The sequence below is a fragment of the Nocardioides ginsengisegetis genome, from assembly GCF_014138045.1.
Classification (GTDB): Bacteria; Actinomycetota; Actinomycetes; order Propionibacteriales; family Nocardioidaceae; genus Nocardioides; species Nocardioides ginsengisegetis.
This window is the reverse complement of the sequence record NZ_JACGXA010000001.1, coordinates 2,265,734-2,378,791: the sequence shown is the minus strand read 5'-3', so window position 1 is coordinate 2,378,791 and position 113,058 is coordinate 2,265,734. Positions and strand designations below refer to the sequence as shown.

General features: G+C 72.6%; 108 protein-coding genes and 1 riboswitch (2 of these 109 only partly in view). Of the genes, 69 read left to right on the top strand and 39 right to left on the bottom strand.

The genetic code is table 11. The features are described from left to right. From FB382_RS11395 to FB382_RS11360, 8 genes are all read left to right on the top strand, one after another. On the top strand, positions 1-858 hold the 3' portion of the coding sequence (locus FB382_RS11395; RefSeq protein ID WP_182539243.1) for a glycosyltransferase. It extends 84 nt beyond the left edge of the window; 858 of the gene's 942 nt are visible here — the last part of the coding sequence; its start codon lies beyond the left edge, outside the window; the stop codon is at positions 856-858. Then, positions 855-2,861 carry an ArnT family glycosyltransferase gene (locus FB382_RS11390; protein ID WP_182539242.1) on the top strand — a complete coding sequence of 669 codons (2,007 nt, stop codon included), beginning with the start codon at positions 855-857 and terminating at the stop codon, positions 2,859-2,861. Before FB382_RS11395 ends, FB382_RS11390 begins: the two co-directional genes overlap by 4 nt. Next, entirely contained in the window at positions 2,858-3,559 is a 702-nt protein-coding gene (locus FB382_RS11385; protein ID WP_182539240.1) for an O-methyltransferase, read from the top strand. The genes FB382_RS11390 and FB382_RS11385 overlap by 4 nt, the downstream gene beginning before the upstream one ends. After that, positions 3,556-4,506 carry a lysylphosphatidylglycerol synthase domain-containing protein gene (locus FB382_RS11380; RefSeq protein WP_182539238.1) on the top strand — a complete coding sequence of 317 codons (951 nt, stop codon included), beginning with the start codon at positions 3,556-3,558 and terminating at the stop codon, positions 4,504-4,506. The genes FB382_RS11385 and FB382_RS11380 overlap by 4 nt, the downstream gene beginning before the upstream one ends. Positions 4,507-4,539: 33 nt before the next feature. Continuing rightward, positions 4,540-4,746, top strand: a complete 207-nt coding sequence (locus FB382_RS11375; protein WP_125038686.1) for a hypothetical protein — start codon at positions 4,540-4,542, stop codon at positions 4,744-4,746. Positions 4,747-4,906: 160 nt separating this feature from the next. After that, positions 4,907-5,080: riboswitch (cyclic di-AMP (ydaO/yuaA leader) on the top strand. Positions 5,081-5,125: 45 nt separating this feature from the next. Then, positions 5,126-6,073 (top strand): C40 family peptidase, encoded by a 948-nt coding sequence (locus FB382_RS11370; RefSeq protein WP_220481327.1) that lies wholly within the window; start codon positions 5,126-5,128, stop codon positions 6,071-6,073. 37 nt (positions 6,074-6,110) lie between these two features. Beyond that, positions 6,111-7,319, top strand: coding sequence for a hypothetical protein (locus tag FB382_RS11365; protein ID WP_182539235.1), 1,209 nt, complete (start codon positions 6,111-6,113; stop codon positions 7,317-7,319). After that, a complete protein-coding gene (locus tag FB382_RS11360) occupies positions 7,316-8,542 on the top strand; it encodes a M48 family metalloprotease (protein WP_182539233.1) in 1,227 nt (408 codons plus the stop codon). Before FB382_RS11365 ends, FB382_RS11360 begins: the two co-directional genes overlap by 4 nt. Positions 8,543-8,588: 46 nt before the next feature. On the opposite strand, the gene FB382_RS11355 is transcribed toward FB382_RS11360, so the two are convergent. The 9 genes from FB382_RS11355 to FB382_RS11315 form a co-directional block, all read right to left on the bottom strand. Next, entirely contained in the window at positions 8,589-8,786 is a 198-nt protein-coding gene (locus tag FB382_RS11355) for a Flp family type IVb pilin (RefSeq protein ID WP_182539217.1), read from the bottom strand. Positions 8,787-8,947: 161 nt separating this feature from the next. Next, the gene (locus tag FB382_RS11350; protein WP_182539215.1) at positions 8,948-9,598 is read right to left on the bottom strand and encodes a response regulator transcription factor; all 651 of its coding nucleotides are present in this window, start codon (positions 9,596-9,598) and stop codon (positions 8,948-8,950) included. After that, positions 9,595-11,190 (bottom strand): histidine kinase, encoded by a 1,596-nt coding sequence (locus FB382_RS22545; RefSeq protein ID WP_182539213.1) that lies wholly within the window; start codon positions 11,188-11,190, stop codon positions 9,595-9,597. Before FB382_RS22545 ends, FB382_RS11350 begins: the two co-directional genes overlap by 4 nt. After that, complete coding sequence (locus FB382_RS11340) at positions 11,187-12,113, bottom strand: type II secretion system F family protein (protein ID WP_182539211.1); 927 nt, start codon at positions 12,111-12,113, stop codon at positions 11,187-11,189. The genes FB382_RS22545 and FB382_RS11340 overlap by 4 nt, the downstream gene beginning before the upstream one ends. 1 nt (position 12,114) lies before the next feature. Next, complete coding sequence (locus FB382_RS11335; RefSeq protein WP_182539209.1) at positions 12,115-14,052, bottom strand: type II secretion system F family protein; 1,938 nt, start codon at positions 14,050-14,052, stop codon at positions 12,115-12,117. A gap of 1 nt (position 14,053) precedes the next feature. Then, a complete protein-coding gene (locus FB382_RS11330) occupies positions 14,054-15,640 on the bottom strand; it encodes a TadA family conjugal transfer-associated ATPase (RefSeq protein ID WP_246377157.1) in 1,587 nt (528 codons plus the stop codon). Positions 15,641-15,644: 4 nt separating this feature from the next. Beyond that, positions 15,645-16,832 carry a CpaE/TadZ family protein gene (locus FB382_RS11325; protein ID WP_182539207.1) on the bottom strand — a complete coding sequence of 396 codons (1,188 nt, stop codon included), beginning with the start codon at positions 16,830-16,832 and terminating at the stop codon, positions 15,645-15,647. A gap of 6 nt (positions 16,833-16,838) precedes the next feature. Next, entirely contained in the window at positions 16,839-17,573 is a 735-nt protein-coding gene (cpaB, locus tag FB382_RS11320) for a Flp pilus assembly protein CpaB (protein WP_182539205.1), read from the bottom strand. A 214-nt stretch (positions 17,574-17,787) separates the two neighbouring features. After that, complete coding sequence (locus FB382_RS11315) at positions 17,788-19,578, bottom strand: AMP-binding protein (RefSeq protein WP_182539203.1); 1,791 nt, start codon at positions 19,576-19,578, stop codon at positions 17,788-17,790. 143 nt (positions 19,579-19,721) lie between these two features. On the opposite strand from FB382_RS11315, the gene FB382_RS11310 reads away from it, so the two are divergent. The 5 genes from FB382_RS11310 to FB382_RS11290 are packed head-to-tail and all read left to right on the top strand — an operon-like array spanning position 19,722 to position 23,679. Then, positions 19,722-20,162: an SRPBCC family protein gene (locus FB382_RS11310; protein WP_125038674.1), complete on the top strand. Its 441-nt coding sequence runs from the start codon at positions 19,722-19,724 to the stop codon at positions 20,160-20,162. Between the two features lie 23 nt (positions 20,163-20,185). After that, complete coding sequence (locus tag FB382_RS11305) at positions 20,186-21,373, top strand: TRC40/GET3/ArsA family transport-energizing ATPase (protein ID WP_182539201.1); 1,188 nt, start codon at positions 20,186-20,188, stop codon at positions 21,371-21,373. After that, positions 21,370-21,774 (top strand): hypothetical protein, encoded by a 405-nt coding sequence (locus FB382_RS11300; RefSeq protein WP_182539199.1) that lies wholly within the window; start codon positions 21,370-21,372, stop codon positions 21,772-21,774. The genes FB382_RS11305 and FB382_RS11300 overlap by 4 nt, the downstream gene beginning before the upstream one ends. Next, positions 21,771-22,712, top strand: a complete 942-nt coding sequence (locus FB382_RS11295) for an ROK family glucokinase (RefSeq protein WP_182539197.1) — start codon at positions 21,771-21,773, stop codon at positions 22,710-22,712. The genes FB382_RS11300 and FB382_RS11295 overlap by 4 nt, the downstream gene beginning before the upstream one ends. 10 nt (positions 22,713-22,722) lie before the next feature. Then, complete coding sequence (locus tag FB382_RS11290; protein WP_182539195.1) at positions 22,723-23,679, top strand: ROK family protein; 957 nt, start codon at positions 22,723-22,725, stop codon at positions 23,677-23,679. On the opposite strand, the gene FB382_RS11285 is transcribed toward FB382_RS11290, so the two are convergent. The 3 genes from FB382_RS11285 to FB382_RS11275 are packed head-to-tail and all read right to left on the bottom strand — an operon-like array spanning position 23,664 to position 26,156. Then, positions 23,664-24,908, bottom strand: coding sequence for an ornithine cyclodeaminase, nickel-pincer nucleotide-dependent (locus FB382_RS11285; RefSeq protein ID WP_182539193.1), 1,245 nt, complete (start codon positions 24,906-24,908; stop codon positions 23,664-23,666). The two genes, FB382_RS11290 and FB382_RS11285, sit on opposite strands and share 16 nt — an antisense overlap. An 18-nt stretch (positions 24,909-24,926) precedes the next feature. Further along, positions 24,927-25,331 (bottom strand): hypothetical protein, encoded by a 405-nt coding sequence (locus FB382_RS11280; RefSeq protein ID WP_182539191.1) that lies wholly within the window; start codon positions 25,329-25,331, stop codon positions 24,927-24,929. Positions 25,332-25,382: 51 nt separating this feature from the next. Then, the gene (locus tag FB382_RS11275) at positions 25,383-26,156 is read right to left on the bottom strand and encodes an alpha/beta hydrolase (RefSeq protein ID WP_125038667.1); all 774 of its coding nucleotides are present in this window, start codon (positions 26,154-26,156) and stop codon (positions 25,383-25,385) included. A 106-nt stretch (positions 26,157-26,262) separates the two neighbouring features. Here FB382_RS11275 and FB382_RS11270 point away from each other — a divergent pair, with 106 nt between their 5' ends. The 6 genes from FB382_RS11270 to FB382_RS11245 are packed head-to-tail and all read left to right on the top strand — an operon-like array spanning position 26,263 to position 31,093. Continuing rightward, positions 26,263-27,003 carry a 1-acyl-sn-glycerol-3-phosphate acyltransferase gene (locus FB382_RS11270; RefSeq protein WP_182539189.1) on the top strand — a complete coding sequence of 247 codons (741 nt, stop codon included), beginning with the start codon at positions 26,263-26,265 and terminating at the stop codon, positions 27,001-27,003. Continuing rightward, complete coding sequence (gene macS, locus FB382_RS11265; RefSeq protein ID WP_182541480.1) at positions 27,000-28,139, top strand: MacS family sensor histidine kinase; 1,140 nt, start codon at positions 27,000-27,002, stop codon at positions 28,137-28,139. Before FB382_RS11270 ends, macS begins: the two co-directional genes overlap by 4 nt. Beyond that, positions 28,136-28,654, top strand: a complete 519-nt coding sequence (locus FB382_RS11260; protein ID WP_182539187.1) for a flavin reductase family protein — start codon at positions 28,136-28,138, stop codon at positions 28,652-28,654. Before macS ends, FB382_RS11260 begins: the two co-directional genes overlap by 4 nt. Positions 28,655-28,665: 11 nt before the next feature. After that, the gene (locus FB382_RS11255; protein WP_220481325.1) at positions 28,666-29,355 is read left to right on the top strand and encodes a response regulator; all 690 of its coding nucleotides are present in this window, start codon (positions 28,666-28,668) and stop codon (positions 29,353-29,355) included. Continuing rightward, a complete protein-coding gene (locus FB382_RS11250) occupies positions 29,352-30,206 on the top strand; it encodes an arylamine N-acetyltransferase (protein ID WP_182539185.1) in 855 nt (284 codons plus the stop codon). The genes FB382_RS11255 and FB382_RS11250 overlap by 4 nt, the downstream gene beginning before the upstream one ends. Beyond that, positions 30,203-31,093: a hypothetical protein gene (locus FB382_RS11245; protein ID WP_182539183.1), complete on the top strand. Its 891-nt coding sequence runs from the start codon at positions 30,203-30,205 to the stop codon at positions 31,091-31,093. Before FB382_RS11250 ends, FB382_RS11245 begins: the two co-directional genes overlap by 4 nt. A gap of 542 nt (positions 31,094-31,635) precedes the next feature. Here FB382_RS11245 and glpK read toward each other — a convergent pair. Then, positions 31,636-33,105, bottom strand: a complete 1,470-nt coding sequence (gene glpK / locus FB382_RS11240) for a glycerol kinase GlpK (RefSeq protein ID WP_182539182.1) — start codon at positions 33,103-33,105, stop codon at positions 31,636-31,638. Next, the gene (locus FB382_RS11235) at positions 33,102-33,929 is read right to left on the bottom strand and encodes a DUF1028 domain-containing protein (RefSeq protein ID WP_182539180.1); all 828 of its coding nucleotides are present in this window, start codon (positions 33,927-33,929) and stop codon (positions 33,102-33,104) included. Before FB382_RS11235 ends, glpK begins: the two co-directional genes overlap by 4 nt. A gap of 71 nt (positions 33,930-34,000) precedes the next feature. On the opposite strand from FB382_RS11235, the gene FB382_RS11230 reads away from it, so the two are divergent. Together FB382_RS11230 and FB382_RS11225 are read left to right on the top strand one after the other, a co-directional pair. After that, a complete protein-coding gene (locus tag FB382_RS11230; protein WP_343055569.1) occupies positions 34,001-35,248 on the top strand; it encodes an MFS transporter in 1,248 nt (415 codons plus the stop codon). A 112-nt stretch (positions 35,249-35,360) separates the two neighbouring features. Continuing rightward, positions 35,361-36,389 carry a 6-phosphofructokinase gene (locus FB382_RS11225; RefSeq protein WP_182539178.1) on the top strand — a complete coding sequence of 343 codons (1,029 nt, stop codon included), beginning with the start codon at positions 35,361-35,363 and terminating at the stop codon, positions 36,387-36,389. A 50-nt stretch (positions 36,390-36,439) separates the two neighbouring features. On the opposite strand, the gene FB382_RS11220 is transcribed toward FB382_RS11225, so the two are convergent. The 4 genes from FB382_RS11220 to FB382_RS11205 form a co-directional block, all read right to left on the bottom strand. After that, entirely contained in the window at positions 36,440-38,137 is a 1,698-nt protein-coding gene (locus FB382_RS11220) for a transposase (RefSeq protein ID WP_182539175.1), read from the bottom strand. 82 nt (positions 38,138-38,219) lie between these two features. Continuing rightward, on the bottom strand, positions 38,220-38,894 hold the full coding sequence (locus FB382_RS11215) for a response regulator (RefSeq protein WP_220481323.1): 675 nt from the start codon (positions 38,892-38,894) through the stop codon (positions 38,220-38,222). Beyond that, complete coding sequence (locus FB382_RS11210) at positions 38,891-40,114, bottom strand: sensor histidine kinase (protein WP_182539174.1); 1,224 nt, start codon at positions 40,112-40,114, stop codon at positions 38,891-38,893. Before FB382_RS11210 ends, FB382_RS11215 begins: the two co-directional genes overlap by 4 nt. A 19-nt stretch (positions 40,115-40,133) precedes the next feature. Further along, positions 40,134-40,352, bottom strand: coding sequence for a hypothetical protein (locus tag FB382_RS11205; protein ID WP_182539172.1), 219 nt, complete (start codon positions 40,350-40,352; stop codon positions 40,134-40,136). 216 nt (positions 40,353-40,568) lie between these two features. On the opposite strand from FB382_RS11205, the gene FB382_RS11200 reads away from it, so the two are divergent. The 3 genes from FB382_RS11200 (at position 40,569) to FB382_RS11190 (ending at position 44,423) form a co-directional block, all read left to right on the top strand. Further along, the gene (locus tag FB382_RS11200) at positions 40,569-42,026 is read left to right on the top strand and encodes an APC family permease (protein ID WP_182539170.1); all 1,458 of its coding nucleotides are present in this window, start codon (positions 40,569-40,571) and stop codon (positions 42,024-42,026) included. Between the two features lie 70 nt (positions 42,027-42,096). Continuing rightward, on the top strand, positions 42,097-43,431 hold the full coding sequence (locus FB382_RS11195; RefSeq protein ID WP_182539168.1) for a class II 3-deoxy-7-phosphoheptulonate synthase: 1,335 nt from the start codon (positions 42,097-42,099) through the stop codon (positions 43,429-43,431). After that, entirely contained in the window at positions 43,428-44,423 is a 996-nt protein-coding gene (locus FB382_RS11190) for a threonine aldolase family protein (RefSeq protein WP_182539167.1), read from the top strand. The genes FB382_RS11195 and FB382_RS11190 overlap by 4 nt, the downstream gene beginning before the upstream one ends. A 417-nt stretch (positions 44,424-44,840) precedes the next feature. Here the strand turns inward: FB382_RS11190 and FB382_RS11185 are convergent, their stop codons facing one another. From FB382_RS11185 to FB382_RS11160, 6 genes are all read right to left on the bottom strand, one after another. Then, positions 44,841-45,845 (bottom strand): NADase-type glycan-binding domain-containing protein, encoded by a 1,005-nt coding sequence (locus tag FB382_RS11185; protein WP_182539165.1) that lies wholly within the window; start codon positions 45,843-45,845, stop codon positions 44,841-44,843. Positions 45,846-45,904: 59 nt separating this feature from the next. Then, a complete protein-coding gene (gene aroF, locus FB382_RS11180) occupies positions 45,905-46,954 on the bottom strand; it encodes a 3-deoxy-7-phosphoheptulonate synthase (protein ID WP_182539163.1) in 1,050 nt (349 codons plus the stop codon). A 237-nt stretch (positions 46,955-47,191) separates the two neighbouring features. Further along, the gene (locus tag FB382_RS11175; protein ID WP_343055568.1) at positions 47,192-48,085 is read right to left on the bottom strand and encodes a DMT family transporter; all 894 of its coding nucleotides are present in this window, start codon (positions 48,083-48,085) and stop codon (positions 47,192-47,194) included. After that, positions 48,082-48,972 (bottom strand): deoxyribonuclease IV, encoded by an 891-nt coding sequence (locus FB382_RS11170; protein WP_343055567.1) that lies wholly within the window; start codon positions 48,970-48,972, stop codon positions 48,082-48,084. The genes FB382_RS11175 and FB382_RS11170 overlap by 4 nt, the downstream gene beginning before the upstream one ends. Positions 48,973-49,021: 49 nt before the next feature. Next, positions 49,022-51,088: a Stk1 family PASTA domain-containing Ser/Thr kinase gene (pknB, locus tag FB382_RS11165; RefSeq protein ID WP_182539161.1), complete on the bottom strand. Its 2,067-nt coding sequence runs from the start codon at positions 51,086-51,088 to the stop codon at positions 49,022-49,024. Between the two features lie 105 nt (positions 51,089-51,193). Further along, positions 51,194-51,976: a transglycosylase SLT domain-containing protein gene (locus tag FB382_RS11160; protein ID WP_182539158.1), complete on the bottom strand. Its 783-nt coding sequence runs from the start codon at positions 51,974-51,976 to the stop codon at positions 51,194-51,196. A gap of 166 nt (positions 51,977-52,142) precedes the next feature. Here FB382_RS11160 and FB382_RS11155 point away from each other — a divergent pair, with 166 nt between their 5' ends. Genes FB382_RS11155 through FB382_RS11145 form a run of 3 tightly spaced genes read left to right on the top strand, consistent with a single transcriptional unit; the run spans position 52,143 to position 53,401 of the window. Further along, positions 52,143-52,514 (top strand): Rv2175c family DNA-binding protein, encoded by a 372-nt coding sequence (locus FB382_RS11155; RefSeq protein ID WP_125038650.1) that lies wholly within the window; start codon positions 52,143-52,145, stop codon positions 52,512-52,514. 12 nt (positions 52,515-52,526) lie between these two features. Beyond that, positions 52,527-52,982, top strand: a complete 456-nt coding sequence (locus FB382_RS11150) for a guanyl-specific ribonuclease (protein ID WP_182539156.1) — start codon at positions 52,527-52,529, stop codon at positions 52,980-52,982. Continuing rightward, the gene (locus FB382_RS11145; protein ID WP_182539154.1) at positions 52,979-53,401 is read left to right on the top strand and encodes a barstar family protein; all 423 of its coding nucleotides are present in this window, start codon (positions 52,979-52,981) and stop codon (positions 53,399-53,401) included. Before FB382_RS11150 ends, FB382_RS11145 begins: the two co-directional genes overlap by 4 nt. A 12-nt stretch (positions 53,402-53,413) precedes the next feature. On the opposite strand, the gene FB382_RS11140 is transcribed toward FB382_RS11145, so the two are convergent. Both FB382_RS11140 and FB382_RS11135 read right to left on the bottom strand, forming a co-directional pair. Then, positions 53,414-53,971, bottom strand: a complete 558-nt coding sequence (locus FB382_RS11140) for a protein-L-isoaspartate O-methyltransferase family protein (protein WP_182539152.1) — start codon at positions 53,969-53,971, stop codon at positions 53,414-53,416. A gap of 53 nt (positions 53,972-54,024) precedes the next feature. Further along, positions 54,025-55,101 carry a polyprenyl synthetase family protein gene (locus tag FB382_RS11135; RefSeq protein WP_343055566.1) on the bottom strand — a complete coding sequence of 359 codons (1,077 nt, stop codon included), beginning with the start codon at positions 55,099-55,101 and terminating at the stop codon, positions 54,025-54,027. Positions 55,102-55,165: 64 nt separating this feature from the next. On the opposite strand from FB382_RS11135, the gene metF reads away from it, so the two are divergent. Continuing rightward, positions 55,166-56,056, top strand: a complete 891-nt coding sequence (gene metF / locus FB382_RS11130; protein ID WP_182539148.1) for a methylenetetrahydrofolate reductase [NAD(P)H] — start codon at positions 55,166-55,168, stop codon at positions 56,054-56,056. A gap of 18 nt (positions 56,057-56,074) precedes the next feature. On the opposite strand, the gene FB382_RS11125 is transcribed toward metF, so the two are convergent. The 4 genes from FB382_RS11125 to FB382_RS11110 are packed head-to-tail and all read right to left on the bottom strand — an operon-like array spanning position 56,075 to position 58,804. Beyond that, positions 56,075-57,373, bottom strand: coding sequence for a phytoene desaturase family protein (locus FB382_RS11125; RefSeq protein WP_182539146.1), 1,299 nt, complete (start codon positions 57,371-57,373; stop codon positions 56,075-56,077). Positions 57,374-57,383: 10 nt separating this feature from the next. Further along, entirely contained in the window at positions 57,384-57,971 is a 588-nt protein-coding gene (locus tag FB382_RS11120; protein WP_125038643.1) for a DUF4126 domain-containing protein, read from the bottom strand. Positions 57,972-57,974: 3 nt separating this feature from the next. Next, positions 57,975-58,331, bottom strand: a complete 357-nt coding sequence (locus FB382_RS11115) for an ArsC/Spx/MgsR family protein (protein WP_182539145.1) — start codon at positions 58,329-58,331, stop codon at positions 57,975-57,977. Next, complete coding sequence (locus FB382_RS11110) at positions 58,331-58,804, bottom strand: YbaK/EbsC family protein (protein WP_182539143.1); 474 nt, start codon at positions 58,802-58,804, stop codon at positions 58,331-58,333. The genes FB382_RS11115 and FB382_RS11110 overlap by 1 nt, the downstream gene beginning before the upstream one ends. Before the next feature lie 82 nt (positions 58,805-58,886). On the opposite strand from FB382_RS11110, the gene FB382_RS11105 reads away from it, so the two are divergent. Beyond that, on the top strand, positions 58,887-59,357 hold the full coding sequence (locus FB382_RS11105) for a hypothetical protein (protein WP_182539142.1): 471 nt from the start codon (positions 58,887-58,889) through the stop codon (positions 59,355-59,357). On the opposite strand, the gene FB382_RS11100 is transcribed toward FB382_RS11105, so the two are convergent. Continuing rightward, positions 59,300-60,649: an MFS transporter gene (locus FB382_RS11100; RefSeq protein WP_182539140.1), complete on the bottom strand. Its 1,350-nt coding sequence runs from the start codon at positions 60,647-60,649 to the stop codon at positions 59,300-59,302. The genes FB382_RS11105 and FB382_RS11100 overlap by 58 nt on opposite strands. A gap of 209 nt (positions 60,650-60,858) precedes the next feature. Here FB382_RS11100 and FB382_RS11095 point away from each other — a divergent pair, with 209 nt between their 5' ends. The 7 genes from FB382_RS11095 (at position 60,859) to FB382_RS11065 (ending at position 69,545) form a co-directional block, all read left to right on the top strand. Continuing rightward, on the top strand, positions 60,859-61,248 hold the full coding sequence (locus FB382_RS11095; RefSeq protein ID WP_182539138.1) for a DUF6504 family protein: 390 nt from the start codon (positions 60,859-60,861) through the stop codon (positions 61,246-61,248). Between the two features lie 12 nt (positions 61,249-61,260). Next, the gene (locus FB382_RS11090) at positions 61,261-61,719 is read left to right on the top strand and encodes an SAV_6107 family HEPN domain-containing protein (RefSeq protein ID WP_182539136.1); all 459 of its coding nucleotides are present in this window, start codon (positions 61,261-61,263) and stop codon (positions 61,717-61,719) included. Between the two features lie 57 nt (positions 61,720-61,776). After that, entirely contained in the window at positions 61,777-62,946 is a 1,170-nt protein-coding gene (locus FB382_RS11085; RefSeq protein ID WP_182539134.1) for an endonuclease, read from the top strand. A 94-nt stretch (positions 62,947-63,040) separates the two neighbouring features. Further along, complete coding sequence (locus FB382_RS11080) at positions 63,041-66,877, top strand: DNA polymerase III subunit alpha (protein ID WP_182539131.1); 3,837 nt, start codon at positions 63,041-63,043, stop codon at positions 66,875-66,877. Between the two features lie 43 nt (positions 66,878-66,920). Continuing rightward, the gene (locus tag FB382_RS11075) at positions 66,921-67,679 is read left to right on the top strand and encodes a class I SAM-dependent methyltransferase (protein WP_182539129.1); all 759 of its coding nucleotides are present in this window, start codon (positions 66,921-66,923) and stop codon (positions 67,677-67,679) included. A gap of 23 nt (positions 67,680-67,702) precedes the next feature. Further along, complete coding sequence (gene dinB, locus FB382_RS11070) at positions 67,703-68,899, top strand: DNA polymerase IV (protein ID WP_182539128.1); 1,197 nt, start codon at positions 67,703-67,705, stop codon at positions 68,897-68,899. Positions 68,900-69,080: 181 nt separating this feature from the next. Then, complete coding sequence (locus FB382_RS11065) at positions 69,081-69,545, top strand: DUF3040 domain-containing protein (RefSeq protein ID WP_125038634.1); 465 nt, start codon at positions 69,081-69,083, stop codon at positions 69,543-69,545. A gap of 36 nt (positions 69,546-69,581) precedes the next feature. Here FB382_RS11065 and FB382_RS11060 read toward each other — a convergent pair whose 3' ends face one another. Genes FB382_RS11060 through FB382_RS11050 form a run of 3 tightly spaced genes read right to left on the bottom strand, consistent with a single transcriptional unit; the run spans position 69,582 to position 74,225 of the window. Continuing rightward, complete coding sequence (locus FB382_RS11060; RefSeq protein ID WP_182539126.1) at positions 69,582-71,972, bottom strand: transglutaminase TgpA family protein; 2,391 nt, start codon at positions 71,970-71,972, stop codon at positions 69,582-69,584. Continuing rightward, complete coding sequence (locus tag FB382_RS11055; protein ID WP_182539124.1) at positions 71,969-73,255, bottom strand: DUF58 domain-containing protein; 1,287 nt, start codon at positions 73,253-73,255, stop codon at positions 71,969-71,971. The genes FB382_RS11060 and FB382_RS11055 overlap by 4 nt, the downstream gene beginning before the upstream one ends. Then, a complete protein-coding gene (locus FB382_RS11050) occupies positions 73,248-74,225 on the bottom strand; it encodes an AAA family ATPase (protein WP_343055565.1) in 978 nt (325 codons plus the stop codon). The genes FB382_RS11055 and FB382_RS11050 overlap by 8 nt, the downstream gene beginning before the upstream one ends. A gap of 464 nt (positions 74,226-74,689) precedes the next feature. Between FB382_RS11050 and mraZ the strand changes: the two genes are divergently transcribed. The 26 genes from mraZ (at position 74,690) to FB382_RS10920 (ending at position 102,738) form a co-directional block, all read left to right on the top strand. After that, complete coding sequence (gene mraZ / locus FB382_RS11045) at positions 74,690-75,121, top strand: division/cell wall cluster transcriptional repressor MraZ (protein ID WP_125038630.1); 432 nt, start codon at positions 74,690-74,692, stop codon at positions 75,119-75,121. A 200-nt stretch (positions 75,122-75,321) separates the two neighbouring features. After that, entirely contained in the window at positions 75,322-75,459 is a 138-nt protein-coding gene (locus tag FB382_RS11040; protein ID WP_182539120.1) for a hypothetical protein, read from the top strand. A gap of 9 nt (positions 75,460-75,468) precedes the next feature. Continuing rightward, entirely contained in the window at positions 75,469-76,458 is a 990-nt protein-coding gene (rsmH, locus tag FB382_RS11035; RefSeq protein ID WP_182539118.1) for a 16S rRNA (cytosine(1402)-N(4))-methyltransferase RsmH, read from the top strand. After that, positions 76,458-77,072 (top strand): cell division protein FtsL, encoded by a 615-nt coding sequence (gene ftsL, locus FB382_RS11030; protein ID WP_182539116.1) that lies wholly within the window; start codon positions 76,458-76,460, stop codon positions 77,070-77,072. The genes rsmH and ftsL overlap by 1 nt, the downstream gene beginning before the upstream one ends. 14 nt (positions 77,073-77,086) lie before the next feature. Then, positions 77,087-78,862, top strand: a complete 1,776-nt coding sequence (locus FB382_RS11025) for a peptidoglycan D,D-transpeptidase FtsI family protein (protein ID WP_343055564.1) — start codon at positions 77,087-77,089, stop codon at positions 78,860-78,862. Positions 78,863-78,926: 64 nt separating this feature from the next. Further along, a complete protein-coding gene (locus FB382_RS11020; protein WP_182539114.1) occupies positions 78,927-80,456 on the top strand; it encodes a UDP-N-acetylmuramoyl-L-alanyl-D-glutamate--2,6-diaminopimelate ligase in 1,530 nt (509 codons plus the stop codon). Further along, positions 80,453-81,847: a UDP-N-acetylmuramoyl-tripeptide--D-alanyl-D-alanine ligase gene (locus FB382_RS11015; protein ID WP_182539112.1), complete on the top strand. Its 1,395-nt coding sequence runs from the start codon at positions 80,453-80,455 to the stop codon at positions 81,845-81,847. Before FB382_RS11020 ends, FB382_RS11015 begins: the two co-directional genes overlap by 4 nt. After that, complete coding sequence (gene mraY, locus FB382_RS11010; protein WP_125038625.1) at positions 81,844-82,929, top strand: phospho-N-acetylmuramoyl-pentapeptide-transferase; 1,086 nt, start codon at positions 81,844-81,846, stop codon at positions 82,927-82,929. The genes FB382_RS11015 and mraY overlap by 4 nt, the downstream gene beginning before the upstream one ends. Then, positions 82,926-84,395, top strand: a complete 1,470-nt coding sequence (murD, locus tag FB382_RS11005) for a UDP-N-acetylmuramoyl-L-alanine--D-glutamate ligase (protein ID WP_182539110.1) — start codon at positions 82,926-82,928, stop codon at positions 84,393-84,395. Before mraY ends, murD begins: the two co-directional genes overlap by 4 nt. Positions 84,396-84,432: 37 nt before the next feature. Next, positions 84,433-85,683: a putative lipid II flippase FtsW gene (ftsW, locus tag FB382_RS11000; protein WP_182539108.1), complete on the top strand. Its 1,251-nt coding sequence runs from the start codon at positions 84,433-84,435 to the stop codon at positions 85,681-85,683. Positions 85,684-85,704: 21 nt separating this feature from the next. Next, positions 85,705-86,775 (top strand): undecaprenyldiphospho-muramoylpentapeptide beta-N-acetylglucosaminyltransferase, encoded by a 1,071-nt coding sequence (gene murG, locus FB382_RS10995; RefSeq protein ID WP_182539106.1) that lies wholly within the window; start codon positions 85,705-85,707, stop codon positions 86,773-86,775. Further along, positions 86,772-88,196, top strand: coding sequence for a UDP-N-acetylmuramate--L-alanine ligase (murC, locus tag FB382_RS10990; protein ID WP_182539104.1), 1,425 nt, complete (start codon positions 86,772-86,774; stop codon positions 88,194-88,196). The genes murG and murC overlap by 4 nt, the downstream gene beginning before the upstream one ends. Then, positions 88,189-88,956, top strand: a complete 768-nt coding sequence (locus tag FB382_RS10985) for a cell division protein FtsQ/DivIB (protein ID WP_343055562.1) — start codon at positions 88,189-88,191, stop codon at positions 88,954-88,956. Before murC ends, FB382_RS10985 begins: the two co-directional genes overlap by 8 nt. A 214-nt stretch (positions 88,957-89,170) precedes the next feature. Further along, positions 89,171-90,415 carry a cell division protein FtsZ gene (gene ftsZ / locus FB382_RS10980; protein ID WP_182539102.1) on the top strand — a complete coding sequence of 415 codons (1,245 nt, stop codon included), beginning with the start codon at positions 89,171-89,173 and terminating at the stop codon, positions 90,413-90,415. A gap of 4 nt (positions 90,416-90,419) precedes the next feature. Then, entirely contained in the window at positions 90,420-91,106 is a 687-nt protein-coding gene (locus FB382_RS10975; RefSeq protein WP_182539100.1) for a laccase domain-containing protein, read from the top strand. After that, complete coding sequence (locus tag FB382_RS10970; RefSeq protein WP_182539098.1) at positions 91,103-91,795, top strand: YggS family pyridoxal phosphate-dependent enzyme; 693 nt, start codon at positions 91,103-91,105, stop codon at positions 91,793-91,795. The genes FB382_RS10975 and FB382_RS10970 overlap by 4 nt, the downstream gene beginning before the upstream one ends. A 60-nt stretch (positions 91,796-91,855) precedes the next feature. After that, positions 91,856-92,347 (top strand): cell division protein SepF, encoded by a 492-nt coding sequence (locus FB382_RS10965; RefSeq protein WP_125038617.1) that lies wholly within the window; start codon positions 91,856-91,858, stop codon positions 92,345-92,347. Between the two features lie 17 nt (positions 92,348-92,364). Continuing rightward, a complete protein-coding gene (locus FB382_RS10960; protein ID WP_343055678.1) occupies positions 92,365-92,649 on the top strand; it encodes a YggT family protein in 285 nt (94 codons plus the stop codon). 109 nt (positions 92,650-92,758) lie between these two features. Beyond that, positions 92,759-93,502, top strand: a complete 744-nt coding sequence (locus tag FB382_RS10955; RefSeq protein WP_246377155.1) for a DivIVA domain-containing protein — start codon at positions 92,759-92,761, stop codon at positions 93,500-93,502. Between the two features lie 189 nt (positions 93,503-93,691). Beyond that, on the top strand, positions 93,692-94,531 hold the full coding sequence (locus tag FB382_RS22165) for a TraR/DksA family transcriptional regulator (protein ID WP_182539092.1): 840 nt from the start codon (positions 93,692-93,694) through the stop codon (positions 94,529-94,531). Next, positions 94,504-95,097, top strand: a complete 594-nt coding sequence (gene lspA / locus FB382_RS10945) for a signal peptidase II (protein ID WP_182539090.1) — start codon at positions 94,504-94,506, stop codon at positions 95,095-95,097. The genes FB382_RS22165 and lspA overlap by 28 nt, the downstream gene beginning before the upstream one ends. Continuing rightward, positions 95,094-96,032 (top strand): RluA family pseudouridine synthase, encoded by a 939-nt coding sequence (locus FB382_RS10940; protein WP_125038613.1) that lies wholly within the window; start codon positions 95,094-95,096, stop codon positions 96,030-96,032. Before lspA ends, FB382_RS10940 begins: the two co-directional genes overlap by 4 nt. Before the next feature lie 10 nt (positions 96,033-96,042). Continuing rightward, positions 96,043-96,747 carry a GNAT family N-acetyltransferase gene (locus FB382_RS10935; RefSeq protein WP_182539088.1) on the top strand — a complete coding sequence of 235 codons (705 nt, stop codon included), beginning with the start codon at positions 96,043-96,045 and terminating at the stop codon, positions 96,745-96,747. A gap of 201 nt (positions 96,748-96,948) precedes the next feature. Next, positions 96,949-100,500 carry a DNA polymerase III subunit alpha gene (gene dnaE / locus FB382_RS10930; RefSeq protein ID WP_182541472.1) on the top strand — a complete coding sequence of 1,184 codons (3,552 nt, stop codon included), beginning with the start codon at positions 96,949-96,951 and terminating at the stop codon, positions 100,498-100,500. Further along, positions 100,485-101,057 (top strand): hypothetical protein, encoded by a 573-nt coding sequence (locus FB382_RS10925; protein ID WP_182539086.1) that lies wholly within the window; start codon positions 100,485-100,487, stop codon positions 101,055-101,057. Before dnaE ends, FB382_RS10925 begins: the two co-directional genes overlap by 16 nt. Positions 101,058-101,127: 70 nt before the next feature. Further along, positions 101,128-102,738 (top strand): DUF3352 domain-containing protein, encoded by a 1,611-nt coding sequence (locus FB382_RS10920; RefSeq protein ID WP_182539084.1) that lies wholly within the window; start codon positions 101,128-101,130, stop codon positions 102,736-102,738. Here FB382_RS10920 and ybaK read toward each other — a convergent pair. Continuing rightward, positions 102,725-103,237 (bottom strand): Cys-tRNA(Pro) deacylase, encoded by a 513-nt coding sequence (ybaK, locus tag FB382_RS10915; RefSeq protein WP_182539082.1) that lies wholly within the window; start codon positions 103,235-103,237, stop codon positions 102,725-102,727. The genes FB382_RS10920 and ybaK overlap by 14 nt on opposite strands. A gap of 7 nt (positions 103,238-103,244) precedes the next feature. After that, positions 103,245-103,913 carry an LON peptidase substrate-binding domain-containing protein gene (locus FB382_RS10910; protein ID WP_182539080.1) on the bottom strand — a complete coding sequence of 223 codons (669 nt, stop codon included), beginning with the start codon at positions 103,911-103,913 and terminating at the stop codon, positions 103,245-103,247. Positions 103,914-104,645: 732 nt separating this feature from the next. On the opposite strand from FB382_RS10910, the gene hisD reads away from it, so the two are divergent. The 7 genes from hisD to hisF are packed head-to-tail and all read left to right on the top strand — an operon-like array spanning position 104,646 to position 110,126. Further along, positions 104,646-105,980, top strand: a complete 1,335-nt coding sequence (gene hisD / locus FB382_RS10905) for a histidinol dehydrogenase (protein ID WP_182539078.1) — start codon at positions 104,646-104,648, stop codon at positions 105,978-105,980. Further along, complete coding sequence (locus FB382_RS10900; protein ID WP_182539076.1) at positions 105,977-107,077, top strand: histidinol-phosphate transaminase; 1,101 nt, start codon at positions 105,977-105,979, stop codon at positions 107,075-107,077. Before hisD ends, FB382_RS10900 begins: the two co-directional genes overlap by 4 nt. Further along, the gene (gene hisB, locus FB382_RS10895; protein WP_182539074.1) at positions 107,074-107,673 is read left to right on the top strand and encodes an imidazoleglycerol-phosphate dehydratase HisB; all 600 of its coding nucleotides are present in this window, start codon (positions 107,074-107,076) and stop codon (positions 107,671-107,673) included. Before FB382_RS10900 ends, hisB begins: the two co-directional genes overlap by 4 nt. Next, a complete protein-coding gene (gene hisH, locus FB382_RS10890; RefSeq protein WP_182541471.1) occupies positions 107,670-108,299 on the top strand; it encodes an imidazole glycerol phosphate synthase subunit HisH in 630 nt (209 codons plus the stop codon). Before hisB ends, hisH begins: the two co-directional genes overlap by 4 nt. Next, a complete protein-coding gene (locus tag FB382_RS10885) occupies positions 108,296-108,625 on the top strand; it encodes a hypothetical protein (RefSeq protein ID WP_182539072.1) in 330 nt (109 codons plus the stop codon). Before hisH ends, FB382_RS10885 begins: the two co-directional genes overlap by 4 nt. 11 nt (positions 108,626-108,636) lie before the next feature. Continuing rightward, the gene (gene priA / locus FB382_RS10880) at positions 108,637-109,368 is read left to right on the top strand and encodes a bifunctional 1-(5-phosphoribosyl)-5-((5-phosphoribosylamino)methylideneamino)imidazole-4-carboxamide isomerase/phosphoribosylanthranilate isomerase PriA (RefSeq protein ID WP_125038602.1); all 732 of its coding nucleotides are present in this window, start codon (positions 108,637-108,639) and stop codon (positions 109,366-109,368) included. Next, the gene (gene hisF / locus FB382_RS10875; protein ID WP_182539070.1) at positions 109,365-110,126 is read left to right on the top strand and encodes an imidazole glycerol phosphate synthase subunit HisF; all 762 of its coding nucleotides are present in this window, start codon (positions 109,365-109,367) and stop codon (positions 110,124-110,126) included. The genes priA and hisF overlap by 4 nt, the downstream gene beginning before the upstream one ends. Positions 110,127-110,756: 630 nt before the next feature. Here the strand turns inward: hisF and FB382_RS10870 are convergent. The 3 genes in view from FB382_RS10870 to FB382_RS10860 are tightly spaced (at most 9 nt apart) and all read right to left on the bottom strand, a layout consistent with a single transcriptional unit that may run on beyond the window. Continuing rightward, a complete protein-coding gene (locus tag FB382_RS10870; protein WP_182539068.1) occupies positions 110,757-111,872 on the bottom strand; it encodes a glycoside hydrolase family 6 protein in 1,116 nt (371 codons plus the stop codon). 9 nt (positions 111,873-111,881) lie between these two features. Next, positions 111,882-112,919, bottom strand: a complete 1,038-nt coding sequence (locus FB382_RS10865) for a Vgb family protein (RefSeq protein WP_182539066.1) — start codon at positions 112,917-112,919, stop codon at positions 111,882-111,884. Between the two features lies 1 nt (position 112,920). After that, a protein-coding gene (locus tag FB382_RS10860; protein ID WP_182539064.1) for a TIGR03085 family metal-binding protein crosses the window boundary here: on the bottom strand, positions 112,921-113,058 show its 3' end. Its footprint extends 522 nt past the window's final position; the window shows 138 of its 660 coding nt (coding positions 523-660); the start codon falls outside the window, past its right edge; its stop codon occupies positions 112,921-112,923.

Genomic DNA, 113,058 nt, shown 5'->3' with positions numbered 1-113,058 from the left:
ATCGTCGCGGAGCTCGCGACGTTCGACCCGAGCGGACGCGTGCTTGTCGTCGACGACGGCTCCAGCGACGACACCAGCAAGGTGGTCGCCGAGCTGATGACCGAGCTCCCCGAGGTGTGCCTCGAGACGCTCCGGCACAACCTCGGCAAGGCCGCGGCCCTGCAGCGTGGCTTCCGGCGCGCGCTGGACGGCGGGGCCGACGTGGTCGTGATGATGGATGCCGACGGCCAGGACGACCCGGCCGAGCTGGTCCGCCTCCTCGAGCGGATCGAGGACGGCGCCGACCTCGTGACGGGCGCGCGCCTCGACCGGCGCGACCGCTTCGTCAAGCGGCACACGTCGCGCGTCTACAACCGGGTGACCGGTCTGATGTCCGGGGCGCCCGGCCGCGACTTCAACTCCGGCTTCAAGGCCATGCGTGCCGCCGTGGCCGAGGACGTCTCGCCGATGCTGTACGGCGAGATGCACCGCTACCTCACCGTGATCGCCCACGGCATGGGCTACCAGGTCGCCGAGGTGCCGGTGCTCCACCACGAGCGCATGCACGGCACCAGCAAGTACGGCCTCGCCCGCTTCTGGCGTGGCTTCGCCGACCTCGTCACGGTCCGCTTCCTGCTCAGCTACGAGCACCGCCCCTCGCACCTGTTCGGCGCGGTGGGAGCGGCAAGCCTGGTGCTCGGGATGTTCTCGCTGATGTACCTCACGGTCGTGAAGCTCGCCGGCCAGCCGATCGGCGACCGGCCGCTGCTCATGGCCGGCGTGCTGATGGTGATGGTCGGCCTCCAGCTCACGCTCTTCGGCCTGCTTGCCGAGATGGTCGTCCACGCCCGCAACCGCGGGCTGGGCCAGCGCACGTGACCCCTCCGCGGCTCCCGCGGCCGCTCCTGGTCGTCGCCGGGCTGGCCGTGGTGGCCGGTCTCGCGATGGTCTTCGTCGGTGGCTTGCGGACCGGGGTCTCCTGGGACGAGACGTACCACGTGCTGCGGATGCGCAACTTCCTCGGCCCCGGCTGGTACCTCCTCGACGGCGACCTCCAGGGTGACCACCCCGGGCCGTGGGAGGACCAAGCCTACGTCTACGCCCCGGTCGCGATGATCCTGCTGCACGCGTGGACGCTGCTGTGGGGTGTCGACGGCAGCGGTCTCGTGTCCGGGTCCCCCGAGGCGTTCGCCCTGCGCCACGTCGGCGTCGGGCTCATCTCCGCCGTCGGGATCGCCGCGGCCGCCGCGCTCACCCGCCTGGTGCTCGGATCTTGGCGGTGGGGCCTCGTGGCCGCGGCGTTCCTGGTGGCGCTGCCGCTGTGGACCGGGCAGTCGATGTTCAACGTCAAGGACGTGCCGGTCGCCACCGGCTACACGTTGGCGACGCTCGGGCTGGCGCTCGTGGTGGGATCGCGCGCGCCTCGGCGCCTCGCGCTCGGCGGAGCGGTCACGCTGTCGGGCCTCGTCCTCGCCGTCGGCACCCGCCCGGGCATCTGGCCCGGGCTGGCGCTCGCGTTCGCCGGAGCCGGCGTGCTCGCCCTGGCGAGGTCGGGCCGGGTGCCCCGTCTCGGCGTCATCGTGGTGTCGGGGGTTGCGGGCTTCCTGGTGCTGCTCGCGGTCTACCCCGCCGCGTTCAGCACGCCGGTGACGCTGCTGCTGGACTCGGCGCTGGAGTCCTCGCGCTTCGGCGGCCACGTGGGCTTCTGGTGGTACGTCCCGCTGTGGCTCCTCGTCGAGGTCCCGTCCCTCCTGCTCGTGCTCGGCGCGGTCGGCGCCCTCGTCGCGGCCTTCAGGATCGTCCGTCAGCGCACGGAGGTCACCACGGCGTACGCCGCCCTCGCACTCGTCCTGCTCCAGGGCTTCGCGCTGCCGGTGCTGGCCTCGGTGCGTCAGTCCAACCTCTACAACGGGCTGCGGCAGCTGCTGTTCGCCGCGCCTCCGCTCGCCGTGCTGGCGGCGGTCGGCACGGCCGCCCTGCTCGCCGCCGTTGCCGAGCGTGGCCGGGGGCTCCGGATGGCGGCCGGGGGAGCCGTGGGTCTCGCGCTCGTCGCACCGATGGCGTCGCAGTTGGCGATGTTCCCGTACAACTACGGCACCACGACGGCGCTCGCCAACGTCGTCGCGACACACGTCTCCTCGATCCCCGAGATCCCGACCGACTACTGGCGCACCAGCGTCCGCGAGCTCGCGCCGGAGATCCCGGCGGACGGCTGGGTCACGTGCTCGCCGCTGACCGACGACGAGGGTCGCTACCTGCGGTTCAGCAACGACAGCCACGACGACTGCGCGACCGATCCGATCGGCCCCCTCGCGCCGTACGACGACCTCCGTACCGGCTCGTGGGACGGGGGCCCGACCCGCTTCCTCGCCGTCCAGACCGGGACGTCGACGATCGCCGACAACTGCACCGAGATCGCGCGGGTCACCCGCTGGCTGATCTGGCGCCCGGTGACCATGTCCTACGTCGCCACCTGCGACCTGGCCCTCGAGCCCTACCCGGCCGCAGGGCTGTCCTTCGACGGCGCGGGCGAGGGGTCGTCGTACCTGCTGGGTGGCTGGAGCTACCGCCACGGGGAGCCAGGCATCGCTGTGGCGAGGTCGTCGGCCTCCGTGGGCGTCCAGCTACCGACCGACTGGCACGGGGACCTCACGCTGCACGCGCGGGTCCTCGACGGCGCCGGCCTCCGGCTGACCGTCAACGGCGAGACGGTCGCGACGGGCCGGGACGGCGACCGCCTCACCGCGACGGTGCCCGCCTCGACCGTGGCCGCCTACGGCGAGCGGCGGGTGGTCGTCGGGTTCGCCGACCCCGCCGGCGACCCGCGACTCCTCTCGCTCGACCTGACCTCCCGCCACACCGACGGAAGGGCCCCCTCGTGAAGCGCACCTACGTCACGCTGGTCCGCGCCGCACGCTCCGTGCTCGGCGTCCTCGGCGTGCTGCACCTCCTCGACCTCCTCGCGCACCGCTCGCGCGCCGCGCTCTGGGTCCGGTCGTGGTTCTCCATCTACGACCTCGAGGACCTGTTGGCCCTCGACGTCCCGTGGTGGACGTTCCGCTCCGCCGACGAGGTCGAGGAGTTCCTGCGGCGGAGGCCGTGCGCCGCGGCGTTCGAGTGGGGCTCCGGCGCGTCCACGGCCTGGCTGGGGCGGCGGGCCGCCTCGGTCGTCAGCGTCGAGCACGACCTGGCCTGGGCCGACCGGATGGCCCCGGTGCTGCCCGACAACGCCCGGCTCGTCGCCGTCCCGCCGGGACCGGCCTGGCCCGGGGGCATCCCCTCGGGCAAGCCCGGCTTCGCCGACCTCGACTTCACCAACTACGTCGACGCGATCGACGAGGTCCCCGGTCCGCTCGACCTGATCGTCATCGACGGCCGGGCCCGGGAGGCGTGCCTGGACAAGGCCGTCGACAGGCTGGCGCCGGACGGCCTGATCGTGCTCGACAACGTCGACCGGGCGCGCTACCGCCACGCGGTGGCCGCCCAGGGGGACCGGATCGACGTGACCTGGACCCGCGGGCTCACCCCGTCGCTGCCCTACCCCACGCGGACGGCGCTGATCTCCCTGAGGACCGGATGAGCGACCGCCACCCCGCCCTGAAGCCCGCGATGAACCTCGCGCGGGTGCTGTTCCTCCTGCTCGTGGTGGCGTTCGCCTGGTGGGGGCTGCACGACCGCGGGGACGAGTTGCGGCACGGCCTGGCCCGTACGTCGATCACGGGAGTGCTCGTCGCCTCGACGCTGGTGCTGGTGGGGCTCCTGGCCACCAGCGTCGCCTGGCTGCGGCTGCTGGCCGGCTTCGGGCACCGGCTGCCCGGTTGGGACGGCCGCGCGGTCTTCTTCGTGGGCCAGCTCGGCAAGTACATCCCCGGCTCGGTGTGGTCGGTGAGCGCGCACGCCGGCCTCGCCCGGAAGTACGGCGTCCCCCTGCGCTGCAGCGTGGGCACCTCGATGACGTTCCTGGGCGTCAACCTCGCCACTGCTGGCCTCCTCGGCGGCTCCGTGACCCTCGCCGGCTCCTGGGCGCTGCACGTCCCGGACTGGCTGGTCGTGCTCGGGCTCGTGGCGTGCGTGGTGGCCATGGCGCCGGCGCTGGTCAACCGGCTCGGCTCGTTCGTCGCGGGCCCGGGGGAGTCGCTGCGCCTCTCGTGGCTCGACGTGGCCGTGCTCGTGGCGCTGATGGGCGTGACCTGGGGCTGCTACGCCGGCGCCATCGTCGCGCTCTCGCCCGACCCGGGCTGGCCGCTGCTGGGCGTGGCGGCGGGAGCCTTCGCCGTGGGCTACACCGTGGGCGTGGCGGTCGTCTTGGCACCGGCCGGCGTCGGCGCCCGGGAGGTCACCATGGTCGCGCTGATGGCGCCCTCGATGGGCGTGGGCGCCGCCACGGCGGTCGCCCTGCTGACCCGGGCCTTGCACACCGTGGCCGACCTCGTGTGGGCCCTCTCGGCGTGGCTCGTGGTGCGGGGGCGGGGGCCTGCCGAGCCGGCCGTCGACACGCCGACACGCCGCGAGCCGGCGCCCCTGTGAGAAATGTCGGTGGGCGCTGACAGCGTCACCGGCATGACGACGCGAATCGACTGCGACACCTGCGTGGTGCGTGGGCTTGCGTGCCACGACTGCGTGGTGACCGTGCTGCTCGGCCCGCCCCCCGAGCTGACCTTCGACGACGACGAGCGGCGCGCCCTCGACGTCCTGGCCCAGGGTGGGCTCGTCCCACCACTCCGACTCGTGGAGCCCGTCACGGCCCGGGACGTGGAGTCCGCGTGACCCACGGGACGCGTGTGACGGATGTGACGAAGCTCCTGCAAAAAGTCAGGCGTGGCCCTGAACACGTTGGCAACATGGTGCCGAAAGTTTGGACCCGCGCCCGTCTCGCCACTAACCTCGGTGGCTCAGGTGTCCGTGGCAGTGGATCATTCGGGTCCGCGCGGGCACCGCGCTGAGTCCGGGACCATTCGGGTGGTCCTGGAGCCGGGGAACCACCACATCTGGGGTGAATCCCTCACAAGGCGGGGACACGCAGGTGTCGCCGAGGAGTGGGGGTAGGGCAAGTCGTGCCCGAATCCGTCAGCTCACCCGGTAGGCGTACGACAGCAAGGGAGACCTCCCGCTCGTGCACCACGGTCGGAAGCGACTCATCACTGCCATGTCCGGGATCGCGCTCGCCGCGACCGTCGGCGTCATCCCCTCCTCGCCCGCGCAGGCCGAGCCCAACATCGACGACGTCCAGGCGCGCGTCGACCACCTCTACCACGTGGCCGAGCAGGCGTCGGAGCGCTACAACAACGCCCGGATCCAGCTCCGTGACCTGAGCCGCGACCTCAAGGCCCTCAAGGCCGACCAGGACCGCCAGGACGCCAAGCTGTCGGTCGTGCAGGGGCAGGTCCAGGACTCCATCGTGCGCCAGTACGAGGGCGAGGGCCTCAACTCCGTCGGCCAGGTCGTCGTCTCCGACGACCCCAGCGCCTTCCTCTCCAAGCTCTCCACGATGTCGGCGTTCAACGACCTCCAGTCGAGCCTCTTCGAGGACTACTCGACCGAGGTCAAGGCGCTCGACATCCGCCGCGAGGCCTACGAGAAGCGCTCCGCCGAGATCGCGGCCACCAAGGAGAAGCTGGCCAAGGAGAAGGCCACGATCGAGGACAAGCTCAACGAGGCGAAGTCCCTGCTCGGCAAGCTCCAGGCCGAGCAGCGCCAGGCCCTGCTGTCCCGCGACACCTCGCGCCTCCCCAGCGTCTCCGCCTCCGGCGGTGCCGCGGCCGCGCTCAACTACGCGATGGCCCAGGTCGGCGACGCCTACGTCTACGGCGCCACGGGTCCCGACGCCTACGACTGCTCCGGCCTCACCATGATGGCCTGGGCGCAGGCCGGCGTCGCCCTGCCGCACTCCTCCAGCGCCCAGTACAGCTCCGGCCCGCACATCGCCGAGAGCGACCTGCAGCCGGGCGACCTGGTGTTCTACTACAGCCCGATCAGCCACGTGGGCATGTACATCGGCAACGGTCTCATCGTGAACGCGGAGAACCCCTCCGCCGGTGTCAAGGTGACCGGCCTGCACACCATGCCGTACGTCGGCGCGGTCCGCCCTGGCTGACCTTCCGACCTCGAAGGCCGGTCGCCCACGTTGGTGGGTGGCCGGCCTTTCGCTGTCCCTGCTGGTGGTCGTCGGACTCCTCGCCTGGCACGTCCTGGCCCCTTCGGAGTACGTCGCTCCCGCGCCGGACCGGGCCGCGCACCGGGTCGACCCGGCACTGGCGACCGAAGCGCTGCACCGCCTCGAAGCGGCAGTGACCAACGACGACCCGGCGGCAGCGCGCGCGCTGGCGCCGGCCGGCGACGAGCACGCGGGCGACCTGCTCGCCGCCGTCGTCGACAACGCCCACGATCTCCGGGTCCGCGACTTCACGCTCCGCTATGTCGACGAGGAGGGCGCCCTCGCGGCCGACGGTGCCTGGCAGGCCGCCGTCGACACCACCTGGCGGCTCGCCGGCTTCGACGCCACCCAGGCCCGCACGGAGGTGCTCTTCCACTTCGTCGACGAGGGCGACCGGATCGGCCTCGCCGCGATCGGTGGCGGCGGTCGGCAGAGCCCGTTGTGGCTCGGCGACCGCCTGGAGGTCCGTCGTACCGCCTCGACGCTGGTGGCGGTGGACGGCTCGGCCGCCGAGGCCGACGCCTACGCCAAGCGGGCTGCGGCCGCAGTCCCGGTCGTGCGGCGGGTGCTGCCCGGCTGGCACGCCGGCCTGGTCGTCGAGGTGCCCAGGTCCCTGGACGACCTGGCGCGGGTTCTCGCCGCCGAGCCCGGCCAGTACTCCAACATCGCCGCCGTCACGACCACCACCGACGGCTCGCAGGCTCCGGACGCACCCGTGCACGTGTTCGTGAACCCCGACGTGTTCGACCGGCTCAAGCCGCAGGGGGCACAGGTCGTGATGAGCCACGAGGCGGTCCACGTGGCGACCGGGGCGGCGACGAGCGCGACGCCGCTGTGGCTGCTCGAGGGCTTCGCCGACTACGTCGCGCTCCGCGACGTACCGCTGCCGATCACCACCACCGCCTCCCAGATCATCAGGGAGGTCCGCAAGGACGGGCCTCCGGGCCACCTCCCCGGTCCCGCGGAGTTCGACACGACCGCCTCGCACCTCGGTGCGTCGTACGAAAGCGCCTGGCTTGCGTGCACGGTGCTCGCGGCCGACGGTGGAGAGCCTGCGTTGGTGCGGTTCTACCGCGAGGTGGACGGCGGGACACCGCTCGGCACGGCGCTGCGTCGCGAGTTCGGGCTGACCGAACGCGAGCTGACCGCCCAGTGGCGGGCCCGTTTGTCACACTTGGCGGCGTGACCGACCCCGCCCGCAGGACATCGCTGGTCGTGACGCTCGTCGGCGGGGTCGCGTTCGTCGCGCTGGCGGCGTGGCTGGTGCCCTGGCACCCCGTCCCCGGAGGCATGCCTGCCCCGGTCCCGGCCTCCTCGGTGTTCACGCCGTCGCAGATCGACCGGGCCGAGGACTTCTCGCGCTGGGCGCGGGTGTGGAGCTGGGGCTCTCTGGCGGTCTCGCTCGGCGTTGCGGCCTGGTTCGGCTTCACCCGGCGCGGCGCCGGCCTGGCCCGGCGGATGCCGGGGCCCTGGTGGGTCCGCACCGTCCTGCTCGTGGCCGCGCTGGCCGTGATCGGACGGGTCGTCACCCTCCCGTTCGCGGTCGCCCTGAGGGTCCATGTCCGTGACTATGGCCTGTCCCACCAGTCGTGGGCGGGCTTCGCCTACGACCTGGTCGTCGGCCAGCTCGTGCTGGTCGTGACGACCTCGCTCGGCCTGCTGCTCGTGATGGCCTGTGCCCGTCGCTGGCGTCGACGCTGGCCCGCCGTCGCGGGCGGGCTCCTCGCCGTCCTGGTGCTGGCCGGCTCCTACGTCTACCCGGTGCTGGTCGAGCCGCTGTTCAACCACTTCACCCCGCTGCCCGACGGGACGCTCCGGACCCAGATCCTGCGGCTGGCCGACGAGGAGCACGTGCACGTCGACGACGTGCTGGTCGCGGACGCCTCCCGCCGTACGACGACGCTCAACGCCTACGTGTCCGGCTTCGGGGACACCCGCAGGGTCGTCGTCTACGACAACCTCGTGGATGACCTGCCGGAGGACGAGGCGCTGTCCGTGGTGGCTCACGAGATCGGTCACGCCCGCCACAACGACGTGCTGACCGGATCGGCGCTGGGGGCTGCCGGCGCGGTCTTCGGGGTGGGCCTGCTCGGCCTGCTGGTCGGAACACAGCGGCGCGGTCGGCGCGGGGGAGTGGGCGACCCGGCGACGGTGCCGCTGCTGCTCGCCCTGGTCGCGTTGGGGACGCTGTTGTCGAGCCCCGTGGAGAACGGCATCAGCCGCCAGATCGAGACCCGCGCCGACGTCGCGGCCCTCGAGGCCACCCACGACCCCGATGCCTTCGTCGCGATGCAGGAGCAGCTGTCGCTGCGGGCCCTGGCCGACCCCACGCCACCCGCCTGGTCGCAGTTCTGGTTCGGCAGCCACCCCACCACCCTCCAGCGGATCGCGATCGCTGAGGCGAAATGAGAACCGGCCGCGCGTCGTGGACGCGCGGCCGGATCGTGTGCTCGGATCAGCAGCTGCCGCTACCGCTAATCGCGCTACACGTGTCCGTGAACGCGCCCTTGATCTTGCCGCCGAGGACGATGACGACAGCGACGATGACGGCGGCGATGCCGGCGATGAGCAGGCCGTACTCGACGGCGGAGGCGCCGCGCTCCTCCATCTTGGCGAAGCGGGCGTTGAGCAGGATGCGGAGGTAGTCCACCATTTTGAGTCTCCCTTAGAGGTCCCAGGTCACTGCGAGACGGGGGGAGTCTCGCGCGTCCCTAGCCTCACGGATCGGGGCCTGTGGGTGACCGGGTGGACGTGTCGAGCCCGGTAGTCACTTCGGACTACCCCGCCGCCACGAACGACGCGGGCTGACGAGGGTCAGGAGTTGGTCTGGCGCACGCTGGACAGCAGCCCGATCCGCATCGCGGTGACGAGGGCCTGGGCGCGGTTGCTGGCGCCGAGCTTCTGGTAGATCCGGGCGATGTGCGACTTGGCCGTGGACTCGCTCATGAAGAGCTTCTCGCCGATGGCGGTGGCCCCGAGCCCGTCGGCGAGCAGCAGCAGCACCTCGTGCTCGCGCTCGGAGAGCTTCGTGGACCCCGCGGCGGTGCGACGCATCATGGCGCCAACCAGGCCGGCGCAGACGAACGAGCGGGGAGAGACCGCCGAATGGCGAGCTGCCTTCACGACCTCGCCGGACGGGGCGTCCTTGCCCACGAAGCCCGACGCGCCTGCCTCCATAGCGGCGAAGATCTGCTCATCGCCCGAGTGCATGGTCAGCACGACCAGTCCGGTGGTCTGGCTCTTGCGGCGGATCGCCCGGATGATGTCGAGGCCGGTGCCGTCCTGGAGCTGCAGGTCGGCCACGACGACGCTCGGCTCGAGCTCGTCGTACTTGGCCAGGGCCTCGGCGACGCTCCCGGCGACGCCGACCACGGTCATGTCGTCCTCAAGGTCGAAGACACCGGCCAGACCGTCGCGGATCAGCTGGTGGTCGTCGACGAGGAGCACGCTGGTCGGGTTGCTCATGCGCCCACTATCGCATCGTTGTCGCTGCCGACCGACGATGGATCGCCGCTCTGCTCAGGAATCCGCACCGTGACCGCTGCTCCGCCGGCCTCGCGGTCGGTGATCGTGAGGTGCGCGCCGATGAGCAGGGCCCGTTCGTGCATGATCTCGAGGCCGTGGGAGTCGCTGCGCGCCTGCTGGAGGCCCAGGCCGTCGTCGGTGACGGTGATCGTCGCTGCCGGGGCGTGCACCTGGCAGTGCACGTCGATCCGCGTCGCGTGCGCGTGCCGGACCGCGTTGGTCATGGCCTCCTGCGCGATCCGGAAGAGCTCGGCCTCGACCTCGGGCCGCAGCCGGGTGGTGCGCTCGTCGAGGGTGACGTGGATGGGCACGTGGGAGACCTCGGTGAGGTTGCGCGCGATGGCACCGATGGCGGTGCCGAGGCTCTCGCTGGTCCCCACTGTGGTGCGCAGTGTGAGGACCGAGCGCCGTACCTCGGCGACGACGGCGGTGATGCGCTCGCGCAGCACCGCGATCCGCGCGGCCTGCTCGGGCGACCCCGCCCGCGCGGCGAGCGCATCGACGAGGTAGCCCAGGGACGCGATGTCCTGAGCCACGCCGTCGTGCATCTCCCGAGCGAGACGGCGGCGCTCCTCGGCGGTGGCCGCGTCACGGAACGACGCGAAGAGCAGCGCCGTGTCGAGGTGGACGGCACTGGCCGCGAGTCGGTCGCTGAGCGCTGCGATCTTCTGCTCGAGGGCGATCAGCTTCAGGTCGACGCGGTCGGAGAGCACGCCGGCCACGACAGCGATCGTGCCCGCCTCGCTGACCAGCGGGAACGCGAAGACCCCGCCGTCGACGAGCGGCCGGCTGAGGGCCCACGCCTCGACGGCAAGCTCCTCGGCGGCCCCACCTAAGGCGTCAGTGTCCGAGGCGGACTTGGTGATCAGGGGAGTGAGGCTGTCGCCGCGCGGGACGTAGAGGACCGTGCTCTCGGCTGGGAGGTCGTCGCGGACCGCGCTGAGGATCACCCCACCCAGGGCCACTGGCTCGAGCCCGGAGCTGAGGCCACCCGACAGGTCGATGAGCTCGCGGATCAAGGCCTGGGCGTAGTGGTAGGGCGCCAGCGGGTCGTTCTCCTGTTCCAGGGTCGCGTGGACGAACCCAGCGATCAGACCCATCCCCAGGCCGGTCATGCACCAGGTGAACGCCCCGAAGGCCTGGTCACCGGTGAGGGCGCCGAACGCCGCCACCGGGATGGCGACCACGGCCACGAGCTCGGCCGAGAGGGCCAGGAGCATCCCGCGCCACCCCAGCCGGAGGGCGGCGACGAACGGGGGGACCGCGAGGGCACCGAGCACGGCGAGCGAGGTGTGGATCGAGAAGCCGCAGATCGAACCGATCGTCGCCGCCTCGAGCGTGGACGTCGTCATGACTGGCCAGCCGGAGCGTGCCTGGGCGAGCGTTCCCAGGACCCAGACGGCGCCGACGGCGGCGAGCGCCACCAAAGCAGGCGAGTCCCTGGACCACAGGACCGGTGCGACGAGGGCCACGAGGACGAAGCCCCGCGCGACGGCGCTGAGGCGGAGGAACTGCCGGTCGTGGGAGGTCACTTGCCCGTATTCTGCATGACGCTGATGACGGCCGGGCCCATGACCGCGACGAACAGACACGGCAGGATGCAGAAGATGAGCGGCACTGTCATCTTGACCGGCACCTGTTGGGCCTTCTCCTCGGCGCGCTGACGCCGCTTGACCCGGATCTCGCTCGACTGTGTCCGGAGCACCTGCCCCATAGGGATACCGAAGGCATCGGCCTGGACCATCGCGCTGACGAAGGTCCGGACGTCCGGGACGGTCGTCCGGTCGGCGAGTGCCCGCAGGGCCGCAGAGCGTCCCTGACCGATCTGCATCTCCCGCAGCACCCGGGCGAACTCGTCGGCGAGCGGTCCTTCCGTGTTGCGAGCCACCTGCTGAAGTGCGGCGTCGAAGCCGAGGCCCGACTCGACGCTGATGGTGAGCAGGTCGATGGCGTCGGGCAGTTCCCGCTGCATCTGCAGGGCCCTGTCGTAGCCCTTCTGGTAGAGGTAGAGGTTGGGGGCGAAGAAGCCCGCGACCAAGCCGCCGAGCACGGCGACGATCCGCACCGGCAGGCCAGCGCCGAGCATGAGCGAGAAGAGCAGCGCCACCACCAGGCCGGCGACGGCGCCGATGACCTTGCCGGACACGACCCGGTCGACGGTCCACCCCTCCGGGTTGCCGGCGAGCTCGAGCTTGGTGCGGATCCGCTCCGCGGAGTCGCCGCCGGTGAAGCGCTGGCCGACCTTGAGGGCTCGCTCCTGCAGCGGCTGCAGCACCCGCTCTCCGAACGGCTTGTCGAGGTCCTTGGTCAGCTCCTTGGGCGCGTCGGTCATCGCCTGGAGGACCGCCAGCGACCCTCTCACCCCACCGCCCGGCTTCCCGTCGCCGAGCGCGGCCGAGAGCAGCACGAGGGCAACGACGAAGAGCAGCACGCCCATCACGAAGAGCAGGACCACGTCACACCTCCACCTTGATGAGTTTGCTCATCCAGAAAGCGCCGACGGAGAGCAACACGCCAGCACCGAGCAGCATCAGCCAACCGATCGGGGTCACGAACATGGGATGCACGTAGTCGCCGTTGGAGATCACGAGGTACAGCAGGAAGAGCGGAGGCAGCCCGCCAAGGACGTAGGCCGAAAGCTTGCCCTCGGCCGCCAGGGCGGCGACTTGCCGACGCATGTACTCGCGCTCGCGCATCGTGGCCGCGACCGTGTCGAGCAGCTCGGCGAGGTTGCCGCCGACCTGGCGCTGGATCTTGATCGCCATCACGACCCAGGCGAAGTCCTTGCTGTCGAAGCGCTCGGCGACGCCTTCGAGGGAGTCCTCGAGGGACACGCCGAGCCGGGTCTCGACGAGCACGCGCTTGAACTCCGAGGCGATCGGCTCGGCCCCCTCCCTGACGATGGTGTCGACCGACTGGGCGAGCGACAGTCCCGCGGACAGCGAGCCGCTCATCAGTTGCAGGGTGTCGGGCAGCGAGGTGCCGAAGGCCTTGCGGCGACGCGACGCCTTCAGCCCGAGGAACATCCACGGCCCGAGCCCGCCCAGTACCAGGAACAGGAAGCCGACCACGATGCTTCCCGTGCCGAGCAGCAGTCCCACGACACCGGCGCCGACGAAGATCCCGACGTGGATGAGCAGCCACTCCGCGGACTTCAGCTGGCTGCCCGCGCCCTCGAGGCGGCGAGAGATCCGCTCCTCGAGGGACTTGTTGCGGGTCAGCACGCTGGTGGCGGCCTCGGTGGCCTGCGCCAGCGCCTGCTCGGTGTCGACGCGGTGCGCCCCGGACGACGCGCCTGGGCTGCGCCGGCTGAGCCGGGCGGTGTAGGTCGACACCCGGTCCTCGGCGGTCATCGCGGTCTCGCGGCGCGGGACGAGGAGCACGAGCACGGCGACCAGCCCGGCGCCCATCGCCCCGATGCCGACGTACATCACGGAGTCGGGGACCGCCCAGCCCTGGTCGGACGAGGCGGGTGGGGCCACCGCTGGGGCGCCCTTCGCGGGCTTCGCCGGCGGCCGGACGGTCGTGAACGCCTGCGCCGTGAGCGTCCCGACGTCGGTGGGGAGCGAGACCTCGACGGTGCCCTCGCTGTCGGTCACCGAGTCCGGCAGCTTCGCGGTCACGAGGACCTGGTGCGCGAGGACGTCGGCCTCGGCCGAGAAGGCATCACGCAGCGCGCCCGAGCTGGCGTTGACGACCTGCCCGGAGCCGGCCTTCGCGATGGCCCGGAGCGGAGCGGGGGTGCCGCCCTGGTCGAGGGAGACGACGTCGGCCAGCACGTCCGCGTCCGCGACGGCAACGGTGACGTCGCCTAGGTCCGTGTCGCTGGTGTCGGCGCCGTCGGAGAGCACGAGCAGCGTGCGCTGTCCCTCGCTGCCGGCCATCCGGACGGCGGCGAGGACCCCGTCGTAGAGCCGGGTCTGGCGGCTCAGCGTGAGCGCGTTGACCGTGGCCCGGGCAGCGTCGCGGTCGCGGGTGGGGGGCAGCGACTCGACGACGTCTCCGGCGAACGACACGACCCCGACGTAGACGTCGTCGGGGACGGAGTCGAGGAAGACCGAGGCGGCGGACTTGGCGGCCTCGAAGCGGAGGCCACGCATGGAGTTGCTGGTGTCGATCGCCAGCACGGCGGTACGGCGCACGGTGGTGCTCGTGGCGGCCAGGGAGGCCCGGGCGGGGACGGCGGTCCCCTCGATCGCCAGGCCGACGCCGCTCAGGTCGACGGTGGCGCTGGCGGGCACCGAGACCAGGATGCTGACCTTCTTGCCGGTCGTCTCGACGTGCGCGATCGACGCGGCATGGGTGTCGGCAGCGCGGGCAGGGGCGCCGAGGCCGGTGGCCGTGACGACCACGGCGACCAGCGCGGTCCCGAGAAGTCGGAGGAGCAGGTCCATGTCAGTGGGCGCCCGGCACGAAGAGCAGGGGGTCCACGACCACGTTGGCGTAGGCCATCTTCTCGAGGAACTTCGGGCGCAGGCCGGTGGCCGCCAGGCGCCCCAGGGCCCGGCCCTCGCTGTCGAAGCCCAACGAGTGGTCGTAGACGAAGATGTCCTGGAGGGTGATGACGTCGCCCTCCATCCGCTCCACCTCCGTGATGTGCGTGATCCGGCGGGTGCCGTCCTTGAAGCGGGTCTGGTGGACGATCAGGTCGACCGCCGAGGCCACCTGTTCACGGATCGCGCGGATCGGCAGGTCCATGCCGGCCATCAGCACCATCGTCTCCATGCGGGAGAGCGTGTCGCGGGGCCCGTTGGAGTGCAGTGTGCAGATGGAGCCGTCGTGGCCGGTGTTCATGGCCTGGAGCATGTCGAGGGCGGAGGCGTCGCGGACCTCACCGACGATGATCCGGTCGGGACGCATGCGCAGACTGTTCTTGACGAGGTCGCGGATGCTGACCTCGCCCTTGCCCTCGATGTTGGAGGGGCGTGACTCGAGCCGGACGACGTGCTCCTGCTTGAGCTGGAGCTCGGCGGCGTCCTCGATGGTCACGATCCGCTCGTCGTCGGGGATGAACGACGACAGCACGTTGAGCGTGGTGGTCTTGCCGGCGCCGGTGCTCCCGGACACGATCACGTTGAGCCGGCCGCGCACGCAGGCATCGAGGAAGTCGGCGGTCTGCGGGCTCAGCGAACCGAACCGGATGAGGTCGGCCACGGTCAGGGGGTCGGTGGCGAACTTGCGGATCGTCAGTGCGGAGCCGTCGACCGCGAGGGGCGGGACGACCGCGTTGACGCGGCTCCCGTCGGGGAGACGAGCGTCGACCATCGGGCTCGACTCGTCGACGCGGCGGCCGATCCGGGACACGATCTTGTCGATCGTGCGCCGCAGGTGGGCCTCGTCGACGAAGTGGGCGTCGGCGTGCGTGAGCCGGCCGCTCTTCTCCAGCCAGATGCTGTCGTGGCCGTTGACCATGACCTCGGAGACGTCGGGGTCGCGCAGGAAGGGCTCGATCGGGCCGTAGCCCAGGATGTCGTCGCTGATCTCCTGGGTGACGCGGGCGCGGTCGCTGGAGCTGAGCGGGCGGTCCTGGGAGGAGAGGACGTCGCCGAGCACCGCGCGGACGCGCTGGTCGAGCTCGTTCTGGTCCATGTCGGCGTCGTAGAGGTGCGGGCCGAGCTGCTTGAGCAGCTCGACGTGCACGTTGGCCTTGAGCTCCTCGAGGCGGTCCTGCTGGGAGGCGGCGCTGCGGCGCTGGCCCAGGCTGGGCTGCTCCTTGGCCGCCACCTTCGGTCGGCTCGCAGCAGTCGCAGCCGCAGCAGCCGCAGCAGCCTGGGCTGCGGCCGTCGCGCTGGCCTCCGGGCTGGCTTCGGGGCTGCGCTCGGGACCCGCCTCCAGGGAGGGCCCGGCGTGCCGGGGTGCTTCGGACGTGGGGGCGTCGTCGGCGAACGGCTCGTCGGCTCCGACCTCTGCGGCGGCGGCCGCGAGGCGGGCTTCCTCGCTGGCGCGCCGTGCGGCGGCCATCCGGTCGGCCAGGCTGCTCATGGCGTCATCTCCGGATCCGGAAGCGGCGGGCACCCCGGTCGGGCTCGTCGCCCGGGGACAGGGCGGATGGGAAGGCACCCGGCGCGGCCGGCTCGCCGGCCAGCTCGGTGGCCAGCGCCCGGATCGCGCCGCTCGAGGCGTGGTCGGGGTTGCCGGCCACGATCGGGTTGCCGGCGTTGGTGGCGGCCGCGATCTCCATCGAGGTGGCGACCTGTGTGGCGACCCGCATGCCGAGGATCGCCTCGACCTTGTCGGCCCCGATGCCGACGGCGTCGTCGGCCCGGTTGAGCAGGAGGTGGCGGTGGCCGCGGGCGATGTTGAGCATCTCCATCGTCTCGAGCGCGACCTTGACGTTCTTCAGGGTCGGCACGTCGAGGGTGGCGACGATGACGCACTCGTCGGTCTCGTCCAGCGCCGTGAGCGTCTGCTCGTCGAAGGCCGGGGCGGTGTCGACCACGACGAAGTCGAAGCTCTCCCTGAGCAGCTTCAGCACCCGCGCGATCAGGGCGGGGGAGACCCGGTCGCGCACGTCGGGGTGGCTCGGCGCGGCCAGCACCATCAACGACCCCTGGTGACGGGTGAGCAGCCCCGCGAGCTGGTCCCCGTCGAGCGAGTCGTCCGACCCGATCGCGTGCTCGATGGAGTGCGTGGGGAACAGCTGCATGGTGATCGCCACGTCGCCGAACGCGAGGTCGAGGTCGACCAGGCACACCTTGCGCGCGCCGCGGTCGGACAGCGCGAGGGCGAGGTTGACCGCCATGGTGGTCTTGCCGACCCCGCCCTTGGGGGAGAAGACGGTGACGACCTTGCCGGTCTGGGCCGCGCCCGTCGGGCCGCGGAGGGCAACGTACAGCTGGTGGGCGCGGTTGACGGCGCCGGCGACGGCCTCGAGGTCCTCAGCGGGTACGACGTCCCGCGCGCCGGCCTTCATGGCCCGGGTCAGCATCTGGGTGTCCAGGGCCTCGCGGACCAGCACCACGCTGATCGTGGGGCGCGCGACCCGCAACGACTCGCAGGCGACGAGGGCCTCGTCGAAGTCGAGGTGCGGGCCGAGGACGACGACGTACTCGCCGGTGTGCTGCCCCAGCCAGGCCATCAGCCGTTCGGTCGAGTCGACCGCGTGGGAGCCGGTGGGCATGGCTCCCAGCAGCGACGTCAGGGTCGCGGGGTCAGCGTCTGCAACGACAGGCATCCCGGCCTACCTGAACAGGTTCAGCGCCGTGACGCCGGGACCCGGCTTCACGGCGCTGTCGGTCGTGAGCAGTGCGAAGGCCAGCTCGCCGTTGCCGGAGGCGAAGAGGACCTTCTGGGCGTCCTGCTGGTCGAGGGCGAGGGTGAGGAGCGTGCGGGGCAGCTGCTCGGTGGTCTGCGCACCCGTCTGGTCGGTGGTGGTCGTCGACACCGGTGTGGTCGATCCGACGCCCAGCACGGTGACGCGGGGGAGCAGCATGCGGGTGAAGGCCTGGCCGCTGGTGGCATCGGAGCCGTTGAGGAACACCGAGACCTGCGAGCCGGGGTTGACGAAGCCGGCCACGCGGGCCGGGTCGGTGAGGTTGACCGAGATCGCCATCTCGCCCTTGGGGATCTGCAGCGGTGAGGCCGCCTCCGCCTGGCCGCCGAACTTGCTGGCGATGATCTGCTCACCGGGGTAGATCGCCGTGAGCGCCACGAGGCCGGTGAGGCTCTCGGTGCTGGTCTGGTAGCCGCCGAGGAGCTGGTCCTTGGGGACCGGCTGGAGCGCCAGCTTGCCGCCGGCCGAGGCCGCCTCGATGGTCTCGCCGGGGGAGATCACGGCGACGGCGCGGAGCACGTCGACGGTGTCGTACTGCTCGGCGGCGCGGGCGTCGGCTCCCCGGACGTAGAGGAAGACCAGGAGCGTGCCCAGTGTGGCCACGACCGCGGCGGCCACGAGGAGGATCCTGCGTCGGTCCATGGACGGCACCTTTCCGAAATGCCTAGGACCGCCAGGCACCCCATCTGCCGGTCCGGTCAGTCAATCCCTCGGGCGCCCCGCCCTCCCCGACGGTGCACCACGCGTCACTCTAGGAGACTTCCGCCGCTGGGAGGGAGGATTCCCAGCACTTTCGATCGAGTGTCGTCCAGACCAAGATGGGGGAAATCCCCCCAACGGGCGAGATTGGCACCGATCACGACGGGTAGAGCGCCGCCACCTCGTCGCGGAACTCGCGCATCACCACGTTGCGCTTGAGCTTCAGGCTGGGGGTGAGCTGCCCGCCCTCCTCGGTCCAGCTGTCGGGGAGGATCGTGAACTTGCGGATCGCCTCGGCCTTCGACACGGCCTTGTTGGCCTCCTCGACCGCACCTTCGATCTCGCTGCGCAGGTCCGGGTCGTCGACCAGGTCGGCGATGCTGCCGCTCTTGCCGTGGGCCTCGGCCCACGCGGGGAACGACTCGGCGTCGATCGTCACCAGCGCGGCGATGAAGGGCTGCCCGTCACCGACGACCATGCACTGGTCGACGAGCGCATGGGCACGCAGCCGGTCCTCGAGCACCGCCGGCGCGACGTTCTTGCCTCCGGCGGTGACGATGATCTCCTTCTTGCGCCCGGTGATCCGGACGAAGCCCTCGTCGTCGACCTCGCCCACGTCACCGGTGTGGAACCACCCGTCGCGCTCGAGCGCCTCGGCGGTGGCCTCCTCGTTCTCCCAGTAGCCGGCGAAGACCTGGCCACCGCGGAACAGCAGCTCGCCGTCGTCGGCCACGCGTACGGCGGTGCCGGGGATCGGCCGTCCGACGGTCCCGATCTTGGTGGCGTCGGGCAGGTTCACCGTCAGCGCCGCCGTGGTCTCGGTCAGGCCGTAGCCCTCGAGCACGGTCAGGCCGATGCCCCGGTAGAAGTGGCCCAGGCGGTCGCCGAGCGGGGCGCCGCCGGACACGGCGTAGAGGCAGTTGCCGCCGAGCGCCTCGCGCAGCTTGCCGTAGACGAGCCGGGAGAACAGCGCGTGCTGGGCGCGGACGGCGATCGACGGCCGCCCCCTGTCCAGACCCCGGCTGTAGGCGATCGCCGTCTCCGCGGCGCGGTCGAAGATCTTGCCCTTGCCGTCGGCGGTCGCCTTCTGGGAGGCGGTGTTGAACACCTTCTCAAAGACGCGCGGCACCGCGAGGACGAACGTCGGCTTGAAGTCGCCGAGGTCGGCGACGAGGTTCTTGATGTCGGAGGAGTGGCCCAGGCGGGTGCGCGACTTCACGCAACCGACCTGGATGATCCGCGCGAAGACGTGGGCCAGCGGCAGGAAGAGCAGCGTCGAGGCGCCCTCGGTCGCGAACAGTCGCTCGAGCTCGTCGACCGCGACGCCGAGCTCGAACATGAAGTTGCCGTGGGTGAGCATGCAGCCCTTGGGCCGGCCGGTGGTGCCCGAGGTGTAGATCAGCGTGGCGAGGTCGAGGGGAGTGGTCGTCGTACGACGCTTCTCCAGCGCCTCGTCGGCGACGTCGGCACCCAGCGAGACGAGCACCTCGACGGCGTTGTCGGTGATGGACCAGACGTGGTTGAGCTGGTCGAGGTCGCCGCGCGCCTCGGTGACGCGGGCGGTGTGGTCGGGCCCCTCGGTGACGACGGCACGGGCGCCGGAGTCGCGCAGGATCCAGGCGATCTGCTCGGCCGAGGAGGTCTCGTAGACCGGCACGGTCACCGCCCCGGCGAACCAGATGGCGTAGTCGAGCAGCGTCCACTCGTAACGCGTCTTGGAGATCAGCGCGACCCGGTCGCCCGCCTCGATGCCGGCGGCCATCAGCCCCTTGGCGACGGCACTCACCTCGGCGAGGAAGGTGGCCGCGGTGACGTCCTCCCACGCGCCCGCGCGGTGGCGGCTGAACACGACGGTGTCGGCAGCTTCCCGGGCGTTGGTCACCACGTCGTCGGTGAGGTTGCCGGTGGCCGGCACCTCGATCGTCAGGGGCGTGGAGAACTCACGCACGTTGCCTCCTGGGGGCGCGCCGGTGTGGGGATTCCGGGGCAGGTTACCGCTGCCGGCGGGGCCCCGGTCATCCGGTACGCTCCCGGCCGGAGGCAACTCCTCCACCCCGTCTCCATCCCGTCCACTGCACCGAGGGGGCTCACATGGCCGAGCAGACGACGAGCTCGATCGTCATCGACGCCGCTCCGGACGCGATCATGGCCGTGATCGCCGACTTCGCCGCCTACCCGCAGTGGGCCAAGGGCGTCACGACCGCCGACGTGCGGTCCTCGGCCGCCGACGGCCGTGCCGAGCAGGTCTTCTTCGCCCTCGACGTGTCGCCGATCAAGGACGAGTACACCCTCGCCTACACGTGGGACGCCGACCGCCAGGTCACCTGGACCCTGGTCGAGGGCAAGATGCTGCGCGCCCTCGACGGCGCCTACGTCCTGCGCGACCTCGGCAACGGCTCCACCGAGGTCACCTACCGCCTCGCCCTCGACGTCTCGATCCCGCTGATCGGCATGCTCAAGCGCAAGGGCGAGAAGATCCTCATCGACACCGCGCTCAAGGGCCTGAAGAAGCGCGTCGAGTCGCTCGGCTGAGCGCCGACCGACCCCAGAAGACCGTGCGCATCCTCCTGTTCACCGGCAAGGGCGGGGTGGGCAAGTCCACCGTCGCGGCCGGTACGGCGGCGCTCGCCGCCGCCCGTGGGCACCGCACCTTGGTCCTCTCGACCGACGCCGCCCACTCGCTGGCCGACGCGTTCGGCCACGCCGTCGGCTCGGACCCGACCCCCGTGGCCGACAACCTCTTCGTCCAGCAGGTCGACGCCCAGCTGCGCTTCGAGCAGTCCTGGGCCGAGATCCAGCACTACCTCCTCAGCGTGCTCGACGTGGCCGGTGTCGACCCGGTGGCGGCCGAGGAGCTGACGGTCATCCCGGGCGCCGAGGAGGTGCTCGCGCTCCTCGAGCTGCGGCTGCACGCGCTCTCCGACGAGTGGGACGTGATCGTCGTCGACTGTGCCCCGACGGCCGAGACCCTGCGGCTCCTCGCGCTGCCCGAGGCGCTGGGCTGGTACATGCAGCGTGTGCTCCCCGTTGAGCGCCGCGTCGTCAAGGCGCTCAAGCCCGTGCTCCAGAAGGCGACCGGCGTCCCGATGCCCGGGGACGGGGTCTTCGACGCGGTCGAGCGGCTGCACGCCGAGCTCGACGAGGTCCGCTCCCTGTTGTCCGGCCCGAACGCCAGCGTCCGGCTCGTGATGACGCCGGAGAACGTCGTGCTCGCCGAGGCCCGGCGCTCCTACACGACGCTGTCGCTCTACGGCTACCGCGTCGACGGCGTGGTGGCCAACCGCGTCTTCCCGGCCGACGGCGCCGACGACTGGCGCGCCGGCTGGGTGATGGCCCAGGACGACGTGCTCGCCCAGGTCGAGCAGTCCTTCGCCGGGCTGCCCGTCTGGCGCTCGGTCTACCGCCCCGGTGAACCGGTCGGGGTCGAGGCGCTGGCCGCGCTCGCGACCGAGGTGTACGGCGAGGACGACCCGCTGGCACCGCCGCGTGGGGAGGGCCCCTTCCGCGTCACCCGGACGACGTCGGGCGCGCTGCTGCACCTGTCCCTGCCGTTCGTCTCGCGGGCCGAGGTCGATCTCGCGCGGAACGGCGACGAGCTCGTCGTGACCGTGGGGTCGTATCGTCGTCTCCTCACGCTGCCCGCCGGGCTGGCGCGGCACCGGGTCGCCGGCGCGCGCGTCGACGAGGGCGAGCTGCGCGTGAGGTTCCAGGAGAACGAGCGAGCCGAGGAGGCACTGACGTGACGCAACCGCCCGACGGTGACGACGCGGTCGGCAGCGTCTCCGACGAGGCCGCGAAGCTCTTCGGAGCCCTCTCCGACTGGGCCCGCGACCAGGGCTCCGACCTCGGACACGGCCTCTCCGGCCTGGCCGACCACGCGGCCTCGGCGGCGCGTGAGGTCAACGAGCACCTCGCCACCGGCTCGGCCGAGTGCACCTACTGCCCGATCTGCCGCACCGTGCAGGTCGTACGCCAGGCCAGCCCTGAGGTGCGCGCCCACCTGGCGACCGCCGCCTCCTCGCTGCTGCAGGCCGCGATCGGTGCGCTGGCGACCGCGGTGCCCGACGATGCCCGGACCTCCGGGCGCGGCACCGGGGTGGAGCGGATCGACCTGGACGACGAGCCCGAAGGGGATGACTCATGACGCTCGCCTGTGGCGTGGACGTCGGCGGCACGAAGATCGCCGGTGGCGTGGTCGACGAGGACGGCACCGTTCTGGAGGAGCTCCGCGTCGAGAGCCCGGCGACGGACTCCGAGGCGATCGAGGAGGCCATCGCCGGCCTGGTCGCCGAGCTCGGCTCGCGGCACGAGATCGCGACGGTCGGGGTCGGTGCGGCCGGCTACATCGACAAGGCGCGGGCGGTCGTGATGTTCGCCCCCAACATCGCCTGGCGCAACGTCGACCTCAAGTCCGAGCTCGAGGCGCGGGTCAAGCTGCCCGTCGTGGTCGAGAACGACGCCAACGCGGCCGCGTGGGGCGAGTTCACCTACGGCGCCGGGCACGACGTCGACGACCTCCTGCTCGTCACGGTCGGCACCGGGGTCGGCGGCGGCGTGGTGCTCGACGGTGCGCTCTACCGCGGTGCGTTCGGCGTCGGCGCCGAGATCGGTCACATGCGGGTGGTGCCCGACGGCATCCTCTGCGGCTGCGGCAACCACGGCTGCTTCGAGCAGTACGCCTCCGGTTCGGCACTGGTCCGCGAGGCCCGCTCGGCCGCGCGGGGCGGCTCGCTGCTGGCCCGCGGCCTGCTGGACCGTGCCGGAGGCGACGTCGACCGGATCAGCGGCCCGCTCATCACCGAGGCGGCCCGGGGCGGCGACGCGTTCGCCGTGGAGCAGCTCGCCCACCTCGGGAAGTGGCTCGGCGAGGGCATCGCCTCCCTGACGGCGATCCTCGACCCGGCCGTGGTCGTCATCGGCGGTGGGGTCAGCGAGGCCGAGGACCTGCTGCTGGATCCGATCCGGGCGTCGTTCTCCGCGCAGCTGACCGGTCGCGGCCACCGCCCGGCCCTGGAGATCCGCAAGGCCCGCCTGGGCAACCGGGCCGGCATGATCGGCGCCGCCGACCTGTCGCGGCGCTGACGCGGCGCGCATGGGTGTCTTCATCGGGGTCGACGTCGGCGGCACGAAGGTGCTCGCCGCCGTCGTGTCCGCCTCCGGCGAGGTCGTGCGCACCGCCCGCCGCTCCACGCCCGGTCGCCGGGTCGACGCCGCCCTCGTCGAGGACGCCCTGACCGCCGCCGTCGAGGACGTCGCGGCGGGGGAGACCGTCGAGGGCGTCGGGATCGCCGCCGCCGGCTTCGTCGATGCCGAGGGCGCGCGCGTGATGTTCGCCCCGCACCTGCCCTGGCGCGGAGAGCACGTCCGCGACCGGCTGGCCGAGCGTTGGGGGACCACCGTCGCCCTCAACAACGACGCCAACTGCGCCGCACTCGCCGAGGTGACGTACGGCGCCGGGCGCGGCGCCAGCGACGTCGTCATGATCACGCTCGGCACCGGCATCGGTGGCGCCCTCGTGCTGGGCGGCCGGGTGCACCGCGGCCGCAACGGCATGGCGGGGGAGTTCGGCCACATGCAGGTCGTGCCCGACGGCCAGCCGTGCGAGTGCGGCAACCGCGGCTGCTGGGAGCAGTACTCCAGCGGCAACGCCCTCGTCCGCTTCGCCCGGGCCCGGATCGGCCACGAGCCGACGGTGCTCGAGGAGCTCTGCCAGGGCAACCCCGACCTGCTGGTGGGTCCGATGGTGACCGAGGCCGCCGAGGCGGGCGACCTGGTCGCCCGCCAGGCGTTCGGCTCCGTGGGCGAGTGGCTGGGCGTCGGGGTCGCCAACCTGGTCGCGGCGTTCGACCCCGACTGCGTCGTGGTGGGCGGCGGCGTGTCCGCGGCCGGCGACCGGCTGCTCGAGCCCGCCCGCAGCGCCCTGGTCCGCTCGCTGGTCGGCGGCGGCCAGCGCGTCGTACCCCCGCTGGTGCGGGCCGCACTGGGTCCGGAGGCGGGCGTGGTCGGCGCGGCCGACCTCGCCCGTGAGGTGGGTCAGGCCCGGCGGTAGTCCGGGACCAGCTCGATGGCGAGCTGCTCGAGGAACAGACCCACGTCGGTGACGATGCCGCGCGCCTGCGAGGAGCCGCGGTCGGCGAGCTTGGTCACCGTGGCGGGGTTGATGTCCACGCAGACCAGCGGGATCGAGGCGGGCAGGATGTTGCCGGTCGCCACCGAGTGGAGCATGGTCGCCACCATCAGGCAGAAGCCGACGTCGGGCAGCGCCGCGCGCATGGCGCGCTGGCCCTCGATGACGTCGGTGTAGACGTCGGGCAGGGGCCCGTCGTCGCGGACGGAGCCGACCAGGACGAACTCCTTCCCGTGCTTGACGAGCGCGTGCATGATGCCGCCGGTCAGCACGCCGTTGTCGACGGCGTTGCGGATTGAGCCCTGCTTGCGGATCGTGTTGAGCGCGCGGATGTGGTGCTCGTGGCCGTGCTCGACGCCACGGCCCTGCGCGAGGTCGACGCCCAGCGAGGTGCCGTAGAGCGACGACTCGATGTCGTGGGTGGCCAGCGCGTTGCCGGCGAAGAGGACGTCGACGAAGCCGGCGTCGACCATGGCGACCATCGCGGGCGCCGCACCGGTGTGGACCACGCCCGGTCCGCCCACCCACAGCACCTTCTTGCCGGCCGCCTTGGCCTCGCGCATGCCCTCGGCGACCTGGCGCACCAGCACCGCCTGCGGCTTCTCCGAGGACACGTCGGACTCCATGAAGCCGAACGACTCGGAGCTCTTGTCGACGATCGGGACCTGGACCCGGATGCCGGAGGCGCCGGTCACCACCGACATCCCGACGCGTACGTCGCTCATCGGCAGCGTGATCACCCGCGTGATCTCGCCGGCCTCGTCGTGCTCGACGACGAGTCCGCAGTCCATCTCGGGGTTGGCCACGTCGACCCACCGGCCGCCGAGGCGGACCTTGGTCGCGAGGTTGGTGGTGGAGTAGAAGCCGTCGGGGAAGACGCCGTCGAGGTCGCACACGGCCACCTCGGCCTGGCCGGGGTCGACCTGGTTGACCCCGCGCGTCTGCAGGCGCATGAGCAGCCGCTGCAGCGACGGGTCGTCCTCGGCGGTCACGGTGATGGTGGCCTTCGACGTGTCGACGGCCTCGTGGCCGACCACGAACTTGTCGATGACGTAGTCGCCGCCGTACTCCCGGATGTCGTCCAGGATGCGGCTCAGGATGCCGCTGTCCATCAGGTGGCCGGTGACCTCGACGGTCTCGCTCTCACTCACGCCCCGCACCTTAGCCAGTCAGAGGCGCGAGCCGTCGTCCCAGGGGTCCCGTGGGCCACGCGGCATCTGGGCCACGAGGTAGAGGAAGCCGCCGACGAACGCGCCGACCAGCAGGAAGCTGATGAAGCCGGGCAGGTGCAGGCCGAAGACCATCGAGACCAGCAGCACGGCCGGCGACGCGAAGACCCCCAGCCAGGCGGCCACGCGGTCCGGTGTGGTGCGCGGCAGCGGCGGCGGGGGAGGCGGCACGAAGCGGTCCTCGTCCTCGCGGGCGTCGGGAGCCTGCTCCTCGTCCTCGTCGTCGTACGACGACCACGCGGCGGCCGGTTCCTCGACGGGAGCGGTCTCGCGCTCGATCTCGGGACGGTCGCCGTAGTTCTCGACGATCGCGCGCCAGGCGTCGTCGTCGCTGTCGGGCTGCACCTGATGAGCGTAAGTGGTGGCGCCAACCCCCACCACTGCCGCCCGCAGGGCCTACGGGGCCGTGACCTTGGCGATGAACGCCGCGGACTCCTCGAAGATCTGCGGGGCGTCGTTGTCGATCGTGGCCACGTGGTAGCTCTCGCCGAGGCTGCGCTCGGTGATCTCTCGGGAGGACACCTTGCTGGTGATCAGCGGCTGGGAGAGGTCGTCGACGACGTGGTCGACCGTGGAGCGGAAGTAGAGGAGCGGCGCGGTGATCCGCGGCAGGTCCGGCACGAGCGCGGCGAAGCCCTGCATCATCGAGTGTGCCGCGCGGAGCGGGGTCTTGGCGTAGCCGTGCTCCTCGACGCCGGGCTTCTTGATGTCGTTGGCGATGCCGGGGAACGACGGCACGAGGTGCTTGAGGACGGGCAGCAGCTTGACGTCGAAGCGGCGGGTGCCGACGGCGGGGTTGACGACGACGACACCGGCGAGCCGGTCGGGGTGGTCGGCGGCGAGCCGCAGCACCAGGGCGCCGCCCATCGACAGGCCGCACGCGACGACGGCGTCGTTCTCGGCGACCAGCTTGTCGAAGGTGCGCGACACCTCGCCGTACCAGTCGGCCCAGGTCGTCTTGTTGGCGTCCTGCCAGCTGGTGCCGTGGCCGGGCAGCCGCGGCACCTCCACGGCGTACCCCTGCTCGGCGAGGTACTCGCCCCAGGGCTTCATCGACGCCGGCTGGCCCGTGAAGCCGTGGCTCAGCAGCACGCCGATGCGGCGTCCTCCGGTGAGCTCGGGACGAGCGGCGACCGAGAGCGGGTGGGCCAGGGGGTGCACGTCCGTCATGGCGCAGATTGTGCACGAGCGGAGCCCGTCTGTCCCGGGTGTCCGCGCTAGGCTTCGGCCGACAGGTGGGCGAGCGCGCTACAGGGGTCTTCAGAAGGGTCGTTCGGTGTTCTACTGGTTCCTGAAGTGGGTGGCACTCGGGCCCTTGCTGCGGGCGGTCTTCCGGCCTCGGGTGGAGGGTGCCCAGCACGTCCCCGCCGAGGGCCCGGCGATCCTGGCGAGCAACCATCTCTCGTACGCCGACTGGCTGTTCATGCCGCTCACGCTGCCGCGCCGCGTCACCTTCGTCGCGAAGGCGGAGTACTTCACCGGCACCGGCATCAAGGGCTGGCTGCAGAAGACGTTCTTCTCCGGCTCCGGCCAGGTGCCGATCGACCGGTCCGGCGCGGACGCCGCCGCCGGCGCGCTGCTGTCGGCCAAGCGGGTGCTGGCCGACGGGGGCCTGTTCGGGATCTACCCCGAGGGCACACGCTCCCACGACGGCAAGCTCTACCGCGGCAAGACCGGCGTCGCGCGGCTCGCCCTGGAGACCAAGGTCCCCGTGATCCCGGTCGCCGTCGTCGGCACCGACGTCGTGGCGCCCCCGGGCAAGAAGTTCGGCTCGTTCACGCGCCCGGTCGTGCGCTTCGGCAAGCCCCTGGACTTCTCCCGCTACGACGGCATGGAGAACGACCGCTACATCCTCCGCTCGATCACCGACGAGATCATGTACGAGATCATGCGGCTCTCCGGCCAGGAGTACGTCGACATGTACGCCACCCGCGCGAAGGAAGAGTCCAAGCGGGTCGAGAAGGAGCGCGTGGAGAAGGAGGCGGCCGCGGCCGCCGACGCGAAGAAGGCGTCCTGACCGGGGTCCCCTCCGCTGCCACCTCGGCCGCCGTCGTCGAGGACCGGCTCTTCCGCGCCCTCGCGGTGCTCCGCGTGGTCGTGCTCCTCAACGCGGTCGCGCTCAACCTCTACCGCGCCGACAACTTCGACCATCCGGCTGCCGGTGTGGCGACCGTGGCGTTCATGGTCGCGTGGACGACCGCAGCCCTCTGGCTGTACGACGCCCATCGCCGCCGCACCGCCCCGCTGCTGGTGGCCGACCTGGCGGTCGCCGTCCTGCTCGTCCTGCTGTCGCCGGTGATCAAGGGGCCGGACATGCAGGCCACCGTCCCGGGCTTCTGGGTGATGGGGCCGCTCCTGGCGTGGGCGTTGCACTGGCGCTGGCGCGGCGGGCTGGTGGCCGCGGTGGTGCTCTCGGCCTGTGACTTGTCGGTCCGCTCCCACTTCACCCAGGGCACCTACGGCAACGTCTTCCTGCTGATGATCGGCGGGCCGATCGTCGGCTTCCTGAGCGCCTCGCTCGTGCAGATGGCCGAGGAGCGCGACACCGCCGAGCGCGCCGCGGCAGCAGCCGCCGAGCGGGCCCGGCTGGCGCGCGCGGTCCACGACGGCGTGCTCCAGGTGCTCGCCCTGGTCCAGCGCCGCGGTGCCGAGCTGGGTGGTGAGGCCGCCGAGCTCGGCCGGCTGGCGGGGGAGCAGGAGTCCGCGCTGCGCACCCTGATCCGGCGCCAGGACGCCGTCACCGAGCCCGCCGCTCCCGCGACCCTGGACCTGGCCGCCGAGCTCGCCGGGCTCGCCTCACCCCGCGTCAGCGTCGCCGGTCCGGGGTCGCCGGTGCTGCTCCCGGCCGCGACCGTCGGCGAGCTGGTGGCCACGGCCCAGGCCTGCCTGGACAACGTCGCCGTCCACGTCGGCCCCGACGCGCCGGCCTGGATCCTGCTCGAGTCGCTGCCCGGTCGGGTGGAGCTGTCCGTGCGCGACGAGGGCCCCGGCATCCCCGCCGGCCGTCTCGAGGCCGCCGAGCGCGAGGGTCGGCTCGGCGTGGTGGAGTCGATCCGCGGGCGGGTCGCCGACCTCGGCGGCACCGCCACCCTGAGCACCGGCTCGTTCGGCACCGAGTGGGAGCTCGCCGTCCCCGTGCAGGAGACCTCATGACGATCCACGCCGGCCACCCCTTCGCCGACCCCGACCCCGATCCCGTACGCCGCCTCCGCGGGCGGCTCGGCGGCGCCGTCACCCTCTGGACCGCCGGCGACGGGTCCGGGCGCGCCGGCCTGACCGTGTCGTCGCTCATGGTGGCCGGGGGCGAGCCCGGCCGCGTGCTGGCCCTGCTCGACCCCGACTCCGACCTCGTCGACCGGCTGGGGGAGACCGGCCGGGGCGTCGTCCAGCTGTTGGCGTGGGAGCACCGCGACCTCGCCGAGGCGTTCGCCGGCACCGCGCCCGCGCCGGGCGGGCCGTTCCGCACCGGCACGTTCGAGCAGACCGCCTGGGGTCCGCGGCTCGCCGACGCGACCGCGTGGGCCGGGGTCGTCCTCGAGTCGGTGACCACCGTCGGCTGGTCCGCGCTCGTCACCTGCACCCTCGAGCACGTCGAGCTCGACGAGGAGGGCGTGCCGCTCGGCCACCGCCGCGGCCGCTACCTGCGGCTCGGTCCTGACCTGCTCTAGGGTCTGCGGGCATGGAGACGGGGATCCGGGTGATGGTGGTCGACGACCACCCGATGTGGCGGGACGCGGTCGAGCGCGACCTGCAGGCCGCAGGTTTCGACGTCGTCGCGGTCGCGGCCAACGGCAGCGAGGCCCTGGCCCGCTTCCCCGCGGCGCGGCCACAGGTCGTCGTGCTGGACCTGCAGATCCCCGAGCCCAACGGCGTGGCCGTGACCGCTGAGGTCGTCCGTCAGGACCCGTCCGCCCGGGTGCTGATCCTGTCGGCGTCGGGCGAGCAGGCCGACGTGCTGGAGGCGGTGAAGGCGGGCGCGACCGGCTACCTCGTGAAGTCGGCGTCCCGCGAGGAGCTGATCGCCGCGGTGCTCCGGGTGGCCGAGGGCGACACGGTCTTCACGCCCGGCCTGGCCGGTCTGGTGCTGGGGGAGTTCCGCCGGCTCGTCGGCGGCGCCGAGCCCCGCGACCCCGGCGTCACGGCGGACCCGGCGAAGCCCGAGCTCACCGAGCGCGAGACCGAGGTGCTCAAGATGGTCGCGAAGGGGATGTCCTCCCAGGCGATCGCCGACCGCCTCGTCATCTCGCACCGCACCGTCCAGAATCACGTCCAGAACACCCTCCGCAAGCTGCAGATGCACAACCGGGTCGAGCTGACCCGCTACGCGATCGAGCAGGGGCTCGACGACGACGAGGAGCCCGGCCGGTGACCGGCACCGCGGCGTACCTCCACCGGATCGGGCTCGACCGGGCCCTGCCGCCGACCCTCGGGTCGCTGCGGCTGATCCACCGCCACCACCTGGCGCACGTGCCCTACGAGAACCTCGCGATCATGCTCGGGCGGCCGCCCTCGGTGGACCCGCAGGACTGCCTCGCGCGGGTGGTCGAGCACGGCCGCGCGGGCTACTGCTTCCACCAGAACGGCGCGCTCGAGGTGGTGCTGCGCGACCTCGGGTACGCCGTCGAACGTCGCCACGGCCACGTCTGGACCGACGAGTCGCAGCGCTTCGCCGGGTCGCTCAACCACCTCGTGCTGCTGGTCACCGGGCTGCCGACCGACGCCAACCCGGACGGCCGCTGGTGGGTCGACGTGGGGCTGGGCGACGCGTTCCTCGAGCCGTTGCCGGTCGTCGAGGGCGAGCACGTCCAGTCCGGCTTCCGCTACACCGTCAGCGACGTCACGCCCGACGGCTGGTCCTTCCGCCACGACACGGCCGGCTCGTTCACCGGCATCGAGGTCAGCACCCTCTCGACCGAGCCGGCCGCGGTGCTCGCCTCGCACGCCGAGCTGTCGAGCCCGCCCGACGGCCACTTCGCCCAGCTCCTGGTCGTCCAGCGCCGCGAAGCGACCGGCGTGGACGTCGTACGCGGTTGCGTGCGGTCGCGTGTCGAGGCGACCGGCACGACGCAGACCACGCTCGAGACGTACGACGCGTGGCGGGCCGCGCTGACCGACGAGCTCGGGCTGTCGCTCGACGACGTCGCCGAGGACGACCTGCAGGCGCTGTGGGAGCGCTGCCTCGTCGCGCACCGGGCCTGGGTCGAAGCGGGTCGGCCATGACCGAGTCGCTGCTCGCCGTGGCCGACGAGCTCTACGGCCTCGGCCTCGCCGAGTTCACGCCCGCCCGGGACGCCCGGGCCAAGGCACTCAAGGGCGAGGACGCCGCCCTGTCCCAGGCCGTCAAGGCCCTGAAGAAGCCGTCGACGGCGGCGTGGGTGGTCAACGTGCTGGTGCGCCACGAGACCGAGCAGGTCGAACAGGTGCTCGCGATGGGCGCCGCCCTCCGCGAGGCGCAGGCCGCCATGTCCGGCGACGACCTGCGCGCACTCACCCGCCAGCGCCGCCAGCTGACGGCCGCTGTCACGACCCAGGCGCGGGGCGTGGCGGCGAGCCTGGGCATGAAGGTGACCCAGGCCGTCGCCGACCAGGTCGAGCTGACCCTCACGGCCGCCATGGTCGACGAGAACTGCTCAGCCGCCGTTCGCAGCGGCCTCCTCGTCAGCGCCCTCGCCACGACCGGACTCGCCGCGGAGGACCCGACCCCGTCCGTCGCCGTGCCCGAGGCCCTCGGCTTCGCTGCCACCGCCCACGAGGCCGCGCCGGACGGCCGCCCGGACCTGCACGTCGTCGCCGACCCCGACGCCGACGAGAAGGCCCGGGCCGCCGCCCAGGAGCTCCTCGACGAGACCGAGGCCGACCTCGCGCGCGCCACCGAGGCGCTCGCCGAGACCTCCGCCGCCGTCGAGGCCCTCGAGGCCCGCACCATGCAGCTCCAGGCCGAGATCGACGAGCTCCGCCGGCAGCTGGCCAGGCTCGAGTCGTCCGCCGAGGACGCCGACGACGAGCTGGCCGACGCCGAGGACGCACGCAGCGAGGCTCAGGCCGCGGTCCGGGAGGCCACGCGCGCTCGTGATGCTGCCGCGAAGGCGCTCGACAGGCTCTCCTGATCGGGTTGGCGCGACTGCCGGGCCCGACTCGTGGGTGCGCCGCGTAGCCGATCGCGCCTCGGCGTCAAGGAGCTTCGCCCGCTTCGCGGCGCCTTCGGCGTCCTTGACGCCGAGCCTCGCGCGATCGGCTTCAGGCGGCGGTCGGGGCGGACAGCCCTCGCTGCGCTCGGTCCGCCGCCCCGCCCCAGGCGCACCCCCGGCCACACGGATCACATCCGGTCCGGATGTCGGGGTAGAACACGTTCTGATTGGGCGAAATCAGCATGCCTCTGGGCCGATCTTCTGCTGGTTTTGACCAATCAGCGCTCCGATGGGACGCACGGGACAGGTGGGACCCCACCAGCCCCAGTACCCGACCAGGGGCGCCCGCGCATGCGGGCGGTGCGGGCGAAGCCCGTGCCGACAAGCGCGCCGCCGGCCGACCGTCCGGGTCCCGGGGTCAAGGGCGGCGAAGCCGCCGAAGGGAACCCTTGACGCCGGGAGACGGTCGGCCACGCGCGCGGGCGCCACACTCAGCAGCCCGACAGGTACGCCGGCTCGACCTACGCCCAGGCCTTGGAGCGCTCGACGGCGTCGATCCAGCGCCGGTGCGCGGCATCGGCAGCGTCCCGGTCACCACCAGGGGAGAACGACCGGTCGAGCTGCCAGGTCTGACGCAGGTCGTCGGTCGAGTCCCACACCCCGGTGCCGAGGCCGGCGAGGAAGGCCGCGCCGAGCGCGGTGGTCTCGACGAGCTTCGGCCGCTCGACGGGCACGCCGATCTGGTCGGCCTGGATCTGGCAGAGCAGGTCGTTGGCCGCGGCACCGCCGTCGACGCGGAGCGAGGAGAGGGCGGCCGGCATGGTCTCCAGCACGTCGCGGACCTCGAAGGCGATCGCCTCGAGGGTGGCCCGGACGATGTGCCCGCGGGTGGTGCCCCGCGTCAGGCCGATGATCAGGCCGCGGGCGTGCGGGTCCCAGTGCGGAGCGCCGAGCCCGGTCAGGGCCGGCACGAAGACGACCCCCTCGGTGTCCGGCACGGTGGCGGCGATGGCGGCGGTCTCGGCCGCGGACCCGACGATCTGCAGTCCGTCGCGCAGCCACTGCACGGCCGCGCCGGTCACGAAGATCGCGCCCTCGAGCGCGTAGGTCAGCTCGCCCGACGGCGAGCGCCAGGCCGCCGTCGACAGCAGGCCGGCCGAGGAGCGCTCGAGCGACGTCCCGGTGTTGGTGAGGATGAACGACCCGGTGCCGTAGGTGCACTTGGAGTCGCCCTCGTCGAAGCAGGTCTGCCCGAACAGCGCCGACTGCTGGTCGCCGGCGATGCCCGCGATCGGCAGCGACAGGTCCAGGAAGGTGCGGGGGTCGGACACCGCGATCTCGCCCCACGACGGCACGAGCTCGGGCAGCGCGTCGCGGGGGACGCCGAAGAGACCGCAGAGCTCGTCGCTCCAGTCGCCGGTCGTGAGGTCGAACAGCAGCGTGCGCGAGGCGTTGGAGACGTCGGTGACGTGGTAGGTGCCGCGGGTCATCCGGGCGATGAGGTAGGAGTCGACGGTGCCGATGGCGTAGCGCCCCGACCCCACGAGCGCCCACGTGTGCGGCTCCTGCTCGGCGAGCCACATCAGCTTGGTGCCGGAGAAGTAGGGGTCCAGCCGCAGCCCGGTGAGCTCGGTGACCCGCTCCTCGTGCCCGGCGTCCTTCAGGCGCGTGCAGATGTCGGCCGTACGCCGGTCCTGCCAGACGATCGCCCGCCGGGGCGAGCCGAGCGTCTCGCGGTCCCAGAGCAGGATCGTCTCGCGCTGGTTGGTGATGCCGATGGCCGTCAGCTCGGAGCGGTCGACCTTCGTCAGCACCTCGCGCACGGCCTCGAGCGTGGCCTGCCAGATCTCCTCGGGCGCGTGCTCGACCCAGCCGGGCTTGGGGAAGTGTTGTGCGAACTCCTGGTAGCCCTTGGCCGCGATCTGCCCGTCGGGCGTGACGACGACGGCGGTGACGCCCGTGGTGCCGGCGTCGATGGCGAGGACGCTCATGCGGAGGTCTCCTCGGCCCGCAGGATCGCGAGGACCTTCTCGTCGACCCACGACCCGTCCGCCGCGACCCGCATCTCGTAGTTGCCCGACCCGACCCACGCACGGAAGTCGCGGTGCCCCAGCGCGGTGGCGCGTTCCTCGAGCTCCCGCTCGAGCTCCGGCGTCACGACGACCTTCTCCTCCTCGGTCGAGGCGGTCAGGTAGAGGTCGTTGAGCTCGAGCAGCCGGGCCAGCTCGGTCACCGGGTCGGCATGGTCGTCGACGCGCAGGTCGACGGCGATGTCGTCCAGGCCGCCGTACCCCGCCCCGTCGCGTACGACGAGGAGCGCGGCCGACTGCCGCCCCCGGCGGTCGCCTCCCGCCTCGTCGCCGGCGGCGAGGGCGGCCAGCAGCCGGCGGGCGAGCGGGGCGTCGTCGTCGGAGTTCTCCCAGGCGGCCTGCATGGCGTCGACGACCTCCTCACCGACCAGGATGTTGCCCTGGATGGCGTAGCCGTCGCCGGTGATGCTGCCGGCCCAGTCGAGGCAGGCGCTGCCGGTGTGGCTGGCCGCGCCGCCGTCGATGTCGACGATGCCGACCTGGCGGTGGTCGCGCTGGTCGTCCTCCTCCAGCAGGCGCTGCAGGGCGATCTCGGCGGTGGCGCCGTCGTCGAGGTGGGAGAGGGCGAGTCCCTTGTAGGCGACGTTGGCGTCGGCCTGGGTGGCGATCGCGCCGACCTGCGCCACCGCGGCCGGCACGCACGAGCCGACCGCGAGGAACTTCGAGGCGACGGCGACTCCCCAGGACTCTCCGTCGGCGGACCGGGCGACGATCGAGAAGGTCATGGCGCGCAGACTAGCGACCTCCGGGCTCGCCGAGTTGCGTTGAAGTCGGGTTGAAGTTGGAGGATGTGCCCGTGCCGCACCTCCTCGACCGTCTCGGGTTCCCCTCAGTGGGCGAGCATCGCCGCTTCGTCACCGCCATCGCGGTCGACGCGATCGGCAGCGGCGTGTTCATGCCCGTCTGCATGCTCTACTTCCTCGTCACCACCGACCTCACGCTCGTGCAGGTCGGCGCGATCATCTCGATCGCCTCCGCCGTCTCGCTCCCGGCCGGCCCGCTCCTCGGCGGGCTCGTGGACCGGTGGGGCGCCAAGCACCTGCTGCTGGCGGGCAACGCGCTGCAGGGCATCGGCTACGCGGCGTACCTCGTCACCGACTCCTTCTGGACCGTCACCGCCTGGACCGTCGTGATCACGATCGGCCGCACGGCCTTCTGGGGCTCCTACGGCAACATCGTCGCGGCGATCTCGGTGCCGGGGGAGCGGGAGAAGTGGTTCGGTTTCCTCGGGGCGCTGCGCAACGTCGGCTTCGCCATCGGCGGCCTGCTTTCTGGCCTGGCCATCACGATCGGCACGCAGAGCGCGTTCGCCGCGGTCGTGGTCGCCAACGCGGTGTCGTACGCCGTCGCGTTCGGCCTGCTGCTCGCGGTGCCGCCCACCGCGCGCAGCGGCCACCGCTCGCAGGCCGGCGCGTGGGGGACGGTGCTGCGCGACGGCCCCTACCGGCTGCTGTGGATGACCCAGCTGGTGTTCTCGACGTCGATGATGGTGCTCAACTTCGCGATGCCGGTCTACGCCACGACCGTGCTCGGCCTCCCGGGCTGGGTCACCGGCGCCGTATTCACGCTCAACACGGTGATGGTCGGCTTCGGCCAGGGCTTCGCGGTCCGCGCGATGACCGGGGCCGTGCGCTGGCGGGTGCTGCTGCTGGCCAACGCGGTCTTCGCGGCGTCCTTCCTGCTGATGCTCGGGGCCTCGCGGGTCGGCGTCGTCCTGGCCGTCGCGGTGGTCCTCGTCGGCTCGGCGGTCTACACGCTCGGTGAGCTCTTCGGCGGGCCGGTGCACGGCGCGCTCTCGGCCGAGGCCGCGCCCGAGCACCTGCGCGGTCGCTACCTCTCGCTGATCCAGCTCGCCTGGAACCTCGCCGGGACCATCGCGCCGCTGGCGTTCGCCTGGCTGCTCGAGCGCGGGCCGAGCACCCTCTGGCTGGGGCTGCTCGTCGTCTCGGTGGCCGGGGCGCTCCTCGCCGTACGCCTCGGTACGGCGCTGCCGGCGGCGGCCGCGCGGGTCACCAACAGGGCCGAGGAGCCGGTCGCCGCCTGACCGCCCGGTCCCGACCACGGCGTGGTCCTCTCTGGCCACGTCGGGTGACGCGCACTACAGTCGAGTCCGCCCTTGAACGATCCAATTCCCGAACCACTTCCCAGGAGCTGGCATGCGCGTCGGAGTACTCACCGGAGGCGGGGACTGCCCCGGCCTGAACGCCGTCATCCGGGCCGTGGTCCGCAAGGGCGTGCGCCAGCACGGCTTCGAGTTCGTGGGCTACCGCGACGGCTGGCGGGGCCCGCTCGAGGGCGCGACGATGGAGCTCGGCGTCGAGCAGTGCCGCGGCATCCTGCCCCGCGGTGGCACGATCCTGGGATCCAGCCGCACCAACCCCTTCAAGATCGACGGGGGCGTCGAGCGGATCGAGGAGAACCTCGCCAAGGACGGCGTGGAGGCGCTCGTCGCGATCGGCGGCGAGGACACCCTCGGCGTCGCGACCAAGCTGGCCGACCTCGGCGTCAACGTCGTCGGCGTGCCCAAGACGATCGACAACGACCTCTCCGGCACCGACTTCACCTTCGGCTTCGACACCGCGGTCAACATCGCGACCGAGGCCATCGACCGGCTGCACACCACCGCCGAGTCCCACCACCGCGTCCTCGTCGTGGAGGTGATGGGCCGCCATGCCGGCTGGATCGCGCTGCACTCCGGGATCGCCGGGGGCGCCAGCGCCGTCCTGATCCCCGAGCAGCCCTTCGACATCGACGCGCTCTGCGCGCACGTCGAGACCCGCTTCAAGACCAAGTACGCCCCGATCATCGTGGTCTCCGAGGGCGCGGTCCCCGCCGAGGGCGGCGACATGACGCTGGTGTCGGGGGAGAAGGACGCCTTCGGCCACGTCCGCCTCGGCGGCATCGGCGACCGGCTCGCCCACGAGATCGAGAACCGCACCGGCAAGGAGGCCCGGGCGGTCGTCCTGGGCCACATCCAGCGCGGCGGCACGCCCACGGCGTTCGACCGCTGGCTGGCCACCCGCTTCGGCCTCCAGGCGATCGACGCCGTCGCCGAGGGCGACTTCGGCACGATGATGGCGCTGCGCGGCACCCGCATCGTGCGCGTCCCGCTCATCGAGGGCACCGGCGAGCTCAAGCTCGTCAGCGACGAGGAGTACGCCGAGGCGCAGGTCTTCTTCGGCTAGGTTCGGCAGCGGGGTGTGTTCCGATGGGACCTCCCGCTGGCCGTTCTTCCTCACCCTGTGTGTGGGGACCCGGGGAACCTATGCCCGGCGTGCACCTGTTCCGTCAGCCCTCCAGGCGTCGCCACTCCCGATGCTTGGGGTGGGTGCCGGGAGGGCTGTCGTGTGTGAACGGGTGGTGTGTGGGCGCCGGTTCGGATGGTGGCCTCAGTCGTGTCAGTGGTTGCCCGTTCCTGGCCCGCACTGGGGCGGGCATCGCTTCCATCGCACTGGTGGGGAACGGGCCGCTGGCGCGGCTTCCCGGGACCGGTCTTGCGGCCGGCTCGGGTGGTGAGGCCGTGCCCGAGGGCTCGGCGTCCGATCGCGACCGAGGCACCCTCGTGCCTGGTCGCGACAACTGTGGGGGTGGACAGGGCACGCTGCCACGACGCGCCGCCGTACCGGCTGGTGTAGCGCGGATCGACCGCGATGACCGCGAGCCCCTGGGTGGCCGCCATCGCGACGACCCGGTCCTTGAACTGGGCGGTGGGGAACCCGGCGATCAGGTGGCGGAACGTCCTGCGACGACCGAATTTCTCGCGGGTCTTGGAGTCGGTGAAGTCGAGGTCCTCGACCGCGACAGCGGTCGCCCCGGTGGTCTTCGCGTGCTCCAGAACGGCGGTGACTGCGGCACGAAGTCGACCGTCCCGTGTGCGTGTGGAGGCATCGGCCAGATCCAGGGGGATCCGCACGGGCCTGCCGACCGGGTTTCCTGATCCGTCGACATGGGTGGCGGCGAGGTGGTCGGCGTTCAGGTCGACCCCGACCACACCACCGGCCCGCGCCGCGGCCAGGTCGACGGCCTCGGGTGCGGGGCGCACCCAGGAGAGCCGCAGGTAGGTCCGCGCCCGGCCCTTGGTGTCGGTGTCTGGCTGGAGGTCGACCCGCACCGCGGAGCGGGCATTGAGTCGTTCCTCGAGCTCGCGGCTGCGGTGATGCAGTGCGATGGGATGCCGCAGCTGCACGCGTGTGGACGTACCGAACTGCTCGGCGATGGGCTTGGGGACCGAGACGGTGAGGTGCCAGCGGCCGCCGTCGCCGCGGGTGAGGGTCAGGCACGGGTTCCCGCCCGACTTGCCGGCGTTTCCCGCGCACCCGAACCAGTGCCTCGCCTCGGACCAGGCTCGGCGCCACTGAGTCTCAGTGAGTCCGGCCTTGCCCAAGTGGTGGCGGGTGCCGGCAAGTCGCCGGCCGCCGTACACGACCGGGTAGTCCTTGGCCGCCAGCCGTGTCTCGACCCGGGCCAGCTCCGCGCGCCGAGCATCGAGCCGCCTTAGCTTCTGCCACCGCTCGTTCGCCGTCGCGTACCCACCCCGACAGGACGAGCAACCTCGGCGCTCACCGCATCCGCAACTGGACCGTGTGGGTGCGCTGATGCGGTGTTCGAGGGTCGCGACCGCGCGCCGCAGGCCGGCGAGGTGCCGCCGCAGGTGCTCCTTGGCGGCCTTGGTCGCAGCGTCGTTGTCGAGGCAGATCGTGCCCGCGTACCGCGAGTGGATCCCGAACTGCTCGACCAGGGCCTTGTAGCGGTGGTTCGCCTTCTCGCCACGCCGCGCGGCGGCCAGGTCGCTGTTTCGTGCCCTGGTGAGGTGGGCCCCGATCGCCTCGAGCAGCACCCGTTCGTCGGAGTCGAGCCGCAGCCGGGTCCGCACCGAGACGCCATTGCCCGGGGCCACCACACGGGTGGGCAACTGGGGGCGGGACTTCGGCATGCCAGGCACTGTGCCGTGACGCACCGACACTTTCACCCATCAACCACGACCTGATGCCGAACCGGACTTCGGCTGAGCACCCTCACTGCCAGCGCGGGTCGCCGAGCCGGTGTGACAGCCCCAGCTCCCGGGCCCGTTCGACCGCCTGCTCGCGGTCGGTGACGCCGAGCTTGGCGAAGATGTTGGTGATGTGGTTGCGCACCGTCTTGGCGCTCACCACGAGCTCCCGGGTGATCTCGGTGTTGGTGCGGCCGGCCACGATCAGCGACAGCACCTCGGTCTCCCGGTCACTGAGCCCGGCCACGCGGCGGGGTGCCTCGGGACGGGTGCTGCCCAGGAGGTCGGCGAGGCGGTCGGCGAGCTGGGCGCCGACGACGAGACCGCCGGCGACGACGGTGCGCAGCGCGCCGAGGATCTCGTCCTGGTCGGCGCCCTTGAGCAGGTAGCCGCGGGCGCCCGCCTCGAAGGCGGCCCGCAAGGCCAGCTCGTCCTCGTACATCGTCAGCACCAGCACCGCGCCCCGGAACCCGTCCGCGCGCAGCGACCGGGTCACGGCGATCCCGTTGCCGTCGCCGAGGTTCAGGTCGAGCAGGACCACGTCGGGGGCGGTGGCGGCGATGGTCGCGAGCGCGTCGGCCGCGCTCGTCGCGGTGCCGCAGACCTCGACGTCGGGCGCGTCCTCGAGGCAGGCCACGATCCCGCGCAGGAACACCGGGTGGTCGTCGACCGCCACGACGCGCATCGGTCGGCCGTTCACGAGGCCGTCCTGGCGGCGAGGGGCACCGGCAACCGGGCGGTGAGCGTCGTCCCGGCGGGGGTGCTGGTCAACGTGAGGGACCCGCCGACCTCCTCGGCCCGGGTCCGCATCGAGCCCAGGCCGTTGCCGCCGGGACGGTCCGCGACCCCACCGCGGCCGTCGTCGTCGACGCGCAGCACCAGCTCGGGCCCGTCCAGCCCCACGTCCACGCGGGTGTGGGTCGCCCGCGCGTGCCGGGCCACGTTGGTCAGCGCCTCCGCCCCGATCCGGAAGGCCGCCACCTCGACCGCGGCCGGCAGCGGCCGGGACACGTCGCCGTGCACCGCGACCGGGCAGCCCGTCCGCTGCTGGAACGACGACGCCAGCTGCTCGAGCGCGCCGACCAGGCCGACCTCGTCGAGCAGCGGCGGGCGCAGTCCCTCGACCACGCGGCGCACCTCGTCGAGCAGGTCGGTCAGGTCGGCCCGGACGTCGTGCAGCAGCGCCTGCGCCCGGGCCGGGTCGCGGGTCACCGCGCGCTCGGCCGACTCCAGGCCGAGGGCGATGCCGGCCAGGGTCGGGCCCACGCCGTCGTGGATCTCGCGCCGCAGCCGCCGACGCTCGTCCTCGCCCGCGGCCACCAGGGTCTCCCGCGCGGCGCGCAGCTCCTCGGTGAGGCGGGCCGCGTGCAGCACGAGGCCGAGCTGGGCGGCGGCCGCGCCCAAGAGGCGCTCGTCGCGCGAGTCGAGCGGCTCACCACGACGGGCGGCGCGGAGCTCGCCCAGGTCGGTGCCGGCGTGCCGGATCGGGAACGTGCGGGCACCGCCGTACGACGTGCCGATCTCGAGCAGCACGTCGTCGCCGCCCGCGCCGGTGACGTCGGGGACGACGGCCGCGACGTGGGTGAGCCGCAGGGTGTCGGCGAGCGCCTCGAGGAGGGCCAGGGGCGCCGTGGCGCCGTCGGTGTCCTCCAGCGGCCGGGCGAGCCTGGCCGTGACGGCGGTGGGGTCGGCACGGCTCCCGTAGAGCAGCCAGTCGACAAGCCGGTGCAGGCGGGTGCCGAGGGCCTCGATGACCAGCACCAGCAGGACGCCCAGGCCGATGACCTGCTCGTTGGTGCCGGAGTACTCCCGCAGCACCGGCACGGCGAAGTTGACCGCCGCCAGCGCGACCAGCGCGTACAGGATCGTGTAGACGATGCGGTGCAGCGAGGCCTCGAGCAGGCGGCGGGCGACGATCATCGGTGGCGGCGGAGGGGCGTCAGTGGGCGGCCCGGCGACGTCCGACCGCCTGGACGGCCACCACCAGGCCGAGCACGATGAAGAGCAGCGCGGTGATCAGGAACCCGAACCAGCCGAAGGCGCTGATGTAGTACCAGGCGCCGCTGGTGTCGTCGGCGCCGGGCGCGGAGAGCAGGAACAGGGCGATCGCGACGGCGGCGACGACGCCGAGGACGCGGGCGGGGTGCTGGCGGAGCATGGGATACCTCCTGGGTTCGGGTCCGGCCCGGTGCCGGACACGTCCAGCGTCGTGCGCGTGCGGTCCCGAAGTCATGGGACTCCGGCTCCCAGTGTGGTCCCGTTCTGGGCCCTTGTCGTCGGTTTCGGCGACCGTCCCGCACCGCCGGAGGCAGGCTGTTGGCAGGTTGTCTGGCACGATGACGCGGACCTGACCCCTCGGACACGGAGGCCATCGATGGCCAGCAGCACGACCGAAGCGCTCGACGTCAACGGACCCCAACCCGACCTCAAGCGGGTGATGGGACCCAAGCTCCTGCTCCTGTTCATCGTCGGCGACATCCTCGGTGCGGGCGTCTACGCCGTCACCGGCGAGATGGCGCTGGAGGTCGGCGGGATCGTCTGGGTGCCGTTCCTCGTGGCCTTCGGCGTGGCCACCCTGACCGCCCTGTCCTACCTCGAGCTCGTCACCAAGTACCCCCAGGCCGCGGGCGCGGCGCTCTACACCCACAAGGCCTTCGGCCTGCACTTCGTCACGTTCCTCGTGGCGTTCGCCGTCGTCTGCTCGGGCATCACCAGCGCCTCCACGTCGTCCAACCTGCTCGCGACCAACCTGCTGGCGGGCTTCGACGCGATCGGCTGGCACGTGCCGCAGGGCAACAACGCCATCACCGTGGTGGCCCTGCTGTTCATGCTGCTCCTCGCCGCGATCAACCTGCGCGGCGTCGGCGAGAGCGTGAAGTTCAACGTCGTGCTGACCCTCGTCGAGATGGCCGCGCTGGTCATCGTCATCGGGATCGGCTTCTCCGTGATGGCCAAGGGCGACGCCGACATGGGCCGGATCGTGGCCTTCCAGTCCGGCTCGGACCGCGGTGTCTTCCTCGCCGTCACCGTCGCGACCGCGATCGCGTTCTTCGCGATGGTCGGCTTCGAGGACTCGGTCAACATGGTCGAGGAGACCCAGGACCCCGAGAAGGTCTTCCCGCGGATCATGCTCACCGGCCTCGGCATCGCGGTGATCTTCTACGTGCTGGTCGCCGTCTCGGTGATCGCGGTGATCCCCGAGGGGCAGGTCGAGAGCGTCGTGGCCGACGAGGGCAAGGTGCTGCTCAACGTCGTCCAGCTCGGCGCCCCCGGCATCCCGATCGACAAGGTCTTCCCGTTCCTCACGGTGGTGGCCGTCGCCAACACCGCGCTGATCAACATGCTGATGGCCTCGCGGCTGCTCTACGGCATGGCCAACCAGGACGTGCTGCCTCGCTCGCTCGGCAAGGTGCTCCCCGGACGGCGTACGCCGTGGGCGGGCATCCTCTTCTCCACCGTCCTCGCACTGGTGCTGATCGTGGTCGTGACCTACCAGGCCGACACCACCGTGATCGGCGCCCTGTCGGGCACCACTGCGCTGCTGCTGCTGTGCGTCTTCGCGGTGGTCAACGTCGCGTGCATCATCCTGCGTCGGGACACCGCGACGGAGAGCAAGTTCCGGGCCCCGGCCTGGGCGCCGTTCGCGGCGGCCGTGTGCTGCCTCTACCTCGCCGGCCCGTGGGCCCGCGACAGCGAGGACTGGGTGCAGTACAAGATCGCCGGCGGCATGCTGCTGGTCGGCATCGTGCTGTGGGCGCTGACCTGGGCCACCAACCGCGGCGTCCGCGCGCAGAAGACCGGCTTCCGCGACATCGAGCACCTCGAAGACTGACGGAGGAGTGATCGTCTCGGTCGCGGTCGCCCGGGTCCGGGCGGCCGCGACCGACGCGTAGGCTGGCTCGGTGAGCATCCCTGACCTCGCGAGCCTGCACGCCCTCGGCCCGGCCCAGCAGCCGACGTACCCCGACCAGGGGGCCGTCGACGCCGCCGTGGCCCGCCTCCGCACGGCCCCGCCGCTCGTCTTCGCCGGCGAGTGCGACGACCTCAAGGCCAAGATCGCGGCGGTGACTCGCGGCGAGGCGTTCCTGCTCCAGGGCGGCGACTGCGCCGAGACCTTCGCCGGCGTCACCGCCGACAACGTCCGCAACAAGCTGCGGGTGCTGCTCCAGATGGCGGTCGTGCTGACCTACGCCGCGTCCGTGCCGGTCGTGAAGGTGGGCCGGATCGCCGGCCAGTACGCCAAGCCCCGCTCCAGCGACCTCGAGACCCGCGACGGCGTGACCCTGCCGGCCTACCGCGGCGACGCCGTCAACGGCTTCGACTTCACCGAGGCCGCGCGGATCCCCGACCCGCAGCGCCTCGTCGACGTCTACAACTCCTCCGCCGCGACCCTCAACCTCGTGCGCGCCTTCGTCACCGGCGGCTACGCCGACCTGCGCCAGGTGCACACCTGGAACACCGACTTCGTGCGCGAGTCCCCGGTCGGCCAGCGCTACGAGGAGATGGCCTCCGAGATCGAGCGGGCGCTCACCTTCATGCAGGCGATCGGCGCCGACCCCGACGAGTTCCACCGGGTCGACTTCCACTCCAGCCACGAGGCGCTCGTCCTGGAGTACGAGCACGCCATGACGCGCGTCGACTCGCGCACCAACACGCCGTACGACGTCTCCGGCCACTTCGTGTGGATCGGGGAGCGGACCCGCCAGCTCGACAACGCCCACGTCGAGCTGCTCAGTCACATCAAGAACCCCATCGGGGTGAAGCTCGGGCCGACCACCACGCCGGACGACGCGCTGGCGCTCGCCGCCAAGCTCAACCCGCACAACGAGCCCGGCCGCCTGACCTTCATCACCCGCTTCGGTGCCGGCAAGATCCGCGAGGGCCTCCCGCACCTGGTGGAGAAGGTCAACGCCGCCGGCGTCGAGGTCGCGTGGGTCTGCGACCCGATGCACGGCAACACCTTCGAGGCCTCGTCCGGCTACAAGACGCGCCGCTTCGACGACGTGATCGAGGAGGTCCAGGGCTTCTTCGACGTGCACCGCGCGCTCGGCACCTGGCCCGGCGGTGTGCACGTCGAGCTCACGGGCGACGACGTCACCGAGTGCGTCGGCGGCGGCGAGGAGCTGCTCGAGGCCGACCTCGGCGGCCGCTACGAGTCGGTCTGCGACCCGCGGCTCAACCGGGTCCAGTCCCTCGAGCTGGCGTTCCTCGTGGCCGAGATGCTCCGCAAGGCATGATCGACCTCCGCAGCGACACCCTGACCCGCCCGACCGAGTCGATGCGCGCCGCGATGGCGCACGCCGAGGTCGGTGACGACGTCTACGGCGAGGACCCGACGGTCCGCGTGCTCGAGGAGCGGGTCGCCGGCCTGTTCGGCCACGAGGCGGCGCTGTTCATGCCCACCGGCTCGATGGCCAACGTGCTGGCCGTCCGCTCGCTGGTCGCCCCCGGCCAGGAGGTGCTCTGCGAGTCGCGCGCCCACATCGCGCGCGCCGAGCTCGGTGCCCACGGCGCCTACTCCGGCATCACGATGCGCACCTGGATCAACGCTCGGGGCCAGGTCGACCTGCCGGTCATCCGGGACCTCTTCGCCCCCGACATGGGCCCCTTCTTCGTGCCGACCGCGGCGATCTCCGTCGAGAACACCCACAACTTCGCCGGCGGCGCGGTCCTCCCGCTGGCCGACCTGCAGGACCTCCGCGAGTTCGCCACCGGCGTCGGCGCGGCCGTCCACATGGACGGCGCCCGGATCTGGAACGCCCACGTCGCGACCGGCGTCCCGCTCTCCGAGTACGGCGCGGTCGCCGACGTCCTGGCGGTCTGCCTGTCCAAGGGCCTGGGCGCCCCGGTCGGCTCGCTGATGGTCGGCTCGGCCGACGCGATCGCCGAGGCCCGCATCTGGCGCAAGCGGATGGGCGGCGGCATGCGCCAGACCGGCATCCTCGCCGCGGCCGGGCTGCACGCCCTCGACCACCACGTCGAGCGGCTCGCCGACGACCACGCCCATGCCCGGCTGCTGGCCGAGGCGGCCGGCACCGACCCGGCCACCGTCGACACCAACATCGTGGTCGTCGAGCGCAGCGACGCGGCGGCGTTCGTGGCCGCGGCCCGCGAGGGCGGCGTGCTCGTCGCCCCGGTCGGGCCCACCGCCGTACGCCTCGTGACGCACCTCGACATCACCCGCGACGACGCCGAGAAGGCAGCGTCGGTGTTCGCCAAGCTGGCCTGAGACCCCCGTCGAGTCGGCGCGTCTGTCCGCCGGTGGCTCGGCGCCCGCGCGCGTGGCCAACCGTCTCCCGGCGTCAAGGACCCTCGCTTCGCTCGGTCCGCTGCGCGGCGCCTGCGGCGTCCTTGACTCCGGGACCCGGACGGTCGGCCCGGCGGCGCGCTTGTCGGCACGGCTTCGCCGCGCCGCCCGCATGCGCGGGCGCCCTGGCGGCGGGAGCGGTGAGCTGTGACCCCTTTGCCTGTCCGGTTCGGTTCATGGCTCACCGTCGGGTCGGCCGGGCGGTGGGTGGTGAACCGTTTCCAGGTCGGGTTCGGTTCATGGCTCACCGCTCCAGCTGTTCGGGGGTGCGCCTGGGGCGGGGCGGCGGCGGAGCGCGGCGCACCCCAGTCAGCACCCGACCAGCCCGCCGAGTCAGCCTCAGGCAGGAGTGCCGACGAGCGTCAGGTCGCTGATGGCGGTGTTGTTGCGGGCCGCCCGGCCGGTGCCGGGGGCGCTGACCGAGACCAGCCGGATCGTGACCGTGCGGGTCGTCACCGGGTCGATGTCGATCGTCTGCATGGCCTTGGTGTCCTCGAACGTCTGGCTGTAGGACGAGCCGTCGTCGAAGGACCACTCGACCGCCATGATCCGGCGGTTGCCGTGGTACCAGTCGAGCGTGCCGCCCCCGGCGCCGACCGCGGACTTGGCGTAGCCGTTGATCATGCCGACCTGCGTCAGCGTGGTGGGGCCGTCGAGCGTGACGGTGATCTCGCGGCCGGTGCCGTCGCCGGTCATCCGCCAGCAGGTGTCGGCCACGCCGTCGAGCATGTTGCGGCCCTCGTAGCGGACCATGTTGCCGCTCACGTCCTGGTTGGGCGGCGCGGTCGCCGGGACCTGCACGGTGGCGTAGCGGGCGACGTCCCCGGACTCACCCGGCGCGGCGCTGTGAGAGGGGGTGGGCTTGCCCTTCGGCCTGGACTGCGTCGAGCCGTCGGTGCTCGACGGGGCGGTGTCCTTGGCCTGCGGGTCGTCGTCCCCACCGCCGAGCAGCACCCCGCCGAGCACGGCGACGAGCAGCAGCACGGCACCGCCGACCGCCCACGGCAGCCAGGCCGGCCGACCGCGGTCGGGTGGGGGAGGCGCCAGCGTGCCGGGCTCCACCTGGTCGGCGAAGAGCGGGAAGCGCGGGGCGTCGACGCCGGCGGGGTCGTACGACGGCACGGGCGGCAGCGGCGGCGGGACCGCCCCGACGCCCCGCGGCGCGGCCGCCCCCGGGACGGCTGGCCGCTCGGCGGTGCCGGTGCGCCAGTCGTCGAGCTCCAGCACCGCGGTCTGCTCGGGGCCGCCGCCCGCCGGGGCGGCCGGCGCGTCCACGCGCTGTCCGCAGTGGGTGCAGAACCGTCCGGCACCGAGCGCGGTCCCGCAGCTCGCACACGTCTCCATCGAAGAACTCCTCCTGATCGAGCGCCACAGTAGGCGAACGGCCCAACGGGCCGCACGTCTCAGGCGGTGCGCACCCGCTCACCGGAGTCGGCCCGCCCGACCATCGGCGGGAGCCGGCGTACGGCCTGGGCGAGCTCGCGCAGCTCGGTCCCGAGCAGGGCCTGGGGCCCGTCGCACAGCGCCGTCTCGGGGTCGGGGTGGACGTCGACGATGACCCCGTCGGCGCCGACCGCGATGGCAGCCCGGGAGAGCGGGACCACGAGGTCCTTGCGGCCCGCGGCGTGCGACGGGTCGACGATCACCGGCAGGTGGCTGGTCGCCTGGACGACCGGGACGGCGGAGATGTCGAGGGTGTTGCGGGTGGCCGGCTCGAACGTGCGGATCCCGCGCTCGCACAGGACGACGTCGAGGTTGCCGCGCTGGGCGATGTACTCCGCCGCCATCAGCCACTCCTCGATCGTGGCGGTCATGCCGCGCTTGAGCAGCACCGGCTTGCCGGCGTCGCCGACCGCCTGCAGCAGGCCGAAGTTGGCCATGTTGCGGGTGCCGATCTGCAGCATGTCGGCGTGCTCGGCCACGACCGGGACGTCGCGCGCGTCCACGACCTCCGTGACGATCGGCAGGCCCGTGACCCGGCGCACGTCGACGAGGATCTCCAGGCCCGCGAGGCCCAGCCCCTGGAAGGCGTACGGCGACGTCCGCGGCTTGAACGCCCCGCCGCGCAGGATTGTGGCGCCCGCCGACTTGGCCATCCGGGCCGCCTCGAGGGTCTGCTCGGGCGTCTCGACGGCGCAGGGGCCGGCGATGAACGTGAAGGTGTCGGGACCGATCGGCACCTGGTGGCCGGGCTGCCCGACCCACACCGTCGAGCGGTCGGGGTGGTGCTGGCGGCTGACGAGCTTGTAGGGGTCGGAGATCCGGTGCACGTCCGCGACGCCCTTGAGGGTGCGCAGGTTGAGGTGGTGGAAGGAGTCGATGTCGCCGACCAGCCCGATGATGGTGCGGACGACGCCCTTGGAGACGAACGCCTCCCCGCCGACCCCCTCGACCTTCTCGACGACGTGGGCGATGTCCTCGTCGGTGGCATCCGGCGACATGACGACGACCATGATGGTTCCTCTTCTCTGGGTGGTGCCCCGAGTGACGGGCGGCCACGTCGTCGGGGCCAGAGAATGCGATCGCCCCGCGGCACGGCCGGGGGCGATGGTGGTGGTGGGGACGCGACCTAGAGGACGGCCCGCACGGGAGCTCCCGGCGAGTGTCCAAAGAAATAGGTCGACGTCATGCGGACGAGCGTAGGTCGCGGGCCGGCGCCGGCCCCGGGCTGTCCGTGATCCGGACCGGGCTCACACCGCGATGTGCTGGACCTCGGCCTCGACCTTGCGGCGCGGCACCAGCTCGACGAGCACCATCGCGGTCAGCACCATCAGCCCGCCGCCCACCATCCGCAGCGTGGTCGCCTCGCCACCCAGCAGCACCGCGAAGAACGCCGCGAAGACCGGCTCCATGCTCATGATGATCGCGCTGCGAGTCGGGGCGAGGTGCGCCTGCGCCCACGTCTGGCCGACCAGCGCGAGCGCGCCGGCGAACAGCGCCATGTAGGTGATCGACAGCCAGTCGCGGGTGTTGTCCGGCAGCGTGACGCCGTCGGGTGCGGTCGCGACGAGGCAGACCACCGCGATCACGATGATCTGCAGGATCGACATGCCGAGGGCGTCCCGGGCCGTCGACCACGCGCCCAGCCCGACGATGTGCAGGGCGTAGAGCAGGGCGGAGACCAGGGTGATCGCCTCGCCGAAGCCGACCGAGAGGCCGTCGAGGGTCAGCACCGCGAGCCCCGCTGTCGCCAGCGCCACGGCCGCCCACGTCAGGAGGGTGATCCGCGACCGGAGCAGGACCGCGGCGAACAGCGGCGTGCACACGACGTACATCCCCGTGATGAAGCCGGACACGCTCGCCGGGGTGTGCGCCAGCCCGGCGGTCTGCAGGATCTGCGCGACCCCGTAGAGCAGGCCGAGCACGACCGCGTGCCGCCGGACCTCGGGGGAGAGACGGCCCACCGCGCGCGGCGCGACGAGCAGCAGTGCGACGCTCGCGATGGTGAACCGCACCGCCAGGAAGTCCAGGGTCGGCACCCGGTCGAGCAGGTCGTGGATCAGGAAGAACGTCGAGCCCCAGCACGCCGTCATCGCCAGCAGCGCCGAGGTGGCCAGGAGCGTCGTACGACGGGCCTCCGTCACGCGTGCGCCACCTTGCGGAGCTGCTTGAGCAGCGGGATGTCGGCGTTGCCGGGGTCACGCGAGCCGGGCGTCTCCAGCACGAACGGCACGCCCGCGGTCGCCTCGTGGGCGAAGAGGTCGACGAACGCGTCGGTCCCGATGTGTCCCTCGCCGATCTTCTGGTGGCGGTCCTTGAACGCGCCGCGCACGTCCATCGAGTCGTTGGCGTGGATCAGCCGCAGCCGCCCGGGACCGCCGATCTCGACGATCCGGTCGACGGTCGCGGCGGTGCCGCCGGGCTCGTCGAGCGGGGCGCCGGCCGCGAACACGTGGCAGGTGTCCAGGCAGATCCCGGCCTTCGGGTGCAGGTCGAGCGCGGCGAGGTAGGGCTCGAGGTCGTCGACGCCGGCGCACAGCGACCGTCCCTGGCCGGCGGTCGGCTCGAGCAGCAGGGACGGCCCGTCCTCGCCCAGGGCCTCGAGCACAGGCAGCAGGCCCTCGCGGACCTGCCGCATCGCGGCGGCGTACTGCTCCTCGCTGCCCGTCGGGTCGACGTAGGAGCCGGTGTGCACCACGACGCCCTCGGCGCCGATCTCGGCGGCCCGCTTGAGGTTGTGGGCCACGACGGCGACGGACTTCTCGTACGTCGCGGCGGTCGGGGAGCCGAGGTTGACGAGGTACGGCGCGTGGATGAAGACGCGCATCCCGGCCTCGCCGGCGGCGTCGCGGAACCGCGCGTCCTCCGTGGGCGTGCCGGCCGAGAGGGCCCAGCCGCGCGGGTTGCCGACGAAGACCTGGAACGTCTCACAGCCCAGCTCGAGGGCGGTCGCGAGGGCGCCGGCCGTGAGGCCCTTGCCGACGGGGACGTGGGTGCCGATGGGGTTGCGCAGGGCCGGCTCGTCGATCACCAGCCAACGCTATCGGGGCTCGCGACGATCGGGTGAATGCCCGAGACGGTCAGATCTGGAAGAGCGTGATCGTGGAGCCCCGGGGCACCATGTCACCGGAGTGCGGGTCCATCTCGTAGACGTAGCCCAGGCCGAGGTAGTGGTCGCTGTTCTGGACGTCGACCCGGAAGCCCAGGGCCTCGAGCTTGGCCCGGGCCGCGTCGACGCCCGAGGCGATGATCCCGCCGGGCACCTCGACCAGCTCGGGCCCCTTGGACACGACGAGCTTGACCGTGTCGCCGCGGTGCAGGGTGCCGCTGGCGGGGGTCTGGGAGATGACGTGGCCCTCGGCGACGTTGTCGTCGTACTCCTCGGTGCCGCGGTCCACGACGAGGCCGCGGTCCTCGAACCACGCCTGCGCCTTGTCGGCGTCGCGGCCGGTCCAGTCCCTCACCTCGACGGGCTTGGGGCCCTTGCTGATGAAGATGTTGACGGCCGTGCCGGGGCGCAGGACGGTGCCGGCCCTGGGGTCGCTGCCCAGCACGGTGCCGGCGGGGATGCTGTCGGACCACCGGCCGATCGACTCACCGAAGTCGAGGTGCTTGCCGGTGATCGCGTCCTGGGCCTGGTCCTCGGTGAGGCCCTTCACGGACGGCACCTTGTAGCGCTCGGGGCCGAGGGAGAGGACGACCGTGACGGTGCCGCCGTCGAGGATCCGGGCGCCCGGGTCGGGGTCGGAGTCGGCGACCCGGCCGACCGGGACCGTCTCGGAGAACTGCCCGACCATGTCCTGGACCTTGCCGTCGATGCGCAGCCTCTTGTGGTCCGGCCCGCCGAGCTCCATCTGCAGACCGGCGGCGTCCAGCTTCTTCTCGGCGGCGGTCCGGGTCAGGTCGAGCACGGCCGGGGTGGACGTGTAGCGCGCCCAGCCGAACCACCAGGCCCCGACGGCGACGCCGAGGACCAGCGCGAGCAGCAGCAGGAGCGTGACGGGGCCGCGCCAGCGACGCCGACGCGCGGGCGGGCGGGCCGGCGGCGGGCCGGGGCGCGAGGGCACCGGGGCCGGGGTGCGAGCGGGTGCCGCCGGCATCCGCTCCACGGTGCGGCCCGGAAGGATCCCGATCGGGCTGGTGACCTCGCCGTCGTGGGACCCGTCGTAGACCTCGTCGTCGACGGCCACCAGCTCGCCGGTGTCGGGGTGGAGCAGCATCGGCGCGAGGTCGGCGGTCAGCTCGGGGTCGTCCTGGACGCCGTCGGCGAGCGCCTGCCCGACCCGGTGGACCTGGTGCAGCAGCACCGCGGCGTCGGCGGGGCGCAGGCTGCGGTCCCGGGCGGTGGCCCGGGCGACCAGCGCGTCGACGTACGCCGGGATGCCGGGTGCGACGGCGCTGGGCGGCGGGACGTCCTCGTGGACGTGCTTGTAGGCGACCTGGATGGGGGAGTCGCCGGCGTGGGGCTTGCTGCCGGTGAGGAGCTCGTAGAGGACGACGCCCGCGGCGTAGACGTCGGCGCGCGCGTCGGCGCGGCCGTCGACCACCAGCTCGGGGGCGAGGTAGGAGACCGTGCCGATCAGGACGCCGCCCGTGGCGGTGTGCTGAGTGTCGGCGCTGACGGCCTTGGCCAGCCCGAAGTCGGCGACCTTGACCCGGCCGTCGTCGGCGATCAGGACGTTCTCGGGCTTCACGTCGCGGTGGATCAGGCCGGCGCGGTGGGCCGCGGCGAGCGCGGAGAGGACCGGCTCCATCAGCGCCAGGGCCCGCGACGGCGTCATCGGCGCCTCCTTGCGGATGACGTCGCGCAGGGTGTGGCCGGGGATCAGCTCCATCGCGAGGTAGACGGTGCCGTCCTCCTCGCCCTGGTCGTAGACCGCCACGACGTGGGGGTGGGAGAGCCGGGCCGCGGCACGCGCCTCCCGGACGAACCGGGCCGCGAACTCCTCGTCGTCACCCATCCCCGGGTGCATGATCTTGACCGCGACCGTGCGGTCCAGGCGGATGTCGGTGGCCTCGTAGACGCTGGCCATGCCGCCGCGCGCGATGCGCGGCCCGATGCGATATCTGCCGTCCAGGAGCCGCCCGGTCGTGGGGTCGCCACCGGCAGCCTCGGTGCCCGAGCGGGCGTGCCGATCTGACTGCACAGCGACCCTCCTGCGGCCGGACGGGGAAGGATCCGGAGCCCCAATCGTACGGACACCGCGATCCCAGCCGTGCGCGGAGGCGCCCCCGGCGTGTCAGGTGGCGCGTCAGACGGGCGGGCGACCCGCCTCGAGACGGTCGCGGATCGCGAGCACGTTGCGGACGTAGGGGCGGCTCTCGGCGTAGATGCCGTGCGCCCGGACGGCACCGAGGCCCTGGTAGTACGCCGCCACCGCTCGACGCGTCCGGGTCGTCTCGTCGAGCAGGACGTCCAGCAGCCGCACCCCGGCCGTGACGTTGTCGCGCAGGCGGTGCAGCCGGAGCGGGCGGCCCTCGTAGAGCGACATCCACGCGCCGGTGCCCGGCAGCACCTGCATGGCGCCGATCGCTCCTGCCTCGGACCGCAGGCCCATCCGCCAGCCCGATTCCTGCCAGGCCACGGCCAGGGCGAGCTGCGGGTCGACTCCCTGGGCGGCGGCGGTGCGGGCCACCACGCGGCGTACGGCGGAGCGGGCGTGGTGGTGCGTCCGCTGGGCGTGGTGGGCGTGGTGGGCGTGGTGAGCGTGGTGGTGGCGGGGGACCGCCGCCACGACGACCGGGATGACGAGCCGCTGCCCGACGTCGAGGTGGGCATCGCGGCCCAGGTGGTTGCGGGCGATCACCTCGTCGGTCCAGGCGTGGAAGCGGACGGCCAGCCCGGTGGCGGTCTCGCCGGGCCGGACCCGGTGCTCGACGAGGCGGCGCGCGTCGCTGCCCGACCCTGCCGAGGAGTGCGCGAGGGCCAGGGCTGTGGTGGACAGCAGCAGGGCGGCCAGCGCACCGGCGCCCAGCACGCCGGTGAGGACCGACGCGACGAGCTGGCGGCAGAGGGACATGTGGTCGGAGGTCATGCGACTCCTGACACCGGGGCGGGGCCGGACCCCGAGTGGTCCGGCGGGGAAGTCCGCCGACGGAGTCGTCGACGCTACCCGCGCCGGCTGCTGTGACTCAAGGGACGCACGGGGCGTGGCGTGTCGCCGGTTTCGCGGGACACCCGGCAGGTGGAACCATGGCCCCATGACCGAGCCACGCCCTGCCGACACCGACCTCGCGACCCTGGTCCCCGACTGGATCGACTGGGCGGCCGCCGCGCAGGAGCTGGGCGTCACCGTGGCCAAGGTGCGCACCATGATCCGCGAGCACGAGCTCGCCGCCGCGGTGCCGACGCCCGGTGCGGGCCAGCAGATCCCTGCCGACTTCATCCAGGACGGCCTGGTCGTCAAGGGCCTCCCGGGGCTGCTCACGATGCTCCACGACGGCCACTACGACGACCGAGAGTGCATCGCGTGGCTCTTCACCGACCTCGACCTGCCGGGTCGCCCGATCGACGCGCTGCGGGAGAACCGCGGCTCGGAGGTCAAGCGGCGTGCGCAGGCCATGAGCCTCTGAGCTGAGGGAGCGATGAGGAGCGACGAGCGGGGCCGCACGACCGGAGCCGCCGCGCTCGGCCTCGCGCTGCTCCTCGCGGTCGGCATCTGGCTGGTCTCCGGGCGCGACCCCGGCACCTCGACGGCGACCTCGCCGGACCCGACCCCGTCGGCGGGCGCCACCAGCGACCCCGGCACCGACCCCGCCAGCGGACTGCCGTACGTCGCTGCCGCCGACCTCCCGCCCGAGGCGCGCGACGTGTTGCGCCGGATCGACGCGGGCGGCCCGTTCGCCTACGACGAGGACGGCGGCACCTTCGGCAACTTCGAGGGCCTGCTGCCCGACCACGACGGCGGCTACTACGCGGAGTACACCGTCGACACCCCCGGCTCCGACGACCGCGGCGCCCGCCGGATCGTGGCCGGCGACGGGGGAGAGCTCTACTGGACCGCCGACCACTACGCGTCGTTCGCCAGGATCCGGCGATGAGCGGCCTGGCCGCCGTCCTGGCCCGCCACGTCCCGCCCGGCATCGCACGCTGGCACGGTGCCTTCGAGGTCGACGACGTGCGGCACACCGTCGAGGTGGCCGGCTGGCGGTTCGCGCACTACGACGGCTGGGGCGACGAGTCCAAGGCCGAGTTCCTGCGCGGGATCGGCGCGGCCCTGGCGTTCCCGGACCACTACGGCCAGAACTTCGACGCGCTGGCGGACTGCCTGCTCGACGTCGCCGGCGACACCGTCCTGCTCTGGGACGGCTGGGGCCCGTTCGCCCGGGCCGACGAGCGGGCGTTCTCGGTCGCCCTGACCGTCCTCGGCACCCGCGTCAACGCCGAGCGCGGCGGGTCGTTCGCGGTGCTGCTGCGCGGGGCCGGGCCGGACCTCCCGGGCGTGCCCAGCCTCGACTGACCGTCGGGTGGGTCAGCGCAGCGGCACGAACCGGTAGTGCCCGTGCCAGCTCGTGACGACCTCCTCGCCCACCCGCACCACCAGCGTCATCAGGCCGGCCACCGGGAGCACCATCCGGCCCTCCTCGCCGAGCTGGTCGAGCAGCGCCTGCGGCACCTCCCGGGCCTCGGCCGACACCAGCACCCGGTCGTACGGCGCCTCCGCGGGCCGGCCGAGCGTCCCGGGCTCGGCCTGGTGGATGTCGGCCCACGTGAACCGCGTCCGGCGCAGGTTCGCCCGGCCCCAGAGCACCAGGGCCGGCTCGAGCTCGACGCCGATGACGGTCCCGGTGGGGCCGACGAGGTGCCCGAGCAGGGCGGTGGTCCAGCCGGAGCCGGACCCGACGTCGAGGACCCGCTGGCCGGGCCGGACGTCGAGGAGCCGCAGCATCGCCTCGACGGTCCGGGGCTGGGAGTTGGTCTGCCCGTGGCCGATCAGGATCGGTGCGTCGAGGTCGGCGCGCCACTGCGAGGCCGGCGGGAGGAACCCGGCCCGCGGGACGGCCTCGAAGGCGGAGGACACCGCGTCCATGCTTCGAGTGTCACCCCCGGAGGGCGCCCGGACCAGCCGGTCAGACCAGCCGGTCAGACCACCCGGTCGGTCGCGGCCGAGGCGAGCTCGCGCAGCACCGCGCGGGCGTGTTCGTCGACGTCGGCCTTGTCGAGCGCGGCCACCGCGTGGCCGGCGAGCTCGGTGATGACGGCCTCGACGGAGGCGTGCGCGCCGGAGCCGTCGATGACCGAGCGCAGCCGGGCGACGGTGGCCGCGTCGAGCGACGTACCGAGGGAGCGGTCGAGGAGCGCCGCGTCCTCGGCGTCGGCGGCGTCGAGCGCGAGCGCGACCAGGACGGTGCGCTTGCCCTCGATCAGGTCGTCGCCGGCGGGCTTGCCGGTGGTCTCCGGGTCGCCGAACACGCCGAGCAGGTCGTCGCGCAGCTGGAACGCCTCGCCCAGCGGGAGGCCGAACGCGGTGAGCGCGGCCATCTCGTCGGGACCCGCGCCGGCGAGCGCGGCGCCGATGTGGAGGGGGCGCTCGATGGAGTACTTGGCGGACTTGTAGCGCAGCACCGTCATGGCAGTGCCGACATCGGCGCGCCCGCGGGCCTGCACGGACACGTCGAGGAACTGCCCGGCGATCACCTCGGAGCGGCAGCGGTCGAAGACGTCGAGCGCGGGTGCCACCTGGGTGAGCGGCAGGCCGCAGTTGCGCAGCAGCTCGTCGGACCAGCTCAGCAGCAGGTCGCCGAGCAGGATCGCCGCGGCCCCGCCGTACTGCTCGGGGTCGCCGCGCCAGCCGGCCGCACCGTGGTCGGACTCGAACTTCCGGTGCGTCGCGGGCCGGCCGCGGCGGGTGTCGGAGGCGTCCATGAGGTCGTCGTGGACCAGGGCGCTGGCGTGCAGCAGCTCGAGCGCCGCGCAGGCGCGGACCAGGGCGTCCTCGTCCGCGGGCGAGGGGTCGATCGCGTGGAATCCCCAGTAGCAGAAGGCCGCCCGGAAGCGCTTGCCCCCGCGCACCGAGACCCGGGCCTCCTCGATCAGCCGGGCCGCGTCGTCGCCGAGCGCGGCGAGCCGGGCGGCCTGCTCGTCGAGGAAGGAGTCGAGGGCGGACTGGACGCGCTCGCGGAACCCGGCGCTGTCCCAACCACTCCCCGTCTGCGTCACGCCGACGAGACTAGTCAGTGGACAACGCCCGTCCCCGCCCACCCCCGTCCCTAGACTTCCGGCCATGGGAACCGGACGTGGACGCAGCATGGCCGAGCTCATCGGCGGCGGGGAGCGGTCGTTCTCCTTCGAGTTCTTCCCGCCCAAGGACGCCGAGGGCGAGGAGCGGCTGTGGCGCGCGATCGCCGCCCTGGAGCCTTACCAGCCGACGTTCGTCTCGGTGACGTACGGCGCGGGCGGGTCGACCCGCGACTCGACCGTGCGGATCACGAGCCGGATCGCGCACGAGACCTCCCTGACCCCGATGGCGCACCTCACCTGCGTCGGTCACACCCGCGAGGAGCTCGAGTGCATCCTCGACACCTACGCCGAGGCGGGGGTGCACCACGTCATGGCCCTGCGCGGCGACCCGGAGGGCGGCCCGCGGGGGGAGTGGACGCCGACCCCCGGCGGACTGACCCACGCCGACGAGCTGGTCGCGCTCGCGCACCGGCGCGGTGACTTCCGCATCGGCGTCGCGGCGTTCCCCGAGGGGCACCCCTCGGCGAAGTCGCTGGACCACGACGCCGACGTGCTGGTCGCCAAGGCGCGAGCGGGTGCGGAGTTCGCGGTGACCCAGATGTTCTTCCGCGCCGCGGACTACTTCGCCCTCGTCGAGCGGGTGCGCGACCGCGGCGTCGACATCCCGATCGTGCCGGGCATCATGCCGATCCTGAACCTCAGCGCCATCCGCCGCCAGGGCGAGCTGATCGGCGCCGAGGTGCCGGCCGAGGTCGTCGAGCGGATCTCCGCGCACGACGGCGACGCCGCCGCGGTCCGCGCCGAGGGCATCGCCGTCGCCGCCGAGCTGTGCGAGGAGCTGCTCGAGGGCGGGGCGCCCGGGCTGCACTTCTACACGCTCAACTTCTCCAAGGCGACGCTGGAGATCTTCGCGGCGCTCAACGTCACCTGCTGAAGCGGCGTCGGCAGTGACTCACGCCGGCCCGATCGCCTGCGCCACCAGCGCCGCCGACAGCCCCACGTAGGGCAGCCCGCCGCCCGGGGTCGCGTGCGCGCCGGCCGCATAGACGCCGGGCACCGGCGTCGTCGGCCCCAGCCGCTGCCGGACGGTCGCGCGGCCCTGCCACAGCACGCCGTGCGGTGAGCCGCCCCACTCCTCGACCAGCTGCCGCGGCGTGCGGTCGAGGCGCACCACGACGTTCTTGCGTACGTCGATCTCCTCGCGCGCGAGGGCCCGCAGCAGGTCCTCGGCCAGCCGGCCGCGGCCGTGCACGGTCCAGGCCGCGCAGCCGTCGGGAGCCCGGCCGCCAGTGCGCACGACCAGCAGCGGGTCGCCGTGCACCACGACCTCGTGCGGCAGGTCGGGCACGTCGCCCTCGAGCCCGAGGTAGGAGACCACCGGCGGGATGGCCGGCATCGTGCGGACCACGTGCGGGGCGAGCGCCGGCAGTCGCCGCGGGTCGACCGCACACACGACGGCGTCGGCCGCGATCTCGCCCGCGTCGGTCGCGACGGCCACGGCCCGCCCGCCGCGCAGCACGATGTCGCGCACGTCGGTCCCGGTCAGCACGGTCACCTGGCGGGTCACGAGCCGCTCGGCGAGCGCCGTACCGAGTCGCGGCATGCCGCCCTCGACGGTCCAGCAGCCGAAGCGTTGCTCGAGGTAGGACACCAGCCCGGCCCAGGCCGGGACGTTGCGCAGGTCGTGCCCCTCGGCGACGAAGGGGTGCCCGGCCACCAGCCGCAGCCGCTCGTCCTTGAACGTCTTGCGCAGCCTCTTGTGCAGCACCTCGCGGCTGTCCAGGCGCGCGGCCACGTCGCGGGGGAGCGCGTCCGGCGTCCACGGCTGCTCGAAGTAGCCGCGGCGCAGCACCTCCCAGTCATCGGCGTACGACGCCACGTGGTCGGCCCAGCGCAGCCCCAGGCCCGGCTCGAGCTCGTCGAACGCCGCGATCTGCGCGGCCCGGGACCCGCCCGGCAGCCGGACGGACGTGCCGTCGTCGAAGCGGTGCTCGCGCACGACCTGGTGCTGCACCAGCTCCAGCTCGCGCTCCAGCGGCCGGCCGGACTTGCGGAACAGGTCGCGCACCACCGCCGGCATCACCGTGGCCGTCGGGCCGGCGTCCCAGGCGAAGCCTTCCGAGGTCACCTCGGCGAGCGCGCCGCCCACCTGCGGCGAGCGCTCCACGAGCGTGACCTCGTGGCCGGTCTTGGCCAGCCGCACCGCCGATGCCAGGCCGCCGAAGCCACCGCCGACCACCACCACGCGCATGCGGTGGACCCTAGTGGGTCACCCGCGACCGCCTGGCCTGCCATCGCCGCCAGCCGCGGCGGACGAGCTTGGCGACGAACCACAGCATCAGCAGCCCGAGGGCGAGCAGCACCCCGGCGACGGCGGCCGCGGCCCGCGGGTGGTCGATGGCGAACCAGACCACGCCCAGCACCGCGACGTCCTCCAGGACGCTGGCGGTGATGTTGGTGACCGGCTCGGGGGAGGAGTTGATCGCGAGCCGGCCGCCCGCCTTGACCAGGTGGGAGGCCAGGGCGGTGCCGCCGCCGACCGAGCCCGCGACGGCCTGCTGCAGCGTGTCGGCGTCCCCCGCGAGCAGCACGCCGATCACTGCGCCCGCGGTCGGCCGGATCGCGGTCGACACGACGTCCCACGTCGAGTCGACGTAGGGGATCTTGTCGGCCACGAACTCGAACGCGTAGAGGAAGAACGCAACACCGAGCACGTCCCACCGGCCGAGCGCGTCGGGGATCTGCGGGGAGTCGCTGACCCGGTCGCCGATCCCGAGCACGAGGACGACGAGGTAGGTGTTGACGCCGCTGGCCCAGCCGCTCGAGAACACCAGGGGCAGCGAGTCCACCGCTCAGGCCTCCGCGGTGACGACGCGGTCGAGCGAGTCCGCGTCCCGGCCGATCACGGTGGTGCCGTCGGCGGCGGTGATGATCGGCCGCTGGATGGCGCGCGGGTGGGCGGCCAGCGCGGCCAGCCACTCGTCGCGGTGGGAGGCGTCGCGGGGGAGGTCGATCCCCTCCTCGGCGGCCTCCTTGTCGCGGGCCACGTCCCAGGGCTCGAGCCCCATGCGGGCCACGACCTCGCCGAGCTCGGCCGCCGTCGGCGGCTCGTCGAGGTAGCGGCGCACGGTGAAGTCCACGCCGGCCGCCTCCAGCTCGGAGACCGCGGTGCGGCACTTGGAGCAGGCGGGGTTGAGCCAGATCTCCATCACTCCACCTCCGTCACGGTCGCGCCGGTCATCGCGAGCAGCTCGTCGAAGGTGGTCGAGAACACGGCCGCGGGGTGGCCCGCGGCGGCCCACACCACGTCGTACCGCTGGAGCCACGGGTCGAGGTACGTCGGCACCGGCGCCGGGTGGCCGATGGGGGAGACCCCGCCGATGACCTGCCCGGTGTGCTCCCGGACGAACTCCGGCGTGGCCCGGGTGAGTGCCGCGACCCCGATCCGCTCCGCCACCTTGGCCGTGTCGACCCGGTGGGCGCCGGAGGTCAGGATCAGCACCGGCGCGCCGCCGGCATCGAAGAGGAGGCTGTTGGCGATCGCGCCGACCTCGCAGCCGAGGGCCTGCGCCGCGAGTGCGGCCGTGTGGACCGAGTCGGGCAGAATGACCACCTCACCGGCGCCGTCCCGGCGGCGGTGCTCGTCTCGAAATAGCGTGATCGTCGGGTGCTCGCTGGTCATGGAGCGACCCTAGCGAGACCGTTGTGCCCCTGGGCAGCGAGACTGGTGGGGCAGATCGGGGGATCGCCCGGAAGGAGTTCGCATGAGTCGGCAGCAGCCGCAGTCGGTGACCAACGCGGTCCGGGTCCTGCTCGGACAGGTCGCCCTGAGCGGCCTGACCGCCGTCCTGACCGTGGTGTTCAAGGACGAGCTGGTGGACTCCTGGGCCTCCGGGCGCGACGAGCTCAGCACCACCGTCCAGCCGCCGGCGTTCGTGCCGGTCGCGATCGTGCTGTTCTTCGTGTTCGCCGGGCTGGCGGGGGTGCTGATCGCGTTCTTCCGCGAGGGCCACAACTGGGCCCGCCTCTCGCTCACCGCCCTCGTCGCCTTCATGGCGATGGCCACCCTGGCCGGCCTCCGGACGAGCCCGCCGACCCTGTTCCTGGTGCTCTCGCTGGTCGCGGTGGTGCTCGACGCGGCGCTGCTGTTCTTCATGTGGCACCGCGACACCAGCCGCTACATCCGCGGCGCCTGGCTGGCCACCCACTCCCCGGAGTCCTCCACCCGCTCCTGACTCTCCCGGGCCCGCAGCGACACCAGCACCAGGCCGCCGGCGAGCACGTAGCCCACGCCCTGGCAGGCCAGCACCGGGATGATCCCGACGCGCTCGCCGAGGAACCCGGCGGTCGCCGTCCCGGCCACGACCGCGACGGTCCCCGCCAGCGTGACCAGGCTGAAGACCCGGCCGCGCTCCGCGTCGGTGGTGTGCCGCTGCACCAGGGTCATCAGCCCGGCTCCGCAGGCGGCCCCGGGGATGCCGACCAGGACCATGCCGAGGACCGCCGGCCACACCGCGTCGTACGTCGTGGGGTAGACGAAGATCGCCAGGTCGACGCAACCGAACAGCACCGAACCGACGCCCAGCAGCAGGGCCGGTGACCACCGGCTGGCCAGGCTCGCCACCACCAGGCCGCCGAGGAGACCGCCGACGGCCTGCACGCCGCTGATCACGCCGTACACCTGGCCGCTGCCGTGCAGCTCGTCGCGGACGAAGGGCGCGAAGAGCGTGCCCATGACCCCCTCGCCGGTCTGGGTGATGAGCAGGTAGACCATCAGCACCCGGATCGTCCGCTCCCGGGCGGCCGCCCGCAGCCCGCCGCGGAGGTCGGTGCCGAAGCCGCTGAGCAGGCCGGTGACCGCGCCAGTGACGGGGCCCGTGGCCGGCTCGTCCTCGGTCTCGGTCCCGGGGGTGGTGCGGCCGCTGGTGCGGATCGCCGCGACCAGGAGCGCGGCCACCACGAACGTGACCGCGTCGGCGGCGGCGACCGCCGGGACGCCGCCCACCGCGGCCGCGACGCCGCCGAGCCCGCCGCCGAGCAGCCGGGCGACCTGCCGGGCCTGGCCGTTGAGGACGTTGGCGGTCACCAGGTCGCCGTCGGCGACGAGGCGGGGGAGGAAGGCCTGCTCGGCGGGGGCGAAGAACACCTCGACGACCGACTGTCCGACCAGCACCAGGTAGACCAGCCACACCCGCTCGGCGTCGGTGACCAGCAGCAGCGGGGTGAGCCCGGCGGCCATCACCAGGTTGGCGACCAGCATGGTCCGGCGGCGGTCCCAGCGGTCCACGAGCACGCCGGCCAGCGGCCCCGCCACGACCTGGGGCAGGAAGGCCGCCAGCAGCGTCACCGCCGAGGCCATCGTGGAGCCTGTGAGGTCGTAGACGGCGTAGGCGAGGCCGACGCCCAGGATCCAGTCGCCGCCCTGCGAGACCACGTTGGCCCCGAGCAGGAGCCGCAGGTCGCGGTGGGTGCGCAGGAGCAGGTAGGGCGCCCGGAGGTCCCGGGGCGGACGCTGAGGTGATGTCATGGTGACACCGTAGTGACGTCTGAATGATGTCGCAATGACATCACGCATTTTCATTCCTTGACGGACTGTCCGTGGCGGGGTGTACCGTTCGTGGTGTTCGAACACGCGTTCGAACATCACTCGGCAGGGGCGACCTCGACCCCCGTCCCTGCCGGGTCCGGGGGTCGACCGGTGCAGTGCGGTGCCTGCTGTGGAGAGAGGACGACCAGGTGAGGCGGTACGACGACCCTGTCGAGGTGCGCAAGGGCTGGGTGACCGGCGTGGAGGCGCCCGAGCAGTTCCTGTGGCACGGACGGTTGTGGAAGGTGCGGGCGGTGCTCGCCCACTGGGTGGAGACGGCGCCGTGGTGGCAGTCCTCGGGCGTCCGGGCGGTGATCGGCTCCGACGAGCCGGACCGGCCGGACCGGCCGGGGCGGTCGGGGCAGCCCGGGGGACCGGGCCCGGCCACGCACGGCAGCTCGGCGCTGGCCGCCGACCTGCTCGTCGAGCGCGAGCTGTGGCGGGTGGAGGCCGGCCGCGGCTCCGACGGGGGCGGCGTCTTCGACCTCTCCTTCGACTGGAGCGACGGCCACTGGCAGCTCGTCGGCTGCGAGGACTGAGAGGTGACCGTGGTGAATGCTCCCAACCCCTACGCTCCCAACCCCTACGCCCTGCCCGCGACCACCCACTCCTACCTCGCCCGGGCGGCGGAGTCGCTGAGCGAGGCGATCGGAGCCCACGAGGTGCCGACCCGCTACGCCTGCGCCCACGTCGCCGCGCTCCGGGCCGCGGCGGCCCTGCTGGCCGCCCGCGCCCATCCGGCGCCCCAGCGGCGACGCCCCCAGAAGAACGCCTGGGTGCTGCTGGCCGAGGTGGCTCCCGAGCTGGAGGAGTGGGCCCGGTTCTTCGCCGCCGGCGCCGGCAAGCGGGCCGCGGCCGAGGCCGGCTCGACGCGGGCCGTCAGCGAGCGCGAGGCCGACGACCTGGTCCGCGACGCCGACCGGTTCCTGGCCGTCGTGGAGGCCTCGCTGGGGCTGGTCCCGCACGCCCAGGCCCACCGAAGTTCGGTGGTGACGCGGGCCGTCGGCTGACCCTGGGTTGGGGCTCCGTGCCCGCGTCGCGGGCCTCACGAATCGGAGTCGTCCTCCATGCACCTCATTCTCGGGTTGCGTCGCCGTCGCGCGTCGCTGGTGCTGTCCCTGCTCCTCCTCATCCCGCTGTCGGCCGCGGTCGGCGCTCCCGCCCAGGCGGCCGCGCCGATCACGGTCGCCACTGCGCGGGCCACCCAGAACGGCTCGTCCGCCACCGTCCGCGGCTACGTCGTGGGCCAGCCGACGTCCTCGACCACCGTGGTCACCAGCGGCTTCCCCAACGACTACGCGCTGGCGCTGGCCGACGCGCCCGGTGTCACCGACACCAGCCAGATGCTCTACGTCCAGATTCCCAGCGCCTTCCGGGCAGCCTGGGGGCTCCGGAGCAACCCGTCGCTGCTCGGCAAGCAGATCGATGTCACCGGCACGCTCGCCGCCTACTTCTCCCGGCCGGGCCTGACCTCCGGCACGGCCTTCGCCCTCGCGGGCGGCGGCTCGGGTGGCGGGGGAGGCGGTGCCGGTGGCGGTACGACCGCCTACGACACGACGTACTGGAAGAACGCCGTCGGCAAGACCGGCACGACCCTGGAGTCCTCGCTGCACACGATCATCTCCACGGGCGTCACCAAGCTGACCTACGACCAGGTCTGGAACGCCCTCAAGGTCACCGACCGCGACCCGGCCAACGCCGCCCACGTGCTCTGCATCTACAGCGGCTTCTCGCTGCCGGCCAGCGACAACGGCGGCGGCGTCGACCAGTGGAACCGCGAGCACGTCTGGGCCAAGTCCCACGGCGACTTCGGCACCGCCACCGGTCCCGGCACCGACCTGCACCACCTGCGTCCCGAGGACGTCACCGTCAACTCCGCCCGCGGCAACCTCGACTTCGACAACGGCGGCACCCAGAACGCCGAGGCGCCGGGCAACTACGCCGACGCCGACTCGTGGGAGCCGCGCGACGCCGTCAAGGGCGACGTGGCCCGGATGATCTTCTACATGGCGGTCCGCTACGACGGCGGCGACGGCTGGCCCGACCTCCAGGTCGACGACGTGGTCAACAACGGCACCGCGCCCTACCTCGGCCGGATCTCGGTGCTGCTCCAGTGGAACGCCCAGGACCCGCCCTCCTCGTTCGAGATGCACCGCAACGACGTGATCTACACCGACTACCAGTTCAACCGGAACCCCTTCGTCGACCACCCGGAGTGGGCCGACTCGATCTGGTGATCCGGTCCTGAAACGGTGTTAGGCTGGATGCGTTCGAACAACTGTTCGAACGCATCCAGCAGGGGTCGAGCCGGCTGAGAGGCGGTCCCACCCCGTGCCCGACCCGTTCCCCCATCTCCACGTGGCCTCCGGCTACTCGCTGCAATACGGCGCCTCGCACCCGCACACGCTCGTCGAGCGGGCGGTGGAGCAGGAGATGGACACCCTTGCGCTCACCGATCGCGACGGCACCTACGGCGCGGTGAAGTTCGCCAAGGCCTGCCTGTCCGGGGGAGTGCGGCCGGTGCTCGGGGTCGACCTCGCCCACCTCCCGACCCACGCAACGGACGTCCGGCGGCCCCGCACCCCCGTCCGGGGCGGGGCGTTCCGCGACCCGCGGCTGCCCCGGGTCACCTTCCTGGCCGCGGCCGGCGGGCCGGGCGGCGGCCGGGCCGGGTGGGCGGCGGTGTGCCGGCTGGTCTCGGCCACCCACCTCTCCGGCGAGCGCGGCACCCCCGTCCTCGACCTCGACCTGCTCGCCCGCGAGCTCGCCGGGCCGCTGGGCGCGGGGCAGCTGGTGGTGCTGCTCGGTCCCGGCTCGGAGGTGGGCGCGGCCGCGACCCGGCGCCGCGACGACCTGGCCGAGGCCGCCCTGGCGCGCTGGCGCGAGCTGGTCCCCGCCGAGAACCTCCTCGTCGAGCTGGTCTCCCACCGGCTCCCCGGCAGCCGGTCCGGCGGCGACTGGGGGCCCGGCACCACCCCACACGCCGCCCGGATGGCCGGCCTGGCCCGCCGGGCCGGCCTCGGCACGATCCTGTCCAACGCGGTTCGCTACGCCGACCGCCGCGACGCCCCCACCATCGACGTCCTCGACGCGGCCCGCCGGCTGGTCGCGCTCGGCTCCGCCGACCTGCGCCACGTCGGCCCCGACGCGTTCCGCGGCAACGCCGAGGGCTTCCTCAAGTCCGGCAAGCAGATGCAGGAGGTCGCCGAGGAGATCGCCCGGATGGCCGGCCTGGGCGACCCCGCCCGCGAGGCCCGGCAGCTGCTGGCCCGCACCCGCGCGGTCGCCGACCGGTGCGCCCTGGACCCGCGGGCCGACCTGGGCCTGGGTGAGGTGCACTTCCCCGAGTTCACCCTGTCCGGGGAAGGGGCGAGCGCCGACGTCCTGCTCCGCGCCCGCTGCGAGGGTGCGATCGGCGACCGCTATGGCTCGGCCCCGCGCCAGCGCATCTGGAAGCGGCTCGACGACGAGCTGGAGACGATCCGCACCCTGGGCTACGCCTCCTACTTCCTCACCGTCGGCGACGTCACCGACCTGATCCGGGAGATGGGGGTGCGGTGCGCGGCCCGCGGGTCGGGCGCCGGCAGCCTGGTCAACTACCTGCTCGGCATCTCCGGCGTCGACCCGATCCGCCACGGCCTGCTCATGGAGCGCTTCCTCTCCCCGCTGCGGCGGGCGCTGCCCGACATCGACGTCGACGTGGAGTCCGCACGCCGGCTCGAGGTCTACACCGCGATCCTCGACCAGTACGGCGGCGAGCGCTGCGTCTGCGTCTCGATGATGGACACCTACCGGGTCCGCCACGCCGTCCGCGACGTCGGCGCCGCGCTCGGCATGCCCCCGGGCGAGACCGACGCGATCGCCAAGGCCTTCCCGCACATCCGCGCCCGCGACGCCCGGGCCGCGCTGCGCGAGCTGCCCGAGCTGCGCGCCAGCGGCCTGGGGGAGGAGCGCCTCGACCTGATGTTCGGGCTGGTGGAGCGGCTCGACGGGCTGCCGCGCCACATCGCCGTGCACCCGTGCGGGGTGCTGCTCTCCGACGCCACCCTGCTCGACCGCACCCCCGTCGAGGCGTCGTACGCCGGCTTCCCGATGAGCCAGTTCGACAAGGACGACGTGGAGGACCTCGGGCTGCTCAAGTTCGACGTGCTCGGCATCCGGATGCAGTCCTCGATGGCGCACGCGCTCGCCGAGATCCAGCGGGTCGACGACGTCGTGGTCGACCTCGACGACGAGGAGCAGGTGCCCTTCGACGACCCCGCGACCTACGCGATGATCTCGGCCGCCAAGACCCTGGGCGTCTTCCAGATCGAGTCGCCGGGGCAGCGCGAGCTGGTCGGCAAGTCCGGCATCGAGAGCTTCGAGGACATCATCACCGACATCTCGCTGTTCCGGCCCGGGCCGGTCAAGAGCGACATGATCACCCCCTACCTCGAGGCCAAGCAGGGCTGGAAGGCGCCGGTCTACCTCCACGACGACCTGCGCCCGATCCTGGGGCAGACCCGGGGCGTGGTGGTCTTCCACGAGCAGGTCATCGAGATGATCGCGCGGTTCGCGCGGGTCTCCTACGCCGAGGCCGACGAGCGCCGCCGCGCGCTCGGCGACGTCGAGGGGATGGCCGAGACCAGGCTCTGGTTCTTCCCGCGCGCGCTCGCTCACGGCTACGCCCTCCGGGTGGTCGAGGACGTCTGGAAGGTCCTCGAGGCGTTCGCATCGTTCGGGTTCTGCAAGGCCCACGCAGCGGCGTTCGCGCTGCCGACCTACCAGTCCGCCTGGCTCAAGGCGCACTGGCCGGCCCACTTCATCGCCGGCCTCCTCACCCACGACCCCGGCATGTATCCCAAGCGCCTGATCCTCGACGACGCCCGCCAGCTCGGCATCGCCGTCCTCGGCCTCGACGTCAACACCAGCGAGCAGACCTACGTCGTGGAGAAGCTTCCGTCCCCGGTGGGCGAGCCTGCCGAGACCCCCTACGGCATCCGGCTGGCCCTGTCCGAGGTCAAGGGGATCAACGAGGGGGAGGTGCAGCGGATCGTCGCGGCCCGGCCCTACCACTCGCTCACCGACTTCTGGCACCGCGCGCGGGTCTCCCGGCCGATCGCCGAGCGGCTGGTGCTGGCCGGCGGGTTCGACTCCGTCTACGGCATCGGCACCACCTCCGACGGGGTCGGCCGGCGCGGCCGGGTCACCCGCCGCGACCTGCTCCTGCAGGTGGCCGAGCTCGACCGCCACGCCCGGGCCGTCGAGCGCGCCGGTCGCGGCCGCGGGCTGGCCGGCCGCCGGCCCGCCGCTGCGGCGGGCAGCGCCCCCGGCTCCCGGGCCCGGACCGTCGCCGACCAGGCCGCGGTCCGCAACAGCTCCGACCCGCTGGAGCGTGAGGCCGCGCCCAGCACCGAGCGGCACGCCCTGGCCGACCAGGGCGTGTGGGCGCGGGCCGCCGCGCAGTCGCGCGCCACCGCAGCCCCGCGGCCGGTCACCTCGGTCCAGCTCGCCCTCGACCTCGGCGACGAGCCCGGGGAGGGTGAGGTCTCCGGGCTCCCCGAGCTGTCCCCCCAGGAGCGGATGAACGCCGAGCTGGAGATCCTCGGGCTCGACGCGAGCCGGCACGTCGTCGAGACCTACGCGACCTTCCTGCGCCAGCTGGGCACCACCCGCAGCAGCGAGCTGCTCCAGCGCCGCAGCAAGTCCGAGCTCCTGGTCGCGGGGGTCAAGGTCGCCACCCAGACCCCGCCGATCCGCTCCGGCCGGCGGGTCATCTTCCTGACCCTCGACGACTCCACGGGGCCGGTCGACGCGACGTTCTTCGAGGACGCCCAGGGTCCCTACGCCGCCACCGTCTTCCACTCCTGGCTGCTCGTGGTCCGCGGCGAGCTGCGCCGCACCGGCCACCGGGGCGTCTCCCTGCGCGCCACCGGCTGCTGGGCGCTGCCCGAGCTGTTCGCCCTGTGGCAGTCCCACGGTGCCGGCGATGCCGGCATCGAGGCGGTCCGCGCCGCGATGGCCGTCCTGCCCGCGGGCTTCGGGGTCGAGGAGCCCGAGCACCGCCGGGTGCTGGTGCACTCCAGCGGCTTCCGGATGTCGCCCTACTCCGACATCAAGCCCGCCGGTGAGGAGACGAAGGACGTGGCCCGCAAGCTGTGGCACCGCAGCCCCGGGAGCGCAGGATGACTCACCGGACGACCGCCCCCCACCCGCCACTAGGGTGTGACGCATGCCAGCCAGCGACCGGCCCAGCGACCGTCCCAGCGACCGGCCCAGCGACCGGCCCAGCGAACGTCGGGGCGCCGCCCGCACCGCCGTGGTGTGGGAGGGCCTGCGCCCGGTCCTCGAGGACGTCGCCGCCCGCGACGTGCTCGACATCGGCGGCGGCACCGGCGGCTTCGCCGCCCGGGTCGCCGAGCTCGGCCACCGGGTCACCGTCGTCGACCCCAGCCCCGACGCGCTCGCCGCGCTCGACCGCCGGGCCCGCGAGCTCGGCGTCGAGGTCCGCGGCCAGCAGGGCGACCTGTCGACCCTGCTCGATGTCACCGGACCCGACAGTGCCGACGTGGTGCTCTGCCACGGCGTCCTCGAGGTGGTCGAGGACCCCGCCGCCGCGCTGGCCACGATCCGCGAGGTGCTCCGCCCCGGCGGCACCCTCAGCCTGCTGGTCGCCCAGCGGCACGCCGCCGTCATCGCGCGCGCCATGGCCGGCCACTTCCAGCAGGCCCTCGGCCTCCTCGACGCGACCGCGCCCACGGGCCGGGCGGGTCGCCGGTTCACCCACGACGAGATCGTCGGGCTGCTCGCCGGCGCCGGCTTCGCCCCGGCCTCGGTGCACGGCATCCGGGTCTTCGCCGACCTGGTCCCCGGCTCGCTGCTCGACCTCGAGCCCGGTGCCACCGCGTCCCTGGTCGAGCTCGAGCACGCCGTGGCCACCCGCCCCGAGTTCCACCCCCTCGCCGCGCAGCTGCACCTCATCGCGCAGTAGGGCCGGTCACCGAGGGGGTCACCATGGGTGACCGGTCCTCGGCCTGCTCGATCCTCCACGTCGACATGGACGCCTTCTACGCGTCCGTGGCGACCCGCGACCGTCCCGACCTGCAGGACGTCCCCGTGATCGTGGGCGGCGGTCACCGCGGCGTCGTGCTCTCGGCCAACTACCTCGCCCGCCAGTACGGCGTCCGCTCGGCGATGCCCAACACCCGGGCCCGGAGGCTGTGCCCGCAGGCGGTGGTCGTGCCGCCCGACTACGACCTGTTCGGCCAGGTGTCGTCCTCGGTGATGGAGAACTTCCGCCGGGTCACCCCGCTGGTCGAGGTGCTCTCGATGGACGAGGCGTTCCTCGACGTCCGCGGCTCGGTCCGGCGACTCGGCACGCCCCTGCAGATCGCCGAGCAGCTGCGCGCCACCGTCCACGACGAACAGGGCGTGACCTGCTCGGTCGGGGTGGCCTCCTCGGTCTCGGTCGCCAAGCTGGCCAGTCGCCGGGCGAAGCCCGACGGCGTGGTGGTCGTGCCGCCCGAGGAGGTCACCTCCTTCCTGCACCCCCTCGACGTGGGCGAGCTCTACGGCGTGGGGGAGAAGACCCAGGCGATGCTGCACCGGCTGGGGCTGATCACCGTCGGCGACGTCGCCCACACCCCGCTGCGCACCCTCCAGCGCGCGGTCGGCGAGGGCCTGGGCGCCCACCTCCACGCGCTGGCCTGGGGCACCGACCGGCGCGCGATCGTCGCGCGCAACGTCTCGGCCTTCGGCGGGGGCGACCCCGACAAGTCGATGGGCGCCCAGGAGACCTTCGGTCGCGACACCGACGACCGCGAGGTGATCCTGCGCGAGATGCTCCGGCTCACCGCCAAGGTCACCAGCCGGATGCGGGTCGCCGGCGTGGCCGGCCGCACCGTCGCGATCACGGTCCGCTTCGCCGACTTCACCACCATCACCCGCTCCCGGACCCTGCCCGAGGCGACCGACGTGACCCAGGAGATCTACCGCACCGCCACCGGCCTGTACGACGCCCTCGGCCTCCAGCGCGCCCGGCTGCGACTGGTCGGGGTGCGGGTCGAGGGCCTGGTCCCGCGCGGGACGGTCCACCGCCAGCTGGTGCTGGGCGAGCGCGAGCGGGGCTGGTCCGACGCCGACCGGGCCGTCGACCGGGTGACCCTGCGCTTCGGTTCCGCGGCCGTCCGGCCGGCCAGCCTGCTGTCCTGACGGTGCCGGACCCCGGCCCTGACCCCGCCCCAGCACCGGGCGACGAGACTCGTCCATCACTTCGGTGGTGAAATTCCACAACCCGCCTACCGAGATGCCCGGCCCCTGCCTAGACTTGACTGCACGGTAGCCACTTCGACACCTGTCGACGGGCTTTCCCGCATCTACCCAGGGAGGACCGGTGCCGCTCTCCGAAGAGGAGCTCCGACTGCTCGAGCAGATGGAGCGCGCTCTCGTCGAAGAGGACCCCAAGCTCGCCTCCACCCTGCGCGGCACCTCGCTCCGACGGTCCGCCCGTCGGCGCGCGATCGTGGCGGGGGTCGTGTTCGCGATCGGCGTCGCGGTCCTGATGGCCGGTGCGGTGCTGTCCGGCGACAACCCCAAGTTCTGGGCTCTCGGCATCGCCGGCTTCGTGATCATGCTGGGTTCCGCCACCGTCGCGGTCACCTCGCTCCGCAGCCAGCAGGCCGTCCAGCACGGCCACCCCGATCCGCGCGCGGCCGGTCACGCGACCCACGGGTTCACCGTCATCGACGGCGGCCGCTCCGGCCGTGGCCGTCGCAACCGCCGCCCCTCCCACGCTCCCTTCATGGAGCGCATGGAGCAGCGCTGGCGTCGTCGCCGCGACGAGAACAACGGCTTCTGACCGACCCCAGCCGACCTGGGCCGACCTCAGCCGACCTCAGCCGACGTGGTCGACGACCCCGCCGTACCTCGCCTGCTCCGGCCGCGGTGCCACGCCGACCGCGCGACGTGCGTCCTTGGTGAGCACCGACCGCGGCCACCACTCGGCCCGGCGCCGGGCGCCCCGCGACGCGCCACCCTCGAGCGCGGCGACGCAGGTCTCGGCCTCGGTCCGCAGCGCGGCTGACCCGGCGTCGTCGCGCCCGCGGGCGTAGCGCAGCAGCTCCAGGGCACGCACGATCCGGTCCAGGCACTGCACCGCTCCCGGCGCGACCGCCGGGCCGTGGGCGGGCCGCTCGTCGCCGCCGGACCCGACGGGGGCGCCGAGGAACTCCACCAGCACGTCCCGCGTCTCGCGCGGGGACCGGGCCTCGGGCCAGGGCACGCCGAGGTCCAGGGCGGTCGCCCGCAGCTCGGCCCAGGCTTCTTCCGGCCCGCCGGCCAGCCGGAGCTGCCGGCGCCGACGGCGCAGGAAGCGGGGCAGCACCAGCAGCGCGGCGACCAGCGCCAGTGCGGCCAGGCCGCCGACCACGGGAGCCCACGGGAACGCGGCGGCCGTGTCGCCCTGGGCGGACGCCTTGTCGGCCGAGGGGCTCGCCGACGCCTCGGTGCTGGAGCCGCGGCTCGGCTGGTCGTTCTGGGGGACCGCCGTCGACCCGATGGTCGGGTCCAGGGCCGGCACGTCCTGGGTGGTGTACGACGGCACGGTCCGCGCCCGCTCGGACGGGGTCGGCTCGAAGCGCACCCAGCCGGAGCCCGGGAAGAACAGCTCGGGCCAGGCGTGCAGGTCGTAGGAGGAGTACTCGTAGGTCTGCGGGCCGACCTGGTGCGGCAGCAGGAAGCCGACGGCCACCCGCGCGGGGATGCCGAGCTCCCGCGCCATCACGGCCATGGCGGAGGCGAACTGCTCGCAGTAGCCGGTGCGGCCGCCGTCGCCGGTGCTGAGGAAGGCGACCAGCTCGTCGGTGCCGTTGCCGACGGCGGAGTGCAGGTCGTAGGTGAAGCCGCCGGTCTCGCGGAACCAGCGCTGCAGCGCGACGCCCTTCTCGAAGCGGCTCGGCGCCTCCCGCGTGACCTCCTGCGCCAGCTGGCGCACCAGCACCGGGATGCCGGTGGGGAGCTGGACGAAGTCCTTGCTGACCTGGCCGGCCGACGACGGCGCGAGCGCCAGCGCGGAGGCGTCGACGTTCAGCTTCACCGCGGTCATCGTGTAGTGCATGCCTGCCGTGGTCAGGTCCTTGTCGCCGGCGATGAAGTCCATCGTCGCCGTGTCGTAGCGCCAGTCGCCGTCGGCCTGGATGCGGCTGATGGGGAACTGCGTGGGCAGCCAGGTCGAGTCGAAGGCGTCCTCGATCGTGACGTCGTAGTCGTAGGTCGTGCGGGCTACGGAGGACGAGACCCCCTGCAGCGGCGGCATGTCGCCGTCGGGCAGGTTGTTGGTCGGGACGGTGCGGTCGCCGGACGTCCACTCGTTGTCGTTGAAGCGGTCGAGCACCGAGATGCGGAGGTACGACGGGTTCGGGTCGTCGGTCGTGACCCGCACGACCGGGAAGTCGGCGCCGCGCACCAGGTCGCGGCGCAGGTCGGTCATGGGGTTCTCGATGCTGATCTCGTCGTTCCCGCCGGGGCCCTGCCCGAGGTTGAACAGGTGCACGCCGAAGGTCGGGACCAGGAACGGCACGAAGACCGCCAGGGCCGTGGCCACGCCACCGATGGTCGTCGCGCTCGTCTTGATCGCGCCGGTGCGCACCCCGAAGCCGGTGGGGTCCGCGGTGGCGGGGTCCTCGCCGAGCGGCCGGCCCCAGCGGGCCACCGCCTCGTTCTCCTGCAGGAACAGCAGGCCGAGGAAGCCGGCGGCGGTCGCGGCGAAGACCCACCAGGTCACGCCACCTCCGAGCAGGCTCACCGGGATGCTGTAGACCATCAGCAGCGGCAGCCCGGCCAGGGGCACCCGGCGGAGCGTGCAGGCGAGCGCGTCGACCAGCAGCAGGCAGAGGAGGCCGCCCGCGATCAGCAGGGGGTGGACGCCCGGCGCGTGCGCCGGCACCGGGGCGGCGTAGGTCTGCGAGGAGTCGACGGCGGCCCGGAAGGCGTCGAAGAGCCGTGGGTACGCGGGGCCGACGGGCACCGGCGAGCCGCACAGCATCGCGGAGGCGACCATCCCGCCGACGAGCGCCTGGAGGCCCAGGACGGCCGACCAGGGCGCCCGCCACCACCGGGCGAGGGCGCCGACGCCGGCCACGAGTGCGGCGAGCACGAAGAGCGGGCCGAGGAAGCGGCCGGGCATCTGCGTGAAGCCGCGCCACGACCACATCGCCACCCACGTCGTCAGGGCGGCGGCCCCGGCCAGCGAGAGCTGGGAGCCCAGGCCCCCGCGCATCCTGCTCATCGGGCCGCCTGGGGTGCGGGCGGGGCGCCGAGCCCTCCGACCATCGAGGAGGTGGGCCCGCTGCGGCCGAGGTCCTGCCAGACGGAGTCGAGCCGGTCACGGGGACGCAGGGGCGTGACCCGCCAGCCCTGCTGGGCCAGCGCACCGGAGGCGTCGCCCGGCGCGGCGTTCGGGGAGACCCAGGCGTCGACGTCGAGGGCGATGGCCATCGCGGAGCCGGCGTGCAGCTGCATCCGCCTGATCACGGGTACGTCGATCGCCTCGACGGCACCGAACACCGCGACGGTCAGGCCCCCGTGGGTGCCCTCGGCGAGCCAGGCCGTGTCGAGCTGCGGCTGGTGGACGGCCTGGACGACGGCGAGCGCCTCGAGCAGTGGGCCGGTGTTGAGGTCCGCGTCGCGGAAGTGCCAGGCGGAGCTGGGGTCCTCGCCCGTTGCCGTGACGAGTCGGACGGTGAAGCCGCGGTGCGAGAGGTGGACCGCGATGGATGCGGCGGCGGAGACCGCGGCCTCGAGGGAGGAGGCGATGCCCTGGCCACGGTGGGAGCGCAGCCGGTTGTCGAGGAAGAGCGTGGCCCGCGACTGCCAGGGCTGCTCCTCGCGGCGCACCATCAGCTCGCCGACCCGGGCCGAGCTGCGCCAGTGCACGCGCCGCAGGTCGTCGCCACGGCGGTACTCGCGCACGGTGACGTCCTCGGCCGAGCCGGTGGCGAAGGCCCGCGGGCGGTTGTCGCCGGAGCCGGTCCAGGCGCCGCCGAGCGGGATGTTGGGCAGCGGCACGGTGCGGGGCGTGACGGTGAGCGGCACGGTGGTGCGGAAGGCGCGCCCGAGCTCGATCAGCCCGAAGGGGTCGCTGACGCGCACCGACATCGGGCCGATGTCGAAGCGGCCGCGGACGTCGGAGCGCACCTGGTAGGTCACGTGCCGGCGCCAGCCGTGGCCGATGCCCTCCAGCACGAAGCGCGGGCGGGTGCCCAGCACGTAGGGCACGTGGTCCTCGAGCAGCAGCACGCCACTGGGCGTGCGGCCCTCGTTGGTGAGGGCGAGGTTGACCCGGGCCGGCTGGCCGGCGGCGACCAGCTGGGGGGTGACGGTGCGGACCAGCGCGAGCTTGTAGCGGCTGCGTGACAGCACGACGGCCGTGACCAGCGGGAGGGCCAGCACCAGCACGCCGACCCGGGTCAGCGCGGGCTGGCCGAGGACGATCGCGCACACGATCGCGGTGATCCCCGCAGCGATGAACGCCCGTCCGCGGACGGTCAGCCCGGCAAGCGCCTCACGCACGGGTCCCCTCGGGCACCGGGACGCCCGCGACGATGCCGTCGAGGATCTGCGAGGTCGAGCGGCCGCTCATGGCGGCCTCGACGCTCGGCAGCAGCCGGTGCGCGAGGACGGGGCGGGCGAGGGTGTGCACGTCATCGGGCAGGACGTAGTCGCGCCCGTGCATGGCCGCCATCGCCTTGGCGGCCCGGACCAGGTGCAGCGTCGCCCGCGGCGAGGCGCCCAGCGTGAGCTCCTCGGACCGGCGGGTGGCCGCGGTCAGGTGCACGACGTAGCGCTGCACGGCCTCGGAGACGTAGACCTGGCCGACGATCTGGGAGAGCTTGCGCACCTCGGCGGCGTCGGTGACCGGCTCGAGGTCGTCGAGCGGGTTGCTGCCCGTGTGGGAGTTGAGCATCGCGATCTCGGCGGCCTCGACCGGATAGCCGACCGAGACGCGCGCCATGAAGCGGTCGCGCTGCGCCTCGGGGAGGGCGTAGGTGCCCTCCATCTCGATGGGGTTCTGGGTCGCGATCACCATGAAGGGCGTGTCGAGCTGGTAGGTCGCGTTGTCGACGGTGACCTGCCGCTCCTCCATGCACTCCAGCAGCGCCGACTGGGTCTTGGGCGAGGCGCGGTTGATCTCGTCGCCGACCACGATGTTGGCGAAGACGCCGCCCGGGCGGAACTCGAACTCCCGGCTGTTCTGGTTGAAGATCGAGACACCCGTGACGTCGGAGGGCAGCAGGTCCGGCGTGAACTGGATCCGCCGCACCGAGCAGTCGATGCTCCGCGCCAGCGCCTTGCTCAGCATCGTCTTGCCGACGCCTGGCACGTCCTCGATCAGCAGGTGCCCCTCGGCGAGCAGCACGACCAGTGTCGAGGAGACCACGTCCGGCTTCCCCTCGATGACCCGCTCGATGTTGGCCCGCACCCTGCCGACGACGCGTGCCAGCGTCTCCAGGTCCGCGCCGCCAGTGCTCCCAGAATCCACGCCCGATCCTTCCCCTGCCACCCGAGAACTGCCTCCACCCCTACGCATCCAACGGTAGGGCGTGCGCGAAACATACGCGCCCCCTGGCCGTACTGCATCTGACTCCCGCCATCACGGTTTGGTTGCGGATGCTGCCCGGTTTCTTGGCCCGTGGCCCGGACGACGAATTCGATTCCCCACTTTTCGCTCCACTTCCCCCCACCGCCGGCGCCCGTTCTCCCCACCGGCGCTCCACTTTCCCTCCCTGGCCGCGGTACGGCGACCGCCGTACCGCCCCTGACCTGCGCAAACGCGTGATGCAGGCGGCCAGCCACGGCCCGCGGCGTCCGGGGGAGAGGGCCGCGAGAAACACCGGAAACACGCTCACGACATGGGCGAATGTGGTTGACGGTGGAGGGAAGTGGAGTAAAGTGGTGCGCAGTGGAGGATCAGCCCGTTTCAGGGTGGGGGAGTGGAGGTGCTCGATGTTCTTCATGGGCACCTACACCCCCAAGCTCGACGAGAAGGGGCGGCTGTTCCTCCCGGCGAAGTTCAGGGACCAGCTTGCGGAGGGGCTCGTGGTGACCAGGGGGCAGGAGTTCTGCCTCACGGTCTGGCCGATGGCCGATTTCATGGAGCTCACCCGCAAGGCCCAGGAAGCGCCGGTGACGGTGAAGGGGGCGCGGGACTACACCCGCTTCCTGTTCGCCGGAGCCTCGGAGGAGAAGCCGGACAAGCAGGGCCGCATCACGATCACGCCGATGCTCCGCGAGTACGCCTCGCTCGAGCGGGACGTGGTGGTGATCGGGGTGATGAACCGGGTCGAGATCTGGGACCCGGCCAGGTGGCAGCAGTACAGCGCGGAGCAGGAGACGAAGTTCTCCGAGCTCAGCGAAGAGGTCTTCCCGGGGGTCTGAACACCCCAGCCAGCAGCACCGAGGACAACAGCACAGCGATCCGCAGGACGAGGTCTCGGGCCCGCTCCCCGACCGTCTTCTGGGACACCTTCCCCGGCCCCAGACGACGACTTCCCACGAGGGAGCGGGCAGGGACCTGGTCCGGCGGATCACCACATTTCACGCAGTTTCGCGCAGCAGCAGACAACGGGGTCGAACTCATGAGCATCACGCCAGTGGCACCGGTACGCCGGGTGCGTCACCAGGCCCGGGAGGCGGCCGCGGTGATGGCCTTCTCGGCGGCGACCTCGCTCGGCCTGGCCACGGCGTTCCTCGTCCTGACGAGCCTGGGCCGGTAGGGCGCGACCATGAGCAGCCCCCGCCACGTCCCGGTCCTCCTCGACCGGGTCGTCGCTCTTCTGGCGCCCGCACTCGGGCACGACGGAGCGACGATGATCGACGCCACGCTCGGCCTCGGCGGCCACAGCGAGGCCGTGCTGACCCGGATCCCCGGCTCCCGCGTGATCGGGGTCGACCGCGACCCGGCCGCGCTGGCCCTGGCCGGCGAGCGCCTCGCGCCCTTTGGTGACCGGTTCACCCCCGTCCACGCCGTCTACGACGAGATCCCGAACGTCCTTGCGGACCTGAACCGGTCCAGCGTGGACGCGGTCCTGTTCGACCTCGGCGTCTCCTCCATGCAGCTCGACCTCCGCGAGCGCGGCTTCGCCTACGCCGAGGACGCGCCGCTGGACATGCGCATGGACAGCACCGTCGGCCAGACCGCCGCGGACGTCCTGAACACCTACGCCGTCGGCGACCTGACCCGCATCCTGCGCGACTACGGCGAGGAGAAGTTCGCCGCCAAGATCGCTCGCGCGATCGTCCGCGAGCGCGAGGCCGAGCCGTGGAGCCGGTCGGGCCGCCTCGTCGAGCTGCTGTACGCCGAGATCCCGGCGCCGGCGCGACGCACCGGGGGACACCCCGCCAAGCGCACCTTCCAGGCCCTTCGCATGGAGGTCAACGACGAGCTGGCCGTGCTCCGCCGCGCGATGCCGGCCGCGATCGAGGCGATCGCCGTCGGTGGCCGGGTCGTCGTGGAGTCCTACCACTCGCTGGAGGACCGCCTGGTCAAGCAGGCGTTCACCGCCGCCACGAAGAGCGACGTGCCGCTGGACCTGCCGTTCGTGCCCGAGGGGAGCGAGCCGGCCCTGCGCCTGGTCACCCGCGGCAGCGAGAAGGCCGACGCCGGCGAGATCGAGGAGAACCCCCGCGCGGCCAGCGTCCGGCTGCGCGCCATCGAACGTGTCCGACCCGACGGCCCCACCAGCGGCCCGACCCGCAGAAGAGGAGAAGCGTGATGAGCAGTCCCGCCGTTCAGTTCCGCCAGCGCATGCCGCGCATCGCCGAGGCGGCCGTCGAGCGCGCCCGGCTCACGGTGGTGCCGCGACGACGCGTCCGCGCCCCCCGCATGCCCTTCGTCGCCCTGGTCAGCCTGGTGCTGCTCGGTGGCGTCATCGGCCTGCTCCTCTTCAACACCTCCATGCAGCAGGCGGCGTTCGCCACGACCGCGCTGGAGAACCAGGCCAGCACCCTGTCGGCTCGCCAGCTCACGCTGAAGATGGAGCTCGACGAGCTCCGCTCCCCGCAGCGCGTGGCCGACCAGGCCCGCCGGATGGGCATGGTCTACCCGCACAACCCGCTCTTCCTCGACCTGCGCAGCGGCAAGGTCAGCGGCGCACCGTTCGTCTCCAGCCCGGCCGACGGCCAGCCGATCTGGCCCGCCGTCCCGCCGAAGCCGCCGGTGCTCACGCCGACCCCGACGTACGTCGACCCGCCGGCTGACGCCACGACCGGCGCGTCGGACAACGCCGGGGCCACCTCCAGCCACCAGAATGGCCACAACAGTCACAAGGACCACAAGAGCCCCTCCAAGCACACCAATACGCACACCAGCAAGCACACCCACCACTGAGACCGGAGTCGTCCGTGCGCCAGTCCCGCAGCCCCCAGCCGCGCCGCCCCCGGGGCAGCCGGCGTGGAGCGCCGCAGCTGCGGCTGCGGTTCGGCTTCATCGTCATCGCGATGGTGCTCTCGGTGTTCGGCGCCCGCCTGGTGCAGCTGCAGGGGATCGACCCCAACTCCTACGCCGCGATGGCGGCGGCCGAGGGCCTGGTCAACGTCGACCTGCCCGCGCAGCGCGGTGACATCCTGGACCGCAACGGCGAGCCGCTGGCCGACTCCGTGGCCGGCTACATGCTGGTGGCCGACCCCCACATGACGACCGACCAGGCGCCCGAGATGGCGAAGTTCCTCACCAACCGCCTGCACGTCGACTACTTCTCCACCCTCAAGAAGCTGCGTGCCGAGGGCAGCCGCTTCGAGTACATCGCCCGCCGGGTCCCGGCGACCCTGGCCACCGACGTGCTCACTGCCGCCCGCCACGAGGGCTTCGAGGGCCTCGACATCCGGCGCGACCCGGTCCGGGACTACCCGGCCGGCGACGTGGCCGCCAACATCATCGGCTTCCTCGGCACCGACGAGCCGCTGGCCGGCCTGGAGCGCACGTTCAACGCCCAGCTCGCCGGCAAGGACGGCTCGGCCCGCTACGAGGTCGGCGGTGGCAACCGGATCCCGCTCGGGGAGAGCACCATCACCGCGCCCGTCGAGGGTCGGGACCTGCACACCACCATCGACCGCGACCTGCAGTGGTACACCCAGCGCGTCCTGCGTCAGACCGTCGAGGACGCCCGCGGCGACTCCGGCATGGCCGTGGTGATGGACACCCTCACCGGTGAGCTGCTCTCGGTCGCCGACTACCCGACGTTCGACGCCAACAGCCCGCAGGAGTCGCCCAAGGCCGACCTGGGCTCCCGTTCCACCAGCGACGTCTACGAGCCCGGCTCGGTCGAGAAGGTGCTGACCCTCAGCTCGCTCATCGATGCCGGCAAGGTGACCGACAGGACCCGCCTGAAGGTGCCCGGCGAGCTCGACCGCGAGGACCGCGCGATCCACGACTGGTTCCCGCACGACCTGATCCGGCTGACCCTCGCCGGCGTCATCGCCAAGTCGTCCAACATCGGCACGGTGCTCGCCGCCGACAAGTTCAGGACCGGGCAGCTCTACGACTACCTGCGCTCCTTCGGCCTCGGTGAGCGCACCGACGTCGGGATGCGCGGCGAGTCGCCGGGCATCCTGCCCGCCAAGGCGCTGTGGACCCACCAGACCCAGGACCGCATCGCGTTCGGCCAGTCGCTGTCGGTCAACGCCGTGCAGATGGCCGCCGCGGTCAACACCATCGCCAACGGCGGCGTCCGCGTCTCGCCCAGCCTCGTCCGGGGCTCGGCCACCACCGACGACGGCCAGGTCGTCGGCACCGACCACACCAGGACGCACCGCGTGGTCAGCGAGCGGGCCGCCCACCAGATGATGCTGATGATGGAGCGCGTCCTCGACCCCGAGGACGGCGTCGCCCCCGGCGCGGCCGTCCCGGGCTACCGGGTCGCCGGCAAGACCGGCACCGCGCAGGCCGTCGGCGAGGCCTGCGGCTGCTACGACGGCACCTTCAACGTGTCGTTCGCCGGCTTCGCGCCGGCCGACAAGCCCCGCTTCACCGTCTACGTCGTGGTCAAGAACCCGCGCAACGGCGGCGGTGGCGGCTCGGTCGCCGGCCCGGCGTTCGCGAAGATCATGAGCTACGCGCTGCGCCGCTACGCGGTGCCGCCGACCGAGACCACGCCGAGCCACCTCCCGGTCGAGTGGTGATCCTCACGGGCCCCGCCAGCCGGTGGCCCGGGGCCCCCTTCCGGGGCGATAGCCTCGCGGCGTGGTGAGCGAGGAGACCCCGACCCGGCCGCGACGCCCGTTGAGCACCCCGCTCGGCGACCTCGTCGCCTGGCTCGAGACCCACGACGCCGACGTGTCCACGCGGGGTGACCTCGACAGCGTGGTGGTCACCGGCATCTCCCTGAGCTCCCAGCGCATCCGGCCCGGCGACCTGTACGCCGCCCTGCCGGGCACCCGCGTCCACGGCATCGAGTTCGCCGCCGCGGCCGCCGAGGCCGGTGCCGTCGCGATCCTGACCGACCAGGACGGGGCAGCCAGCGACCCGGTGACCGACCTGCCGCTCGTCGTCGTCGGCTCGCCCCGAGCCCTCCTCGGCCGTCTCTCCGCCCGCGTCTACGGCGACCCCGCGACCTCGCTCCGGATGATCGGTGTGACCGGCACCCAGGGCAAGACCACCACCACGCGGCTGCTCGAGAGCGGCCTGCAGCAGGCCGGCGTGCCCGCCGCCGTGATCGGCACGGTCGGCACGCGCGTCGGCGGTGCGGACGTGAAGACGTCGCTGACCACTCCGGAGGCCCCGGACCTGCACGGCCTCTTCGCGATGATGCGCGAGCGCCACGTCGCCGCCTGCGCCATGGAGGTCTCCAGCCACGCCCTGGTCATGGGCCGCGTCGACGGGGTCGTCTTCGACGTCGCGGTCTTCACCAACTTCGGTCGCGACCACCTCGACTTCCACACCGACGTGGAGGACTACTTCCGAGCCAAGGCCTCGCTCTTCACCCCGCAGCGCGCCCGGCTCGGCCTGGTCAACGTCGACGACGAGCACGGTCGGCGCCTGGTCGAGGAGGCCACCATTCCGGTGCGCACCTTCTCGCTGACCGGCCGCGAGGCGCACTGGCAGGCGGTCGACGTCTACCTCAGCGCCACCGGCTCCCGCTTCACCGTGCTCGGCCCCGACGGGATCGCCGTCGACGCGGCCGTCGGGCTGCCCGGCGACTTCAACGTCGCCAACGGCCTCGCCGCGATCGCGGCGGCCTCGGAGGCCGGGTTCGACACTCGCCGGGTCGCCGAGGGCATCGCCACGGGGGGCGGCGTCCCCGGCCGGCTCGAGCGGATCGACGAGGGCCAGGACTACGTCGTGGTCGTCGACTACGCCCACAAGCCCGACGCCGTGGAGGCCGCGATCGGCGCCCTCCGGCCGCTCACCGAGGGACAGGTCATCGTCGTGATCGGCGCCGGCGGCGACCGCGATCCCGGCAAGCGGCCGATCATGGGCGAGATCGCGGCCCGCCTGGCCGATGTGCTGGTCGTGACCGACGACAACCCGCGCACCGAGGACCCCGCCGCGATCCGGGCCGCGGTGCTGGCCGGCACCACCGCCGGGCCGGCGGACGTCGTCGAGATCGGCGATCGACGTAGCGCCGTGCGGGAGGCGGTCCGCCGCGCCCGCCCCGGCGACATCGTGCTGGTGGCCGGCAAGGGCCACGAGACGGGCCAGGAGGTCCAGGGCGTCGTGCACCCCTTCGATGACCGCGAGGTGGTCCGCGAGGCCATCCGGGAGGCCACCCGATGATCCCCATGACCCTCGCCGAGATCGCCGCCGTCGTCGACGGCAGCGTCTCCGGTGACCCCGACCTGCTCGTGCACGCCCCGGCGTACGTCGACAGCCGCAACCCGATCCAGGGCGGGCTGTTCGTGGCCGTGGTGGGGGAGCACGTCGACGGCCACGACTACGTCGAGGGCGCCCACGCCGTGCTCGGCAGCCGCTCCACCGGCGCCCCGTCCGTGCTCGTCGGCGACCCCGTCGCCGCGCTGGGTCGCCTGGCCCGCCACGTGCTGGGCCGGATCGACACGACCGTCGTCGCGCTGACCGGGTCGCAGGGCAAGACGGGCACCAAGGACTACCTCGCGCAGGTGCTGGCCGCTGCCGGCCCGACCGTCGCGACCACGGGCAACAACAACAACGAGATCGGCGTCCCGCTCACCGTGCTGCGCGCCGACGCGGGCACCGCCCACCTCGTGGTCGAGATGGGTGCGCGCGGGGTCGGCCACATCGCCTACCTCTGCGGGATCGCGCCGCCCCACGTCGCGGCCGTGCTCAACGTCGGCACCGCCCACATCGGCGAGTTCGGCAGCCGTGAGGCGATCGCGCAGGCCAAGGGCGAGATCGTCGAGGCGCTGCCCGACGGCGGGATCGCGGTGCTCGCGGCCGACGACGAGCTGGTCTCCGCCATGTCCGCGCGCACGCACGCGCGCGTGCTGACCTTCGGCACGACCGGCGACGTGGCCTGGCGCCACCTCGAGCTCGACGAGCTCGGGCGCCCGTCCTTCGAGCTCGGGCACGGCGGGGAGTGGCACCCGGTCCGGCTCGGCCAGGTCGGCGCCCACCAGGCCGCCAACGCCGCCGCCGCTGCGGCCATGGCGATCGCCGTCGGGCTGCCCCTCGCCGACGTCGCCCGCGCGCTGACCGACGCCACCGACTTCTCGCGCTGGCGGATGGAGGTCCACGAGCGCGCGGACGGCCTGGTCGTGGTCAACGACGCCTACAACGCCAACCCGGCCTCGATGGTGGCCGCCCTCGACGCCCTGGTCGCGATCGGCAGCCGCCGCGGCGGCCGCACGGTGGCCGTGCTGGGGGAGATGAAGGAGCTCGGGGACGACGCGACCGAGGCCCACCTCGAGGTGGGGCGGCACGCCGCGGACGTCGGTGCCGATGTCGTCGTGGCCGTCGGCGACCCGGCCGACGGCATCGCGGTGGGCGCCGAGGAGACCCCCGGCTGGGGCGGCACGGTGGTCCGGACGGCGGGGCGTGACGAGGCGCTGGCGTGGGTGCGCGAGAATGTCGCGGTCACCGACGTCGTCCTCGTGAAGGCGTCGCGCGGCGCCGCCCTCGAGCTCATCGCGGACGGACTGCTCGCCGACGGAAGCACTGACGACATCGACGGAGAGGGAAGCGCTCGATGAAGGCGATCCTGCTGGGCGGCGGCCTGGCGCTCCTCATCTCGCTGCTCGGCACCCGGGTGGCGATCCACTACTTCACCCAGTGGGGCTACGGGCAGGAGATCCGCGACGACGGACCCACCAGCCACCACACCAAGCGCGGCACCCCCACGATGGGTGGCGTGGTCATCATCTCGGCCACGGTCATCGCCTACTTCGCCGCCGAGCTGATCACGTGGACGGTCCCCTCGGCCTCGTCCCTGCTGCTGCTCTTCCTCTTCGTCGGCATGGGCCTGGTCGGCTTCGTCGACGACTTCATCAAGATCTCCAAGCAGCGCAGCCTGGGCCTGCGCAGCAAGGCCAAGATGATCGGCCAGACGATCGTCGGCGTCGTCTTCGGCATCCTGGCGATCAGCCCGGCCCTCAAGGACGACCGCGGCAAGATGCCGGCCTCGCTGCACGTCTCCTTCATCCGCGACTTCGACAGCTGGGCGCTGCCCGCGGTGCTGGTGGTCCTGCTGATCTGGCTGATGGTCACGGGCACGTCCAATGCCGTGAACCTCGCCGACGGCCTCGACGGGCTCGCGACGGGCGCCAGCGTGATGGTCTTCGGCGCCTACACGCTGGTCAACATCTGGCAGAACAACCAGAACTGCCGGATCTCGCCCGGCGCCAACTGCTACGACGTGCGCGACCCGCTCGACCTCGCGGTCGTGGCGGCGGCGATCACGGGCGCCTGCTTCGGCTTCCTGTGGTGGAACGCCTCGCCGGCCGCGATCTTCATGGGCGACACCGGCTCGCTCGCGCTCGGTGGCGCCCTGGCCGGATTCGCGATCCTGACGCGCACCGAGCTGCTGCTCATCATCCTGGGCGGGCTCTTCGTGATGGAGACGGTCTCGGTGATGCTCCAGGTCACCTGCTTCAAGGTCACCAAGAGGCTGACCGGCACCGGCTACCGGCTGTTCCGGATCGCCCCCATCCACCACCACTTCGAGAACCTCGGCTGGGAGCAGGTCACCGTGACGATCCGGTTCTGGATCATCACGGGCATCTGCGTCGCCGCCGGTCTCGGAGTCTTCTACGCCGAGTGGGTCGCCGGGATATGACCGCCCCGCTCCACCTCGGCCGCCACGACTCGTGGGACGGCGTCCGCGCCGTCGTCGCGGGCTTCGGCGTCTCCGGCTTCGCCGCCACCGACAACCTGCTCCACCTCGGTGCGACGGTCTCCGCCCTCGACGAGCAGCCCGCCGACGCCTCCACCGAGCGCGCCGAGAAGGCCGAGCTCCTCGAGGTGCTGGGCGCGGACATCCGGCTCGGCGCCGGCGCCACCGCGACGCTGCCCGACGACGTCGACCTGCTCGTCACCTCGCCGGGCTGGCGTCCGGACGCGCCGCTGCTCGCCCAGGCCCGCGCCCGCGGCATCCCCGTCTGGGGCGAGGTGGAGCTCGCGTGGCGGCTCCGCGACCCGAACCACGACACCCCCTGGCTGTGCGTCACCGGCACCAACGGCAAGACCACGACCGTCCAGATGCTCGACTCGATCCTGCGCGCCGCCGGTCTGCGCAGCGTCGCCGTCGGCAACGTCGGGCTCCCGATCGTCGAGGCGGTCATGGACCCCGAGCCGTACGACGTCTTCGCCGTCGAGCTCTCCAGCTTCCAGCTGCACTACACCGACTCGATGGCCGCGCAGGCCGCCGCGGTCCTCAACGTCGCCGAGGACCACCTCGACTGGTACGCCGGCCCCAGCGCCATGCACGACTACGCCGCCGACAAGGGCCGCATCTACGAGCGCGTCGAGCGGGCCTGCATCTACAACGTGGCCGACCCGGAGACCGAGCGGCTGGTCCGCGAGGCCGACGTGCAGGACGGTGCCCGCGCGATCGGGTTCACCCTCGGCATGCCGTCGGTCGGGATGCTCGGCGTGGTCGAGGACATCCTCGCCGACCGCGCCTTCATCGAGCAGCGCGACTCCAGCGCCGCCGAGCTCTGCACCCTCTCCGACCTGGCCTCCCAGGCGCCGCACAACGTCGCCAACGCGCTGGCCGCCGCGGCGCTCGCGCGGGCGCACGGGGTCAGCCAGGCCGCCGTACGCGACGGCCTGCGCGCCTTCCGCCCCGACGGCCATCGGATCGCGGTCGTGGGGGAGCGCGACGGCATCACCTGGGTCGACGACTCCAAGGCCACCAACCCGCACGCCGCCCAGTCCTCGCTGCAGGCCTACGAGTCGGTCGTGTGGATCGCGGGGGGCCTCGCCAAGGGGGCCCGCTTCGAGGACCTCGTCCTCGCCGTGCGCGACCGGCTGCGGGGCGTCGTGCTCCTCGGCCGCGACCGCGACGTCATCGCCGAGGCGTTGGCGCGACACGCGCCGGATGTCCCCGTGACGACCGTCGAGGGGGGCGAGACTAGGGGCGAACATGGCTCCATGGAGCGCGTCGTGGAGGCGGCGGCCGCGTTGGCCCGACCCGGCGACACGGTCCTCCTGGCTCCGGGATGCGCCTCCATGGACATGTTCACCAACTACGCCGAGCGGGGCGACGCCTTCGCCGCCGCCGTGCACCGCAGGATCGACTGACCGGGACGGCCGGAGCACGACAGGGAGGGGAGCCGCGATGACCACCGCCAACCCCGAGGACACCCGCCGTCGGACCTCCGGCCCGCTCTCCTGGTACGTCGCCCTCCGCGACGCCCTCGACCGGCCGCTCACGTCCTACTACCTGCTGCTCGGCGCGTCCGGGCTGCTGCTCGTGATCGGCCTGATCATGGTGCTGTCCGCCTCGAGCGTCTACAGCTACGAGCAGAACGACGGCAACAGCTACGCCGTCGTCGAGCGCCAGCTGATGTGGGTGAGCATCGGACTCCCGGCCGCCTGGGTCGCCAGCCGGCTCCCGCACCGCCTGATCCGCGGCCTGACCTGGCCCGGCTACGTCATCTCGCTCGTGCTGCTGCTGCTGACCGCCTTCGTCGGCGTGACGATCAACGGCAACCAGAACTGGCTGCCCCTCGGCCCGATCGTGATCCAGCCGTCCGAGATCGCCAAGATGGCGCTGATCCTGTGGGCCGCCCACGTCTACGCCCACAAGGACCGCCGACTGGGCAGCCTCCACCAGGTGATGATGCCGGTCGTGCCGGGCATGCTCCTGGCGACCGGGCTGGTCGTCTTCGGCCACGACCTCGGCACCGCGCTGGTTCTCTTCGCGATCCTGCTCGGCATGCTCTGGGTGGTCGGCGCGCCGGGCCGCTTCTTCGTGCTGGCGATCTCGATCGTCGGCGTCGTGGCGGTCTTCCTCGCCGCTGCCAGCCCCGAGCGGCTGGCCCGCATCACCAACTTCGCCGACCCGTTCAAGGACTTCCACGACACCGGCTGGCAGCCTGCCCACGGCCTCTACGCGCTCTCGACGGGCGGCTGGTTCGGCCAGGGCATCGGCGCCAGCCAGCAGAAGTGGGGCGACCTGCCGGAGGCGCACACCGACTTCATCTTCGCCGTGCTCGGCGAGGAGCTCGGACTGGTCGGCACGCTGCTCGTCATCGGCCTGTTCCTCACCATCGCCTACGCCGCCCTCCGCGTGGCCCGGGAGACCGCCGACCCGTTCGTCCGCTACGCCAGCTTCGGCATCGTCGTGTGGCTGCTCGGCCAGATGATCATCAACGTGGGCATGGTGCTCGCGCTCCTGCCCGTCATCGGCATCCCGCTGCCGCTCGTGTCCTACGGCGGCTCGTCCCTCGTGCCCACCCTCGTCGCCCTCGGCCTGCTGGTCGGGTTCGCCCGCCGCGAGCCCGACGCCGCCCGGGCCCTGGCCCAGCGCCGCCGGGACCGCTCCGCGGGGCTGTCGGCCGGCAAGGTGTCGGGCCGGTCGCTCTGACCCCCCTCTAGGCTGACGTCGATGCGCGTTCTCCTTGCCGGCGGCGGTACCGCCGGCCACACCTCGCCCCTGCTCGCCACCGCCGACGCCCTGCGCCGGCTCGACCCCGACGTCGAGATCACCTGCCTCGGCACCCCCCGCGGCCTCGAGACCCGCGTGGTGCCCGAGGCTGGCTACCCCCTCGAGCTGGTCCCGCCGGTCCCGATGCCGCGCCGGCCCGGCGTCGAGCTCCTGAAGGTCCCGTTCCGGCTGCGCCGCACGGTCAAGGAGACGCTCGCGATCGTCGACCGGATCCGGCCCGACGTGATCGTCGGCTACGGCGGTTACGTCTCGGTGCCGGCCTACCTCGCGGCCCGGCGCCGCAAGCTGCCGCTGGTCGTCCACGAGCAGAACGCCCTGCCCGGCATGGCCAACAAGCTCGGCGCCCGCCTCGCCACCCGCGTCGCGGTCAGCTTCCCCGACACCCCTCTGCCCAGGGCCGAGTACGTCGGCCTGCCGATCCGCACCATGATCTCCGGGCTCGACCGGGCGGCCGTCCGCGCGGAGGCGCGCGCGTTCTTCGGGCTCGACCCGGACCGGCCGACCCTGATGGTCACCGGCGGCTCGCAGGGGTCCCGCAAGCTCAACCAGTCGGTGTCCGCGGCGGCGCGGGCCCTGGCGGAGGCCGGTGTCCAGGTCCTCCACGTGCAGGGCAAGCACGGCGGTGCCGAGCCCGAGCTCACCGACGTCCCCTACGTCGTCCTCGACTACGTCGACCGCATGGACCTCGCCTACGCCGCCGCCGACCTGGTCGTGTGCCGCTCCGGCGCCAACACCGCCACCGAGGCCGCCGCCACCGGGCTGCCGGCGATCTTCGTGCCGCTGCCGATCGGCAACGGCGAGCAGGACCACAACGCCCGGCCCATCGTCGAGGCCGGCGGCGCCCTGCTCGTCGCCGACTCGGCGGTCACGCCCGAGTGGGTCATCGCGACCGTGCCGGCCCTGGCCGCCGACACCGAGCGGCTCGCCGCCATGGGCGCCGCGGCGGCCGCGCTGATCCCGCGCGACGCCGACGACAAGCTGGCGCGGATCATCGTGGAGGCCGCGCGATGAAGGTCCCGGTCCCCGACGAGATCCTCCCCGCGGACCGGCTCGGCCGCGTCCACTTCGTCGGCATCGGGGGAGCCGGCCTGTCCGGCATCGCCCGGATCATGCTGGCGCGCGGCATGGCGGTCAGCGGCAGCGACGGTGCCGACAGCCCCACCCTCGAGGCGCTGCGCGAGCTCGGCGCCCGGGTCGACCTCGGTCACGACGCTGCGCAGGTCCACGACGTGGACACCCTCGTCGTCTCGACCGCGGTCCGCGAGGACAACCCCGAGTACCAGGAGGCCGTCCGCCAGGGCCTGCGCGTCCTGCCCCGCTCGGCCGCCCTGGCCGCCGTGATGGCCGACCGGCGGGTGCTGGCCGTCGCCGGCACCCACGGCAAGACCACCACGACCTCGCTGCTCACGGTCGCCCTGCAGGCCGCGGGCGCCGACCCGACGTACGCCGTCGGTGGCGACCTCGCCCAGACCGGCCGCAACGCCGCCGAGGGCAGCTCCGACCTGTTCGTCGCCGAGGCCGACGAGAGCGACGGCGCGTTCCTCGTCTACCGCCCCCACGCCGCCATCGTCACCAACGTCGAGGCCGACCACCTCGACAACTGGGGGACCGAGGAGGCCTACCGGGCCGCCTTCGGCGAGTTCGTGGACCGCATCGACCCGGCTGGATTCCTCGTCTGCATCGTCGACGACGAGGGCGCAGCCGACCTGGCCGCGCTCGCGCGCTCGCGCGGGCTCGCCGTCGTCGGCGTCGGGGAGTCGGCGGCCGCCGACGTACGGGCGAGCGACCTCCGCTTCGAGGGCACCACCTCGTCGTTCACCGTCCACGACGGCGACGTCGAGCTCGGCAGGGTCACCCTGCAGATACCCGGCCGCCACTACGTCCTCGACGCCCTGGCCGCACTCACCGTCGGCCTGCGCCTGGGCCACGACTTCGACGGCCTGCGCGCCGGCCTCGAGGGCTTCACCGGCACCCGCCGCCGGATGGAGCGCAAGGGCGAGGCCGCGGGCGTCCGGGTCTACGACAGCTACGCCCACCACCCGGTCGAGATCGCCGGCGACCTCCAGGCCGGTCGCGCGGTCGCGGGGGAGGGCCGCCTCGTCGTGGCCTTCCAGCCCCACCTGGTCTCCCGCACCCGCATCTTCGGCGCCGCCATGGGCGAGGCGCTCGGCGCGGCCGACGAGGTCGTCGTCCTCGACGTCTACCTCGCCCGCGAGGACTTCGACCCCGAGGTGACCGGCGCGCTGGTGGCCGGGCACGTGCCGCTCCCGGCCGACCGGGTCGCGTTCGTCGCCGACTTCGACGAGGCCCCGGCCGAGCTCGCCTCCCGCGCCCGCGCCGGCGACCTCGTGCTCACCCTCGGCGCCGGCAGCATCACCCAGATCGGCCCCCGGGTCCTCGAGATCCTCGAGCAGCGGGCGTCGGGTGCGTAGCCCCGCCCCGACCGAGCCCTCGGTCGACCGGACCACGATCCGCAGCCGCAAGCGCTTCGCGCGCCGGCAGTGGGCGCGCCGCTGGCTGACCTGGAAGCCGGTCCTGGCGTTCGTGCTCGTCCTGCTGGTCGTCGTCGGCGGGCTGTGGGCGGTGTTCTTCTCCTCGCTGCTGGCCGTCCGGGGTGTCGACGTCACCGGCGCGACGACCGTCCGCGCCGGCCAGGTCCGCGACGCGGCCGCCGTCCCCACCGGCGAGCCGCTCGCCCGCGTCGACCTGGACGCCGTACGCCGTCGGGTGGAGGCGCTCGCCGTCGTGAAGTCCGCCGACGTCACCCGCGAGTGGCCCGACCAGGTGAAGATCACCGTCGAGGAGCGGGTCGCGGTCGCGGTCGTGGAGATCGGTGGCCGGATCCGGGGCATGGACGAGGACGGCGTCGTCTTCCGCGACTACGCCACCGCGCCACCCGGACTGCCCCACGTGCGCACCAGTGCCGACACCCGCAGCGACGCGCTGCAGGAGGCCGCGCGCGTGATCTCGGCGCTGCCCTCGGACATCGCCGGCATCGTCGACCACGTCGAGGTCGAGACGGTCGACCAGATCAAGCTGGTCCTCCGCGACGGCCGCGAGGTCGTGTGGGGGAGCGCGGACGAGTCCGCCCAGAAGGCGGAGGTCCTCAGCGCCCTGCTGCAGCACCCCGCGCGGACGTACGACGTCTCCGTCCCCGGCCAGCCGACCACCGCGGGCACGCCCGCTCCCTGAGGCCGGACGGGGCCCCAGCCCTGCCACGGCAGGGAAAAGTCGCAAGAAGCCGAGACACGCGGCGTGTCTGCGTCGATCCGCGCAGCCGGCTGCCTACTCTCGTGACCACGGCGAGGTTGACATAACTATAACCCTCAGCCTGAGGGTAAGAGTTCAACTCCAGCACAGACATTCCGTCCGGGTCCCGGACACGATCAGCGAGAGGCGAAAGCCCGTGGCAGCAGCACAGAACTACCTGGCCATCATCAAGGTCGTGGGCATCGGTGGTGGTGGTGTCAACGCCGTCAACCGGATGATCGAGGTCGGGCTCAAGGGCGTCGAGTTCATCGCGATCAACACCGACGCGCAGGCCCTCCTCATGTCCGACGCGGACGTCAAGCTCGACATCGGCCGCGAGCTCACCCGCGGCCTGGGCGCCGGCGCCAACCCCGAGGTCGGGGCCCGGGCCGCCGAGGACCACGCCGACGAGATCGAAGAGGTCATCAAGGGCGCCGACATGGTCTTCGTGACCGCCGGCGAGGGTGGCGGCACCGGCACCGGCGGCGCGCCCGTCGTGGCCCGCATCGCCCGCTCGCTCGGGGCCCTGACGATCGGCGTCGTGACCCGCCCCTTCGCCTTCGAGGGTCGCCGCCGCGCCAACTCCGCCGAGGAGGGGATCTCCCAGCTGCGCGACGAGGTCGACACCCTCATCGTGATCCCCAACGACCGGCTCCTGTCGATCAGCGACCGCAGCGTCTCGGTCCTCGACGCCTTCAAGCAGGCCGACCAGGTGCTGCTGCAGGGTGTCTCGGGCATCACCGACCTGATCACCACCCCCGGCCTGATCAACCTCGACTTCGCCGACGTGAAGTCCGTCATGGCCAACGCCGGCTCGGCCCTCATGGGCATCGGCTCGGCCCGCGGCGAGGACCGCGCGGTCGCCGCCGCCGAGATGGCCGTGTCCAGCCCGCTGCTCGAGGCCTCCATCGACGGCGCCTACGGCGTGCTGCTCTCGATCGCCGGTGGCTCCGACCTCGGCCTGTTCGAGATCAACGAGGCCGCCGCGCTGGTCGCCCAGGCCGCGCACCCCGAGGCCAACATCATCTTCGGCGCCACCATCGACGACGCGCTCGGCGACGAGGTCCGCGTGACCGTCATCGCCGCCGGCTTCGACGGCGGCCAGCCCAAGAAGCGCGACGAGGGCACGGTCCTGCGGCGCGAGCCCAAGCCGCAGCAGACCCAGGAGGAGACCCGGGCCGCTGCCCAGCAGCTGGCCACGCGTCGCCCCGAGGAGCGCGTCCCCGCCGGGGCCGCCTCCCGACCGGCCCCGTCGACGGCGTCCGCTCCTGCCGCCCCGGCTGCCCCCACGTTCCACCCGTCCACGCCGCGCACCGAGCCGGCCGCCCAGCCGCCGCGTCAGCAGCCCCGCCAGGTCCAGTTCGACGACGACGACCTGGACGTGCCCGACTTCCTGAAGTAGGCACGTGTTCTCCTACCGCGACTCCTGTGAGGGCGACGTCCACGTGGACGTCGCCTTCACGGACTCCACCGTCGACCTGCAGGAGCTCCGGCCCGGCCTCGCCACCGAGCTGCCCCGGGTCGAGGAGGCCTGCGGTGTCCGGTTCGCCCGGCTCCACCAGGTCCACGGCGCCGACGTGGTCCCGGTCGACGAGCCAGGGCCTCCGCCGCTGGAGGACGTCCCCACCGGCGACGCGCTGGTCACGGCCACCCGCGGCGTCGGGCTGATGATCCGGGTCGCCGACTGCGTCCCGGTCCTCCTCGCCGACCCCGGTGCCGGCGTCATCGGCGCCGTGCACGCCGGCCGGCAGGGCGTCGCCCTCGACGTCGTGGGCCACGCGGTCGACCGGATGCGCGACGCCGGCGCCACCGCCATCGTCGGCTGGATCGGCCCGCACGTCTGCGGCGGCTGCTACGAGGTCCCCGACGCGCTCCGCACCGAGGTCGCCGCGCTCGTCCCCTCGACCTGGGCGCAGACCACCTGGGGCACGCCCTCGCTCGACCTCGGCGCCGGCGTCCGGTCCCAGCTCGTCGCGGCCGGCGTCCGCGTCACCGAGGTGGGGCGCTGCACGCGCGAGGACGCCGGGCTGCACTCCTACCGGCGCGACGGCGCCGACGCCGGCCGGTTCGCCGGCCTCGTGTGGATGTCATGAGCCGCCGCGACGAGATCGCCGCCGGCCTCGCCTCCGTCCGCGAGCGGATCGACCGGGCGGCGACCGACGCCGGCCGCGACCCGGCCGCGGTCCAGCTCGTCGTCGTGACGAAGTTCTTCCCGGCGGGCGACGTACGCCTCCTGGCGGAGCTGGGGGTCACCGACGTGGGGGAGAACCGCCACCAGGAGGCCCAGGAGAAGGCCGCCGAGTGCGCCGACCTCGGGCTGCGCTGGCACTTCATCGGCGGGCTCCAGAGCAACAAGGCCGCCGCGGTCGCCGACTGGGCCCGCGTGGTGGAGTCCGTCGACCGGGTCAAGCTCGTCGGGCCGCTCGCGCGCGGCGCGCAGTCCCACCCGCTCCAGGTGCTCCTCCAGGTCAGCCTGGACCCGCCGGACGCCGACGGGCGCTCGGGCTGCGACGCCGACCTGTTGCCCGCGCTCGCGGCGCGGGTCGAGGAGGAGGAGACGCTCGAGCTGCGCGGGCTGATGGCCGTGGCGCCGCTCGGCGAGGACCCCGCCCGGGCCTTCGCCCGGCTGTCCGCCATCCGTGCCGGGTTCCTCGCCGACCACCCCCGCGCGGACTGGCTCTCCGCGGGGATGAGCGGCGACCTCGAGCACGCCGTCCGGCACGGTGCGACACACGTGCGTGTCGGCAGCGCGATCCTCGGTTCGAGGCCGCGTGTCAAGTAGGGTCAACACACCAGATCAGCACCCTCACCAGGGGTGCGTCACCACCGGAGGATCACACTCATGAGCGGCTCGATGCGCAAGATCGGCGAGTACCTCGGACTGCTCGAGGACACCGGCCGGTACGACAACGAGTACGACGAGTACGAGACGCAGGACGTGCCCACCGTGGCGCCGGCGCGTGCCGCCAAGGCCCGCGAGCCCCGTCCCGCCCCCGTGTCCGACCTGTCCGAGCGTCGTCGCCCGACGCCCGCCCCCACGGGAGTGGTTGCCGAGTTGTCCCGCATCACGACGCTGCACCCGCGCACCTACAACGAGGCGCGCACGGTGGGCGAGAACTTCCGCGACGGCGTCCCGGTGATCATGAACCTCTCCGAGATGGACGACAACGACGCCAAGCGCCTGGTCGACTTCGCGGCCGGTCTGGTCTTTGCCACGCGTGGCACGATCGAGCGCGTGACCAACAAGGTCTTCCTGCTCTCCCCGCCCAATGTCACGGTCGCCGCCGAGGACAAGCAGCGGATCGCCGAGGGCGGCTTCTTCAACCAGAGCTAGGAATCCTCTTGCACGTCGTGGGGCAGGTCATCGAGGGCCTGCTGTGGTTCTTCATTGCCCTGCTCTGGGTCCGGTTCGTCGTGGACTGGGTCCAGGTCTTCGCCCGGTCCTGGTCGCCGACCGGGCCGCTGCTGGTGATCCTGGAGGTCGTCTACTCCCTCACGGACCCGCCGATCAAGGCGTTGCGCCGGGTCATCCCGCCGCTCCGGCTGGGCAGCGTGGCGCTCGACCTGAGCTTCCTGATCGTGATGATCAGCGCCTACGTGCTGCTCCGGATCAACCGGGAGATCTTCTTCACGTGAGCCCCGGCCGTGCGGCGCGCGGGTGACGCCGTGAGTAACCCCTGCCTCTGGGCAGGCGCTATTGTTCGACCGACAGTAACTTTTGACGATCTATTGAATGGGTGAGGTCATGCCGCTGACGCCTGAGGACGTGAGCAACAAGCGCTTTACTCCGGTCCGGCTCCGCGAGGGCTACGACATGGGGGAGGTCGACCAGTTCCTCGATGAGGTGGAGGCCGAGCTGGCGCGGCTCACGAAGGAGAACGACGACCTCAGGTCGAAGTTGTCCTCGGCCCAGGGTGGTGCCCCGGTCGTCACCGAGAAGGCACCCGAGCCCGCGAAGGTCGAGACCAAGGCTCCCGAGCCGGTCCCCGCCCCGGTGCCGGCCCCCGTCGTCGCAGCGAGCCCCGTGGAGACGATCCGTGTCGAGACGGTCCCGCAGGCGTCCAACGCCGCGGCCCGCCTGCTCGAGATCGCCACGCGCAACGCGGACGAGCTCGTCGAGGAGGCCAAGAACGACGCCGACAAGATCGTCGGCGAGGCCCGCACCAAGGCCGAGCGCCTGGAGGCCGAGTCCAAGAACAAGGCCGACCGTCTCGAGGCCGACGCCCGCACCCGTTCGCAGATGCTCGACAGCGAGACCGCGGAGCGCCGCCAGCAGATGTTCGGCGACCTGGAGAAGGAGCGCGACAAGCTCTCCGCCGAGGTGGAGAACCTCCGCTCCTTCGAGCGCGAGTACCGCTCCCGCCTGAAGAGCTACTTCAGCCAGCAGCTGGAGGCGCTCAACGGCTCCTCCGAGACCGCCGCCCCCTCGAGCGACGAGCAGCACGCGCCCAAGCGCCTGCGTTCGATCCTCGGCGAGGACGAGGGCTGAGCGTCCCTCTCCGGAGGACGCACGACACGATCACCGGCACGGCCGGCCCCACCGGGGTCGGCCGTTCGGTGTCTCTCGGCGTGTCGCGCACGGTGTGCCGACTTTGAGACGCTCCCCGCGAGCGCTACCCTCCCTCCACACTGTGGCTCCCGCCACACGTGGCCCGGCCCGAGGAGGCCTTGAGTTCCCATGGCAAGCACCACTCGTACGTCGCTCGCCGGCCAGGCCGCCAAGGCCGCCCGCAAGGTGATCTCGCGACGCTCCGCCAAGACCGCCGAGGCTCCGGCCGCACCGGCCAAGAAGGCCCCCGCCAAGAAGGCTCCGCCCGCCGCCAAGAAGGCAGCCCCGGTCAAGAAGGCAGCCCCGGTCAAGAAGGCAGCGCCGGCCGCGAAGAAGGCGGCTCCGGCCAAGAAGGCTGCGCCGGCCGCGAAGAAGGCCGCCCCGGTCAAGAAGGCTGCACCGGCCGCCAAGAAGGCCGCTCCCGCCAAGAAGGCTGCACCGGCCGCCAAGAAGGCCGCACCGGCCAAGAAGGCCGCTCCCGCGAAGAAGGCCCCCGCCACCAAGGCGGCTGCGGCCAAGAAGACTGCTCCCACGAAGGCCGCAGCGGCCAAGGCGTCGACCAGGAAGGCCCCGATGAGTGCACTGGTGGTCAAGGAGGGCGAAGGCGCCTGGACGAAGGCCGAGCTCAAGGAGGTCCTCGACGAGCTCCACGAGCAGCAGACCCACAGCGCCGGCCTGATCGAGAAGCAGGAGTCGGAGCTGACCGGTCTCATGCGCGACGCCGGCGACGGCGCCGGCCACGACCAGGCCGACATGGGCGCGACCAGCTTCGAGCGCGACCACGAGCTGACCGTGCTGAGCAACGAGCGCGACAAGCTGGCCCAGATCGAGCGGGCCCTGCAGCGCATCGAGGACGGCACCTACGGCGTGTGCGAGTCGTGTGGCAACCCTATCGGCAAGATGCGGCTCATGGCCTTCCCGCGTGCCACACTGTGCATGACATGCAAGCAGCGCGAGGAACGTCGCTGAGCGACGCCACCACCACCCCCCACCCGTCCAGCAGCACCGGTCCCGGTGCGCGCCTGACCGGGCTGTTCGCGTTCGTCGCACTCGCGGCGTACGCCCTCGACCTGGGCAGCAAGCTGCTCGCCGTCGACAAGCTGACCGGCCACCCCGACGTCCCCGTGGTGGGCAACCTGCTGGTCCTGCACCTGACCCGCAACCCCGGGGCCGCGTTCAGCACCGGCACCAGCTACACCGTCGCGCTGACGTGCGTGGCGATCGTGGCGGTCCTCGTCGTGCTGGCGCTCTCCCGCAAGGTCGGCAGCGTCGGCTGGGCGATCGCGCTGGGCCTGCTGCTCGCCGGGGTCTCGGGCAACCTGACCGACCGGATCTTCCGGTCGCCGGGCCCGCTGCGCGGCCACGTCATCGACTTCCTGATGCTCCCGCACTGGCCGGTCTTCAACGTCGCCGACATGTGCATCAACGTCGCCGCCGGGCTGATCCTGCTGCAGGCCTTCCGCGGGATCCGGATCAACGGCACCCGCACGTCCCCTGAGTCCGGCCACGAGTCCTCGCAGGAGCCGGGGGAGTGACCGCGGGAGCAGACCACCGGGTCCTGTCCGTCCCCGAGGGCCTGGCGGGCGAGCGTGTCGACGCCGCCCTGGCCCGGATGTTCGGACTGTCGCGCACGCGCGCGGCCGAGCTGATCGCCAGCGGCCACGTGCTGGTCGACGGCTCGGGCGTCGGCAAGAGCGACCGGGTGATGCCGGGCGCCACCCTCGATGTCACGATCCCGTCGCTGCTCGACCCGCTCGAGGTCGTCCCCCAGATCGTCGAGGGCATCAAGATCATCCACGACGACGACTCCATCGTGGTGATCGACAAGCCGGTCGGCGTCGCCGTCCACCCCTCGCCCGGCTGGAGCGGCCCGACGGTCGTCGGCCACCTGGTCGCGGCCGGGTTCCGGATCGCCACCAGTGGCGCCTCCGAGCGCCAGGGCATCGTGCAGCGGCTCGACGTCGGCACGTCCGGCGTCATGGTGATCACCAAGTCCGAGCACGGCTACTCCCTGCTCAAGAACGCCTTCCGCAACCGCACGGTCGACAAGACCTACCACGCGCTGGTGCAGGGCCACCCCGACCCGTTCGAGGGCACCGTCGACGCCCCCATCGGCCGGCATCCCAAGCACGACTACAAGTTCGCGGTGATGGCCGACGGGCGCCACAGCGTCACGCACTACTCCACCCTCGAGGCGCACCGCTTCGCCTCGCTGCTGGAGATCCACCTCGAGACCGGCCGCACCCACCAGATCCGGGTGCACATGTCGGCGCTCAAGCACCCCTGCGTCGGCGACATCACCTACGGCGCCGACCCCACGCTCGCGCGCCGGGTCGGCCTCGAGCGGCAGTGGCTCCACGCCGTACGCCTCGGCTTCCTGCACCCCGACAGCGGCGACTACGTCGAGTACGAGTCCACCTACCCCGACGACCTCGCGCACGCCCTCGAGGTCGTCCGCGACGCCCACTGAGGGCCCGCTGATGACTGACCTGCAGCTGCGTCCCGCCGGCGTCGAGGACCTCGAGGCCGTTCTCGCGGTCAATCTGGCCAGCCGCGCCGGTGCCGAGCGCAGTGGCGCGATGCCGCCGGGCATCCACGACGACCTCGACGTACGCCGGTGGGTGCTGTCCTGGGACCTCTCCCAGCAGGACGTCTGGCTGGCCGAGCTCGACGGTCGCCCCGTGGGCTACGCCCGCGCCACCGCCACCTGGCTCGACGACCTGTACGTCGTGCCCGACGCCGCCGGTCACGGCGTCGGGGGAGCGCTGCTCGACCTGGTCAAGGGCCTCCGCCCCGCCGGCTTCTGCCTCTGGGTCTTCGAGAGCAACACCCCCGCTCGCGCCTTCTACGAGCACCGCGGCCTGGTCGCCCTCGAGCGCACCGACGGCGAGGGCAACGAGGAGAAGTCGCCGGACATCAAGATGGCCTGGCCGGGGGAGGAGCCCCTCAGCTTCTTCCGCGGCCTCATCGACGAGGTGGACGAGCAGCTCGGCGACCTCCTCGCCCGCCGCGCCGCCCTGACCCGGGCCGTCCAGCCCCACAAGCCCGAGCCCGGCCGCGACCCCGCACGCGAGCGCGCGATCGCCGAGGCCCTGGCACTGCGCGCCCCCGCCCTCGGCCCCGACCGCCTCGCGCGGATCGTGTCCACGATCATCACCGAGAGCCTCGACTCCGCCCGAGACTGACCGAGTCGGCGCAACTGCCGCGGCGCTCCGGGACTGTCGGCGGTGGGTGCCACCATCGTCCCAACGGTTCGCGTAGGCTGACGTCCTTCCCCCAGGATCGCCGCCATGCCTCCGGCCGTGGCCGATGCTGCACGCCCCAACGCGCCACCACACGCGCCACCACACGCACCACCAGACGACCTCGAGGAGCCCCACGCGACGATGGCCACCGGTGCCCAGGACTCCTTCGTCCATCTCCACGTGCACACCGAGTACTCCATGCTCGACGGTGCCGCCCGCCTCGGCGCGCTGACCAGCCGCGCCGCCGAGCTCGGGATGCCCGCGGTCGCGATGACCGACCACGGCAACGTCTTCGGCGCCTACGAGTTCTACAAGAAGGCCAAGGCGGCCGGGGTCAAGCCGATCGTCGGCATCGAGGCCTACTTCGCGCCCAACATCTCCCGCTTCGAGCGCAAGGGCGTCAACTTCTACGACGGCGGTCCCGACGACGTCTCGGCCCGCGGTGCCTACACCCACATGACGCTGCTCTCGGAGACCACCGAGGGCATGCACAACCTCTTCCGGCTCTCCACCGGCGCCTGGCGCGACGGCTTCTTCAAGCACCCCCGCATGGACCGCGAGCTGCTCCAGCAGCACGGCAAGGGCATCATCGGCACGACCGGCTGCCCCTCGGGCGAGGTGCAGGTCCACCTCCGCTACGGCCAGTACGACGCCGCCCGCAAGGCCGCCGGCGACTTCCAGGACATCCTCGGCCGGGACAACTACTTCCTCGAGCTGATGGACCACGGCCTCGACATCGAGCGGCGGGTCCGCGACGGCCTGCTCAAGCTGTCCAAGGACCTCAACATCCCGCTGCTCGCGACCAACGACTCCCACTACGTCAACCGCGAGGACGCGCCCTCCCAGGAGCACCTGCTCTGCATCAACTCCGGCAGCACGATGGACATCCCCGCCGGCGACGGACCGGGGCAGCGGTTCGCCTTCAGCGGCGACGGCTACTACCTCAAGTCCGCGGCCGAGATGCGCGAGCTGTGGCGCGACTTCCCCGAGGCCTGCGACAACACCCTGTTGATCGCCGAGCGCTGCGACGTCTCCTTCACCGAGGGCAACGGCACGTTCATGCCGCGCTTCCCCTGCCCGCCGGGGGAGAACGAGGACTCCTGGCTGGTCAAGGAGGTCGAGAAGGGGCTGCACTTCCGCTACCCCGGCGGCATCCCCGAGAAGGTCCGCAAGCAGGCCGACTTCGAGGTCGGCGTCATCACCCAGATGGGCTTCCCGGGCTACTTCCTCGTCGTCGCCGACTTCATCAACTGGGCCAAGGACAACGGCATCCGCGTCGGCCCGGGCCGTGGCTCCGGTGCGGGCTCGATGGTCGCCTACGCCATGCGGATCACCGACCTCGACCCGCTCGAGCACGGCCTGATCTTCGAGCGCTTCCTCAACCCCGACCGCGTCTCGATGCCCGACTTCGACATCGACTTCGACGAGCGTCGGCGCGGCGAGGTGATCCGCTACGTCACCGAGAAGTACGGCGACGACCGGGTCTCGATGATCGTCACCTACGGCACCATCAAGGCCAAGCAGGCCGTCAAGGACTCCTCCCGGATCCTGGGCTACCCCTTCGCCATGGGCGACCGGATCACCAAGGCCATGCCCGCGGCGGTGATGGGCAAGGACGTCCCGCTCCAGGAGATCTTCGACCCGCAGCACAAGCGGTTCGGCGAGGGCGGCGAGTTCCGCCAGCTCTACGACTCCGACAACGACGTCAAGCGCGTGGTCGACACCGCCATCGGCATCGAGGGCCTCAAGCGCCAGTGGGGCGTGCACGCGGCCGGCGTCATCATGTCCAGCGAGCCGCTGCTCGACATCATCCCGATGCTCAAGCGGCCCGCCGACGGCGTGATGATCACGCAGTTCGACTACCCGACCTGCGAGACCCTCGGCCTGATCAAGATGGACTTCCTGGGGCTGCGCAACCTCACCGTCCTCGACGACGCGGTCAAGAACATCCAGGCCAACCGCGGCGAGACGGTCGTCCTCGAGGAGCTCACGCTCGACGACGAGGCGACCTACAAGCTCCTCCAGCGCGGCGACACCCTCGGCGTCTTCCAGCTCGACGGCGGCCCGATGCGGGCGCTGCTGCGCTCCATGCGCCCCGACACCTTCGAGGACATCTCCGCCGTCGGCGCGCTCTACCGCCCCGGCCCGATGGGTGCCGACTCCCACAACAAGTACGCCCGCCGCAAGACCGGCCGCGAGCCGGTCGAGGCGATCCACCCCGAGCTGGCCGAGCCGCTCGCGGAGATCCTCGGCGAGACCTACGGCCTGATCGTCTACCAGGAGCAGGTCATGGCCATCGCGCAGAAGCTCGCGGGCTACACCCTGGGCCAGGCCGACATCCTGCGTCGCGCCATGGGCAAGAAGAAGAAGGAGGAGCTGGACAAGCAGTTCGCCGGCTTCTCCGCCGGCATGACCGAGCGCGGCTACTCCATGCACGCCGTGAAGACGCTCTGGGAGATCCTGCTCCCGTTCTCCGACTACGCCTTCAACAAGGCCCACTCGGCCGCCTACGGTCTCGTGTCCTACTGGACCGCCTACCTCAAGGCCAACTACCCGGCCGAATACATGGCGGCGCTGCTCACCTCGGTCCGCGACGACAAGGACAAGTCGGCGATCTACCTCAACGAGTGCCGCCGGATGAAGATCCAGGTGCTCCCGCCCGACGTCAACGAGTCGTCCGCCAACTTCACCCCGGTCGGCAACGACGTGCGCTTCGGCCTGACCGCGATCCGCAACGTCGGCGGCAACGTCGTCGACGGCATCGTCTCGGGCCGTGAGGAGAAGGGCCGCTACGTCGACTTCAACGACTTCATGGAGAAGGTCCCCGCCCACGTCTGCAACAAGCGGGTGATCGAGTCGCTGGTCAAGGCCGGCGCGTTCGACGACATGAAGCACAAGCGCCGGGCGCTGGTCGCGATCCACGAGACGGCCGTCGACCAGTACGTCGACATCAAGCGCAACGAGGCGATCGGCCAGGACTCCCTCTTCGGTGGCCTCGACGACGACGCCGGCGGCGGGTTCGGCATCTCGGTGACCATCCCCGAGATCGACGAGTGGGACAAGACGACGCTGCTCGGCCACGAGCGCGACATGCTCGGCCTCTACGTCTCCGACCACCCGTTGCTCGGGCTCGAGCACGTGCTGTCCAACGGCACCGACTGCACCATCGGCCAGCTCATGCTCGACGAGGAGCGCGCCGACGGGTCGCCGATCACGATCAGCGGCCTGGTCACCTCGGTGCAGCGCAAGATCACCAAGCGCGGCGACGCGTGGGGGATGGTCACCCTCGAGGACCTCGACGGCGCCATCGACGTGCTGCTCTTCCCGAGCTCGTGGCAGCTGGCCGGCCACCTCGTGGCCGAGGACGCCATCATCACCGTCAAGGGCCGGCTCTCGCGGAGCAAGGACCAGCCCGAGATCATGGGCCAGGAGGTCACCCTTCCCGACATCTCCGAGGGGCCGTCCGGGCCGGTCGTCATCAGCCTGCCCTCGACCCGCTGCACCGGTCCGGTGGTCGAGCAGTTGCGCGACGTGCTCGGCTCCCACCCCGGCATGACCGAGGTGCAGCTGCGGCTGCTGACCCGCAGCTCGACGACCGTCATGCGGCTGGACGATAGGCTCCGGGTGACCCCGAGCTCCGCGCTCTTCGCAGACCTGAAGCACCTCCTGGGACCTGGATGCCTGACCAGCTGACCGTGACCACACCACCGCCCGCCGCCCCCGTGGACGCCCCGCCCGTGTGGCGGGGCGTCGTCGTGCGGCTGGTGGTGCAGGTCCTCGGCATCGTCGCGGTCTTCGCGGTGACCGGCGCCCTGGCCGGCGTGGTGTGGCAGTGGATCTGGTCGCCGCCGACCGGCGTGGTCGTGCACCACCAGTGGCTCCAGGACGAGGCGGGCCTGCGCGGCGACTTCTCCGGCACCGGCACCTACGTCGCGGTCGCCGTCGTGGCCGGCTTCGTCTCGGCCCTGCTGGTCGGCATCCTCTTCGACCGCCACGAGGTGCTGACCCTCGTGGTCGTGCTCGGGGCCTCGGTCCTCGCGGGCGTGCTGATGCACCGTGTGGGGAGCCACTTCGGTCCCGCGGACCCGGTCGACCTCGCCCGCTCGGCCAAGGACGGCACCAAGCTGCCCGGCGCGCTCACCGTCTCCGGGGACAGCCCCTTCCGTGCCTTCCCGGGCGGTGCGGTGGCCGGTCTCCTGGTGGTCTTCTTCGGTCTCACCCGACGCCGCCGACACCGCCCCGGGGCCTGAGGTTCACCGCTAGGATCTGGGCCCATCGACCAGTGCGGGCTCGGCGCCCGCTCGACGACGGGGGTCCGCCATGTCCAGCACGCTTCCGCCCGACGGGCCCACGGGTCCCGGCACTCCCGAGTACCTCCAGCAGGGTTCCGACCCCCAGGGTCCGGGCCGTCGTCCGGCCGGCCGCACCGCGCTCGTGGCGGGTGGCGCCGTTGCGGGCCTGCTCGTGGTCGCCGGCGGGATCTGGGCCGCCACCTCGTTCTTCTCCAGCGGCCCCCAGCCGGCCGAGGCCCTGCCCGCCGGCACCATCGGCTACGCCTCGATCGACCTCGATCCCTCGGGATCGCAGAAGATCGAGGCGGTGAAGATGCTGCGGAAGTTCCCGGCGTTCACCGACCACGTGGACCTCGGCATCAAGGACGACATCCGTCGGGCGATCTTCGACGAGATCCAGAAGGAGTCGCCGTGCGAGGGCCTCGACTACGACGACGACATCGAGCCCTGGATCGGTGACCGGGCGGCGGTGGCCGCTGTCGACCTCGGCGAGGACCAGCCGAGCCCCGTCTTCGTCCTCCAGGTCAGCGACGCCGACGCGGCCGACGCGGCCCTGAAGAAGATCCAGGCCTGCACCACCGACAGCAGCTCCGGCGACACCGAGGGTGCCGGCGGCTGGTCGATCGACGGCGACTGGGCCGTGGTGGCCGAGACCGAGGACCTCGCGCAGCAGGTCGCGGACGAGGCGGCCAAGGCCTCGCTCGCCGACGACGAGGACTACCAGCACTGGATGGACGAGGTCGGCGACGCCGGCATCATCAACCTGTACGCCGCCCCCGCGGCAGGCAGCTACCTCGCCGACAACCTGGGCGGCTTCGGGCCGATGGGCGGCACCGCTCCGTCCGAGGCGACCGGCGCTCTCAAGAACTTCAAGGGGATGGCCGCGACGCTGCGCTTCGACGGGGGTGCGCTGGAGTTCGAGGTCGCCGGCGACCCGGGCGTCGACCAGGGGCAGTTCCTCGGCGGCGACCAGGGCGACGACGCGATCGCGAGCCTGCCCGAGGACACGGCCGCGGCGATCGGCGCCTCGTTCGGCAAGGGCTGGTTCTCCGGCATCGCGGACCAGCTGGCGGCGTACTCCGGCAGCGACATGAGTGCGCAGGAGTTCCTCGACGACATGTCCCAGCAGTCCGGTCTCGACCTGCCCGATGACGTGGAGACGCTCGTGGGCGACTCGATCGCCGTCTCGATCGGCAGCGACTTCGACCCCGAGACGTTCTTCAACTCCACCAACGGCGACGGGGTGCCGGTCGCGGCCAAGGTCAAGGGCGACCCGGCCGCGATCGAGGACGTGCTGGCCAAGCTGCAGGGCCAGATGGGCACCGAGGAGGGCGCCTTCGTCGGGTCTGACAGCGACGGCGACTGGATCGCGATCGGTCCCGACGCCGACTACCGGAAGCAGGTGCTCGACGGGGGCAGCCTGGGCGACTCGGCGGTCTTCAAGGACGTCGTCCCCGATGCCGGCAAGGCCTCGCTGATCATCTTCGTCAACTTCGACGCGGGCGACGGCTGGCTGGTCAAGGCCGTTGGCGACGACCAGGAGACTGCCGACAACCTCGAGCCGCTGGGTGGGCTGGGCATGAGCGCGTGGCGCGACGGCGACACCTCGCACGCGGTGCTGCGCCTCACCACCGACTGATCGCGGCCACCGTCGCGGACGTCACCGACACCAGGTCGGCCGGCGAGAGCCCCAGGTCGAGGCCACGCCGGCCGGCCGACACGTAGACGACCGCGTGGTCGAGCGCGGTCGCGTCGACCACGGTCGGGTGCGCCCGCTTCTGGCCGAGGGGAGAGATGCCCCCGACGACGTACCCGGTGGCGCGCTCGGCCGCGGTCTTGTCAGCCATCTCGGCCCTGCTGCCGCCCAGGGCACGGGCGAGCGCCTTGAGGTCCAGCTGCGCCGACACCGGGACGATCCCGACCGCGAGGCGGGCGCGTTGTCCTGAGCCTGTCGAAGGGTGGACCGTGGCCAGCAGGGTCTTGAAGACGCAGGCGGGGTCGAGCCCCAGCGCCTCGGCCGCCTCGAGACCGTAGGACTGGGCCCGCGGGTCGTGCGCGTAGTCGTGCAGGGTGAACGCGACACCGGCCCGCGTCAGGGCGACGGTGGCCGGGGTGCCGCCTGAGGACTTCTTCGCCATGGGCGTCCTAGTTGGGGGACCACCGCGTGCGGGCCACCTCGGTGGCCGGCAGCGACGGGATGACGTTCATGGCCCGCAGCTCCGAGCGGAGCAGGTCGGTGACCATCACCAGCCGCAGCGAGGCGTCCTCGGCCTCGAGCAGCGCCTGGCGCTCCGACATGGGCAGCGGGGCGACCGCCGCCAGGGTCCAGGAGAGGTACGTCGGGTCCTTGGGCAGGCTGCCGGTGTAGGGGTCGCTGCGGATGTCGGTCAGCGCCGCCCGGTAGGCGGTGAACGTGGCGCGCGCCCGCTCGAGGATCTCCTCGGCGACCGGGAGGTACTCCGGCTCGGGGCGGGGGAGGACATGCCCGACCGGGAACGTGCCCGTCGTGTCCAGGCGCTCCAGCTCGATCCGCTCCAGCCCGACGGCGACGATGTCGAAGGTCCCGTCGGCGTGCGACTCGACCTCGGTCAGCTGGACCTTGCAGCCCACCCGGAACAACGACTGCGCCCCGTGGTCGCCGACCTCGTAGCCCTCACGGATCCCGACCGACCCGAAGACCCGCTCGGCCGGGTCGTCGACGCGCAGCAGGTGGTGCACCATCGCGCGGTAGCGGTCCTCGAAGACCGTCAGCGGCACACTGACCCCCGGGAACAGCACCGCGTTGAGCGGGAACATCGGGAGAGTCGTGCTCACACGACCAACCTAGGCGATCGCGCCAGCTTCGCTGGCGCGGCTCGCTTGTCGCCCGCTTCGCGGGCCGGTTGCCGCTGCGCGGGGTTGCCTTCCCGGGAGGTCGGGCTACGGGGTGGGGCCGACGGGGCGCTCCCACGGTCCCCTCGCGAGTCCCTTGGGTCGCCGTGTCGCCGCTACAGGTGGTTTCCTTCCGTGTTCGCCGTCGGCGGCGCCACGCCGACCTTTTACGGGACCTCGCGAGGGGCCCGCGTGCTCGCCCCGCCGTCCCCGGGCCGTCCCCGGGCTCTCGGGCGGGCGGGGAACAAGGTCCGGTCGACCACCGTGGCTGCGCTGCCGCAGGACAGGGGACATGCCGCGTCAGCCCAAGACGAGTCAGGTGGCGACCCTTGACCCCCGCCCGCCCGGGAGCCGGGCGGCGAGCCGTGGGGACGGGCGGGCGCGCACGCGGCGACGATGCGAGGTCCCGTCAAAGGGAGGCGCGGCGCCGCCCAGCGGCGGCCCGGCAGGAAACCCACGCCGTGGCGAGCGACGCGGCGAGCATAGGGACTCGCATCGTCGACGTGGGAGCGACCGTCCGGCCCCACCACCCCGCGCCGAGATGTCCCGGGAAGGCAGCCCCGCGCAGCGGCAACCCGCCCGCGAAGCGGGCGACAAGCAACCAACCCGCGCAGCGGCCCGTCCATGCGTCGTCGCCGGTTCGGGCGCGGCGAGCCGCGTCCGTAGAATCAGGGCATGATTCGCCGGATCGACCTGCGTGGAGCCGCCGCCGAGGGCGCGGCTCCCGTCGACTACCGCGCCGCCGTGCCGCGCGCCGAGTTCGACGTCGAGGCCGCGACCCATGCCGTCCTCCCGATCATCGAGGCGGTACGCACGCGCGGGCTCGACGCGATCCGCGAGCTGACCGAGAAGTTCGACGGCGTCGTCGTCGAGGACATCCGCGTGCCTCAGGCCGCGCTCGACTCCGCCCTCGCCGAGCTCGACCCGGCGATCCGCGCCGGCCTCGAGGAGTCGGTCCGCCGGCTCCGCGCCACCTGCGAGGCCGAGCTCGAGCACGACGTCACCACCGAGCTGGGCGACGGCGCCCGGGTGACCCACCGCAAGGTGCCGGTCGACCGCGTCGGCCTCTACGTCCCAGGTGGCCTCGCACCACTGGTCTCCAGCGTGCTCATGAACGTCGTCCCCGCCCAGACCGCGGGGGTCACCTCGATCGCGCTGGCCTCGCCTCCCCAGAAGGAGTTCGGGGGGCTGCCGCACCCGACGATCCTGGCTGCGTGCGCGCTGCTCGGCGTCGAGGAGGTCTACGCCGTGGGCGGTGCCCAGTCGATCGCGATGTTCGCGCTCGGCACCGGTCCGTGCCGTCGCGTCGACCTGGTCACCGGTCCGGGCAACATCTACACCGTCACGGCCAAGCGGCTGCTCAAGGGCGAGGTCGGCATCGACTCCGAGGCCGGCCCCACCGAGATCGCGATCCTGGCCGACGACAGCGCCGATGCGTCGTACGTCGCCGCCGACCTGGTCAGCCAGGCCGAGCACGACCCGCTGGCCGGCGCCGTGCTCGTCACGCCCTCCGAGCGGCTGGCGGGCGAGGTCGAGGCCGAGCTGGACAAGCAGGTCTTCGCGACCAAGCACACCGACCGGATCACCACGGCCCTGTCCGGGGCGCAGTCGGGCATCGTCCTGGTCGACGACCTCGAGCAGGGCCTCGACGTGGTCAACGCGTATGCCGCGGAGCACCTCGAGATCCACACCGAGGACGCTGCCGGCTGGGCGGCCCGGGTCCGCAACGCGGGCGCGATCTTCGTCGGCCCGCACGCGCCGGTGTCGCTGGGTGACTACTGCGCCGGGTCCAACCACGTCCTGCCCACGGGTGGCTGCGCGTGCCACTCCTCGGGTCTGTCGGTGCGCGCGTTCACCAAGTCGGTGCACGTCGTGGACTACTCCCGCGAGGCCCTCGCCGAGGTGGCTGACCACGTCATCACCCTCGCCGAGGCCGAGGACCTGCCGGGTCACGGTGCCGCGGTCCGCGTCCGGTTCCCCTCGGTCGTCGAGCCTGTCGAGACGTCATGACCGACTTCCCGCCGCTCCGCGAGGAGCTGCGCGGCCTGGCGCCCTACGGCGCCCCGCAGCTCGACCTGCCCGTGCAGCTCAACGTCAACGAGAACCCCTACGGCCCCTCGCCGGCCTGCGTCGCGGACATCGCGACCGCGGTCGCCGAGGCCGCGGGGTCGCTCAACCGCTACCCCGACCGCGAGTTCACCGAGCTCCGGACCGCGCTGGCCGGCTACCTCTCGCGCGACACCCCGCACGGCATCGCGCCCGAGCAGGTGTGGGCCGCCAACGGCTCCAACGAGGTCATGCTCCAGCTGCTCCAGGCGTTCGGCGGCCCGGGGCGCACGGCGCTGAGCTTCGCGCCGACGTACTCCATGTATCCCGAGTACGCCCGGGACACGATGACCGAGTGGGTCACCGGCCACCGCGAGAGCGACTTCTCCCTCGACCTCGACAAGGCGCACGCCCTGGTCGAGGAGGTCCGGCCGAGCGTCGTGCTGCTCCCGTCACCGAACAACCCGACGGGCACGGCCCTGCCGCCCGAGGCGGTGGCGGGCCTGTGTGAGGCCGTCGGCGACGGCGGCGTGCTGGTCGTCGACGAGGCGTACGGCGAGTTCCGCCGCAGCGGCACCCCCAGCGCCCTCGAGCTGCTGCCGGACCACCGCAACCTGGTCGTGTCGCGCACGATGTCCAAGGCGTTCGCGCTGGCCGGCGCCCGGCTCGGCTACCTCGCCGCGGCCCCGGAGATCTGCGACGCGATCCGCGTCGTACGCCTGCCGTACCACCTCTCCGCCGTCACCCAGGCGGTCGCGCTCGCGGCCCTGCGGCACGCCCCCGAGCTGCTCGGCCGGGTCGACGACCTGCGCACCGAGCGGGACGCGACCGTGGCCTGGCTGCGCGAGCAGGGGCACACCGTCGCCGACAGCGACGCCAACTTCGCGTTGTTCGGGACGTTCGCGGACCGTCATGCTGTCTGGAAGGGTCTGGTCGACCGGGGTGTGCTGATCCGCGAGGTCGGACCCGATGGCTGGCTCCGCGTCTCGATCGGCACCCCCGCGGAGATGACCGCGTTCAAGCAGGCACTCACAGCAGTCACGGAAGAGGGACTCACATGAGCAGGACCGCCCGCCTCGAGCGGCAGACCAGCGAGTCGAAGGTGCTCGTCGAGGTCGACCTGGACGGCTCCGGCCGCCACGACATCTCGACCGGTGTCGGCTTCTACGACCACATGCTCACCGCCTTCGCCCGGCACGCCCTGCTCGACCTGACGGTCCAGACCGAGGGCGACCTGCACATCGACGCGCACCACACCGTCGAGGACACCGCGATCGTGCTCGGCCAGGCGCTGCGCGAGGCGCTCGGCGACAAGGTCGGCATCCGCCGCTTCGGCGACGCGACCGTGCCGCTCGACGAGGCGCTCGTCCAGGCCGTCGTCGACGTGTCGGGTCGTCCCTACTGCGTGCACACGGGGGAGCCCGAGGGCCAGCAGTACGTCGTCCTCGGCGGCGACTATCTCGGCTCGCTGACCCGTCACGTCTTCGAGACGCTGGCCTTCCACGCCCACATCGCCCTGCACGTGCGGGTCCTGGCCGGCCGCGAGCCGCACCACATCGTGGAGACGCAGTTCAAGGCGTTCGCCCGGGCGTTCCGCGACGCGGTCGCGCTCGACCCGCGCGAGACCGGCATCCCCTCGACCAAGGGCGCGCTCTGAGCACGGTCGCCGTCCTGGACTACGGCTCGGGCAACCTCCGCTCGGCCGTCCGCGCGGTCGAGCGCGCCGGCGCCACGGCCGTGCTGACCTCGGACTTCCAGACCTGCCTGGACGCCGACGGCCTGCTCGTGCCGGGTGTGGGCGCCTACGCCGCGTGCATGGCCGGGTTGCGTGCCATCAAGGGGGACCGGCTGATCGGCCGCCGCCTCGCCGGCGGTCGTCCGGTGCTCGGCATCTGCGTCGGCATGCAGGTGCTGTTCGAGCGCGGGGTCGAGCACGGCGTGGAGACCGAGGGCTGCGACGAGTGGCCCGGCGTCGTGGAGCGCCTCCAGGCCCCCGTCGTGCCCCACATGGGCTGGAACACCGTCGAGGTCCCCGAGGGGTCGACGCTGTTCGCCGGCGTCGAGGACGAGCGGTTCTACTTCGTGCACTCCTACGGCGTCCGCGACTGGACCCTTGTCACCAACGACCGCACGCGCGCGCCACTGGTGACCTGGGCCGAGCACGGTGGCGACCGCTTCGTCGCCGCGGTCGAGAACGGCCCGCTCACGGCCACCCAGTTCCACCCGGAGAAGTCCGGGGACGCCGGTGCCGCCCTCCTGCACAACTGGGTGGGGACCCTGTGAGCAAGGAGCGCGCCCGACGCCGCGAGGAGCGCGAGCGGGAGGCCGCCGTGCTCGCCGCCGCCCGGGCCGCCGAGGCCGAGCGGCGTGAGCGCCGCGACGCGCGCCGCGCCGTCCTGACCTCCAGACTGCCCCGGCGCCGCCCCCGGCAGACCGGCATCCTCGCCCAGCGGCGTCGCCGCCAGACCGGCGCGACGATCGCGCTGCTCCTGCTGCTCAACATCCTGGTCTGGCTCTTCGTCCCCGAGTGGTCCGCCCGCGTCGGTGCGCTGATCGTCTCGATCCTGGCCGCCCCCGTCCTGTACACCATGCTGTTCCGCCGCACCTAGGAAGAAGCCCCATGTCCTACCTCCAGCTCCTCCCCGCCGTCGACATCACCGAGGGCCGGGCCGTCCAGCTCGCCCAGGGCGTCGCCGGCTCCGAGCGCGTGTACGGCGACCCCGTGGCCGCCGCCCGCCGGTGGCAGGACGCCGGCGCCGAGTGGCTGCACCTCGTCGACCTCGACGCGGCGTTCGGCCGCGGCACCAACCGCGAGCTGCAGGCCGAGATCGTCGGCGCCCTCGACATCCAGGTGGAGATGAGCGGCGGCATCCGTGACGACGAGTCGCTCGCGGCCGCGCTGGCCACCGGCTGCCGCCGGGTCAACATCGGCACCGCCGCGCTCGAGCAGCCGGAGTGGTGCGCCAAGGTGATCGCCGAGCACGGCGACCGGATCGCCATCGGGCTCGACGTACGCGGTCGCACCCTCGCCGCCCGCGGCTGGACCCAGGAGGGCGGCGACCTCTACGAGACGTTGGCCCGCCTCGACGCCGAGGGCTGCGCGCGCTACGTCGTCACCGACGTCAACAAGGACGGCATGCTCGCCGGCCCCAACCTCCAGCTGCTGCGCGACGTCTGCGCGGTGACCTCCGCGCCGGTCATCGCCTCGGGCGGCGTCACCACCCTCGACGACATCCGCGCCCTGATGGAGCTGGTGCCCGAGGGCGTCGAGGGCGCGATCGCCGGCACGGCGCTCTACGAGGGTCGCTTCACCCTCGAGGACGCGCTGGCCCTCACCAAGGGCACCGCATGAGCCTGGCCGTCCGGGTGATCCCGTGCCTCGACGTCGACGCCGGGCGCGTGGTGAAGGGGATCAACTTCAAGGAGCTCCGCGACGCCGGTGACCCGGTCGAGCTGGCCCGCACCTACGACGCCGAGGGCGCCGACGAGCTGACCTTCCTCGACATCTCCGCCTCCCACGAGGGACGGGCCACCACGATGGAGATCGTCTCGCGCACCGCCGAGGAGGTCTTCATCCCGTTGACCGTCGGCGGGGGCGTGTCCTCGGTCGAGGACGTCGACCGGCTGCTGCGCGCCGGCGCCGACAAGGTCGCGGTCAACACCGCGGCGATCCGGCGCCCCGAGCTGGTCGCTGAGATCGCCGACCGGTTCGGCAACCAGGTCCTCGTGCTGTCCGTGGATGCCCGCCGGGCGCCGGGCACCGACTCCGGCTTCGAGGTCACCACCCACGGTGGCCGCGAGTCCGCCGGCCTCGACGCCATCGCCTGGGCCGTCCGCGCCACCGAGCTGGGCGCGGGCGAGATCCTGCTCAACGCGATGGACGCCGACGGCACCCAGGACGGCTTCGACCTCGACCTGATCCGCGCCGTCCGCCGCGAAGTCACCATCCCGGTCATCGCCTCCGGCGGCGCCGGCCGTGCCGAGCACTTCGCCCCGGCCGTCGACGCCGGAGCCGACGCGGTCCTCGCGGCCACGGTCTTCCACTTCGGCACGCTCCGGATCGCTGACGTGAAGTCAGCGCTCGCCTCTGCGGGACATCCCGTTCGCTGACGGGTGTCGCCCGCTTCGCGGGTTGCCGCTGCGCGGGGCTGCCTTCCCGGGACAGTCTCGGCGCGGGGTGGTGGGGCCGGGCGTTCGCTCCCACGTCGACGACGCGAGTCCCTATGCTCGCCGCGTCGCTCGCCACGGCGTGGTTTCCTGCCGGGCCGCCGCTGGGCGGCGCCGCGCCTCCCTTTGACGGGACCTCGCATCGTCGCCGCGTGCGCGCCCGCCCGTCCCCACGGCTCGCCGCCCGGCTCCCGGGCGGGCGGGGGTCAAGGGTCGCCACCTGACCCGTTCCGCGCTGACGCGGAATGTCCCCTGTCTTGCGGCAGCGCAGCCACGGTGGTCGACCGGACCTTGTTCCCCGCCCGCCCGAGAGCCCGGGGACGGCCCGGGGACGGCGGGGCGAGCACGCGGGCCCCTCGCGAGGTCCCGTAAAAGGTCGGCGTGGCGCCGCCGACGGCGAACACGGAAGGAAACCGCCTGTAGCGGCGACACGGCGACCCCAGGGACTCGCGAGGGGACCGTGGGAGCGCCCCGTCGGCCACACCCCGAAGCCCGACCTCCCGGGAAGGCAGCCCCGCGCAGCGGAAATCCGCCCGCGAAGCGGGCGACAAGCAACCAAGCCGCGTCAGCGGCCTACTGCCAAGGAGTCGTCCGCGCCAGCGTCAGCGCCCGCTTCATCACGAACGGGCTCGCCTGCTCGAAGAGCCAGGGCCGGCCGAACCACAGGTAGCCGTCGGCGTACGCCGCCGCCTTGAGGCGTTGCCCGAGGGTCAGGCCCCAGGCCGGGTTGGCGACGTCGGTCGTCGGCGGGATGCCGAGGGTGACGCAGTGGTGCTGGGTCTTGTCCTGGCAGGCGTAGGCGTTGTCGAAGTCGGGGCCCTTGTAGGTGTAGCCGCGGAAGGGCTGGCCGTTGGAGGAGGTGTTGACGACGAAGTGCTTGTCGAGGATGCCCTTCTCCGCGAGGGCCTGCGCCACGGCGGCGCCGTACTCCACCTCCTCGGCGACCGAGTCGTAGTGGGTGGAGTTGAAGGCGAAGCCGCGGACCATGCTGATCCCCGCGGGCATCAGGATCTTCAGGGCGGTCTTGGGGTTGCTGCGGTTCCAGTCGGCGGCGCCGGCGTCGATGTAGATCGTGGTGTTCGGGTTGGCGCTGAAGGTCTTCGCGGCGTAGCGGATCATGCGCGACGGCAGCTTCGAGCCGTTCTTGGCGCAGAGCGCGAAGGGACCGTCGGGCTGAAGGATCATCGCGACGTACGTCGATCCGATGGCGGCCGCCGCGTTGCGCACCCACTTCTTGTAGCTCGCGACCTCCGCGGTGGTGGGCAGCCGGTTGCAGACCCGGTCGTTGCCCTCCCACGGGACCATCCGGAAGATCGCCATCTGCACCATCACGTCCGGGTCGCCGCCTGTGGCGCTGGCGACGAGCTTGTGGATGCGGTCGGCGATGTCCCGGTCGGGGACCCACTTGCCGTACCACTGCGCCTTGGGCTGCAGCACGATCTTGTCGAGCAGCTCCTTCTTGCGCCCGGTCGCCTTCGTCCACGGCTCCCAGGCCATGTCCTGCGGGCCGAGGTAGACGCCCCACGGGTGGGCGGCGAGTGGGTTGCCGGGGAGGGGGATGATCGGCCCCGCCGCGGCCGAGGTGTGGTCCGGCGGGGTGAGGGTCAGCGGCAGCGCAACGCCCAGAACCGCCACGCCGATGCGACGCAGGACCCGGGACAGCGCACCCGAAGGGGGGTTGGGGAGCACCCGAAAATGCTAGCGGCGCAGCAGCCCCAGCGGGACGGAATAGAGCCGACGGACCTCGGGATGTGACACCACGAGGGTGTCGCCGACGATGGCCGCGGCGACGTTCTCGGTGGTGGGTCCGGCCTCGTCGAGGACGAGCGGGTCGCCGATCGTCCGGGTGGTCGTGTCGATGCGGCGCACCGTGGGCCCGACCTGGCCCACGACGTAGACGTCGTTGCCGTCGGCGACCACGGCGTCGGCGTGGTCGACGGGGAAGCGCGCGATCACCTTGCCGGTGACCTCGTCCACGCCGATCACCCGCGACTGGACCGTGCAGGTCACCCAGACGACGTGGTCTACCCAGGCAAGTCCTTGCGGCGTGAGGCACTGGTTGTCGAGCGGGATCGTGCGGGGCTCGTAGTCGCTGCACTCGGGGAGGTGGGCCGCGCAGTCGTGGACGAGCAGCAGCCGGGTGAGGGACGCGTCGACGTAGTCGGCGACCCACGCGCCCTGGTCGCCGAGCGCGACGAGCCGGGGACCGGCGCCCGTGGGGACGGCCTCGACGACGGCGCCGGACGCGGGGTCGACGCGCAGGACCCGGTCGTGGGCCTGGTCGACCACCCAGAGGGAGGTGCCGTCCCAGGCCAGCCCCTCCGGCTCACTGCCGGTCGGCTTGAGGTGCACGGTCAGGTCCACCTCTTCGGTGTCCGGGTCGATCCGGACGAGGGTGCCGTCGCGGATCACGCTCACCCAGACACCGGCGGGCGTCGCGACCAGCCGGAGCGGTGCGCTGCCCACCGGGACCTCGTGGCCGTGCTCGGTCAGGAGGCTGCCAGAGTCGGGCAGGGCTGCCCAGGCATGGGAGCCGACGGCCTCGACGCCGACCGGCCGGTCGGGGACGTCGGTGACGGTGACGCCGGCCGGGGGAGCGAAGGTGGGCTCGTCGGAGACCACGTCGGAGGAGCCGGCGGGGGAGCCCGGCTCGGCGACCCCCGGGTCGGCGTCGGTCGACGTGCAGCCCGCGAGCAGGAGGCCCGACAGCGCGGCGACCGCCAGCAGGGCCCGCACGTCAGAAACCCAGCTCGGCGCGCCGCAGCGCCGCGATCCGGTCGGGCGGTCCGGAGAACTCCACGTCGCGGAACTCGGCGCGACCGAAGAGGAACATCACCAGCTCCGACGGGAGCCCGCGCACCACGACCGGATCGTC

What these genes read in the sequence shown, in the direction of transcription:
- cpaB (WP_182539205.1), bottom strand. Translation starts at nt 17,573, where the DNA reads ATGGACCGACGCAGGATCCTCCTCGTGGCCGCCGCGGTCGTGGCCACA.
- ftsW (WP_182539108.1), top strand. Translation starts at nt 84,433, where the DNA reads ATGACCACCGCCAACCCCGAGGACACCCGCCGTCGGACCTCCGGCCCG.
- FB382_RS11325 (WP_182539207.1), bottom strand. Translation starts at nt 16,832, where the DNA reads ATGCCTGTCGTTGCAGACGCTGACCCCGCGACCCTGACGTCGCTGCTG.
- FB382_RS10920 (WP_182539084.1), top strand. Translation starts at nt 101,128, where the DNA reads ATGTCCAGCACGCTTCCGCCCGACGGGCCCACGGGTCCCGGCACTCCC.
- FB382_RS11380 (WP_182539238.1), top strand. Translation starts at nt 3,556, where the DNA reads ATGAGCGACCGCCACCCCGCCCTGAAGCCCGCGATGAACCTCGCGCGG.
- FB382_RS11220 (WP_182539175.1), bottom strand. Translation starts at nt 38,137, where the DNA reads ATGCCGAAGTCCCGCCCCCAGTTGCCCACCCGTGTGGTGGCCCCGGGC.
- aroF (WP_182539163.1), bottom strand. Translation starts at nt 46,954, where the DNA reads ATGGTCGTCGTCATGTCGCCGGATGCCACCGACGAGGACATCGCCCAC.
- glpK (WP_182539182.1), bottom strand. Translation starts at nt 33,105, where the DNA reads ATGAGCGTCCTCGCCATCGACGCCGGCACCACGGGCGTCACCGCCGTC.
- FB382_RS11335 (WP_182539209.1), bottom strand. Translation starts at nt 14,052, where the DNA reads ATGGACCTGCTCCTCCGACTTCTCGGGACCGCGCTGGTCGCCGTGGTC.
- ybaK (WP_182539082.1), bottom strand. Translation starts at nt 103,237, where the DNA reads ATGGCGAAGAAGTCCTCAGGCGGCACCCCGGCCACCGTCGCCCTGACG.
- dnaE (WP_182541472.1), top strand. Translation starts at nt 96,949, where the DNA reads ATGGCCACCGGTGCCCAGGACTCCTTCGTCCATCTCCACGTGCACACC.
- FB382_RS11375 (WP_125038686.1), top strand. Translation starts at nt 4,540, where the DNA reads ATGACGACGCGAATCGACTGCGACACCTGCGTGGTGCGTGGGCTTGCG.
- FB382_RS11125 (WP_182539146.1), bottom strand. Translation starts at nt 57,373, where the DNA reads ATGCGCGTGGTGGTGGTCGGCGGTGGCTTCGGCGGCCTGGCATCGGCG.
- FB382_RS10970 (WP_182539098.1), top strand. Translation starts at nt 91,103, where the DNA reads ATGAGCCGCCGCGACGAGATCGCCGCCGGCCTCGCCTCCGTCCGCGAG.
- FB382_RS11310 (WP_125038674.1), top strand. Translation starts at nt 19,722, where the DNA reads ATGGCCGAGCAGACGACGAGCTCGATCGTCATCGACGCCGCTCCGGAC.
- FB382_RS11235 (WP_182539180.1), bottom strand. Translation starts at nt 33,929, where the DNA reads ATGACCTTCTCGATCGTCGCCCGGTCCGCCGACGGAGAGTCCTGGGGA.
- FB382_RS11155 (WP_125038650.1), top strand. Translation starts at nt 52,143, where the DNA reads ATGACCGAGCCACGCCCTGCCGACACCGACCTCGCGACCCTGGTCCCC.
- priA (WP_125038602.1), top strand. Translation starts at nt 108,637, where the DNA reads ATGTCCTACCTCCAGCTCCTCCCCGCCGTCGACATCACCGAGGGCCGG.
- FB382_RS10965 (WP_125038617.1), top strand. Translation starts at nt 91,856, where the DNA reads ATGAGCGGCTCGATGCGCAAGATCGGCGAGTACCTCGGACTGCTCGAG.
- mraZ (WP_125038630.1), top strand. Translation starts at nt 74,690, where the DNA reads ATGTTCTTCATGGGCACCTACACCCCCAAGCTCGACGAGAAGGGGCGG.
- FB382_RS11205 (WP_182539172.1), bottom strand. Translation starts at nt 40,352, where the DNA reads ATGCTCCGCCAGCACCCCGCCCGCGTCCTCGGCGTCGTCGCCGCCGTC.
- FB382_RS11150 (WP_182539156.1), top strand. Translation starts at nt 52,527, where the DNA reads ATGAGGAGCGACGAGCGGGGCCGCACGACCGGAGCCGCCGCGCTCGGC.
- FB382_RS11225 (WP_182539178.1), top strand. Translation starts at nt 35,361, where the DNA reads ATGCGCGTCGGAGTACTCACCGGAGGCGGGGACTGCCCCGGCCTGAAC.
- FB382_RS11260 (WP_182539187.1), top strand. Translation starts at nt 28,136, where the DNA reads ATGACGATCCACGCCGGCCACCCCTTCGCCGACCCCGACCCCGATCCC.
- FB382_RS11105 (WP_182539142.1), top strand. Translation starts at nt 58,887, where the DNA reads ATGAGTCGGCAGCAGCCGCAGTCGGTGACCAACGCGGTCCGGGTCCTG.
- FB382_RS11210 (WP_182539174.1), bottom strand. Translation starts at nt 40,114, where the DNA reads ATGATCGTCGCCCGCCGCCTGCTCGAGGCCTCGCTGCACCGCATCGTC.
- hisD (WP_182539078.1), top strand. Translation starts at nt 104,646, where the DNA reads ATGATTCGCCGGATCGACCTGCGTGGAGCCGCCGCCGAGGGCGCGGCT.
- murG (WP_182539106.1), top strand. Translation starts at nt 85,705, where the DNA reads ATGCGCGTTCTCCTTGCCGGCGGCGGTACCGCCGGCCACACCTCGCCC.
- FB382_RS10900 (WP_182539076.1), top strand. Translation starts at nt 105,977, where the DNA reads ATGACCGACTTCCCGCCGCTCCGCGAGGAGCTGCGCGGCCTGGCGCCC.
- FB382_RS11295 (WP_182539197.1), top strand. Translation starts at nt 21,771, where the DNA reads ATGACGCTCGCCTGTGGCGTGGACGTCGGCGGCACGAAGATCGCCGGT.
- FB382_RS11245 (WP_182539183.1), top strand. Translation starts at nt 30,203, where the DNA reads ATGACCGAGTCGCTGCTCGCCGTGGCCGACGAGCTCTACGGCCTCGGC.
- FB382_RS11190 (WP_182539167.1), top strand. Translation starts at nt 43,428, where the DNA reads ATGATCGACCTCCGCAGCGACACCCTGACCCGCCCGACCGAGTCGATG.
- FB382_RS11350 (WP_182539215.1), bottom strand. Translation starts at nt 9,598, where the DNA reads ATGAGCAACCCGACCAGCGTGCTCCTCGTCGACGACCACCAGCTGATC.
- FB382_RS10955 (WP_246377155.1), top strand. Translation starts at nt 92,759, where the DNA reads ATGCCGCTGACGCCTGAGGACGTGAGCAACAAGCGCTTTACTCCGGTC.
- FB382_RS11255 (WP_220481325.1), top strand. Translation starts at nt 28,666, where the DNA reads ATGGAGACGGGGATCCGGGTGATGGTGGTCGACGACCACCCGATGTGG.
- FB382_RS11110 (WP_182539143.1), bottom strand. Translation starts at nt 58,804, where the DNA reads ATGACCAGCGAGCACCCGACGATCACGCTATTTCGAGACGAGCACCGC.
- ftsL (WP_182539116.1), top strand. Translation starts at nt 76,458, where the DNA reads ATGAGCAGTCCCGCCGTTCAGTTCCGCCAGCGCATGCCGCGCATCGCC.
- FB382_RS11275 (WP_125038667.1), bottom strand. Translation starts at nt 26,156, where the DNA reads ATGACGGACGTGCACCCCCTGGCCCACCCGCTCTCGGTCGCCGCTCGT.
- FB382_RS11330 (WP_246377157.1), bottom strand. Translation starts at nt 15,640, where the DNA reads ATGAGCAGCCTGGCCGACCGGATGGCCGCCGCACGGCGCGCCAGCGAG.
- FB382_RS11115 (WP_182539145.1), bottom strand. Translation starts at nt 58,331, where the DNA reads ATGGAGATCTGGCTCAACCCCGCCTGCTCCAAGTGCCGCACCGCGGTC.
- FB382_RS11200 (WP_182539170.1), top strand. Translation starts at nt 40,569, where the DNA reads ATGGCCAGCAGCACGACCGAAGCGCTCGACGTCAACGGACCCCAACCC.
- FB382_RS11160 (WP_182539158.1), bottom strand. Translation starts at nt 51,976, where the DNA reads ATGACCTCCGACCACATGTCCCTCTGCCGCCAGCTCGTCGCGTCGGTC.
- metF (WP_182539148.1), top strand. Translation starts at nt 55,166, where the DNA reads ATGGGAACCGGACGTGGACGCAGCATGGCCGAGCTCATCGGCGGCGGG.
- FB382_RS11140 (WP_182539152.1), bottom strand. Translation starts at nt 53,971, where the DNA reads ATGGACGCGGTGTCCTCCGCCTTCGAGGCCGTCCCGCGGGCCGGGTTC.
- FB382_RS11185 (WP_182539165.1), bottom strand. Translation starts at nt 45,845, where the DNA reads ATGGAGACGTGTGCGAGCTGCGGGACCGCGCTCGGTGCCGGACGGTTC.
- lspA (WP_182539090.1), top strand. Translation starts at nt 94,504, where the DNA reads ATGCAAGCAGCGCGAGGAACGTCGCTGAGCGACGCCACCACCACCCCC.
- FB382_RS10935 (WP_182539088.1), top strand. Translation starts at nt 96,043, where the DNA reads ATGACTGACCTGCAGCTGCGTCCCGCCGGCGTCGAGGACCTCGAGGCC.
- dinB (WP_182539128.1), top strand. Translation starts at nt 67,703, where the DNA reads ATGGGTGACCGGTCCTCGGCCTGCTCGATCCTCCACGTCGACATGGAC.
- rsmH (WP_182539118.1), top strand. Translation starts at nt 75,469, where the DNA reads ATGAGCAGCCCCCGCCACGTCCCGGTCCTCCTCGACCGGGTCGTCGCT.
- FB382_RS10925 (WP_182539086.1), top strand. Translation starts at nt 100,485, where the DNA reads ATGCCTGACCAGCTGACCGTGACCACACCACCGCCCGCCGCCCCCGTG.
- FB382_RS22165 (WP_182539092.1), top strand. Translation starts at nt 93,692, where the DNA reads ATGGCAAGCACCACTCGTACGTCGCTCGCCGGCCAGGCCGCCAAGGCC.
- FB382_RS11075 (WP_182539129.1), top strand. Translation starts at nt 66,921, where the DNA reads ATGCCAGCCAGCGACCGGCCCAGCGACCGTCCCAGCGACCGGCCCAGC.
- FB382_RS11370 (WP_220481327.1), top strand. Translation starts at nt 5,126, where the DNA reads ATGTCCGGGATCGCGCTCGCCGCGACCGTCGGCGTCATCCCCTCCTCG.
- FB382_RS11355 (WP_182539217.1), bottom strand. Translation starts at nt 8,786, where the DNA reads ATGGTGGACTACCTCCGCATCCTGCTCAACGCCCGCTTCGCCAAGATG.
- FB382_RS11290 (WP_182539195.1), top strand. Translation starts at nt 22,723, where the DNA reads ATGGGTGTCTTCATCGGGGTCGACGTCGGCGGCACGAAGGTGCTCGCC.
- hisF (WP_182539070.1), top strand. Translation starts at nt 109,365, where the DNA reads ATGAGCCTGGCCGTCCGGGTGATCCCGTGCCTCGACGTCGACGCCGGG.
- FB382_RS11015 (WP_182539112.1), top strand. Translation starts at nt 80,453, where the DNA reads ATGATCCCCATGACCCTCGCCGAGATCGCCGCCGTCGTCGACGGCAGC.
- FB382_RS11040 (WP_182539120.1), top strand. Translation starts at nt 75,322, where the DNA reads ATGAGCATCACGCCAGTGGCACCGGTACGCCGGGTGCGTCACCAGGCC.
- murC (WP_182539104.1), top strand. Translation starts at nt 86,772, where the DNA reads ATGAAGGTCCCGGTCCCCGACGAGATCCTCCCCGCGGACCGGCTCGGC.
- FB382_RS11085 (WP_182539134.1), top strand. Translation starts at nt 61,777, where the DNA reads ATGCACCTCATTCTCGGGTTGCGTCGCCGTCGCGCGTCGCTGGTGCTG.
- FB382_RS11145 (WP_182539154.1), top strand. Translation starts at nt 52,979, where the DNA reads ATGAGCGGCCTGGCCGCCGTCCTGGCCCGCCACGTCCCGCCCGGCATC.
- FB382_RS11100 (WP_182539140.1), bottom strand. Translation starts at nt 60,649, where the DNA reads ATGACATCACCTCAGCGTCCGCCCCGGGACCTCCGGGCGCCCTACCTG.
- FB382_RS11060 (WP_182539126.1), bottom strand. Translation starts at nt 71,972, where the DNA reads ATGAGCAGGATGCGCGGGGGCCTGGGCTCCCAGCTCTCGCTGGCCGGG.
- hisB (WP_182539074.1), top strand. Translation starts at nt 107,074, where the DNA reads ATGAGCAGGACCGCCCGCCTCGAGCGGCAGACCAGCGAGTCGAAGGTG.
- murD (WP_182539110.1), top strand. Translation starts at nt 82,926, where the DNA reads ATGACCGCCCCGCTCCACCTCGGCCGCCACGACTCGTGGGACGGCGTC.
- mraY (WP_125038625.1), top strand. Translation starts at nt 81,844, where the DNA reads ATGAAGGCGATCCTGCTGGGCGGCGGCCTGGCGCTCCTCATCTCGCTG.